The sequence below is a fragment of the Citrobacter sp. Cb080 genome, from assembly GCF_030334745.1.
GTDB lineage: Bacteria > Pseudomonadota > Gammaproteobacteria > Enterobacterales > Enterobacteriaceae > Citrobacter > Citrobacter braakii.
Map to the genome: position 1 here is coordinate 87,722 of NZ_JAOWDG010000078.1, position 115,343 is coordinate 203,064.

Consider the following 115,343-nt stretch of genomic DNA (forward strand, 5'->3'; position numbering starts at 1 on the left):
GTCAGTGGAGGCGCATTATAGGGAGTTATTTCAGGCTGACAAGGGGAAATTTAAAATAACTTTCCGAGTGCGTGTTTTTTCAGCAAAACCACCATTAACATGCCATAAAATAAGCAAATTGCCGTTTTTGCAGCCGCAATAACACTTCCAGGTGGCATACTAATGAATAGGAAATAAAGTAAGGAAAACCATTCATGCCGTTAAATGCCCAACAGCTAGCCGCACAGAAAAACCTGTCCTACGTTCTGGCCGAAAAGCTGGCTCAGCGAATATTAAAAGGTGAATACGCACCGGGCGCTATATTGCCTGGCGAAATAGAGCTGGGCGATCAGTTTGGCGTAAGTCGTACCGCGGTAAGAGAAGCGGTAAAGACGTTAACGGCAAAAGGTATGGTATTACCGCGCCCGCGTATTGGTACACGCGTCATGCCGCAGGCAAACTGGAACTTCCTCGACCAGGAGCTGCTCACCTGGTGGATGACAGAAGATAATTTCTCTCAGGTCATTAAACATTTTCTGGTGATGCGTATCAGCCTGGAGCCTCAGGCGTGTTTACTGGCGGCGACTATAGGTACGGCAGAACAGAAAGCGCATCTCAACACGCTAATGAAAGAAATGGTCGAGCTGAAAAGAAACTTCAGACGCGAGCGTTGGATTGAGGTTGATATCGCCTGGCATGAACACATCTATGAAATGAGTGCGAACCCGTTCCTTATCTCCTTCGCGTCACTCTTCCATTCCGTTTACCAGACCTACTTTACCTCTATTACCTATAACGACGTGGTCAAGCTGGATTTACACCAGGCCATTGTCGACGCAATAGATGAGAGCGATGGCGATCGCGCCTTCGCTGCCTGTCAGGCATTGCTGATAGCACCGAACGTGCTACCGGATAAATAATATGTCAGAAAAGAAATCACGCAGTATGGCCGGGCTACCGTGGATAGCAGCCATGGCCTTTTTTATGCAGGCACTAGACGCCACGATCCTCAATACCGCCTTACCCGCAATAGCACACAGCCTTAACCGCTCTCCGCTCGCCATGCAGTCGGCCATTATCAGCTACACACTGACGGTCGCGATGCTGATCCCGGTGAGTGGATGGCTGGCAGACAGGTTTGGTACCCGGCGCGTCTTTATGATAGCTGTGAGCCTGTTTACGCTGGGTTCGCTGGCCTGTGCGCTGTCCAGCTCCCTAAGCGAACTGGTGATTTTCCGCGTCATTCAGGGCATCGGTGGCGCCATGATGATGCCCGTTGCCCGTCTGGCATTATTACGTACTTACCCCCGCAGCGAACTGCTTCCCGTGCTTAACTTCGTAACCATGCCTGGACTTGTGGGGCCGATTTTAGGTCCAGTATTGGGCGGTGTACTGGTCACGTGGGCCAGTTGGCACTGGATCTTCCTGATTAATATTCCAATTGGGGTTGCCGGTATCTTCTATGCCCGCAAATATATGCCGAACTTCACCACGCCGCGCCGCGGTTTTGATATGACCGGTTTCTTTCTGTTTGGTTTGAGCCTGGTGTTGTTTTCCAGCGGGGTAGAGCTGTTCGGTGAGAAGCTTGTCGAGACCTGGATAGCACTCAGCATTATTCTTGCCAGTATTCTGTTACTGCTCGCCTACATTCGCCACGCGCGTCGTCACCCAACGCCACTAATATCGCTTCCTATATTTAAGACCCGAACTTTTTCCGTCGGGATCGCCGGAAACCTTGCCACTCGTCTGGGTACAGGGTGCGTGCCCTTCTTAATGCCGCTGATGTTGCAGGTAGGCTTTGGATACCCGGCGCTGATAGCCGGTTGCATGATGGCGCCAACGGCGCTGGGATCAATACTGGCGAAATCAATGGTGACGCAGGTGCTGCGCCGGCTCGGCTACAGAACCACACTGGTGGGTGTTACGGTATTTATCGGCCTGATGATTGCGCAGTTCGCATTGCAATCTCCCGCCATGCCGGTCTGGATGTTGATCCTGCCGTTGTTCATTTTGGGTATGGCGATGTCCACCCAGTTTACCTCCATGAATACCATCACTCTGGCGGACCTGACCGATGAAAACGCCAGCAGCGGCAACAGTGTGCTGGCCGTTACTCAGCAGTTATCAATCAGTTTAGGGGTCGCCATCAGCGCTGCCGTTCTGCGTATCTATGAAGGTATGGAAGGAACCAATACGGTCGAGCAGTTCCACTACACCTTTATGACGATGGGCGCTATCACGGTAGTGTCTGCGCTGATGTTCATGCTGCTAAAAGCAAAAGATGGACGTAACCTGATTAAAGAGCGACATAATCCTAAACCGACCCCCGCTCCATCAAAACAGGAGTAAGTTGCAGGCGCTGTTGCTGTAATGCGGGCTGCGCCATCCGGTGGATTAATACATCGATGGCCAGTTCGCCCAGTTCATCTTTTGGTTGATGGATGGTCGTCAGCGGCGGCGTCATATAGCGCGCCAGCTCGATATCATCATAACCCACCACCGCCATATCCTGCGGAATGCGCAATCCCGATTGGTACAGTGCCTGATACGCGCCAACCGCCATGGCATCATTGCCGGTAAAAACGGCCTGCGGTCGCTGTTTATGCGACAGCAACGTTTGCATAGCTTCAAAGCCGCCGCCGAACTCAAAGTCACCGGTAATCTCGTAACCTTCCGGGACCGGCAGCCCCACCCGCTTCATTGCCGCCCGATATCCTTCCAGACGTAAACGCGCCGGGGTTTTATCCAGCGGCCCGGTGATGCAGGCAATGCGCGTAAAACCTTTTTCGATAAGATGTTGAGTGGCCAAATCCCCGCCCAACAGGGAGTTATCCTGGATCAGATCGCTTTCACCATCAAAAGGCGACCAGTCCATCATGACGGTCGGTATAGAAGGATAGCGTTGCATGATCTCCCTGGAAGGTTGATGTGTTTCCGTGCAGAGCAGCAGCAAGCCGTCCACCCGTTTTTGCATTAACGTTTCCAGATTACGGTTCATGCGCTGTTCATCACCTTCAGTGTTGCACAGCACCAGGCTGTAGCCGCGTTCAAAACAACTACGTTCAACGCCGCGCACCAGCTCGGAATAAAAGGGGTTGGTACTGGCAGTGATTAACATGCCAATAGTGTGGGTCTGGTTTAACTTGAGACTACGCGCCAGCGCTGAGGGCGCGTAGTTAAGCTCTTTAATCGCCGCTTCAACTTTGTCAGTGACAGACTCACTGACAAAGCGATCTTTATTAATGACGTGAGAAACCGTCGACGTGGAAACCCCCGCCAGGCGGGCGACGTCCTTCATTGTAGCCAAGCGTTACCTCTGTTGACTTAAAAACGCTTCTATTTCTTCGCGCCATGGAACGGAAGGCTGTGCGCCCTTACGGGTGACCGCAATCGCCGCAGCGGCATGTGCAAATCGGATCGCTTCAGGCAGCGGGGTCTCTTCCAGTAACGCTGTAATTAACGCGCCGTTAAAGGTATCCCCAGCAGCGATGGTATCAACGGCGTCCACTTTAAACCCTGGCACACGCTGACCTTCACCATTTACGCTGGCCCACACCCCGCGACTGCCTAAGGTAATCAGTACAGTATGGATCCCCTTCGCGTGCAATGCCTGCGCAGCTTTGGCCGCGTCTTCATCGTTTTCAACCCGGATCCCCGTGAGCTTTTTAGCCTCGGTTTCATTCGGGGTAATAATATCCACCAGCGCCAGCAGTTCGTCAGAAAGTTCACGTGCCGGGGCCGGGTTAAGGGCTACCGTGGTCTTATTTTGATGTGCAATCTTTGCCGCAGCCAGTACGCTTTCGATCGGCGACTCTAACTGCATCAGTAAGGCAGACGCCTGGGCAATACGCTCATGCTGAGCTTCCACCAGCGCAGGCGAAAGTGCCGCGTTCGCACCAGCATGAATGCCGATGACGTTCTCACCTTCACCATTCACAAAAATCAACGCCACACCGGTCGACTCCCCCGAAATTACGCTAATCGGCCCAATATCGATATTATCTTTAGCTAACTGTTTACGAACACTTTCGCCAATATCATCATCACCCGTACAGGCAATAAATGCGATATTCGCGCCACTACGCCCCGCTGCAACAGCCTGATTCGCGCCTTTACCACCAAATGCGACCTGATAATGGTTACCGGTTACGGTTTCACCAGGTGTCGGGAAAGAGTTAAGGTTGAGGATGTGATCGGCATTGATACTGCCAAGAACAACGAGGTTGCCTGCGGTTTTCATATTTGGTGTTCCAAGTCAAAGTGCGCCACCGGATTAGGGTGGCGCGTGCCCTGCTTTTCTTTTTACGCCTTCATCCCCAAAACCCGATACGGGGATGGCGTCTTTATGTCTCCATCAGGCCGCGAGCGACCTGAATCGGTATTACTGCTTGATGACCAGCTTCAGGTCAACCGGATATTTAGCCTGAACCTTCTCGCCTTTCAGTACTTTATCCGCAGTCTCAACGCCTTTCGCGCCGATCTGATCCGGCAGCTGAGCAATGGTCGCAGCCAGTTTGCCATCATTTACTGCTTTTTCGCCATCTGGAGTACCGTCAAATCCAACCACCATCACATCAGATTTACCCGCAGTTTGCAGTGCGCGCAGCGCACCCAACGCCATTTCATCGTTCTGGGCAAATACGGCCTGCACGTCAGGATGCGCGGTAAGCAGGTTCTGCATGACGTTCAGACCTTTGGTGCGGTCGAAGTCGGCCGGCTGGCTGGCCAGTACGTTAAATTTGTGTGCCGCAACAGCCTGCTGGAAACCTTCGCCACGCTCACGCGCCGCTGAAGTACCGGCAATACCCTGCAGTTCGATAACTTTCGCGCCTTCACCCGCTTTCTTCGCGATGTAATCGCCCGCAATCTTGCCGCCCAGCACGTTATCAGATGCAATATGGCTTACCACTTCGCCTTTGGACGCAACGCGGTCCAGGGTGATAACCGGAATTTTCGCCTGGTTAGCCATCTTCACAGCGTTACCAACAGCATCGGAGTCTGTCGGGTTAATCAGCAGAATTTTAGTTCCACGAACCGTTAAATCCTGAACGTTAGCCAGCTCTTTCGCCGGGTTGTTCTGTGAGTCCAGAATCACCAGGTTGTAGCCCAGCTTATCGGCCTCTTTTTGCGCCCCGTCCTTCAAAGAAACAAAGAACGGATTGTTAAGGGTGGAGACCACCAGCGCAATGGTATCTTTCGCCATCGCATTCGCGCTCACGGTGGCGCTCAGCGCAACAGCAGAAACCAGGGTAGCCAGTTTTTTCATGTTCATATTTAAGATGTCCTGTAATCGTTGTTACTGCTTTTTGTTGTCTACCAGTACCGCCAGCAAAATCACCACCGCTTTGACGATCATCTGGTAATAGGAGGATACACCTAACAAATTCAAACCATTATTGAGGAAACCAAGAATCAATGCGCCGATCAGCGTCCCAACAATACGTCCTTTACCACCCGCCAGGCTGGTACCACCTAACACCACCGCGGCGATAGCATCCAGCTCATAGCCAGTACCTGCCGTCGGTTGCGCCGAGGAGAGGCGCGCTACTTCAATGATGCCCGCCAGCGATGCCAGCAGACCACACAGGGAATAAACGATAATTTTGATTTTACTTACGCTGATACCGGACAGGCGCGTTGCCGCTTCGTTACCGCCCAGCGCATAGATATAACGACCCAGACGAGTGTGGTGCAGCATGTACCACGCCGCGAGGAAGACAATCCCCATAATCCACACAGGCGTAGGGACGCCTAACGGACGACCAATACCAAACCAGCCAAACAGATCGGCATTGTCAGTAAACCCGGTATTAACCGGACTGCCGTTGGTGTATACCATGGTTACACCACGCAGCAGCAGCATCATCACCAGGGTCGCGATAAACGCCTGTACCCGGCCTTTCGCGACAATCACCCCGGTTACCGCGCCAATAGCAGCACCGAGCGCCAGGGCCGCAGCGACAGCCACCAGCGCATTGACTTCAATCCCTACAATGGAAGCCGCAACCGCACCGGTAAGCGCCAGCAAAGAACCGACAGACAGATCGATCCCCGACGTCAGGATAACCAGCGTCATGCCAACGGCCATGATGGCGTTCACCGACGTTTGCTGGAGAATGTTGAACAGGTTATTAACGGTAAAAAAGTTAGGGCTCATGGTGGAAACAATCGCGATCAGCACTAACAGAGCGATGAGCGACTTTTGCTCCAGAAGCCATGCTTTAGTGAAATAACGGCGACCAGAAACAGCCTGGGTAGTCATCTTTTTTACTCCTGATTCACGCGATTAAGCTTGCCCACAGCGGCAGCCATTAATACTTCCTGAGTGGCCTGCTCGCGAGTGAACTCACCGCCGAGATGCCCTTCATGCATAACGATAATTCGATCGCTCATGCCCAATACTTCTGGCATCTCAGAGGAGACCAGAATGATGCTCAGCCCATCGGCCTTAAACTGGTTGATAAGCTGATAGATTTCTTTCTTAGCCCCAACGTCAACGCCGCGCGTTGGTTCATCGAGGATCAGGACTTTTGGTCGGGTCATCAGACCGCGCGCAATCGCCACTTTCTGCTGATTACCGCCAGAAAGCAGGCCGATAGCCTGTTCCATCGATGGCGTTTTAACATTGAACAGACGAATAAAATCACCTACCGCCTGCTGCTCGTCTTTATGTTTAAGGCTTCCACCAGCGCGACTGAAATAACGCAGCGCGGTTAGTGACATGTTCTCTTTCACCGACATGCCCAGCACTAAACCATCGCGTTTACGATCTTCAGAAATATAGACGATGCCGTTAGCCAACCCATCCTGCGGCGAACGGGTGACCACTTCATGGCCATCAAGCGTGACGTAACCGCTGGTGCGCGGCAATGCGCCGTACAACACTTTCATCAGCTCGGTACGTCCGGCACCCATCAGCCCCGATACGCCAAGGATCTCGCCTTTACGTAGCGTGAATGAAACATCGTTTACGCCAGGGCCGCACAGGTTATCGACCTTCAGGCGAATATCACCCGGCGCTTTTTCCAGGCGCGGGTATTGATCTTCCAGCTTACGTCCCACCATCATTTCAATCAGCGAGTCTTCGGTCAGCGAGGCGACTTCACGCTCGGCAATAAACTGCCCGTCGCGAAAAACGGTCACGTCGTCACAAATCTCGAAGATCTCTTTCATGCGGTGAGAAATATAGACAATGCCGCGTCCCTGGGATTTCAGTTCGCGAATGACGCGGAACAGGGATTCGGTTTCGGTATCGGTGAGCGCATCCGTCGGTTCATCCATAATGATGACCTTCGATTCAAAGCTCAGCACTTTGGCAATTTCAACCATCTGCTGATCGCCAATCGACAGTTCACCGACCAGTCTGTCGCTTTTAAAGCGCAGATTCAGTTTGGCAAGCAGCAGATCGGCTTCGGCGTACATCTTCTTCCAGTCAATTTTGCCAAAGCGATTAACGAACTCACGGCCAAGAAAAATGTTCTCGGTGATAGTGAGTTGCGGGATCAAATTCAGCTCCTGGTGGATGATACCGATTCCGGCTTCCTGGGAGGATTTAGGGCCGTTAAAGGTGGTCTCTTTTCCCAACCACAATAAAGAACCGGCATCACGGGTATAGATCCCGGTCAGCACTTTCATCATGGTGGATTTGCCCGCGCCGTTTTCGCCCACCAGCGCCATTACGCGGCCTGGGTAGACATTCAGCGCGGCGCCGGATAGCGCTTTTACGCCCGGGAACGCTTTATCGATCCCTTTGAGTTGCAGTAATGCGTTCATGATGGCCTCAGAACGTGACGCCAGCACAGAGAATGATATTCGCATACGGAGAACACTCTCCGCTGCGAATTACCGCCTGACTGTCTGCGGTTTGTTTTTTGAATTGTTCATGCGTGGTGTAACGAATTTCTATGGTGTTTCCCTGGTGTTGTTGCAGTTGCTCAATGTGGCTGAGCAACGTTTCGTGGAGTTGCGGATTATGTTGTTTAATTTCCGTCGCGAGAATGGCCGCCTCGACCTGCATTTCACGTGTCACCACATCCAGTACCTGCATAAAAGAAGGTACGCCCTGGGTTAATGCCATATCGATACGCGTTGTGCTATTCGGGATGGGTAAACCTGCATCACACACCACCAGCGTATCGGTATGCCCCAGACGGGAGATCACCGATGAAATTTCAGAGTTGAGTACCGTGCCTTTCTTCATTTTCTTTCCCCACTAGCGAAACGTTTCGCTGAAGATAAGTGTAGAGCGAAGAGTGGAGATAAAACCACCGCAAAGTTACGAAAATGTGATCGCCATCGAAACGTTTCGCAAGGATTATCATTCGATGAAATGAAAACTGGGAGGGACAAAACAAAACGCCCCCTTTCGCAATGAAAGAGGGCGTCGATGAGATTAAATCTCGACCTGAGTACCGAGCTCAATAACCCGGTTCGGTGGGATTTCAAACTGGTCCGGGGCGCGCAGCGCATTGCGTTGTAGTAGCAGATACAGCTTGCCGCGCAGACGCAGATACCATGGTCGTTTGCCAACAATCAACGACTCGTGCGACATGAAGAACGAGGTTTCCATCATCCGACAGCTTAAGCCTTCCAGACCGCAGCGATGGAACACTTCTTCAACGTTCGGCGTTTCGCGCCAACCGTAGCTGGCCACCACGCGCCAGAAGGTGGGCGATAACTGCTCAATCTGCACCCTACGCACATTGTGAACATATGGCGCATCTTCCGTGCGCAGCGTCAGCAGAATAACGCGTTCATGCAGGACCTTGTTATGTTTGAGGTTATGCAGTAGCGCAAACGGGATGACGTTCAATGCACGAGACATGTACACCGCCGTTCCCGGCACGCGTACCGGTGGTGATTTCTCCAGAGAGGCAATCATCGCCTCCAGAGAGTTGCCGTGCTCATGCATGCGACGCAGCAGACGGAAACGCTCGCTTTTCCAGGTGGTCATGATGGTGAACATCACCAGACCCAGCGTCAGAGGCAGCCAACCGCCGGAAATCAGTTTATCGAGGTTCGCGGAGAACAGCGGAACATCGACGCACAAGAACGCCACCAGGATCAGGAAGACGAAGTATTTATTCCAGTGCCAGTTTTTGCGCGCCACGGTGGTCGACAGAATTGAGGTCAGCACCATCGTCCCCGTCACCGCAATCCCGTACGCCGCAGCCAGATTGCTGGAGTATTCAAAGCTCACAATCACAATAACCACTGCGAAATAGAGCATCCAGTTAACGAAAGGAATGTAGATCTGGCCCGATTCCATTTCCGAGGTATGGATGATACGCATCGGCGATAAATACCCCAGACGCACGGCCTGACGCGTCAGTGAGAAGACGCCGGAGATAACCGCCTGTGAAGCGATAACCGTTGCCAGCGCGGCGAGGATCAGGAGCGGTATCAACGCCCAGTCCGGCGCCAGCAGGAAGAACGGGTTTTTAATCGCTTCAGGATGCTTTAACAGCAACGCCCCCTGACCAAAATAGTTCAGTACCAGCGAAGGCAATACCACGGAGAACCATGCCAGGCGAATCGGCAACTTACCGAAGTGGCCCATATCCGCATACAGCGCTTCAACACCGGTAATCGACAACACCACCGCACCCAGCGCAATAAAGGACAACGTTTTGAATTCGAGGAAGAAATGCACCGCCCAATACGGATTGAGCGCCTGCAGCACTTCCGGATTGCCAATAATACTGCGCACGCCTAACACCGCCAGCGTCAGGAACCACAACAGCATAATCGGCGCAAACAGCTTACCGACCATGCCGGTACCGTGTTTTTGAATCAAAAACAGCAGGGTCAGTACGATTATCGAGAGCGGAACAATCCAGGTATCCAGTTGCGGGGCAATGATCTCCAGACCTTCAATCGCCGACATCACCGAGATAGCAGGCGTTATCACCACTTCTCCATAGAAGAAGCTGCCGCCAATCAACCCCATAATCACCAGCATGGAGGTTGTTCGTGCTGAAGTATTACGCCCGGCCAATGACATCAGCGTCAGGATCCCGCCTTCTCCGGCGTTATCCGCGCGCATGACAAACGTCAGGTATTTAATGGAGACAACAAAGATCAGCAGCCAGAAAATCAGCGAGAGAAAGCCAAATACGGCATCACGTTCAACGCCAAAACCAAACTGGCCGGACAAACATTCACGAAGCGTATAAAGTGGGCTGGTACCAATATCACCGTAGACAACCCCAATGGCCGCAAGGGTAATCGCAGACAATGATTGTTTATTATCAGTGCTCATAGACTCGTCTTTCGTTTATACACATCATCTTTCAAGCTACCTCCGCGTGAGCTGCATTCGTTATTCCCCCCATCCCAGAAGAAAACTCCATTGCCGCCTTGGTGCAGCTTGATTGATTTGGTGTATATATAAGAAATGTGTGCGTCATCCCTTGGCCCACAAAAAGGCGCACAGTATGCACGATTAATCGCAAAATCGTACCCCTAAATGAGACCAGATTAATCTGGCTCAAAGAAAAATAAGCGCACCTTCAGTCTATTACTGCACTGGTGTGAAGCATCTATACTCGCTGTTTATGCAGTACATTTGGCGAAAGGACGCCACTTCATTATGGCTCACCCACATTTATTAGCGGAAAGAATTTCCCGTCTGAGCAATGCGCTGGAAAAGGGACTTTATGAACGTAGCCACGCCATTCGTCTGTGTCTGCTGGCTGCACTTAGCGGCGAGAGCGTTTTCTTATTAGGTCCTCCCGGGATCGCTAAAAGCTTAATTGCCCGCAGACTGAAATTTGCCTTTCAAAATGCTCGCGCCTTCGAATATCTGATGACGCGCTTCTCTACGCCGGAAGAGGTTTTCGGCCCGCTGTCCATTCAGGCGTTAAAAGACGAAGGTCGCTATGAACGCTTAACGGCAGGCTATCTCCCTGAAGCTGAAATCGTCTTTCTCGATGAAATCTGGAAGGCGGGACCGGCGATTCTTAACACCCTGCTGACCGCCATCAACGAACGCCACTTCCGCAACGGCGCGCATGAAGAGAAAATCCCGATGCGCCTGCTGGTGGCAGCCTCCAACGAACTGCCTGAAGCAGACAGCAGCCTGGAAGCGCTGTATGACCGTATGCTGATTCGTCTTTGGCTGGATAAAGTCCAGGACAAGGCCAACTTCCGCTCGATGCTGTTAAGTCAGCAGGATGAAAGCGACAATCCGGTCCCGGCATCGTTACAGGTAACGGATGAAGAGTATTACCAGTGGCAAAAGGACATTGGCGCCATCACGCTTCCCGATCGCGTGTTTGAGCTTATTTTCATGCTGCGCCAGCAACTGGACACGCTACCGAATGCCCCCTACGTGTCCGATCGTCGCTGGAAAAAAGCCATTCGCTTGCTCCAGGCCAGCGCCTTCTTTAGCGGACGTGATGCGGTAGTTCCCATCGACCTGATCCTGCTGAAAGATTGCCTGTGGTACGACGCACAAAGCCTGAATCTGATGCAGCAGCAGCTGGAAATATTGATGACCGGACACGCATGGCAACAGCAAGCCATGCTGACCCGTCTGGGCAGTATTGTGCAGCGCCGCATTCAGCTCCAGCAGCAGCAAAGCGATAAAACAGCATTCACCGTGATCCGTCAGGGCGGCATGTTCAGCCGTCGTCCTCATTATGATTTACCGCCGGAGGCCACGTCTTCCGTCGTGACATTACTACTGCAAAAACCCTTAAAGCTGCATGATATGGAAGTAATCCATATTGCTTTCGAACGTAGTGCGCTGGAACTGTGGTTAACCAAAGGCGGTGAGATCCGCGGAAAATTAAACGGCATCGGTTTTGCCCAGACGCTGAACATGGAAGTGGATAGCGCGCAGCACCTGGTTGTACGCGACATCAGCTTACAAGGCTCTCGCCTGGCATTGCCCGGTACATCACAAGAGAGTATGCCCGCTGAAATAAAACAGGAGCTTGAAGCGCTCGATAACGAGTGGCATCAGCAGCACAGCGCATTTAGCGAGCAGCAAAAATGTCTGTTTATTCATAGCGACTGGTTAGGCCGCATTGAGGCCAGTCTGCAGGATGTCGGGGCACAAATCCGCCAGGCGCAACAATGCTGACCCTTGATACGCTCAACATCATGCTGGCAGTCAGTGAAGAAGCGATGATCGAAGAGATGATCGTCGCCCTGCTGGCTTCTCCAAAGATGGTGGTATTTTTTAACAAATTCCCTCGCCTTAAAAAAGCGATCACTGACGATATTCCCCGCTGGCGTGAATCTTTGCGTAGCCGCCTCAAAGATACCCATGTACCGCCGGAGTTAGCGGAAGAGGTTATATGCTATCAACAAAGCCAGCTCCTCTCTCATGCGCAGTTTATCGTCCAGCTACCGCAAATATTGTCGCTATTGCACCACCTCCATTCGCCATGGGCCGGACAAGCGCAGCAGTTGGTCAATGACAACAGCGCGTTTACGCCTGCCCTACATACGCTTTTTCTCCAGCGCTGGCGCCTGAGCCTGGTGGTGCAAACCACAACGCTGAATCAGCAACTGCTGGAAGAAGAGCGCGAGCATTTGCTCAGTGAAGTACAGGAACGGATGACCCTTAGCGGGCAACTGGAACCCGTACTGGCAGAAAATGACAACGCCGCAGGCCGGTTGTGGGATATGAGCGCAGGTCAAATCAAGCGCGGTGATTATCAGTTGATGGTGAAATATGGCGAATTCCTGACGCAACAACCTGAACTCCAGCGTCTGGCTGAGCAGTTAGGCCGTTCCAGAGAAGCGAAATCCGTACCGCGTAAAGATGCGCCAATGGAAACCTTCCGCACCCTGGTGCGCGAACCGGCAACCGTCCCGGAGCAAGTAGATGGCATCCAGCAAAGCGACGATATCCTGCGCCTGCTGCCGCCGGAACTGGCCACGCTGGGCATTACCGAACTGGAATACGAGTTCTACCGACGACTGGTGGAAAAGCAGCTGTTGACCTATCGCCTGCACGGCGAAGCATGGCGTGAGAAAGTCACGGAACGCCCCGTGGTGCATCAGGATTTTGACGAGCAACCGCGCGGACCGTTTATCGTCTGCGTTGATACTTCGGGATCGATGGGTGGGTTTAATGAGCAGTGTGCGAAAGCCTTTTGCCTGGCGCTAATGCGCGTCGCCCTTGCCGATAACCGACGTTGTTTCATCATGCTGTTTTCAACAGAAGTAGTGCGCTATGAGCTATCCGGCCCGGAGGGCATCGAACAGGCGATCCGTTTTTTAAGTCAGCGCTTTCGCGGCGGTACCGATATTGCCAGCTGTTTTCGCGCCATTACTGAGCGCATGCAGGGTCGGGAATGGTTTGATGCTGATGCGGTGGTGATCTCAGATTTTATCGCTCAGCGATTGCCCGATGAGGTTGTCAGCAAAGTGGGGGAATTACAGCGGGTGCACCAACACCGTTTTCACGCGGTGGCGATGTCAGCACATGGTAAACCCGGCATCATGCGCATTTTCGATCATATCTGGCGCTTTGATACCGGGATGCGAAGCCGCCTGCTCAGACGCTGGCGGCGTTAATTCTTACAACAGAGAGGCGACGCTTTCACGTACCTGTGCCGGCCATACGCCACACTGAACCTGACCAATGTGTGGTAATTGCAGCAACAGCATGGTCAGACGCGACTACCCAATTCCTCCACCAATCGTCTGTGGCATTTCACCGCGCAGCAGCGCCTGGTGCCATTCCAGACTCAGACGATCTTCATCTCCGGTCAGAGACAGCTGATGTTTCAGAGCGTCAGCATCCACACGGATCCCCATAGAAGACAGCTCAAACGCATCCTCCAGTACCGGGTTCCAGACCAAAATATCACCGTTCAGACCGGCGTGACCCAGCTCGGATGCTGAACTCCAGTCATCATAATCCGGCGCACGTACATCATGGCGGTGACCGTCGCTGAGCTTGCCGCCGATCCCCACCAGGAATACCGCGCCCAGCTCTTTAGCGATCGCACGTTCACGACCTTTTGCGTCAAGACCAGGATAACGAGATAACAGTTCCTGGCTATGAACAAAGTGAATCTGCTCTGGCAGGAACGGTGCCAGACCAAACTCTTTGCTCACCGCAGCTTCGGTAGCCTTAATTCCTGCCCAGATAGCCTCTACCGTGCTTTTCAGAGTGGAGAATTGACGCTCGCCGTCGCCCATCACGCGCTCCCAGTCCCACTGGTCAACATACACTGAGTGCAGCGGGGAAAGGCGATCTTCATCGGGACGCAGGGCCTTCATATGCGTGTACAGCCCTTCGCCTGCGCTAAAGTCGTGTTGTCCTAATGTTTGACGCTTCCACTTCGCCAGTGAATGAACCACTTCGAATTGAGCGTCTGGCAATGCTTTAACCTTCACCTGCACCGCTTTTTCACAGCCCGACAAGTTATCTTGCGTGCCATCTCCTACGCGGCTGAGGATCGGAGCCTGAACTTCGATCAGACCTAAACGCTCTTCCAGCTGACGAGAAAAATGAGATTTTACGAAGCTAATTTGACGTTGTTTGGCAATGTAAGCGGTTTTCATTATGTGTACTCCTGTGTCCTGTTGCCTATGATTAAGCAACAGAATGTAGGTAATATTCAATAATCAACAAACAAAAAGCCGCCTTCGATTTTGATTCGTTAAAATTAACGTCTAAAATAGAGGGAATCATTAATCTACATAAGAAAAACCTATGGAAAATTATCAGATCGACAATCTGGACCGCGGCATTCTTGACGCCCTGATGGAAAATGCCCGAACGGCCTATGCCGAATTAGCCAAACAGTTCGGCGTTAGCCCGGGGACAATTCACGTTCGCGTAGAGAAGATGAAGCAGGCCGGGATTATTACCGGCGCACGGATTGATGTTAGTCCCAAACAGTTGGGCTATGACGTCGGCTGCTTTATCGGCATCATCCTGAAAAGTGCGAAAGACTATCCGTCAGCGTTGGCCAGACTGGAAAGCCTCGATGAGGTGACCGAAGCGTATTACACCACCGGGCACTACAGCATCTTTATAAAGGTGATGTGCAAGTCGATCGACGCGTTACAGCAGGTACTTATCAACAAGATCCAAACAATTGATGAAATTCAGTCCACGGAGACCCTGATCGTCCTGCAAAACCCGATCATGCGTACCATCAAGCCATGATCGCTTTTTTTAATCCCCTATTTTTCCACAGGTAGATCCCAGCTCGCTCACAGCGTACAATACGCCCTCTTTATAAAGGTGGGCGATCATGGCAGAAATCACTCTTATCAGCGGCAGCACGCTTGGCAGTGCGGAATATGTAGCAGAGCATCTGGCTGAAAAACTGGACGACGCGGGTTTTTCCAGCGAAATACTGCATGGGCCAATGCTTGAAGAGGTCCCGACTGATGGGATCTGGCTGATTATTAGCTCCACGCACGGTGCGGGAGACATTCCTGACAACCTGCAGCCTTTATATGATGCCTTATGCGAGCAAAAACCGGACCTTTCACAAGTGCACTTTGGTGCAATCGGGATCGGCAGTCGTGAATATGACACCTTTTGCGGCGCAATCGACAAGCTGGAAGCCGAACTGAAAGCCTGCGGGGCAAAACAGATCGGCGAAACGCTCAGGATCAACGTACTGGAACATGAAATTCCGGAAGATCCGGCTGAAATTTGGCTGGGATCCTGGCATCCATTGCTCAGAGATTTGTAAAGATCGTACTTTTTTATGTGGATAACTCTGGTTAAAAGCTTGGATCAACCGGTAGTTATCCCAAGAACAACCGTTGTTCAGTTTTTGAGTTGTGTATAACCCTTCATTCTGCTCCCAGCTTATACGGGCCAGGATCACCGATCATTCACAGCTAATGATCCTCAACAACCTGTTGATCTTATTCAAAGGATCGCCCTTATCCACAGAAAGTTGCGATCCTAATAAGAGATCACAATAAAACAGATCTCTAAATAAAAAGATCTTCTTTTTAATACCCAGGATCCCAGGACTTTCTCGATCGACTAAAGTTGAGTAGAATCCACGGCCCGGGCTTCAATCCACTTTCACACCGCGTTATGCGAGGCAATTACCATGTTTTATCAGGATCCTTTTGACGTCATCATCATTGGCGGGGGTCATGCAGGCACCGAGGCCGCAATGGCCGCGGCGCGAATGGGTCAACAGACTCTGCTTTTGACACACAATATCGACACTCTGGGACAGATGAGCTGCAACCCGGCGATCGGCGGTATTGGGAAGGGACACCTGGTAAAAGAAGTGGATGCGCTTGGTGGGTTGATGGCAAAAGCGATCGACCATGCAGGTATCCAGTTTAGGATACTAAACGCCAGCAAAGGGCCAGCCGTTCGTGCTACCCGAGCTCAGGCCGACCGTGTGCTCTATCGCCAGGCTGTACGCACCGCACTCGAGAATCAACCCAATCTGATGATCTTCCAACAGGCGGTTGAAGATCTGATTGTTGAAAACGATCGTGTTGTGGGTGCAGTGACCCAAATGGGACTGAAGTTCCGTGCCAAAGCGGTTGTGTTAACCGTAGGGACTTTTCTTGACGGCAAAATTCATATTGGTCTGGACAACTACAGCGGCGGCCGTGCTGGCGATCCGCCGTCTATCCCGCTGTCACGCCGTCTGCGTGAACTGCCGTTACGCGTCAGCCGCCTGAAAACCGGTACGCCGCCACGTATCGATGCACGCACTATTGATTTCAGCGTGCTCGGCCAACAAAACAGCGATAACCCGATGCCGGTCTTCTCATTCCTGGGCGATGCTTCTCAACATCCGCGTCAGATGCCGTGTTACATCACGCATACCAATGAGAGAACCCATGACGTGATCCGCAATAACCTCGATCGTAGCCCGATGTACGCAGGCGTGATCGAAGGTATCGGTCCGCGCTACTGCCCGTCGATCGAAGACAAAGTGATGCGCTTTGCCGATCGTAATCAGCATCAGATCTTCCTCGAGCCGGAAGGACTGACGTCTAACGAAATTTATCCGAATGGTATCTCCACCAGCTTGCCGTTCGATGTGCAGATGCAAATTGTCCGCTCCATGCAGGGTATGGAAAATGCCAGAATCGTCCGTCCTGGCTACGCGATTGAGTATGATTTCTTCGATCCGCGCGACCTGAAACCCACTCTGGAAAGTAAATTCATCCAGGGTCTGTTCTTTGCGGGCCAGATTAACGGTACTACCGGTTACGAAGAAGCTGCCGCGCAAGGGATGTTGGCGGGTCTGAACGCCGCACGCTTGTCTGCTGAGAAAGACGGCTGGGCACCGCGTCGCGATCAGGCTTATCTTGGTGTACTGGTGGACGATCTGTGTACGCTTGGCACCAAAGAACCGTACCGTATGTTCACCTCACGCGCAGAATACCGTTTGATGCTGCGCGAAGATAACGCCGACCTGCGTCTGACCGAAATTGGTCGTGAACTGGGTCTGGTGGACGACGAGCGCTGGGCTCGTTTCAACGAGAAGCTGGAGCGTATCGAACAGGAACGTCAGCGTCTCAAATCAACCTGGGTAAATCCGTTAGCGGAATCTGCAGCAGAAGTGAATGCTCACCTGGCTACGCCTTTGTCACGTGAAGCCAGCGGTGAAGATCTCCTGCGCCGCCCGGATATGACCTATGCTCAGTTGACCTCTTTATCTGCGTTTGCACCAGCGCTCGACGATGCTCAGGCCGCGGAACAGGTTGAGATTCAGGTGAAATACGAAGGGTATATCGCCCGTCAGCAGGAAGAAATCGAAAGACAACAGCGTAATGAGAACACCCTGTTGCCTGCAACGCTGGATTATCGTCAGGTCTCAGGCTTGTCGAATGAAGTTATCGCCAAGCTGAACGATCACAAACCGGTATCAATCGGTCAGGCATCGCGTATTTCTGGCGTTACGCCTGCCGCCATTTCCATTCTGCTGGTATGGCTGAAGAAACAAGGTATGCTGCGCCGCAGCGCTTGATAACACTATTTTGGCGGCGGGCGCTTCGCCTGCCCGCCCTACCAATTTGTAGTCCCGATAAGCTATAGCTCATCGGGAAATTGATTATGAACAGGTAACGACCGTGCTCAACAAACTCTCTCGTCTGCTGGCTGATGCTGGTATTTCTCTTACCGATCACCAGAAAAATCAGCTGATTGCGTATGTCGATATGCTGCACAAATGGAACAAAGCGTACAACTTGACGTCGGTACGGGATCCTAACGAAATGCTGGTGCGCCATATTCTGGACAGTATTGTCGTCGCGCCGTATCTGAAGGGGGAGCGTTTTATCGACGTGGGTACGGGACCGGGCCTGCCGGGTATTCCTCTCTCTATCGTGCGCCCAGAAGCGCATTTCACACTGCTGGATAGTCTGGGAAAACGCGTCCGTTTCTTGCGTCAGGTGCAGCATGAGCTTGCGCTTACTAACATCACGCCTGTGCAAAGTCGCGTTGAAGAATTCCCTTCAGAGCCGCCGTTCGATGGGGTCATTAGCCGTGCGTTCGCGTCACTTACTGATATGGTGAGTTGGTGCCATCATTTGCCTGGCCTGGATGGGCGTTTTTATGCGCTAAAAGGGCAGTTGCCAGAAGACGAAATTGCTTCGTTGCCTGCAGAATTCAGCGTCGAGTCGGTCGAAAAATTACGCGTTCCGCAACTGGATGGTGAACGTCATCTGGTGGTTATTAAGCCAAACAAAATTTAATTTTTATCAAAAAAAATAGAAAAAAAACGGCTATTCAGGTGTTAAAAGTCATAGGGAATAGTGTGGTTAAATGTCGTTACAATTCACTAGCGCCTTACGGTTTTGCATCATAACTATAACGTACCGTTTTTTGTTAAAAGCGAAACAAGTCAGCTGTGAAAATATCAGTCTGCTAAAAATAGAACGTAAGAACCACCCGTTGTGTTAATTTTTTATTATAAATGTCAATGCGTGGTTTTTTTGTTGTTAGCTGTTGTTTTTGAAATAGTGGCTATTTTTACGCTTAAATATCAAAAAGATGAAAAGGCATCATTTGCCACGTAAATAAATTATGCGAAGGTGAATATGTTCAATATGTGATCTGGTGCACGCTTTGCCGCCAGTATTTACGCGGCATTTGCAGTTTTGCATGATCGTTCACAGTTTGCTTAAAAGTGATAAATGTGGGGTAGCGAAAAATATTTAAACATTTATTCACTTTTTAGCTACTTATTGTTTGAAATCACGAAGGCGCACCGTATAATTTGACCGCTTTTTGATGCTTGACTCTAAGCCATAAAGAACGTTTTATACGACACGCGGCATACCTCGAAGGGAGCAGGAGTAAAAACGTGATGTCTATGTCGCTCTTGAGTCGAAACGTTGCTCGTAAGCTTTTGCTCACACAGTTTCTGGCGGTAATAGCAAGTGGATTGCTGTTTAGCCTCAAAGACCCTTTCTGGGGCATCTCCGCATTGTGCGGTGGATTGGCAGTGTTACTGCCTAATGTGTTGTTTATGATATTTGCCTGGCGTCACCAGGCGCATACACCAGCTAAAGGCCGAGTAGCCTGGACGTTCGCCTTCGGCGAAGCCTTCAAGGTGTTAGCTATGCTGGTTTTGCTGGTGGTGGCGTTGGCTGTTTTGAAAGCGGTATTCATGCCGCTGATCGTTACGTGGGTTTTGGTGCTGGTGGTTCAGATACTGGCGCCGGCTGTAATTAACAACAAAGGGTAAAGGCATCATGGCTTCAGAAAATATGACGCCGCAGGATTACATAGGACACCATCTGAATAACCTTCAGTTGGACCTACGTACATTCTCGCTGGTGGATCCGCACAACCCCCCAGCCACCTTCTGGACGCTCAATATTGACTCCATTTTCTTCTCGGTGGTTCTGGGTCTGTTGTTCCTGCTTATGTTCCGTAGCGTAGCTAAAAAGGCGACCAGCGGCGTACCAGGTAAATTTCAGACCGCGATTGAGCTGGTAATCGGCTTTGTGCATGGTAGCGTGAAAGACATGTACCATGGCAAAAGCAAGCTGATTGCTCCGCTGGCCCTGACGATTTTCGTCTGGGTATTCCTGATGAACTTGATGGATTTACTGCCTATCGACCTGCTGCCGTACATCGGTGAGCATATCTTTGGCCTGCCGGCTCTGCGTGTGGTTCCGTCTGCTGACGTAAACATCACCCTGTCGATGGCGCTGGGCGTATTTATCCTCATTCTGTTCTACAGCATCAAAATGAAAGGCATCGGCGGCTTCGCGAAAGAGTTGACGCTGCAGCCGTTCAATCACTGGGCGTTCATCCCTGTCAACTTAATCCTTGAAGGGGTAAGCCTGCTGTCCAAACCAATTTCTCTTGGTCTGCGACTGTTCGGCAACATGTATGCCGGTGAGCTGATTTTCATTCTGATTGCTGGTCTGTTGCCGTGGTGGTCACAGTGGATCCTGAATGTGCCATGGGCCATTTTCCACATACTGATTATCACGCTGCAAGCCTTCATATTTATGGTTCTGACGATTGTCTATCTGTCGATGGCATCTGAAGAGCATTAATTTACCAACACTACTACGTTTTAACTGAAACAAACTGGAGACTGTCATGGAAAACCTGAATATGGATCTGCTGTACATTGCTGCCGCTGTGATGATGGGTCTGGCGGCAATCGGTGCTGCGATCGGTATCGGCATCCTCGGGGGTAAATTCCTGGAAGGCGTAGCGCGTCAACCGGATCTGATTCCTCTGCTGCGTACTCAGTTCTTTATCGTTATGGGTCTGGTGGATGCAATCCCAATGATCGCTGTAGGTCTGGGTCTGTACGTGATGTTTGCTGTCGCGTAGTAAGCGTTGCTTGAATTAAGAGCAATATCAGAACGTTAACTAGATAGAGGCATTGTGCTGTGAATCTTAACGCAACAATCCTCGGCCAGGCCATCGCGTTTGTCCTGTTCGTTCTGTTCTGCATGAAGTACGTATGGTCGCCTTTAATGGCTGCCATCGAAAAACGTCAAAAAGAAATTGCTGACGGCCTTGCTTCTGCAGAACGAGCACATAAGGATCTTGACCTTGCAAAGGCCAGCGCGACCGACCAGCTGAAAAAAGCGAAGGCGGAAGCTCAGGTAATCATTGAGCGGGCGAACAAACGCCGTGCTCAGATCCTGGACGAAGCTAAAACTGAAGCAGAGCAGGAACGTACTAAAATCGTGGCACAGGCGCAGGCGGAAATTGACGCCGAGCGTAAACGTGCTCGCGAAGAGCTGCGTAAGCAAGTTGCTATCCTGGCTGTTGCTGGCGCCGAGAAGATCATCGAACGTTCCGTGGATGAAGCTGCTAATAGCGACATCGTGGACAAACTTGTCGCTGAACTGTAAGGAGGGAGGGGCTGATGTCTGAATTTATTACGGTAGCTCGCCCCTACGCCAAAGCAGCTTTTGACTTTGCCGTTGAGCACCAAAGCGTTGACCGTTGGCAGGATATGCTGACGTTTGCCGCTGAGGTGACGAAAAACGAACAAATGGCAGAGCTTCTCTCTGGCGCGCTGGCGCCGGAAACGCTCGCTGAGTCGTTTATCGCCGTGTGCGGTGAGCAGCTGGACGAAAGCGGCCAAAACCTGATTAGGGTAATGGCTGAAAATAACCGTCTGAATGCGCTCCCGGATGTTCTTGAGCAGTTTATTCATCTGCGTGCAGCCAGTGAGGCTATCTCTGAGGTAGAAGTCACTTCTGCCAATGCACTGAGTGATGAACAGCTTACAAAGATTAGTGCAGCGATGGAAAAACGTCTGTCACGCAAAGTTAAGCTGAATTGCAAAATCGATAAGTCTGTAATGGCAGGCGTAATCATCCGAGCGGGTGATATGGTCATTGATGGCAGCGTACGCGGCCGTCTTGAGCGCCTTGCAGACGTCTTGCAGTCTTAAGGGGACTGGAGCATGCAACTGAATTCCACCGAAATCAGCGAACTGATCAAGCAGCGCATTGCTCAGTTCAATGTTGTGAGCGAAGCTCACAACGAAGGTACTATTGTTTCTGTAAGTGACGGTGTTATCCGCATTCACGGCCTGGCCGATTGTATGCAGGGTGAGATGATTTCCCTGCCGGGTAACCGTTACGCTATCGCACTGAACCTGGAGCGCGACTCCGTAGGTGCCGTTGTGATGGGTCCATACGCTGACCTCGCCGAAGGCATGAAGGTTAAGTGTACGGGTCGTATTCTGGAAGTTCCGGTTGGCCGTGGCCTGCTGGGTCGTGTGGTGAACACTCTGGGTTCCCCAATTGACGGTAAAGGTCCGGTTGATAACGATGGCTTCTCGCCAATCGAAGTTATCGCACCAGGCGTAATCGAACGTCAGTCCGTCGACCAGCCAGTACAGACAGGTTATAAATCTGTTGATGCCATGATCCCAATCGGTCGTGGCCAGCGTGAGCTGATCATCGGTGACCGTCAGACAGGTAAAACCGCGATGGCAATCGATGCCATCATCAACCAGCGTGATTCCGGTATCAAATGTGTGTACGTGGCTATCGGCCAGAAAGCGTCCACCATTTCTAACGTGGTTCGTAAACTGGAAGAACACGGCGCACTGTCCAACACCATCGTTGTTGTGGCGACCGCGTCTGAATCTGCTGCTCTGCAATACCTGGCGCCATATGCCGGTTGCGCAATGGGCGAATACTTCCGTGACCGCGGTGAAGACGCGCTGATCGTTTACGATGACCTGTCTAAACAGGCTGTTGCTTACCGTCAGGTTTCCCTGCTGCTCCGTCGTCCACCAGGACGTGAAGCATTCCCGGGCGACGTATTTTACCTCCACTCCCGTCTGCTGGAGCGCGCATCCCGCGTAAACGCGGAATACGTTGAGAAGTTCACCAATGGTGAAGTTAAAGGTAAAACCGGCTCCCTGACCGCTCTGCCGATTATCGAAACCCAGGCGGGTGACGTTTCTGCGTTCGTTCCGACCAACGTAATTTCCATTACAGATGGTCAGATCTTCCTGGAAACCAACCTGTTCAACTCCGGTATTCGTCCGGCAGTTAACCCGGGTATCTCCGTATCTCGTGTAGGTGGTGCAGCGCAGACCAAGATCATCAAGAAACTGTCCGGTGGTATTCGTACCGCACTGGCGCAGTATCGTGAACTGGCAGCGTTTTCTCAGTTCGCTTCCGACCTGGATGAAGCTACTCGTAAGCAGCTGAGCCACGGTCAGAAAGTAACTGAACTGCTGAAGCAGAAACAGTATGCCCCAATGTCTGTAGCACAGCAGGGTGTGGTGCTGTTTGCGGCTGAACGCGGTTACCTCGAAGATGTGGAACTGGCGAAAATCGGTAGCTTCGAAGCCGCTCTGCTGGCTTACGTTGACCGTGACCACGCTCCGCTGATGCAAGAGATCAACCAGTCCGGTGGCTATAACGATGAAATCGAAGGCAAGCTGAAAGCTATCCTCGATTCCTTCAAGGCAACCCAGTCCTGGTAACGTCTGGCGGTCTGCTTTAGGGCGGACCGCAAGGCATTGAGGAGAAGCTCATGGCCGGCGCAAAAGAGATACGTAGTAAGATCGCAAGCGTCCAGAACACGCAGAAGATCACTAAAGCGATGGAGATGGTCGCCGCTTCCAAAATGCGTAAATCGCAGGATCGCATGGCGGCCAGCCGTCCTTATGCAGAGACCATGCGCAAAGTGATTGGTCACCTTGCGAATGGTAATCTGGAATATAAGCACCCTTACCTGGAAGAACGCGATGTTAAGCGCGTGGGCTACCTGGTGGTGTCGACCGACCGTGGTCTGTGCGGTGGCTTGAACATTAACCTGTTCAAAAAGCTGCTGGCGGATATGAAAGCATGGTCCGATAAAGGCGTTCAGTGCGATATCGCAATGATCGGCTCTAAGGGCGTGTCTTTCTTTAACTCCGTTGGCGGTAATGTGATTGCTCAGGTAACCGGCATGGGGGATAACCCTTCCCTGTCCGAACTGATCGGTCCGGTTAAAGTGATGCTGCAGGCCTACGATGAAGGTCGTCTGGACAGACTGTACGTTGTCAGCAACAAATTTATTAACACCATGTCTCAGACGCCAACCATCACCCAACTGCTGCCTCTGCCGGCATCAGATGATGATGAATTGAAGCGTAAATCCTGGGATTACCTGTATGAGCCAGACCCGAAAGCGCTGCTGGATACCCTGCTGCGTCGTTATGTCGAGTCTCAGGTTTATCAGGGCGTGGTAGAAAACCTGGCCAGCGAGCAGGCCGCACGTATGGTGGCGATGAAAGCCGCGACCGACAATGGCGGCAGCCTGATTAAAGAGCTGCAGTTGGTATACAACAAAGCTCGTCAGGCCAGCATTACTCAGGAACTCACCGAAATCGTCGGTGGTGCATCCGCGGTATAACCAGGTTAATTCGTAGAGGATTCAAGATGGCTACTGGAAAAATTGTCCAGGTAATCGGCGCCGTGGTTGACGTCGAATTCCCTCAGGATGCCGTACCGCGCGTGTACGATGCTCTTGAGGTTATGAATGGTAAAGAGAGCCTGGTGCTGGAAGTTCAGCAGCAGCTCGGCGGCGGTATCGTACGTACCATCGCCATGGGTTCTTCCGACGGTCTGCGTCGTGGTCTGGAAGTCAAAGATCTCGAGCACCCGATCGAAGTCCCGGTAGGTAAAGCAACTCTGGGTCGTATCATGAACGTCCTGGGTCACCCGATCGACATGAAAGGCGATATCGGTGAAGAAGAGCGTTGGGCTATCCACCGCGCGGCACCTTCCTATGAAGAGCTGTCCAGCTCTCAGGAACTGCTGGAAACCGGCATCAAAGTTATCGACCTGATGTGTCCGTTCGCTAAGGGCGGTAAAGTTGGTCTGTTCGGTGGTGCGGGTGTAGGTAAAACCGTAAACATGATGGAGCTGATCCGTAACATCGCGATCGAACACTCCGGTTACTCCGTGTTTGCGGGCGTGGGTGAACGTACTCGTGAGGGTAACGACTTCTACCACGAAATGACCGACTCCAACGTTCTGGACAAAGTATCCTTGGTATATGGCCAGATGAACGAGCCGCCGGGAAACCGTCTGCGCGTTGCTCTGACCGGTCTGACCATGGCAGAGAAGTTCCGTGACGAAGGTCGTGACGTTCTGCTGTTCGTTGATAACATCTATCGTTACACCCTGGCCGGTACAGAAGTATCCGCACTGCTGGGTCGTATGCCATCAGCGGTAGGCTATCAGCCGACTCTGGCGGAAGAGATGGGTGTTCTTCAGGAACGTATCACCTCTACCAAAACCGGTTCTATCACCTCCGTTCAGGCGGTATACGTACCTGCGGATGACTTGACTGACCCATCCCCAGCAACCACCTTTGCTCACTTAGATGCAACCGTGGTACTGAGCCGTCAGATCGCATCTCTGGGTATCTACCCGGCAGTTGACCCGCTGGACTCCACCAGCCGTCAGTTGGATCCGCTGGTTGTTGGTCAGGAACACTACGACACCGCGCGTGGCGTACAGTCTCTGCTGCAGCGTTATCAGGAACTGAAAGACATCATCGCCATCCTGGGTATGGATGAACTGTCTGAAGAAGACAAACTGGTGGTAGCACGCGCACGTAAAATTCAGCGCTTCCTGTCCCAGCCGTTCTTCGTTGCGGAAGTATTCACCGGTTCTCCGGGTAAATACGTATCCCTGAAAGACACCATCCGTGGCTTTAAAGGCATCATGGAAGGCGAATACGACCACCTGCCAGAGCAGGCGTTCTACATGGTTGGTTCTATCGACGAAGCCGTGGAAAAAGCCAAAAAACTTTAACGCCTTAATCGGAGGGTGATATGGCAATGACTTACCACCTGGACGTCGTCAGCGCAGAGCAGCAAATGTTCTCTGGTCTGGTCGAAAAAATCCAGGTAACGGGTAGTGAAGGTGAACTGGGTATTTTCCCGGGTCACGCACCGCTGCTCACCGCCATTAAGCCTGGTATGATCCGCATCGTTAAACAGTTCGGTCATGAAGAGTTTATCTATCTGTCCGGCGGCATTCTCGAAGTGCAGCCTGGCAGCGTGACCGTTCTGGCTGATACCGCGATTCGCGGACAGGATCTCGATGAAGCGAGAGCCCTGGAAGCGAAGCGTAAGGCTGAAGAGCACATTAAGAGCTCTCATGGTGACGTGGATTACGCTCAGGCATCTGCGGAACTGGCCAAAGCGATCGCGAAACTGCGCGTTATCGAGTTGACCAAAAAAGCGATGTAACACCGGCTTGAAAAGCACAAAAGCCAGTCTGGTTGCCAGGCTGGCTTTTTTTATGGTTTTGTTTCAGTGAAAGTGGAACTAAAAAGCTGTTTTATATTTTTGTGATTTGTGTCACAAAAATATTGATCGGTTAAAAAATGAGGCGTAGACTCTTTTTTGTGTGATGTGTGTCACATAATTAACTCAGATAAAAACAGGATACCAACATGAAACTGATTAACAAAATCATCGCCCTTTTCAGCAGTATGGAAGTTTAGTCTTCCCGACCTGCTCTGTGGCGCGATGCTTCATACGGTTATCAGCACGCGCCAGCTGTTATTAAATCCCCCTCCTCCGCTTGATCGTTTGTCCTCTTCCCTTTTAAAACTCTATTTTCCCTGTCTGTTTTTTTTGCTTCTCGCTGAATCACATTAATAAAATTGTATTTTTCTTTTGTAACTCTTTATTCATGCAGTAAAAAAATAGCAAAAACATTAACCTAAGGCTTTAATAAGAGCTGCCTCCTGGTTTTTGGGAGACAAAAGACGCCGAAATAGACGAAAATAGAGTGTTATCAGAGGGGAAATTTCCCCGATTGAACGTTTTATCTTCGGTCCATTTCACGATGAAAAAAATGTAGTATTTTCAATGTGAAACGGTATAAATTCGTTCTCAAATTACAGTCAGGACGTGTATGTTGAATAATGCTATGAGCGTCGTGATCCTTGCCGCAGGCAAAGGCACGCGTATGTATTCCGATCTCCCTAAAGTGCTGCATACCCTCGCAGGAAAGCCGATGGTTCAGCATGTCATTGATGCCGCTAATGAATTAGGTGCCACTCACGTACATCTGGTCTACGGGCACGGTGGTGATTTGCTTAAGCAGACGCTGAAAGATGGCAATCTAAACTGGATTCTGCAGGCAGAGCAGTTGGGGACCGGCCATGCAATGCAGCAGGCAGCGCCATTCTTTGGTGATGACGAAGACATTTTAATGCTCTATGGCGATGTGCCGCTGATCTCTACCGATACCTTACGTAGCCTGCGTGATGCTAAACCGCAGGGCGGCATCGGCCTGTTAACGGTAAAACTGGATGATCCATCCGGCTATGGGCGTATTACGCGTGAGAACGGTAACGTCACCGGTATCGTCGAGCATAAAGATGCAACTGACGAGCAGCGCCAAATCCAGGAAATCAACACTGGTATTCTGATTGCCAATGGCGCTGATATGAAGCGCTGGCTGTCCAAACTCACCAATAACAATGCGCAGGGTGAATACTACATCACCGATATCATTGCGATGGCGTATCAGGAAGGACGCGAAATTGCTGCGGTACATCCGGCACGTATTAGCGAAACGGAAGGGGTGAATAACCGTCTTCAGTTATCCCGTCTGGAGCGTGTTTATCAGTCTGAGCAAGCAGAGAAACTGTTGCTGGCGGGCGTGATGCTGCGCGATCCTGCACGTTTTGATCTTCGCGGTACGCTTATTCACGGGCGCGATGTTGAAATTGATACTAACGTTATCATTGAAGGTAACGTAACCGTTGGGGAGCGCGTCAAGATTGGTGCTGGCTGTATCATCAAAAACAGCGTGATTGGCGAAGGTTGTGAGCTTAGCCCATACAGTGTGGTGGAAGATGCCCATCTGGAAGCCGCTTGCACCATCGGTCCATTCGCGCGTCTGCGCCCGGGTGCTGAGCTGCAGGAAGGCGCGCACGTGGGTAACTTCGTCGAAATGAAAAAAGCGCGTCTGGGTAAAGGTTCTAAAGCCGGTCATCTGACCTATCTGGGCGATGCGGAAATCGGCGATAACGTGAATATCGGCGCGGGTACGATTACCTGCAACTACGATGGTGCCAATAAGTTTAAAACCATTATTGGTGATGATGTGTTTGTGGGTTCTGATACTCAGTTGGTGGCGCCTGTCACCGTGGGTAAAGGTGCCACCATCGCTGCTGGCACTACCGTAACGCGTAATGTCGCCGATAACGAACTGGTATTAAGCCGTGTACCTCAGGTCCATAAACAGGGCTGGCAGCGTCCGGTGAAGAAGAAGTAAGTGATTTTTGCCGGATGGCGGCCTACGTGCGGTGACGTTCTGTAGGCCTGATAAGCGTAAGCGCCATCAGGCAGACAAGAGATGAGGGGATAACATAATCCTCCGCTCAACAAGCAGTACCATAAAAATAACCCCACTCTCTACAAGGCTCGGGGCGCCCGGAAAGGGCAAATACAGGTCAGCGACAACGACAGGCAAATGCCTAAATTCGGAATCAAAAAATATGTGTGGAATTGTTGGCGCTATCGCGCAGCGTGATGTAGCTGAAATCCTTCTCGAAGGTTTACGTCGTCTGGAATATCGTGGTTATGACTCTGCTGGTCTGGCCGTTGTCAATGCTGAAGGCAACATGACCCGTCTGCGTCGTCTGGGTAAAGTGCAGATGCTGACTGCTGCTGCGGAAGAACATCCGCTGCATGGTGGTACAGGTATCGCTCATACCCGTTGGGCGACACACGGTGAACCTTCAGAAGCGAACGCGCATCCCCATGTTTCTGAACACATTGTTGTGGTGCATAACGGCATCATTGAAAACCATGAACCTCTGCGTGAACTACTGAAAACCCGTGGTTACACCTTTGTTTCTGAAACCGACACCGAAGTGATTGCTCACCTGGTGCATTGGGAACTGGAACAGGGTGGTACGCTGCGTGAAGCCGTACTGCGTACTATTCCACAGTTGCGCGGTGCCTATGGCACGGTGATCATGGATACCCGTAACCCGGAAACTCTGCTGGCGGCCCGTTCAGGTAGCCCGCTGGTGATTGGTCTGGGGATGGGGGAAAACTTTATCGCTTCCGATCAGCTGGCGCTGCTGCCGGTAACCCGTCGCTTTATCTTCCTGGAAGAAGGTGACATCGCAGAAGTGACCCGTCGTTCTGTCTCTATTTTTGACAAGTCTGGCGCACAAGTGAAGCGTCAGGATATCGAATCGAATCTGCAGTATGACGCGGGCGAAAAAGGTATTTATCGCCACTACATGCAGAAAGAGATCTACGAACAGCCGAATGCAATTAAAAATACGCTGACCGGTCGCATTAGTCACGGTGAAGTGGATTTAAGCGAGCTGGGTTCACGTGCCAACGAGTTGCTGTCTCAGGTTGAGCATATCCAGATTATCGCCTGCGGTACGTCCTACAACTCCGGTATGGTGTCCCGCTACTGGTTTGAATCGCTGGCTGGTATTCCTTGTGATGTCGAAATCGCTTCCGAGTTCCGCTATCGCAAATCCGCCGTGCGTCGTAACAGCCTGATGATTACCCTTTCCCAGTCCGGTGAAACGGCGGATACCCTGGCGGGTCTGCGCTTATCTAAAGAGCTGGGCTATCTGGGCTCGCTGGCTATTTGTAACGTACCGGGATCTTCTCTGGTGCGCGAATCCGACCTGGCGATGATGACCAATGCCGGTACCGAAATCGGTGTGGCCTCGACGAAAGCATTTACTACCCAACTGACCGTTCTGCTGATGCTGGTGGCGAAACTGTCTCGTCTGAAAGGCCTGGATGCGTCTATTGAGCAGGAGATCGTTCACGGTCTGCAGGCACTGCCGAGCCGTATTGAGCAGATGCTGTCTCAGGACAAACGCATTGCCGCTCTGGCGGAAGGTTTCTCAGACAAACACCATGCGCTGTTCCTGGGGCGTGGCGATCAGTACCCGATTGCGCTGGAAGGCGCGCTGAAGCTGAAAGAGATCTCTTATATTCACGCTGAAGCATATGCTGCAGGTGAACTGAAACACGGTCCGCTGGCGCTGATTGATGCCGATATGCCGGTTATCGTAGTTGCACCGAACAACGAACTGTTGGAAAAACTGAAATCCAACATTGAAGAAGTTCGCGCTCGTGGCGGTCAGTTGTACGTCTTTGCGGACCAGGATGCTGGCTTTACCAGCAGCGAAAACATGCACATCATTGAGATGCCGCATGTGGAAGAGGTGATTGCACCGATCTTCTACACCGTTCCGCTGCAGTTGCTGGCGTATCACGTGGCGCTGATTAAAGGCACCGACGTGGACCAGCCGCGTAACCTGGCAAAGTCGGTTACCGTAGAGTAATCCGCACTTAACTGAACTGAAAATGCCCTGCTGCAAGCGGGGCATTTTTTTAGCTTGTTCTGTTTTTAATCAATTATCCCGCCTGTTTTATGTGACAAACCGTCATCTTCAACTACTGTTTTCAGTGTCATAAAAAGAAAATTTCAGCGAAATGTTATTGTCATGATGGTAATTAACATCCTGTTTTAAATGTATTTTTAGATAAAAAACTTCCCGAGCTTTTCATTGTCATAAAACTGTCATATTTCGTACATTTAACTGTCACCTGTTTGTCCTATTTTGCTCACAGTAGCAACTCAAACAACGATTTACGAAAACCGTGCAGGAGACATTATGAAAGTTATGCGTACCACTGTCGCAACTGTTGTCGCCGCGACCTTATCCATGAGCGCGTTTTCTGCGTTTGCAGCAGCGAGCCTGACAGGTGCAGGTGCAACCTTCCCTGCGCCAGTGTATGCCAAATGGGCAGATACCTATCAGAAAGAGACCGGTAGCAAAGTAAACTACCAGGGTATCGGCTCCTCCGGTGGTGTAAAACAAATTACGGCCAATACCATTGATTTCGGCGCCTCTGACGCACCGTTGTCTGACGAGAAACTGGCGCAAGAAGGCCTGTTCCAGTTCCCGACTGTTATCGGTGGTGTGGTGCTGGCGGTGAACATCCCTGGCCTGAAATCCGGCGAACTGGTGCTGGACGGTAAAACGCTGGGCGACATCTACCTCGGTAAAATTAAGAAGTGGGATGATGAAGCCATCACCAAACTGAACCCGGGTCTGAAGCTGCCTTCTCAGAATATCGCCGTTGTGCGTCGTGCTGACGGTTCCGGTACTTCATTCGTTTTCACCAGCTACCTGGCGAAAGTGAACGAAGAGTGGAAATCTAAAATTGGTTCCGGCTCTACCGTTAACTGGCCGACCGGTCTGGGTGGTAAAGGTAACGACGGTATCGCTGCGTTCGTACAGCGTCTGCCGGGTTCTATCGGCTACGTTGAGTACGCTTACGCTAAGCAGAACAACCTGGCGTACACCAAGCTGGTCTCTGCTGATGGCAAACCGGTAAGTCCGACCGAAGAAAACTTTGCCAACGCTGCAAAAGGCGCTGACTGGAGCAAAACCTTCGCTCAGGATCTGACTAACCAGAAAGGTGACGATGCGTGGCCGATCACTTCCACCACCTTCATCCTGGTGCATAAAGAGCAGAAGAAACCTGAGCAGGGCGCTGAAGTGCTGAAGTTCTTCGATTGGGCGTACAAAAATGGCGGCAAACAGGCTAATGACCTGGATTACGCCAGCCTGCCGGACAGCGTGGTTGAGCAGATTCGTGCTGCATGGAAGACCAACGTGAAGGACAGCAACGGTAAAGCGCTGTACTAAATACCCGTCATACTTCGAGCCGCAGTTGTGTTGGCTGTGCTTGTTCACCCCAGTCACATAGTGAATCTATGTGACTGGGTATTCACAAGCTTGCCGCCTTGCTGCAACTCGAATTATTTAGGGTATGGCATTACGTTAGCCGGGAAGCACGATAAAATGCGTGCTTCCTGGCCCAAACTTAAAGAGTGATTTATGGCTGCAACCAAGCCTGCTTTGAACCCACCGGGTAAAAAAGGTGACATGATATTCAGCGCGCTGGTAAAACTGGCTGCGCTGATTGTGCTATTGATGTTGGGTGGCATTATTGTCTCTCTGGTTATCTCCTCCTGGCCAAGCATTCAGAAATTTGGCTTCTCCTTTCTGTGGACTAAAGAATGGGATGCGCCAAACGATATCTACGGTGCATTAGTACCGATTTACGGTACGCTGGTCACCTCGCTTATCGCACTGCTGATCGCCGTTCCGGTGAGTTTTGGCATAGCCTTATTCCTGACTGAACTTGCTCCTGGCTGGCTGCGTCGCCCGCTGGGTATCGCTATTGAATTGCTGGCGGCAATTCCGAGTATCGTGTACGGCATGTGGGGCCTGTTTATCTTTGCCCCGCTGTTTGCGACTTACTTCCAGGAGCCGGTCGGGAACATCCTTTCCAACATTCCGTTTGTTGGCGCGCTGTTTGCGGGTCCGGCATTTGGTATCGGTATTCTGGCCGCTGGCGTGATCCTCGCCATCATGATCATCCCGTACATTGCGGCGGTTATGCGCGATGTGTTCGAACAAACGCCGGTGCTGATGAAAGAGTCAGCCTACGGCATCGGTTGTACTACCTGGGAAGTTATCTGGCGCATCGTCCTGCCGTTCACCAAAAACGGTGTGATCGGCGGCGTGATGCTCGGTCTGGGCCGCGCGCTGGGTGAAACCATGGCGGTGACGTTCATCATCGGTAACACTTACCAGCTCGATAGTGCCTCGCTGTACATGCCGGGCAACAGTATTACTTCTGCGCTGGCGAATGAATTTGCCGAAGCGGAATCAGGACTGCACGTTGCCGCGTTGATGGAACTGGGCCTGATTCTGTTTGTGATTACCTTCATCGTGCTGGCGGCGTCTAAGTTCATGATCATGCGCCTTGCGAAGAACGAGGGGGCACGCTAATGGCTACGCTTGAAATGCAAAACACCGCTGCGCTTGCGGAATCCCGCCGTAAAATGCAGGCGCGTCGTCGTCTGAAGAACCGCATCGCGCTGACGCTCTCTATGGCGACCATGGCATTCGGTCTGTTCTGGCTTATCTGGATCCTGATGTCCACGATCACCCGCGGTATTGACGGTATGTCACTGGCGCTGTTCACCGAAATGACACCTCCGCCGAATACGGCTGGTGGTGGTCTGGCGAATGCCCTGGCCGGTAGCGGACTGTTAATTCTGTGGGCGACCGTGTTTGGTACACCGCTTGGTATTATGGCGGGCATCTACCTGGCAGAGTACGGACGTAAGTCCTGGCTGGCTGAGGTGATCCGCTTTATCAACGACATCCTGCTTTCTGCGCCATCAATCGTGGTCGGTCTGTTCGTTTACACCATCGTGGTAGCAAAAATGGAGCACTTCTCCGGCTGGGCGGGCGTTATCGCGCTGGCGCTGCTGCAGGTGCCCATTGTTATTCGTACCACGGAGAACATGCTCAAGCTGGTACCGGATAGCCTGCGTGAAGCCGCCTATGCGCTGGGTACGCCGAAATGGAAGATGATTTCTGCGATCACCCTGAAGGCCTCTGTCTCAGGCATCATTACAGGCGTTTTACTGGCTATTGCACGTATCGCAGGTGAAACGGCTCCGCTGCTGTTTACGTCGCTCTCCAATCAGTTCTGGAGCACCGACATGATGCAGCCTATCGCCAACCTGCCGGTCACTATCTTTAAGTTTGCGATGAGCCCGTTTGCTGAGTGGCAGCAACTGGCCTGGGCCGGGGTACTGATTATTACCCTGTGCGTACTGCTGCTGAACATTCTGGCGCGCGTCATTTTCGCGAAGAAGAAACACGGTTAAGACGAAGTGCCGGATGGCGGCGTAAACGCCTTATCCGGCCTACGATTGAAGACATTTGTAGGCCTGAAAGCTGCGCGCCATCAGGCATGATGAGGAAAAGATAGAAATGAGTATGGTTGATACTGCCCCGGGTAAGATTCAGGTTCGTGATTTGAACTTCTACTATGGCAAGTTCCATGCCCTGAAGAACATCAACCTGGATATTGCCAAAAACCAGGTAACGGCGTTTATCGGGCCTTCAGGCTGTGGTAAATCGACGTTGCTGCGTACGTTCAATAAAATGTTTGAACTGTACCCGGAACAGCGTGCGGAAGGCGAAATCCTGCTGGATGGCGACAATATTCTCACCAACACTCAGGATATCGCTCTGCTGCGTGCCAAAGTGGGCATGGTATTCCAGAAGCCGACGCCGTTCCCGATGTCCACCTACGACAACATCGCTTTTGGCGTGCGTCTGTTTGAGAAACTCTCTCGTGCGGATATGGACGAGCGTGTGCAGTGGGCATTGACCAAGGCCGCGCTGTGGAACGAAACCAAAGATAAATTACACCAGAGCGGGTACTCTCTCTCCGGTGGTCAGCAGCAGCGTCTGTGTATTGCGCGTGGGATCGCCATTCGCCCGGAAGTGCTTCTGCTTGATGAGCCGTGTTCAGCGCTCGACCCTATTTCTACCGGGCGTATCGAAGAGCTGATCACTGAGCTGAAAGAGGATTACACCGTCGTTATCGTTACCCACAACATGCAGCAGGCTGCGCGTTGTTCCGATCACACGGCATTTATGTACCTGGGCGAGTTGATTGAGTTCAGTAACACGGACGATCTGTTCACCAAGCCCGCGAAGAAACAAACTGAAGACTACATCACCGGTCGTTACGGCTGATTCAGGAGCTTGTTGTGGATAATCTTAACCTTAATAAACATATTTCCGGCCAGTTCAATGCAGAGCTGGAAAGCATCCGTACCCAGGTGATGACCATGGGCGGCATGGTCGAGCAGCAGCTTTCTGATGCGATTACCGCCATGCACAATCAGGACAGTGAGCTGGCGAAGCGCGTCATTGAGGGCGATAAGAACGTCAATATGATGGAAGTGGCGATCGACGAGGCCTGCGTGCGTATCATTGCCAAGCGTCAGCCGACCGCCAGTGACTTGCGTCTGGTGATGGCGATTATCAAAACGATCGCTGAGCTGGAACGTATTGGCGACGTTGCGGATAAAATTTGCCGCACCGCGCTGGAGAAATTTTCTCAACAGCATCAGCCGCTGCTGGTAAGCCTGGAATCACTGGGTCGCCACACCGTACAAATGCTGCATGACGTGCTGGATGCGTTTGCGCGTATGGATCTTGACGAAGCGGTACGTATTTATCGCGAAGATAAGAAAGTCGACCAGGAGTATGAAGGTATCGTGCGTCAGCTGATGACCTACATGATGGAAGATCCGCGTACCATTCCAAGCGTGCTGACCGCGCTGTTCTGCGCGCGCTCCATCGAGCGTATCGGTGACCGTTGCCAGAATATCTGCGAATACATCTTCTACTTCGTGAAGGGACAAGACTTCCGTCACGTGGGCGGTGATGAGCTGGATAAGCTGCTGGCGGGCAAAGATCCGAAAGAGTGATGTTTGTGGCGGGTGGCGCTAACGCTTACCCGCTCTACGAGACATGCAGGCCGGATCAGCGTTAGCGCCATCCGGCCTTTCAGTTATCGCGTAATATTCCAACCCCGCGCCTTCCATAACGCTGGCAACTGCGCCAGATCGGTAAACGTCGTCACTTTTGGATGATCGATTGGTTTGTTATGCGGATCGGCGCAGAAGTAAAACACTTCCATCCCTGCAGCAATCCCCGCCTGGGCACCTGCGCTGGAGTCATCAACCAGAATGCAGTTCTCAACGTTAACATCCATCGCTTTCGCCGCATGGAACATCAGGGCCGGATCGGGTTTCCAGCGTTGAATATCGTAGCCGCTGAACAGCAAATCAGGGAAATGGTGCAACATACCCAGCTTACCCAGCGAGTGCTGCATTTTGCTGACCGGACCGTTAGATACCACGCTCATAGGGACGGTCATGCTGTCCAGCAGCGCATTGGCTCCGGCAATCACCTCCAGTTCCGTATCGAACAGACGTGCGACCTCTGCCCGGTAAACCGGTTCTAATTCGGCTTTTGCCAGTTCGACACCGTGCTCTTCGTTGATAATGTCGATGATCTCGTACAGCTTTACCCCCTTGAAGCGTTTAAAAGTTTCTTCAAGATCGAGCGTAATGCCGAACGCCTGGAACATGCTGACATACGCGCGAGAACAAATCACTTCACTGTCGACAAGGGTACCGTCACAGTCAAAAAATACGGCTTCTATCTGGGACATGTCATTTCCGTTTTAACAAGTTTAACGTTTTCGTAATGCATTATTGGGCGACGCAATCGTTGCCGTATAAGCAAAATCAATGAAAAAAGTTGCTCATAACCCAACCCTATTGTCGCATTTTGGTATAGGATAGCGACGAATTTTCCCTCCTTGTTCGGAAATTGATAATGAGTCAACAACACACAACCCAGGCTTCTGGCCAGGGGATGCTGGAACGCGTGTTCAAACTGCGCGAACATGGCACGACGGCACGGACCGAAGTGATCGCCGGTTTAACCACCTTCCTGACGATGGTGTATATCGTTTTTGTTAACCCGCAAATTCTTGGCGTGGCTGGCATGGATACCAGCGCCGTCTTTGTGACCACCTGCCTGATTGCTGCATTTGGTAGCATCCTGATGGGCCTGTTTGCCAACCTGCCGGTCGCACTTGCGCCTGCTATGGGTCTGAATGCGTTCTTCGCCTTCGTGGTCGTTGGCGCGATGGGCCTGTCATGGCAGATCGGTATGGGCGCAATCTTCTGGGGCGCGGTAGGTCTGCTGCTACTGACGATTTTCCGCGTACGTTACTGGATGATTGCCAACATCCCGGTTAGTTTGCGCGTGGGGATCACCAGCGGTATTGGTCTGTTCATCGGCATGATGGGGCTGAAAAACGCTGGTGTTATCGTCGCCAACCAAGACACCCTGGTGTCTATTGGCAACCTGACGTCCCACAGCGTACTGCTCGGTATTCTGGGCTTCTTTATCATCGCGATTCTGGCTTCACGTAACATCCATGCGGCGGTACTGATCTCTATCATTGTGACCACGCTGCTGGGTTGGATGCTGGGCGATGTCCATTACAACGGGATCGTCTCCGCGCCGCCGAGCGTAATGTCCGTTATCGGGCATGTTGATCTGGCTGGTTCGTTTAACATTGGTCTTGCGGGCGTAATTTTCTCGTTCATGCTGGTCAACCTGTTCGACTCCTCCGGTACGCTAATTGGCGTCACGGATAAAGCCGGTCTGGCGGATGCGAAGGGTAAGTTTCCGCGTATGAAGCAGGCGCTGTATGTGGATAGCGTGTCATCGGTTGCTGGTGCGTTTATCGGTACTTCTTCCGTTACCGCGTATATCGAGTCTTCTTCCGGGGTTTCTGTCGGTGGACGTACTGGCCTGACCGCGGTAGTTGTCGGCCTGCTGTTCCTGCTGGTTATCTTCCTGTCGCCGCTGGCGGGAATGGTACCGGGATATGCGGCCGCTGGTGCGCTGATTTACGTTGGCGTCCTGATGACATCAAGCCTGTCGCGCGTGAAGTGGGATGACCTAACTGAAGCCGTTCCGGCGTTTATTACCGCCGTGATGATGCCGTTTAGTTTCTCGATTACCGAAGGTATCGCGCTGGGCTTTATTTCCTACTGTGTGATGAAAATCGGTACCGGACGTTTCCGCGATCTCAGCCCATGCGTCATCGTTGTCGCACTGCTGTTTGTGTTGAAGATTGTGTTTATCGACGCGCATTAATTGCCGCTGAGACGGTGCTGCGCGAGGCGTGTAGACCTGATAAGCGCAGCGCCATCAGGTAAATTTGATAACCGGATACGGCCCGCCAGGCATTGCAGCCAGCGGGCTTTTTCTTTTAGGCTTTCACACGCTGGATGTAGTCGCCAAATGCGGTCAGCTGGCCGGTTAGATGGTCCAGCGTACTTTGGTCGATCACTTCACCTGTCTGCGGGTCCACTTTGTTCTGAATCACGCCGCCCATAAATTCCGGCTTGTTCATTACCATGGCGTCGAGGAACACCAGGATCTGACGTAGATGATACTGGCAGCGCGCGCCGCCAATGGCGCCCATGGAGCTGGTCTGGATCAGCACCGGCTTACCCGATAATGGCTGATCCGGCAGGCGGGACAGCCAGTCGATGGCGTTCTTCAGTCCGCCAGGCACGGAATAGTTATATTCCGGTGTCACGATGACGACACCGTCAGCCTTCCTGATTTGCTCTGCCAGCGCTTCTACGCTTGCCGGAAAACCTTCTTCCTGCTGGAGGTCGGCATCGTACAGTGGGATATCACCAATTGATGGCAACGCGTTGACTTCCATTCCTGCTGGAGCAATCTTGGGCAGCGTACGGGCAACCATTCCATTAAACGAACCTTTGCGTAGACTTCCCAGTAACGTAACAACATTCAATGTTTCTGACATGGTGACTCCTGTTTCATCATAAAGGTTAAATCAAAGCGTATGGCTCTTCGCTGCGCATAATTGAGAGAACCGGATCAGACGACCCGTAGGCTCATTGGCGCGGGTCTGGATATCAGGCAAACTTTTCCATTCCTGTTTACCATCAAACTCCCAAACCTTGAGTTTTTCAATGGTTGGCGTAACCGCAACCGACCACACCAGAACATCTTCCGCATCGCAAATGGCTTCAACCTGCGCAACATGGGCACATTTCAGACGTCCTGCGCCGGGTAAAAGCTGGAGTTCGTGCGGATCATCATTGCTTACATCGCCGGTGAGTTTGAGTACGCTCTGGCGCAACGTAATGAGCTGCGCGCGTGCTTCGTTGGGGTCGTTTTGGTTATTGATCCACAGATTTTCGTTGCTGGAGAAGCGCCATGTTTCCGTTGAATGCGGATGGTGAAAGCTGCGGGTAGCTCGCTGCAGTTCCATATCCAGCCCGCACGTTCCTTCAGTTGTTAGCGCAACGCCAACGATATTCCCGGCATAAGAAATCGAAAATCCCGGCAGGTTCTTATCGCGAAAAATGGGCTTACCTTTGGCCTGAGTAACAATCTCGGGCAGCGTACTGGTGCCGTAAAGCATAAACATCAGTTCAGCGAGTAAACTTCGGGAAGCCAGGAAACGTGTTCGGCGATGAGCGGGGAGATCTCTTGCTTCGATATGACATGGAGAAGGGAGGCGAGCTGAAACCAGGTGTCCCTCCGTAAGAATCCCTCTGGCAAAATGTGTCGCCATTTTTCGCTCCGTGATTAATGGTCCGTGATAATTACCAGAGTAACATTTACGCGGCATCCAGGCAGGCTTTGCTGCCCAAAAAGTAAGCTGAAATAGAATACATTACGCGATATTTACATTTCTGTTGCCAGAATAGTCGATTTAGCAACAAAGTGGCGGTGCAACGTCAGGACATATCGCGATAAAGCGCCTTGATGGTGTCTTTCAACCAGACGATCTTAGGATTATGACTGTTACGTTTGTGCCAAAGAAGGGTGAACGGTACGCGCATTTTTTCCAGCTGCGCGGCATCAAAAGGCATAGGACGCGCCACGAGCGGAAGCTGGTGGAGTTGGTTATAACGCTGGCAATAAACCGGAGCTGTGGCTATTAGCGCGTGATCCGGCTGGGCGGCCAAAAACAGCGACTGCTCAAAACCGGGCAGACATAACGCAATATTGCGCGCGCGCCCCATCTCTTGCAGGACTTCATCCAGCGCCCAGGTATCGCTTTGCTCCCAGCTAATGCTGATGTGCGGATAGCGCAGAAATGTGTCCAGATTCCACTCTTCCTGCAATGCCGGATGATCTTCACGTAGCCAGACACAGGGGAGATCGGAAAACAGCACTTCATGGTCGATCGACAACGGCAGCAAACTCAACAGTTCACGCGAACGCGGATGGCTTTCCCGGCCAGTAAAGCCGATATCCACTTCGCCGCGAATAATTGCATCCAGCGAATCATAGTCCCAGTTGCGTATTTTGATCGTCGCCTGGGGATAACGCTGATAGATCTGTCGGGAGAGCGCGTTAAACATGATCATCACCAGCGGCGTTTCGGCCACCAGATCAAACTTCAGCCCGCGCGGCGCTTCATGGTGTGGCTTATCCAGCAACTGGTTGCTCATCTGCATCCACTCTGCCAGATTCTGTTCCATGCTGACCATCAGCGGTGTTGGCGTTAGCCCCAGCGGGGTGTTTACAAACAGTGGATCGTCAAACCAGGCCCGCAGTTTCGACAGCGACTTGCTGACCGCCGACGGCGTGACGTTCATCCGTTTGGCAGTTTTGGTAACACTGCGTTCCTGCATCAACAGCTGCAGACAGAGCAATAAATTAAGATCGAGACTGCTGAGGGATTTCTTCATGAGTTGGCGTGGACCGGTTAGGGGCAACAGTGATAATCAGCATGATACTCACTATGCTACAGCCAATCAGAATCCCGATCAGCATATTCAGCGCATCAAGACCGAGCACCGCCGCCAGCCATATCCACAGCGAGGAACCGCAAACCTGCGCAATACCTAACGCCGAGCTGGCAACGCCCGCACGCAGCGAGAAAGGTCCCAGCGCCTGGCTCATCGCGACACCGAAGCCGACCGAGAACCCGGCACAGATTAAGGTCAGCCCAAACAGCGTCACCATGTGCGTACTGGCAAGGGTTAACACCACACCAGCAGACAGAAACAGCACTTGTGAGGTCAGCATCAGAACACGAGGTTTAAACACGCTCAGGGCGAATGGCGTAGAGAACGAGACCGCCATACTGATGCCTGCGGTCATGGCCATCGTGGTGGCGTACTCTCCACGGTCAAAGCCCATCACTTCCATCAACAGCACCGGCGAAGTATTCACGAAGGTCAGGATCACCGACACGCTGAGAGTGGTGATGGCCAGACGGCTTAAGAAAAAACGGTTCACCAGGGATTCAGATAGGTGGTTCTTCTCTGCAGATGCCGGGAGCGTCGCTGGGCGCGATTCTCGCAGGATAAACACTGACAGCAGGCAAACGGCCACCCCCATACCGATCATCGTGTAGAACAGGCTCTGCCACGGATATTTGAGCATAATCAGATGCCCCATCACCGGCGCCAGTACCGGCACGATACAGGTGATACCGTTCAACAGCGACAGTACCTTCGCCCGGCGGCGATCGTCGAGCGTATCGCGCAGGATGGCGAAAGCCACCACATAGCAGCAGCCTGCGCCGACGCCCTGAATAAAGCGGCCTGTGAGAAACGGCGTACCGCTTTCGGCGAATGAACACAGCGCAGAGGCGAAAATAAAGATGAGGGCGCCGACAATAGCGACGGGTTTGCGTCCTGACTGGTCGGCAATTTTCCCGGCAAACAGCATCGCCGTCGCCATTCCCGCCAGATAAACCGAAAACGCGATATGCAGTTGCGCCTCGCTGGCCTGTAAATCGGCAGCAATACGGGGCAGCCCCACCAGATACATATCAATACCCGCGGGATAGAGTAACACCAGGGCGAAACTGCAGATTAGAAAGCGTGTCATAGCGACCTCATGAGGAATGTGGCGCTAAGCATACGGGCAGAGAGTCAACTGCACGAGTTGCCATTTGGACAACAGTGATTTCCATATGGGAAATTACTTGTAGCCGGATAGCCGCTTTGCTTTATCCGACTTACGGGTACTGTAGGCCCGGTAGGCATCGCACCACCGGGCAACAGAACGTTATTTGCCAATACAGAAGCTGGAGAAAATCCTTCCCAGCAGATCGTCGGAGGTAAATTCCCCGGTGATCTCACTGAGGTTCTGCTGCGCCAGACGTAGTTCCTCTGCCAGCAATTCTCCGGCCCATGCTCCGAGCAGTTGGGCTTTACCCTGCTCGAGATGCTCCGCCGCTTCTGCCAGCGCCTGCAGGTGACGACGGCGCGCCAGGAAGCCGCCTTCCATATTGGTTTCAAAGCCCATGCTCTGTTTGAGATGGTTACGCAGCACGTCAACGCCTTCACCGGTACGCGCGGATAGGCGAACCAGTGAGTGGCCATTTACTTCGCTAAGGCCCAGCGTCTCACCGGTAATATCCGCTTTGTTACGCACCACGGTAATCGGCAGTTTGGCTGGCAGGCGGGCAATAAAGTCTGGCCAGATGTCAGCCGGGTCCACGGCGTCGGTGGTGGTGCCATCAACCATAAACAGAACGCGGTCGGCCTGTTCAATTTCCTGCCACGCGCGTTCGATACCAATGCGTTCAACTTCATCGCTGGCATCGCGCAGACCGGCAGTGTCGATGATGTGCAGCGGCATACCGTCGATATGAATATGCTCACGCAGTACGTCGCGAGTCGTACCCGCAATGTCGGTCACAATGGCCGCCTCACGACCTGCCAGCGCGTTCAGTAGGCTTGATTTCCCGGCATTTGGGCGACCGGCAATGACCACCTTCATCCCTTCGCGCAGCAGGCTGCCCTGACGCGCTTCGGCACGAACAGCATCGAGATCGCTGATAACGTTGTTGAGCTGCGCTTCAATCTTGCCATCAGACAGGAAGTCGATTTCTTCATTCGGAAAGTCGATCGCCGCTTCCACGTAGATGCGCAGGTGAGTGAGCGCTTCCACAAGATGATTTACCCGTGCAGAAAATGCGCCCTGCAACGAGTTCAGCGCCGAGCGAGCGGCTTGCTCTGAGCTGGCATCGATCAGGTCGGCAATTGCCTCTGCCTGGGCCAGATCAAGCTTATCATTGAGAAACGCACGCTCGGAGAATTCACCCGGTCTGGCAATGCGCAGCCCGGGAATGGTCAGAATACGTTTGAGCAGCAGATCGAGAATCACCGGACCGCCGTGGCCCTGAAGCTCTAAAACATCTTCACCGGTAAAGGAGTTCGGACCGGGGAACCACAGGGCAATTCCTTGATCCAGCGTGCTGCCATCCGCGTCTTTAAACGGCAGATAGTCGGCATAGCGCGGTTTTGGTAGTTTCCCCAGTACGGTTTCTGCAACCTCGCGCGCCTTCAGGCCGGAGATGCGCAGGATACCCACGCCACCACGTCCCGGTGGGGTGGCCTGAGCGACGATGGTGTCGTTATGGTTCATGATAGCTCTCTTGTAAATGTAAAAAAGGCGGTCTAATGACCGCCTTCTCTGGCATTAACTTTACCGTGAATACTCGAAATAATTCAAGTTGCAGGAAGGCGGCAAGCAAATGCAGCCAACGCACCTGCGACTAATATCAGGAGTTTTTCTTCTCGCGGCTATGCAGGCCACGTTTCTCCAGACCACGGTAAATCAGCTGCTGCTGAATAATGGTTACCAGGTTGCTGACGATATAGTACAGCACCAGACCTGACGGGAACCACAGGAAGAACACGGTGAAGATGACCGGCATAAAGGTCACGATCTTCTGCTGCATCGGGTCGGTCACGGTGGTCGGAGACATCTTCTGAATGAAGAACATCGTCACGCCCATCAGGATCGGCAGGATGTAGTACGGGTCCTGTGCAGACAGGTCATGGATCCACAGAGCGAACGGCGCATGACGCAGTTCAATGGAGCCCATCAGCATGTAGTACAACGCCAGGAAGATTGGCATCTGGATGATCAGCGGGAAGCAGCCGCCCAGCGGGTTAACCTTCTCAGCTTTGTACAGGGCCATCATTTCCTGGCTCTGACGCTGTTTGTCATCGCCCAGACGCTCACGCATAGCCTGAATCTTCGGCTGCAGCATACGCATCTTCGCCATGGAGGTGTACTGCGCTTTGGTCAGCGGGTACATGATGCCACGAACGATAAAGGTGATAACGATGATGGAGAAGCCCCAGTTACCCAGGAAGCTATGGATCCACTTCAGCAGTTTGAACAGCGGCTGAGAGATGAACCACAACCAGCCGTAATCCACGGTCAGATCCAGGTGCGGTGCAACTGCCGCCATTTTATCCTGAATTTCCGGGCCGACCCACAGGGTGCTGGTCATCGCGCCAGTCTGGCCAGGCTGAACCAGTACCGGCTGTGATTTATAGCCGATAGCGGCAATGCCGTTACCCAGGTTAGCGGTATAGAAGTTGTTGGTGCCGTCGTTACGCGGAACCCATGCCGTTGCGAAATACTGTTGCAGCATTGCGACCCAGCCGTCTTTAGCATTGACGTTCAGGTTTTCGTTTTCAGCAATGGTGTCGAATTTGTATTTCTCATACTTCTCATCCGGCGTGGAGTACGCCGCGCCACGGAAGGTGTGCAGCGCAAAGTTGCTGCTACCGGTGTCGCGATGAGATGGCAGATTGATGGATTGCTTCAGCTGACCAAAGGTGGAGACTTCCAGCGGTTTTTCGCCGGCGTTCTGCACGCTGTAGTTAACGTTGACAGCATATTCACCGCGCTTGAGTACAAACGTTTTAGTGAATGTGTTACCCGCTGCGTCAGTATAGGTCATCGGGATCTGCAGTTCGTTCTGACCGTCAGCCAGTACAAACGCGTCTTTTTCGACGTTGTACAGCGGACGCGGGCCGTTAGCCGGGTTATCCGGGCCGTCACGACCTGTCAGGCCACTCTGTGCCTGGTAGATGAACTGTGGCGTGGTTTCCAGTAACTGGAACGGTTCGGTAGAACCGAGTTCTTTCGGGTAAGCTGGCAGTGAAGCCTGTTCCACATCACCACCACGGGTGTTGATGGTCAGATTAAGCACGTCAGTTTTAACCGTAATCAGTTTCCCCTGGCCACTGGCCGGTACGCCCTGGTCTGCGGCGCTACCCGCTGCGGTGGTCGTTGTCTGCGTGGTCTGTTGGGCCTGAGGTTGCGGGTTTTTATCCTGCTCCCAGGCTTGCCAGATCATGAAAGACACGAACAGCAAAGCGATGACTAAAAGATTGCGTTGCGAATCCATCGTTAGTGTTCTCTGGTATCAAATGGTCCGGGCGGGACGGGATCGTCACCACCAGGGTGTAAAGGGTGGCATTTTAATACGCGTTTCACCGTCAACCAACTGCCTTTTATCACTCCAAACCTGCGCAATGCCTCAATTCCGTAGCTCGAGCAGGTTGGAGTGAAACGGCAATGCGGCCCAAGCAGCGGACTGATCAGGCGTTGATAGACCCGAATAAGGGCTATCAGGACCCGCGAGCCAGGCGACAATGGCGACGCCATAATTTTTCCAACGCTTCCGAGAGAGCACGGTTATCGAGGTCAGCAACCCCTTTTTTCGCCACCACCACGAAATCCATTGCAGGAAGTTCGTGCTGACGTAAACGAAAGCTTTCACGTGTCAGACGTTTAATCCGATTGCGTTCATGCGCGCGTTTAACGTTTTTCTTGGCGACGGTAAGACCGATACGGGGATGCCCCAGCGAATTCAGGCGGCCGAGGATGGTGATTTGCGGCGTGCCAGCCCGTTGTGGCTGCTGGAAGACGAATGTGAAATGAGTGGGAGTTAACAAACGTAACTCCCTGGGAAATGCGAGCTTAACCACTCAGGGGCTAGCTTTTATTACTTAGAAACGGTCAGACGAGAACGGCCTTTAGCACGACGACGTGCCAGAACCTGACGACCATTTTTATTAGCCATACGAGCACGGAAGCCGTGAGAACGGTTGCGCTTCAGTACAGACGGTTGAAAAGTGCGTTTCATGGCGACTTCTACCTAAACTTGAATAAATTCACTGACTTTTGCGTATACCCGAACGAATTTCGAACGACTTACGCCACAGTGTGGGTGATTAAAGAGGCCGGATTGTAATAATTGTACACTCCGGAGTCAATTCTCTTTCCTTATTTCCCGCTTTTTTCCGCATGGTTTCGCGTATAAAACAGGCAGCGTTGACGCCGTAAGGCGACCGTTACTCGCTGGGGGTAAGAATTATACGGGCTGGCGGATAAAGCGCAAGGATCGCTCGGGATCTTTATTAGATCGTTTAAGCAGTAAAGCATCTTTACTCATTAATTTTTTCAATATGCGCGCTAAAACCTGCAGCACTTCTCCAGGATCGTTTACACTTAGCCGATTCTGGATCATCCTGTGGATAAATCGGGAAGAATCTGTGAGAAACAGAAGATCTCTTTCTCAGTTTACGCTATGATCCGCGGTCCTGATCGTTTCAATGGATCCTGATCGGGTAAAAATTGCAGATAGCAATTCGCACGTCACCCTTTGCATAGGGTCTTGTCGATGTGCGTCAACAATCATGAATGTTTCAGCCTTTGTCATTTATCGACTTTTGTTCGAGTGGAGTCCGCCGTGTCACTTTCGCTTTGGCAGCAGTGTCTTGCCCGATTGCAGGATGAGTTACCAGCCACAGAGTTCAGTATGTGGATACGCCCGTTGCAGGCGGAACTGAGCGATAACACGCTGGCTTTGTATGCGCCAAACCGTTTCGTGCTTGATTGGGTAAGGGATAAATACCTTAATAATATTAATGGATTACTCAATAACTTCTGTGGAGCGGATGCCCCGCAGCTGCGCTTTGAAGTCGGTACTAAACCCGTCACGCAAACGCTGAAAACGCCGGTGAACAACGTTGTTGCGCCCGCTTACGTGGCTCAGCAAGTGCAACCGCAACGTGCCGCTCCGGCGGCGCGCTCAGGCTGGGATAACGTCCCGGCACCGGCAGAACCTACCTATCGTTCTAACGTCAACGTCAAACACACGTTTGATAACTTCGTTGAAGGTAAATCTAACCAACTGGCGCGCGCGGCGGCACGTCAGGTGGCGGACAATCCTGGCGGCGCCTACAATCCGTTATTCCTTTATGGCGGTACGGGTCTGGGTAAAACCCACCTGTTGCACGCTGTCGGTAACGGTATTATGGCGCGTAAGCCAAACGCGAAAGTGGTGTATATGCACTCCGAACGTTTTGTGCAGGACATGGTTAAGGCCCTGCAAAACAACGCGATCGAAGAGTTTAAACGCTACTACCGTTCCGTGGATGCGCTGCTGATTGACGATATCCAATTCTTCGCGAATAAAGAACGATCGCAGGAAGAGTTTTTCCACACCTTTAACGCCCTGCTGGAAGGCAATCAGCAGATCATCCTGACTTCGGATCGCTATCCGAAAGAGATCAACGGCGTTGAAGATCGTCTGAAATCCCGCTTCGGCTGGGGACTGACTGTTGCGATCGAGCCGCCTGAGCTGGAAACGCGCGTCGCGATCCTGATGAAAAAAGCCGACGAAAACGACATTCGTCTGCCGGGTGAAGTGGCGTTCTTTATTGCCAAGCGTCTACGCTCTAACGTACGTGAGTTGGAAGGCGCGCTGAACCGTGTGATCGCCAACGCTAATTTTACCGGCCGGGCGATTACCATCGATTTCGTGCGCGAAGCGTTGCGCGATCTGCTGGCTTTGCAGGAAAAGCTGGTCACCATCGACAATATTCAGAAGACGGTGGCGGAGTATTACAAAATCAAAATTGCGGATCTGCTTTCTAAGCGTCGATCTCGCTCGGTAGCTCGTCCGCGCCAGATGGCGATGGCGCTGGCAAAAGAGCTCACTAACCACAGTCTGCCGGAAATTGGCGACGCGTTTGGTGGGCGTGACCATACTACCGTGCTTCATGCCTGTCGCAAGATTGAGCAGTTGCGTGAAGAAAGCCATGATATTAAAGAAGATTTCTCCAATTTAATCAGAACATTATCTTCGTGACGCTATGAAATTTACCGTTGAACGTGAACATTTATTAAAACCGCTTCAGCAGGTCAGCGGCCCGCTGGGTGGACGTCCTACACTGCCTATTCTCGGAAATCTGCTGCTGCAGGTTGCTGACGGTGCGCTTTCTCTGACCGGTACCGATCTCGAAATGGAGATGGTGGCGCGCGTGGCGCTGATCCAGCCTCATGAACCTGGTGCGACCACCGTTCCGGCGCGTAAATTCTTCGATATTTGCCGTGGGTTGCCGGAAGGCGCGGAAATTGCCGTTCAACTGGAAGGCGATCGCATGCTGGTGCGGTCTGGCCGCAGCCGTTTCTCGCTGTCTACGCTGCCTGCCGCCGACTTCCCGAATCTGGACGACTGGCAGAGCGAAGTCGAATTCACTCTGCCGCAGGCCACGATGAAGCGCCTGATTGAAGCCACGCAGTTTTCGATGGCGCATCAGGACGTGCGTTACTACTTAAACGGCATGCTGTTTGAAACCGAAGGGGAAGAGCTGCGTACTGTGGCGACCGACGGTCACCGCCTGGCGGTCTGTTCAATGCCAGTCGGTCAGCAGTTACCCAGCCATTCGGTGATCGTTCCGCGTAAAGGCGTGATTGAACTGATGCGTATGCTCGACGGCGGCGACAACCCGCTGCGCGTGCAGATTGGCAGCAACAACATTCGTGCGCACGTGGGTGACTTCATCTTTACCTCCAAGCTGGTTGATGGCCGTTTCCCGGATTATCGCCGCGTATTGCCGAAGAATCCGGACAAACACCTGGAAGCCGGTTGCGATATCCTCAAACAGGCATTTGCCCGTGCGGCGATCCTCTCTAACGAGAAATTCCGCGGCGTGCGTCTGTATGTCAGTGAAAACCAGCTGAAAATTACCGCCAACAACCCGGAGCAGGAAGAAGCGGAAGAAATTCTGGATGTCTCCTATCCTGGCACTGAACTGGAAATCGGTTTTAACGTTAGCTACGTACTGGACGTACTGAACGCGCTGAAGTGCGAGAACGTTCGTATTCTGCTGACCGATTCCGTATCGAGCGTACAGATTGAAGATGCTGCCAGCCAGAGCGCGGCTTATGTTGTTATGCCTATGAGACTGTAATGTCGCTCACCCGTCTGTTGATCCGCGACTTTCGCAATATCGAAAGCGCGGATCTCGCTTTATCCCCTGGCTTTAACTTCCTGGTTGGCGCGAACGGCAGCGGCAAAACCAGCGTGCTGGAAGCCATCTATACGCTCGGCCACGGCCGGGCGTTTCGCAGTTTGCAGATTGGCCGCGTAATTCGCCACGAGCAGGAGTCGTTTGTTTTACACGGGCGTTTGCAGGGGGAAGAGCGTGAGACATCGATTGGCCTGACGAAAGACAAACTGGGCGACAGCAAAGTGCGCATTGACGGCACTGACGGGCACAAGGTCGCGGAACTGGCGCACCTGATGCCGATGCAGCTGATCACGCCAGAGGGGTTTACTTTACTCAATGGCGGCCCCAAATACAGAAGAGCATTCCTTGACTGGGGATGCTTTCACAATGAAGCCGGATTTTTCACCGCCTGGAGCAATCTGAAGCGACTGCTCAAGCAGCGCAACGCAGCCCTGCGCCAGGTGAGTCGTTATGAGCAACTGCGTCCGTGGGATAAAGAACTGATCCCGCTGGCGGAACAAATCAGCACCTGGCGCGCGGAGTACAGCGCCGGTATCGCGCAGGATATGGCGGATACCTGTCAGCAGTTTCTACCCGAGTTTTCTCTCTCCTTCTCATTCCAGCGCGGCTGGGAGAAAGAGACCGATTATGCCGAAGTGCTGGAACGCAGTTTTGAACGCGATCGCATGTTGACCTACACCGCGCACGGTCCGCACAAAGCGGATTTTCGCATTCGCGCTGACGGTGCGCCGGTGGAAGACACGTTGTCGCGTGGGCAGCTAAAGCTGCTGATGTGCGCCTTACGTCTGGCGCAAGGGGAGTTCCTCACCCGCGAAAGTGGGCGGCGGTGTCTCTACCTGATAGATGATTTTGCCTCTGAACTTGATGATGCCCGTCGTGGGCTGTTAGCCAGCCGCTTAAAAGCGACGCAATCTCAGGTCTTTGTCAGCGCAATCAGCGCTGAACACGTTCTGGACATGTCGGACAAAAATTCGAAGATGTTCACCGTGGAAAAGGGTAAAATAACGGATTAACCCAAGTTTAAATGAGCGAGAAACGTTGATGTCGAATTCTTATGACTCCTCCAGTATCAAAGTCCTGAAAGGACTGGATGCGGTGCGTAAGCGCCCGGGTATGTATATCGGCGACACGGATGACGGCACCGGTCTGCACCACATGGTATTCGAGGTGGTAGATAACGCTATCGACGAAGCGCTCGCGGGTCACTGTAAAGATATCGTTGTAACGATTCACGCTGACAACTCCGTGTCCGTTACCGATGATGGCCGTGGTATCCCAACCGGTATTCACCCGGAAGAGGGCGTTTCGGCGGTGGAAGTTATCATGACCGTTCTGCACGCAGGCGGTAAATTCGATGATAACTCCTATAAAGTTTCCGGTGGTCTGCACGGCGTAGGTGTTTCCGTAGTAAACGCCCTGTCACAGAAACTGGAGCTGGTGATTCGCCGCGAAGGTAAAGTGCATCAGCAAACTTACGTGCACGGTGTGCCGCAGGCGCCGCTGGCGGTAACCGGCGAAACAGAAGCGACGGGTACTCAGGTACGTTTCTGGCCAAGCCACGAAACCTTTACCAACGTCGTTGAGTTTGAATACGAGATTCTGGCTAAGCGTCTGCGCGAGCTGTCGTTCCTGAACTCCGGCGTCTCTATTCGTCTGCGCGACAAGCGCGATGGTAAAGAAGACCATTTCCACTACGAAGGCGGCATCAAGGCGTTTGTTGAATACCTCAACAAAAACAAAACGCCGATCCACCCGAATATCTTTTACTTCTCCACCGAAAAAGACGGTATCGGCGTTGAAGTTGCGCTGCAGTGGAACGATGGTTTCCAGGAAAACATCTACTGCTTCACCAACAACATTCCGCAGCGTGACGGCGGTACTCACCTTGCAGGCTTCCGTGCGGCGATGACCCGTACCCTGAACGCCTACATGGACAAAGAAGGCTACAGCAAAAAAGCCAAAGTCAGCGCCACCGGTGACGATGCCCGTGAAGGCTTGATTGCCGTTGTTTCCGTGAAAGTACCGGATCCGAAGTTCTCCTCACAGACCAAAGACAAGCTGGTCTCCTCTGAGGTGAAATCGGCGGTAGAACAGCAGATGAACGAACTGCTGAGCGAATACCTGCTGGAAAACCCGTCTGACGCGAAAATCGTCGTTGGCAAAATTATTGATGCTGCACGTGCCCGTGAAGCGGCACGTCGCGCGCGTGAAATGACCCGTCGTAAAGGCGCGCTGGACTTAGCGGGCCTGCCGGGCAAGCTGGCGGACTGTCAGGAACGCGACCCGGCGCTGTCCGAACTGTACCTTGTGGAAGGGGACTCCGCGGGCGGTTCTGCGAAGCAGGGCCGTAACCGTAAAAACCAGGCGATTCTGCCGCTGAAGGGTAAAATCCTCAACGTCGAGAAAGCGCGCTTTGATAAAATGCTCTCTTCTCAGGAAGTGGCGACGCTGATCACCGCGCTCGGCTGTGGCATCGGTCGTGACGAGTACAACCCGGACAAACTGCGTTATCACAGCATCATCATCATGACCGATGCGGACGTCGACGGCTCGCATATTCGTACGCTGCTGTTGACCTTCTTCTATCGTCAGATGCCGGAAATTGTGGAACGCGGCCACGTTTACATTGCACAGCCACCGCTGTACAAAGTGAAAAAAGGCAAGCAGGAACAGTATATTAAAGATGACGAAGCGATGGATCAGTACCAAATTTCTATCGCTCTGGATGGCGCAACGCTACACACTAATGCCAGCGCACCTGCTCTTTCAGGTGAGTCGTTAGAAAAACTGGTTTCTGAATACAACGCGACGCAGAAAATGATTGGCCGTATGGAACGTCGTTTCCCGAAAGCGCTGCTGAAAGAACTGGTTTATCAACCGACGCTGCCGGAAGCTGATTTGGCGAACGAGCAGACCGTTACCCGCTGGGTTAATTCGTTGATTACCGAGCTGAACGAAAAAGAACAGCACGGCAGCCTGTGGAAGTTTGATATCCACCACAACGCAGAGCAGAACCTGTTTGAGCCGATTGTGCGCGTCCGTACTCACGGTGTGGATACCGACTATATTCTGGACCACGAGTTTGTTACCGGTGGCGAATACCGTCGTATTTGTACGCTCGGTGAGAAGCTGCGCGGGCTGATCGAAGACGATGCGTTTATCGAACGTGGCGAGCGCCGCCAGCCGGTTGCCAGCTTTGAGCAGGCGCTGGAATGGCTGCAGAAAGAGTCACGTCGCGGCCTCGCTATCCAGCGTTATAAAGGTCTGGGCGAGATGAACCCGGATCAGCTGTGGGAAACCACTATGGATCCGGAAAGCCGTCGTATGCTGCGCGTTACCGTGAAGGATGCGATTGCCGCCGACCAGCTCTTCACTACGCTGATGGGCGATGCCGTTGAACCGCGTCGCGCGTTTATCGAAGAAAACGCCCTGAAAGCGGCGAACATCGATATCTAACTTGCACCCAGCTCTACAACCGTCCTGCAAAAGGGGAATCTCGATTCCCCTTTCTATCCCCCTTTTCGTAGCTGTTTTTTGAGCGGAATCGCGTTAGCATGAGGACGGACTCATTTAATCCGGGGAACTCATGGCTATCAAACTTATTGCTATCGACATGGATGGCACACTTCTGCTGCCCGATCACACCATTTCACCCGCGGTCAAAACGGCGATTGCCGCAGCGCGCGCGTGGCGTAAATGTGGTGCTGACCACGGGGCGCCCGTATGCCGGCGTCCACAGCTATCTGAAAGAATTGCATATGGAAGAACCCGGTGACTACTGCATTACCTACAATGGCGCGCTAGTGCAGAAAGCAGGGGATGGCAGTACTGTCGCGCAAACCGCGTTGAGCTATGATGATTATCGTTATCTGGAGCAGCTCTCCCGGGACGTTGGCTCGCATTTCCACGCACTCGATCGCAACACCCTGTATACCGCGAACCGTGATATCAGCTACTACACGGTGCATGAATCGTTTGTTGCGACGATTCCGCTGGTGTTCTGTGAAGCCGAGAAAATGGATCCCGCAACCCAGTTCCTGAAAGTGATGATGATTGACGAGCCGGAGATCCTCGATAAAGCTATCTCGCGCATACCTGCGGAAGTAAAAGAGAAGTACACCGTGCTGAAAAGTGCACCGTATTTCCTCGAAATCCTCGATAAACGCGTCAATAAAGGGACTGGCGTGAAATCGCTGGCCGATGCGTTGGGTATAAAAGCCGAAGAGGTGATGGCGATTGGCGATCAGGAAAACGACATCGCGATGATTGAATACGCAGGCGTGGGCGTTGCCATGGACAACGCTATTGGATCAGTCAAAGAAATCGCCAACTTTGTGACGAAATCTAACCTTGAAGATGGCGTCGCGTATGCCATTGAGAAGTTTGCGCTGAAATAAGATGTTATGGGCAAATGCCTTGGCGCGTTTGCCCTGTTTCAGCAATTAGTTGTGATACTGAGTGGTCACCTTGAGGAATATGCGCCACGCCGCTGCGCATTATCCATTTACGGGAAAACGCCGACGTCAGGGCCCGACTTTTCAGAATCTTGCCAAACAGTTTGAGACGTAACTTGCGGGTGGCTTTGCGGTAAGCGTGATTCATATCTGGTGCATCCCGCAATAATACAGATTTGAGCGCCTCCGCGCTGTCCAGCGCATAGCTAATCCCCTCCAGTGAGCTGGCGCTGATAAAACCGGCCGCTTCGCCAATCAAAAATGCGTTGTCCTTGCCACAGACGAAGTCTTTCCAGCGTGAAGGAAACAGCACCGTACATTTTTCACTTTTCACCGGTTTGCCGAACTGAAATTGGAACGCTTCCATCTTCGCTTTCAGCGCGTCAAAGCGCGCCTGACCGTCCTTCATCGGGTAGGCACCGCCAAAGATAAAATAGCCATCTTTGCTGATACTCCAGGAATAACAGTCGGTTGCGTCGTTATCAAAAATGCAGGAATAGAACGGGACGGGATGCTTTTCCGCAAACCATTGTTGAATCGCAACATATTTACGGATCTGGTGCCGGGGATAGAGATGACGGCGTACCAGTGAGTTCGCGCCGTCGGCTCCCACCAGATAACGCGCGGTGATCTGCTGCTCCCAACCGTCGGCGCGGAAGATAACATGCCATTTATCGCCCTCGCGCCAGATTTTCCGACACAGGCTGTCGTGGTACACCTGTACATCATCAGGAATGAGAGATTTAAGCCATAAATCAAAAGCATGGCGGTTGATATTAATGTAGCTACGCTGGTAGTTACGCGTCAAAGAGGCTGCAACATCAACCGTTTTAACGCTAAATATTTGTGGGTTAGCGATGACATCAACGGGTAAGGTTATCCCGTCGCGGATAAACGAACGCTGGGCATCCGGGGCTAACAGACCGCCGCAGGGTTTGGTGAAACCTTCGTTGCCACACTGGTGTTTTTTATCCAACGCGATCACGCGCATTTTTCCACTCAACTGCCGCGCCAGCGCTGCGCCTGCCGGGCCTAACCCGATAATGGCTACGTCAAAATGTTCCATCTTTCTGTCCGCAAAAATGAAGATGGCGATACGCTAAAGCCTGAAAGTGAAGTGCTTGTGAAGTATGATTGCTGAAATCGTCTTGTATTAGGGCATTCCATGAAGCAAATCACCTTTACGCCGCGTAATCATCAGCTTACCAATATCAATACCTGGACACCGGACAGCCAGTGGCTGGTCTTTGATGTGCGCCCTTCCGGTGCCTCTTTTACCGGCGACACAATTGAGCGCGTCAATATTCATACTGGCGAGCTGGAGGTGATTTATCGGGCCATGCAGGGATCGCACGTTGGCGTGGTGACCGTTCATCCAAAGTTGGAAAAATATGTGTTTATTCATGGGCCTGAAAATCCTGATGAAACATGGCATTACGACTTCCATCATCGGTGTGGGGTGATAGCTACGCAGGCAAAAGTGGAGAATCTGGATGCAATGGATATTACCGCCCCATATACGCCGGGCGCGCTGCGCGGCGGGAGTCATGTGCATGTATTTAGCCCGAGCGGCGAGTTTGTCAGTTTCACCTATAACGACCATGTGCTGCATGAGCGCTCACCGGAGCTGGATCTACGCAATGTCGGTGTGGCTGCGCCCTATGGTCCGGTGACGGTCTCCGCGCAGCATCCCCGTGAGTACAGCGGGAGCCATTGGTGCGTGCTGGTAACCCAGACGACACCCACGCCTAAACCGGGTAGCGATGAGATTAACCGCGCCTATGAAGAGGGCTGGGTAGGGGAAAACAGACTGGCGTTTATCGGTGATACGTTATCAGTCACGGGCGAGAAAGTGCCGGAGTTATTTATTGTTGATTTACCTCAGGATGAAAGCGGCTGGAAACAGCCGGGCGACGCTCCGCTGGAGGGCACTGAGGCGACAATGCCTGCGCCGCCATTCGGTATTAATCAACGCCGCCTGACGTTTACTCATGCGCGCGCCTTTCCCGGTCTGGTAAATCAGCCGCGCCATTGGGTGCGCAGTAATCCAAAGGCATCTGAGATTGCATTTTTAATGCGTGATGACGTCGGCATTGTGCAACTGTGGCTGATTTCCCCACAAGGAGGAGAACCGCGTCAGCTTACCCGCTGCGCCACGGATATTCAGTCAGCATTCAACTGGCATCCGTCAGGGAAATGGCTGGGGTTTGTACTGGATAACAAAATTGCTTGTTGTGATGCTCAGACGGGAGAGGTTGATTTTCTAACGGACCGTCACGGCAACCCACCATCGGGCGATGCGATCATCTTCTCTCCTGATGGTCGACAGGTTGCGTGGATGGAAGACGTCGAGGGTTTCCGCCAGTTGTGGGTAACAGAGACTGGGCGTTAACTTAAGGAGCAGGCATTTCAGCCGGAGGGATAACGGCGTTCGTGGCCTGCGTTCTCTCCTCGCTTTTTTCTACACGGGATCTCACCGAGTTATCTTTGCGAAAGAGATCCCACGGAAGTAATACTGTATCCAGTACTGCGGTAAACGGCATATCCAGAATCGCCAGTGACTTGGTTCCCCAGTTTGTATCACTTTCGCTAATCATTGTGGCGCTGGCGCGCGTGCCAGGATACGTCCCTTCTTTGCCTCCGGTATGCGACATAATGCTGGAACAGCCGCTCACAAACGCCATCCCGCTGCACATTGTCAGTGTTACCAACATTTTTTTTATCATCATTTTTTTCATCTGTATTTATTGTGTTTGCATGGTGAGTTAAAGCGATCCGTTGCGAAAATAACATCACCATTTCGTCACACTGTGGCGGCTATCGCGATTTAACGATAACAACTGCTCACACCAGTGTATGCAATAGACAACAAACTGCAAAAAAAGTCAGATGAATACGCTTGAAAAGTTTGTATTAAGACCCATTTTTAGAGTGTAGACAAATGAAGGGCATGCCTGATGGGTGTCCTGGCTACCTGACCTGTCCATGATGGAAGGTCTATTATTCTCGCTGATTTCAGGAGCTATTGATTATGCGTAACTTTGATTTATCCCCGCTGTACCGTTCTGCTATTGGTTTTGATCGCCTGTTTAACCTGCTGGAAAACAATCAGGGCCAGAGCAATGGCGGCTACCCTCCGTATAACGTTGAGCTGGTAGACGAAAACCATTACCGAATTGCGATTGCCGTTGCTGGTTTTGCTGAAAGCGAACTGGAAATTACTGCCCAGGACAATCTGCTGGTGGTGAAAGGCGCCCATGCGGACGATCAAAAAGAACATACTTACCTGTATCAGGGGATTGCCGAGCGCAACTTCGAACGTAAGTTCCAGTTAGCGGAGAACATTCATGTTCGCGGCGCGAACCTGGTGAATGGTCTGCTGTATATCGATCTCGAACGCGTGATTCCCGAGGCGAATAAGCCGCGCCGCATCGAAATCAACTAATTCTGTGGGCCGCTTCAGGCGGCCCTGCTAAGCAATCGGCTTGCCGTCAGGGAGCCAAAAGGTACTTACTCGCTTCTTAGAAGGAGATTATTATGCGTAACTACGATTTATCCCCACTGCTGCGTCAATGGATCGGTTTTGACAAACTGGCCAATGCCTTGCAAAACACGGGCGAAAGCCAGAGCTTCCCGCCTTATAACATCGAAAAGAGCGATGATAACCACTACCGCATTACCCTTGCGTTAGCCGGTTTCCGCCAGGAAGATCTGGATATTCAACTGGAAGGCACACGCCTGACCGTGAAAGGTACGCCGCAGCAGCCGGAAAAAGAGACCAAATGGTTGCATCAGGGGCTGGTCACTCAGCCGTTCAGCCTGAGCTTTACGCTGGCTGAAAATATGGAAGTCTCCGGCGCAAGCTTCACTAACGGCTTGCTGCATATCGATTTGACCCGGAATGAACCTGAAACCATCGCTCCACAACGTATCGCCATCAGCGAACGTCCCGCATTAGACAGTTAAATAGCTCCATGCCTTTGCCCCGCCAGAAATGACGGGGCTTTTTTGTGCATCAGCCCACATGAAACTATTATCTGGGAGGGCAGGATGCCGGAAGCGCTGCCATTGCCAGAAAAAAGCATTCAGCAATTTCAAATCGACGTGAAGAAAAACAGTAAAGAACGTCCTTCTTAAGCGCTCCTGGGCGCTCTGTAGCATGATAATGTGCGCCACTCTGCATTCATGCCTGAACGGTTCAGTCATAATCTTCGTTAAATAAAATGTTATTCACAGGGAACAGGAAAATGAGTGATATAGCATTGACGGTCAGCGTTCTGGCAATGGTGGCAGTTGTCGGATTATGGATCGGCAACATAAAAATACGTGGTGTTGGTTTTGGCATCGGAGGCGTGCTGTTCGGCGGTATTATTGTCGGGCATTTTGTCGATCAGGCAGGGATGACCCTGAGCGGCGACATGCTGCATTTTATTCAGGAATTTGGCCTGATTCTTTTCGTCTACACCATCGGTATTCAGGTGGGGCCGGGCTTTTTTGCGTCACTGCGCGTTTCGGGCCTACGGCTGAATCTGTTTGCCGTGCTGATTGTTATCATGGGTGGCCTGGTCACCGCGATCCTGCATAAGATTTTTGCCATTCCCCTTCCCGTGGTGCTGGGCATTTTTTCCGGTGCGGTCACCAATACTCCGGCGTTAGGCGCGGGGCAGCAGATTCTGCGCGATCTGGGTACTCCTGTTGATGTGGTGGATCAGATGGGGATGAGCTATGCCATGGCTTATCCTTTTGGTATCTGCGGTATTTTGCTCACTATGTGGCTGATGCGCCTTATTTTTCGCGTTAACGTCGATGCCGAAGCCCATCAGCATGAATCCACGCTGACCAACGGACACGCGCTGATTCAGACGATGAATATCCGTGTGGAAAACCCGAACCTCAACAATATGGCTATTCAGGATGTCCCAATCCTGAACAGCGACAAAATCATCTGCTCACGTTTGAAACGTGAAGAAACATTGATGGTGCCGTCGCCGGGAACGATTATCCAGATGGGCGACCTGCTACACCTGGTTGGTCAGCCTGCTGATCTGCACAACGCGCAGGTGGTGATTGGGCAGGAGGTGGACACATCGCTGTCGACGCGAGGCACCGATTTACGCGTTGAGCGCGTGGTGGTGACCAACGAACAGGTGCTGGGGAAACGAATCCGCGACCTGCATTTCAAAGAACGTTACGACGTGGTTATCTCCCGTCTGAACCGTGCGGGGGTTGAGCTGGTAGCCAGCAGCGACGCCAGTCTGCAGTTTGGCGACATCCTCAATCTGGTCGGTCGACCTTCCTCGATTGATGCTGTTGCCAATGTGGTGGGTAACGCCCAGCAAAAACTGCAGCAGGTGCAGATGCTGCCGGTATTTATCGGGATCGGGCTGGGTGTTCTGCTGGGTTCAATCCCGCTTTTCATTCCGGGGTTCCCGGTGGCGCTAAAACTGGGGCTGGCCGGTGGGCCGCTGATTATGGCCTTGATCCTGGGGCGTATTGGCAGCATTGGTAAGCTGTATTGGTTTATGCCCCCCAGCGCTAACCTGGCGCTGCGAGAGTTGGGTATTGTGCTGTTTCTCGCAGTGGTTGGCCTGAAGTCAGGCGGTGATTTTGTTCATACCCTGACGCAGGGGGATGGCCTGAGCTGGGTGGGCTACGGTATTTTCATCACCGCGATTCCGCTGATTACCGTGGGGCTGCTGGCGAGGATTTTCGTCAAAATGAACTACCTCACGCTGTGCGGAATGCTGGCTGGCTCAATGACCGATCCGCCTGCACTGGCATTTGCTAACAACCTGCATGCCACCAGCGGGGCAGCGGCGCTGTCGTATGCGACCGTTTATCCGCTGGTGATGTTCCTGCGAATTATCACGCCGCAACTGCTGGCGGTGATTTTTTGGGGGATGGGTTAGTCAGGCTGAGTCTGGGTGGACGCGCCGTAAGTGGTAGTCCACCTGGTACTCGCTGGCGTTTCTGAACATCACCGAATAATTCAAAAACTCCCCGCTATCGCTGTAGGACAGTGAGGTAATCCGCAGCAATGGCGTCTGTTCAGGTACGTTCATCTGCGCGGAAAGCTGCTTATCGGCAAGAACGGGAGTCAGACTTTCATAGTTGCCGCTGATAGTTATTCCGCACTCTTTCTCGATGTAATCGAATTTTGACCCTTCCAGATGCGCCAGCGATAAATTACGGAATAATTTTACCGGCATGTAGCTGTCTTCAAGCATCAGCGGCTTGCCGTCCACATAGCGAACGCGACGTGAGAAGTAGATGCGTTCATTAATCTGGATACGCAGTTGGCTGGCAATTGCTGGTGGTGCGGGCATCACTTCAAATACCAGTACTTCACTGGTGACCTCTTTCCCTTGTCGCTTCAGTACTTCCGCCAGTCCGGTAAGGTTTGTGGTTTCATGATGGACATCTTTGCGCGCCACATAAGTTCCACTCCCATGACGGCGTACGACCAATCCCCAGCCAATCAACATATCAATTGCTTTACGGATCGTCATTCGTGAAACCGCGAACTCTTGGGCAAGCTTTTTTTCACCAGGCAACGGGCTACCGATGTTGTAATCAGAAGAATTCAGGCGAATTCGTAGTCGTTCCGCAATTGATTTGTAGATCACTACCAGACCTCTTTTTTCTTTTAATTACTGCACCATAAACCTTTTGATGTCTAACTTTTACGTAAAAAGTAGACCTCATTGCCGAAATTAAAACCATGAAAGCGATCACGAATCGCAGCGGCATGCCATGTCTGAAGGATCGCAACTTTCTATTCTCGTATCAGGCCAGCAATCACTACAAAAAAGGCCTCTCCCCTACTGGTTGTTATATGAGGATGTGAAAATGCTCAGTCAAATACAACGCTTTGGCGGCGCGATGTTCACCCCGGTGCTGCTGTTTCCCTTTGCCGGTATCGTCGTCGGTATCGCTATTATGCTGCGCAACCCGCTGTTTGTGGGTGAAGCGCTTACCGATCCCAACAGTTTGTTCGCACAAATCGTTCATATCATCGAAGAAGGTGGCTGGACGGTATTTCGCAATATGCCGCTGATTTTCGCCGTTGGTCTGCCGATCGGTCTGGCGAAACAGGCTCAGGGGCGCGCTTGTCTGGCGGTACTGGTCAGCTTTCTTACGTGGAATGACTTCATCAATGCCATGGGCATGACCTGGGGAGATTTCTTCGGCGTGGATTTTAGCGCAGACCCGACGGCAGGTAGCGGCTTAACGATGATGGCCGGGATTAAAACACTAGATACCAGCATCATCGGCGCCATTGTCATTTCCGGTATTGTTACTGCCTTGCATAACCGTTATTTCGACAAACCCTTGCCAGTATTTCTCGGTATTTTTCAGGGAACATCGTTTGTGGTGATCATTGCCTTCCTGGTGATGATTCCCTGTGCCTGGCTGACGCTGCTGGGTTGGCCAAAGGTGCAGATGGGGATTGAATCTCTGCAAGCTTTTCTGCGTTCTGCGGGTGCGCTGGGGGTATGGGTTTATACCTTCCTTGAGCGTATTTTGATTCCGACCGGGCTGCATCACTTCGTCTATGGTCCATTTATCTTCGGCCCTGCGGCGGTGGAAGGCGGCATCCAGGTCTACTGGGCGCAGCACTTGCAGGAATTCAGCCAAAGCACAGAGTCGCTGAAAACGCTGTTCCCGGAAGGGGGTTTTGCTCTGCACGGCAATTCGAAAATCTTTGGTTCATTAGGTATTGCTCTGGCGCTTTACTTCACTGCCTCTCCGGAAAACCGGGTGAAGGTGGCGGGATTATTGATCCCCGCTACGCTAACGGCTGTGTTGGTTGGGATTACCGAACCGCTGGAGTTCACCTTCCTGTTTATCTCACCCTTGCTGTTTGCGGTACACGCCGTGCTGGCGGCCTCCATGGCGACGGTAATGTATCTCTGCGGCGTGGTAGGCAATATGGGTGGCGGCCTGCTTGACCAGTTCTTACCGCAAAACTGGATCCCAATGTTCCACAACCATGCCGGAATGATGTTCACCCAGATAGCGATTGGCCTGGCCTTTACCGCGATCTATTTCACCATCTTCCGCGCGCTGATCCTGCGCTTCAACCTGAAAACGCCGGGCCGGGAAGATAGCGAAATCAAACTCTACACCAAAGCTGACTATAAAGCCGCGCGTGGGCAAACCACCGCTGCTGCGCCAGACACCAAACTGGGGCAGGCGGCCGGTTTTCTGCAAGCGTTAGGCGGCGCAGGCAATATCGAAAGTATTAATAACTGCGCCACTCGCCTGCGGATTGCGCTTCACGACATGGCGAAAACGCAAAGCGATGACGTCTTCAAAGCGCTGGGTGCACACGGTGTTGTGCGTCGCGGCAATGGTATTCAGGTCATTGTTGGTTTACACGTCCCTCAGGTACGCGACCAGCTCGAAACGCTAATGAAATCTACTTTATCAAACGAACACATCCCCATGACGGAGGCAGTATCATGAAAAAATTCTCAGTGGTTATCGCAGGTGGCGGTAGTACCTTCACTCCAGGCATCGTGCTGATGTTGCTGGCAAACCAGGACCGTTTCCCGCTTCGTGCGCTGAAATTTTATGACAACGATGGCGCGCGTCAGGAGGTGATTGCCGAGGCGTGTAAAATCATCCTCAAAGAGCAGGCGCCGGAGATAGAGTTTAGTTACACCACCGATCCCAAAACTGCGTTTACCGATGTTGATTTTGTGATGGCACATATCCGCGTGGGTAAATACCCAATGCGTGAACAAGACGAGAAAATCCCATTACGTCACGGGGTGTTAGGCCAGGAAACCTGTGGGCCGGGCGGGATTGCCTACGGCATGCGATCTATTGGCGGTGTGCTGGAACTGGTGGATTATATGGAAAAATATTCACCAAACGCCTGGATGCTTAACTACTCTAACCCGGCGGCAATTGTGGCTGAAGCCACGCGTAGACTGCGTCCAAATGCGAAAATCCTCAATATTTGCGATATGCCCATCGGTATTGAAGGACGGATGGCGCAGATCGTCGGCCTTAAAGATCGTAAACAGATGCGCGTGCGCTACTACGGGCTGAACCACTTTGGCTGGTGGACATCAATTGAAGATCTCCAGGGTAACGATTTGATGCCGAAGCTGCGTGAATACGTGGCGAAGCATGGTTATGTGCCGCCATCGAACGACCCGCATACGGAGGCGAGCTGGAACGATACCTTCGCTAAGGCGAAGGATGTGCAGGCGCTGGATCCGGACACCATGCCAAATACCTACCTGAAATACTATCTGTTTCCGGATTACGTGGTCCAGCACTCCAATCCGCAGCGTACCCGTGCCAACGAGGTTATGGATCACCGCGAAAAACAGGTGTTCGGTTCCTGCCGGGCCATTATTGAGGCGGGCCATTCTGCGGCCGGTGAACTGGAGATTGACGAACATGCTTCCTACATTGTCGATCTGGCGGCGGCCATCGCCTTTAACACTCAGGAGCGGATGCTGCTGATTGTGCCAAATAATGGTGCGATTCATAACTTTGATGATGAAGCGATGGTCGAGATCCCATGCCTGGTGGGGCATAACGGCCCGGAACCGCTGACGGTGGGGGATATCCCGCAGTTCCAGAAAGGGTTGATGAGCCAGCAGGTGGCGGTTGAGAAGCTGGTGGTCGATGCCTGGGAGCACCGCTCTTACCAGCGTTTGTGGCAGGCTATCACCCTGTCGAAAACCGTGCCGAGTGCGTCTGTAGCTAAAGCGATTCTGGATGATTTGATCGACGCTAACAAAGAGTACTGGCCGGAACTGCGCTAACCCAGTTGACCGGCATCCTCTGGGTGCCGGTCCGCATGTTTCAATACCGCCGACGGCGCATAGCCAAATTTATGCTTAAACGCTTTGCTGAAATGAAACGAGTCAAAGAAGTTAAGTATATCAGCGACCTGCCCGACCGTATTTCCCTCCTGCTTTAGCAGCGACAGCGCCAGTTCCAGCCGCGCATCCAGATAGTATTCTTTCGGTGTTTTTCCGGTATAGCGTAAAAAAAGACGACGTAGCCAGGCTTCGCTACAGGGGATAGTGGCTGCCATATCCGCCACGCTCCACCGTTTTTGTAGACTGGTATGTAGAGTGGCAATCAGTTTTTCAATCTGTATGCGCTGTGGGTCTTTTTTACCTTCGGCGTAAATAAGACAAATCCATTGATAAATTATTTTTGTGAGAAAGGCGACTGCCAGATTATTTTTTATTGAGTCTGGGGATGTAATTAATCGCGAAACTTCGGTCAGCTCCTGATTATAAATATCACCATTATAAATAATGCTTTGTTGTCGTAGAGGAATATCCATTACGCTGGTTGGTGTGAATTCCATCCAGTATTGTTCCCATACCAATCCTTCACAGTGATAAGACTGTATATCGGTTGGTTTTAAAAAGATTATACAGTTTCCGGTAAGCGTTATTTGTTCACCGCCTTTAAGAAGGATTTTTCCACAGCCCTGGACGGTGTAGACTGCAACCCATGAATTAGCAATCAGCGGTTTTTTCTTATCACGTGGCCAAATAACCCGATAATGTTCGTCGGCATAGGTGTGCCACAGCGAGATCAATGAAATCCCGCTGGAGATCACACTTTCATGAATCAACAGGGGAATATTGTACGTAGTTTCGTTTTTTACATGCGAAATTTGCATCTTTCCATTCATTTTAATTTCCCACCGGAGAATTATGCCCACAACCTGAACTTAACAGAAAAAATCTGTTCAGGGATATGACGTTTTTATTTTAAGAAATCTGACTGCCTGACCCGGCGCACATTACCTTGCATTCCCCCTACAGCTGCCGGGACATAATGAAAAATAAGGGCTATGAGATGAATACGCTACAAATTATGAGCTTTGTGGGCTTTACGCTGCTGGTGGCGCTAATCACCTGGTGGAAGGTCCGTAAAACGGATACCGGATCGCAACAAGGGTATTTTCTTGCCGGGCGTTCATTGAAAGCGCCGGTGATTGCCGCGTCATTGATGTTAACTAACCTTTCAACCGAACAGTTGGTTGGTCTGTCTGGTCAGGCTTACAAAAGCGGAATGTCGGTTATGGGTTGGGAAGTCACCTCTGCGGTGACGCTTATCTTTCTGGCGCTGATTTTTCTACCTCGCTATCTGCAACGTGGTATCGCTACGATCCCAGATTTTCTGGAAGAGCGTTACGATAAAACCACGCGAATCATTATCGACTTTTGCTTTCTTATTGCCACTGGCGTCTGCTTCCTGCCGATTGTGCTTTATTCAGGGGCGCTGGCGCTGAATAGCCTTTTTCACATCGGTGAATCGCTGAATATTTCTCAGGGCGCAGCAATCTGGTTACTGGTTATTTTGCTGGGCCTTGCCGGGATTATTTATGCGGTGATCGGCGGTTTACGTGCGATGGCGGTGGCCGATTCTATCAATGGTATAGGGCTGGTGATTGGTGGATTGATGGTCCCCGTGTTCGGCCTGATTGCGATGGGAAAAGGCAGTTTTTTACAAGGTGTTGAGCAACTGACCACCGTACATGCGGAGAAATTAAACTCAATTGGTGGAGCGAACGATCCGCTGCCGATAGGTGCAGCCTTTACCGGTTTGATTCTGGTGAATACCTTCTACTGGTGTACTAATCAGGGCATCGTACAACGTACGCTGGCTTCCAAAAGCCTCGCCGAAGGGCAGAAAGGAGCATTGCTCACAGCGGTATTGAAAATGCTCGATCCACTGGTACTGGTATTACCAGGTTTAATTGCTTTTCATCTATACCAGGATCTGCCAAAGGCGGATATGGCATATCCGACACTGGTAAATAACGTGCTTCCTGTCCCTTTGGTGGGGTTTTTCGGTGCCGTTTTATTCGGCGCGGTAATCAGTACATTCAATGGATTTTTAAACAGCGCCAGTACCTTATTTAGCATGGGAATATATCGGCGGATTATTAATCAACACGCCCAACCGGAACAGCTGGTTCGGGTTGGGCGTAAGTTCGGATTCTTTATCGCGGTAATTTCCGTGCTGGTAGCACCGTGGATCGCTAATGCACCGGAAGGACTCTACAGCTGGATGAAACAGCTCAACGGTATTTATAACGTGCCGTTGGTGACCATCATCATCATGGGATTCTTTTTCCCGCGCATCCCTGCGCTGGCAGCGAAAGTCGCTATGGGACTCGGTATCGTCAGCTACATCACCATTAATTATCTGGTGAAGTTCGACTTTCACTTCCTTTACGTACTGGCCTGTACCTTCTGCATCAACGTGGTGGTGATGCTGGTTATCGGCATTATCAAGCCGCGTGCGACGCCGTTTAAATTCCATGATGCTTTTGCGGTAGACATGAAGCCGTGGAAAAACGCCAAACTTGCCTCTGTCGGTATCCTGACCGCGATGCTCGGCGTCTATGCTGGACTGGCGCAGTTTGGAGGGTACAACACCCAATGGCTGACGATTCTCTGCTACTCAATTACGGCGGCAGTGATGATGTATTTAATTTACAGCATCTGGCAGACACGTCGTTTGGCCACTGCACTTCCTGTCTCTGACGCTAAGGATAAAGCATGACCCGCCCTAATTTCCTGTTCATTATGACTGATACTCAGGCGACCAATATGGTCGGCTGTTATAGTGGTAAGTCGGTGAATACCAATAACATTGATAGCCTGGCGGCGGAAGGTATTCGCTTCAATTCTGCTTATACCTGCTCACCGGTGTGCACTCCGGCCCGCGCTGGGCTGTTTACCGGGATTTATGCCAACCAGTCCGGCCCGTGGACCAATAACGTCGCGCCGGGGAAAAATATCTCCACCATGGGACGCTATTTTAAGGATGCGGGCTATCACACCTGCTACATCGGCAAGTGGCATCTCGACGGGCACGATTACTTTGGTACCGGCGAGTGCCCGCCCGAATGGGATGCTGACTACTGGTATGACGGGGCAAATTACCTCGCGGAACTGACGGACAAAGAGATCGGTTTGTGGCGTAACGGTCTGAACAGCGTGGAGGATTTGCTGGCTAACAATATCAATGAAACCTTTACCTGGGCGCACCGCATCAGTAACCGGGCGATTGATTTCCTCCGCCACCCTGCACGTGATGAAGAACCCTTCCTGATGGTAGTTTCCTACGACGAGCCGCATCACCCGTTTACCTGTCCCGTGGAGTATCTGCAGAAATATCAGGATTTTTATTATGACCTGGGGATGAAGGCGCACGACTCTTTGAGTAACAAACCTGAACATCATCGTCTTTGGTCTGAAGCGATGCCTTCGCCGGTAGGTGATGATGGGCGCTATCACCATCCGCTCTATTTTGCCTGCAACGACTTTGTCGATGACCAGATTGGCCGGGTTATTAATACCTTAACGCCCGTGCAGCGGGACAACACCTGGGTCATTTACACCTCCGATCATGGCGAGATGATGGGGGCGCATAAGCTCATCAGTAAGGGGGCAGCGATGTATGACGACATCACGCGAATTCCGCTGATTATGCGCTCGCCTCAGGGAGAATCAATGCAGGTAGACACGCCGGTCAGCCATATCGATCTGCTGCCGACGATGATGGCGCTGGCGGGTATTGAGAAGCCACAAATCCTGCCGGGTGAAAACATCCTTACCGTTGAAAAGCCACGCGGTGTGATGGTGGAGTTCAATCGTTATGAGATTGAACATGACAGTTTTGGCGGATTTATACCGGTACGTTGCTGGGTGACGGATGACTGGAAGCTGGTGCTGAACCTGTTTACCAGTGATGAGTTTTACGACAGACGAAACGATCCCGATGAGCTACACAACCAGATAGATTCTCCGCAATTAGCCGATGTTCGCTGCCAGATGCACGATGCGCTGCTGGACTATATGGATAAAATCCGCGATCCATTCCGCACCTATCAGTGGAGTTTACGTCCCTGGCGTCCTGACGCCGTACCGCGCTGGATGGGCGCTTTTCGCCCGCGCCCGCAAGACGGCTATTCTCCGGTGGTACGCGATTACGACACCGGTTTACCAACCCAGGGCGTAAAAGTGGAGGAGAAAAAGCAGAAGTTCTGACTACAATGCCAATTGGCGCAGATACTCATATTTGCACTTACCTGTTGGCCGGATAAGGCATTAGCCGCCATCCGGCAATGACAGCCAGAGGAGTTTGAATGAAAATTTCCCGCCTTGGAGAAGCCCCGGATTACCGCTTCTCACTGGCAAATGAGCGTACCTTTCTGGCGTGGATCCGTACCGCGCTGGGATTTCTGGCGGCGGGCGTTGGTCTCGACCAACTGGCTCCGGATTTTGCCACGCCGGTAATTCGTGAGCTTTTGGCGCTGTTGCTGTGCCTGTTTGCCGGTGGTCTGGCGATTTATGGCTACCTGCGCTGGCTGCGTAATGAGAGGGCGATGCGCCTGAAAGAGGATTTGCCCTATACCCATAGCCTGTTAATCATCAGTCTGATTTTGTTTATTGTCGCGGTGATTGTCATGGGACTGGTACTGTATGCCGGATAGCCGTAAGTCGCGACGTATCGCCGATCCGGGGTTACAACCGGAGCGAACATCGCTGGCCTGGTTTCGTACGCTTCTGGGTTATGGCGCGCTAATGGCATTGGCGCTGAAGCACAACTGGCATCAGGCGGGCTTCCTGTTTTGGGTTTCAATTGTGGTGCTGGCGATGGTGGCGATCGTTCTGTGGCGCTATACCCGCAGCCGTAATCTGATGGATGTTACGCATAGCGATTTTTCTGAATCTCGCGCGGTGCGTGACAAATTTATGATCTCCCTCGCGGTGTTATCCCTCGCAATACTGTTTGCTGTAACGCATGTCCGCCAACTTATTGCGTTTATCGGGAATTTAGCATGACAGGATGTCAGGTCATGGCCAAACCAGCCAGCTCTCGTTGTAACCTGGATTGTCGTTACTGTTTTTACATCGATAAACCCACTCAACCCGAAATGGATGACGCCACCTTAGAGACGTTTATTCGTCAGCATATCACCGCACAGCCGGGGGCTGACGTGATGTTCGCTTGGCAGGGCGGAGAGCCAACCCTCTGTGGCATCGACTTTTTTCGCCGCGTAGTGACGTTGCAAAAACAGTACGGGGAAGGGAAGAAAATCCATAACGCGTTCCAGACCAACGGGATTTTGCTCAACGACGAATGGTGTCAGTTTTTGCACGATAACGGCTGGCTGGTGGGGATTTCGTTGGATGGCCCCGCCGAGTTGCACGATGCTTATCGTGTTAACCGCAGCGGAAAACCGACTCACCATAAGGTGGTGGACGCCATTGCCAGGCTCCGTAAGCATCAGGTGGAGTTCAATCTGCTGGTAGTGGTTAATTCTCTGAACAGCCAGCGACCAGGACAGATGTATCGCTACCTACGCCAGCTTGGCACGCCTTTTTTGCAGTTCATTCCGCTGGTTGAATATGATGAAGACGGCGAGCTTACCGCCGAATCCGTCACGCCTCAGGCGTGGGGAACCTTCCTGAATTCCGTCTTTGATATCTGGGTCAGAGAAGGTATTGGCCGCGTATTCGTCCAGTTATTTGATTCAACTCTGGGCGTATGGTGCGGACACCCGGCGCAGATGTGTTCACTAAGCTCCACCTGCGGACATGCTTTTGCTCTGGAAGCGAATGGCGATTTGTATCAGTGCGATCACTATGTTCACCCTGATTTTCGCCTGGGTAATATTCATCGCACGTCGTTGAGTGAGCTCAACGCCAGCCCGTGGGCAGCGGCGTTTGGTCAGTCCAAGAGAACCACGCTGAGCGCGGAATGCCAGGCGTGTTCGCTATTACGCTTTTGCCATGGCGATTGTCCAAAGCATCGCGACAGCAGTGGAAAGAGTGCGATTTGCGGCGGATACAGCGCTTTCTTCAATCATACCGCGCCGCATATGCGCGTGATGCGTGACCTTCTGAAGCAACATCGCTCACCGATGGAACTGATGGCGATGCTGCGTTAATTTCAGCGGCGTTTAACGTCCTTTGGCCAGATACTGCGCCATTTCGGCTTCCGGCACCATGCCGCCGCCGGTCGCCCACACCAGGTGGGTGGCGTTATTGAGCTGCTCCGCGCTGAAGCCATGCATTTGCTGATAGTCAGCAGAAGCGCAAACGTGCTGCGGACCGGCCATCCCGGCCAGCGCCGATGGCTCAAGGCGAATGCTTTCTTCCTGCGCCAGCCAGCCCAGCATGTCGTACATAGTCTGATCGTCCAGGGTGTACAGACCGTCGAGCAGACGTTCCATTGCCCGGCCAACAAAGCCGGACGCGCGGCCCACCGCCAGCCCATCTGCCGCTGTCAGGTTATCGATGCCAATGTCCTGCACAGAAATCCTATCGTGCAGCCCGGTATAAATCCCCAGCAGCATGCACGGTGAATGGGTCGGTTCTGCGAAGAAGCAGTGCACGTTATCGCCGAATGCCAGCTTCAGGCCAAACGCCACCCCGCCAGGCCCACCGCCGACGCCGCACGGCAGGTAAACAAACAGCGGATGGTCGGCATCCACCACGCGCCCCTGCTGCGCGAACTGCGCCTTCAGACGCTGGCCGGCGACCGCATAACCTAAAAACAACGTGCGGGAATTTTCATCATCGATAAAGAAACAGTTCGGATCGGATTGTGCCGCCTTACGGCCCTGCTCAACCGCCACGCCATAATCTTCTTCATACTCCACGACCGTCACGCCGTGGCTGCGCAGTTTGGCTTTTTTCCATGCGCGAGCGTCGGCAGACATATGAACCGTCACCTTAAAGCCGATACGGGCGCTCATAATGCCGATCGACATCCCAAGGTTGCCAGTGGAGCCTACGGCGATGCTGTACTGACTGAAGAACTGTTTAAACTCAGGCGAAAGCAGAATGCTGTAATCGTCTTGTGTGGTCAGCAGACCGGCTTCCAGCGCCAGTTTTTCCGCGTGGGTTAGCACTTCATAAATACCGCCACGCGCTTTAATTGAGCCGGAAATCGGTAGATGGCTGTCTTTCTTCAGCAGAATTTCGCCGTTGATGCGCTGCCCATACTCTTTTTCCAGCCGCTTTTGCATCGTTGGGATCGCGGCCAGTTCAGATTCGATAATGCCGCCGGTGGCTGCGGTTTCCGGGAATGCCTGCGCCAGATACGGCGCGAAGCGCGTCAGACGAGCGTGGGCATCCTGAACATCGTGCTCTGTCAGGCCAACATACGGTAAACCTTCCGCAAGAGAGGTAGTGCCAGGGTTAAACCAGGTCGTCTCCTTGAGAGCGACCAGATCTTCCACTAAAGGATGCTGGGCGATAAGTGTTTGAATGTTTTCCATAGTCAGTCTCTTTGCGCTTAGATAATAAAGGAAAGCAGGAATGTGCAAACCAGTGCAATAACGGACGCGATAAATGTCGCGGTCGTATAATATTTGAACGTCTCATTTAGGGTGGCGCCGCAGTACTGTTTCACCAGCCAGAAGAGGGAATCGGTGACGATCGTGCAGCCAATCGCGCCGGAACCGATGGCAATGGCGATGATCTCCGGGCTAACGTTGGGGTAGAGCGGCAGCATCGGGGCCACGATTGCCGTCGCACCCATCATCGCCACTGTGGCAGAGCCCACCGCAGCATGCAGGATTAACGCCACCAGCCAAGCCAGCAGAATCGGGTGCATATGCATGTTCGAGAGGATCAGCGCGAGAGTATCCGCCAGTCCGCTGCTCTTGAGGATAGCGTTGAATGCGCCGCCTGCGCCGATAATCAGCAAAATGTTAGCAATGGAGCCAAAACCGTTTTCGGTGTGGGTCAGCAGCGCACCCATGCCAATGTGCTGACGCAGGCCGAGAATGTAATAGGCCACGAAAACGGCAATAAACATCGCGGTGATCGGGTTACCAATAAACTCCAACAGCGTATAAACCGTGCTGCCTTTCGCCATGTTCAGCTCAGCGACGGTTTTTACCAGCATCAGGCCAATCGGCAGCAGTACGGTAAACAGCGTAGCGCCCAGCGATGGCAGCGTACTTTCGTCGCGCACCTTGGGGTCGGAAAACTCAGCCGGAACCGGTTTAAACGGCAGACGGTTACCGAGGAATTTCAGATACAGCGGACCGCCGATCAGCGAGGCCATTAAGCCCACCAGTAAGCCGTAGACAATCACGGTGCCAATGTCCGCGCCCAGCTTGTTCGCCACGAACAGGGCGGCTGGATGCGGCGGCACGACGCAGTGTACTGCCATCAGCGCTGTACATAACGGAATCGCCAGCTTCAGTAGCGAGGTATTGGTTTTTTTGGCAATTGAAAAGGCCAGAGGAATCAACAGCACTACGCCGACTTCAACAAACAGCGTGATCCCGCAAATCAGCCCGACCAGTACCATAATGACGTCAGCGGAAAGCCAGCGACAGCGCTGTAGCGTCAGGCCGATACGTTCGGCCGCGCCGGATACTTCCATCATTTTGCCAAGAATGGTCCCAAGGCCGATAACCGCGGCGAGGAAGCCCAGCGTACCGCCGATGCCACTCTCAATGGCATTGACCATATCCAGCGGCCCCATACCCATCATCGTACCCACGAAGAAGCTGGCTAACAGCAGCGCCAGAAACGGGTGGAATTTGAACTTCACGATGGTCAAAACGATTAACACGATGCTTATCAGCAGCGTGCTCACAACCCAGATTTGAGAGTGCATAACTCACCTTGCCCTGTGATTAATATAGGGTTATTGGACAAAAATAAGGCATGGTCTGACAAACGATATAAATCCCCTTTCACATGAGCCAGATTGCATCAAGTAGGTGATTTACGTCTAATTACGCTTTGTTTATGCGATATGGTTCACCTTGATTCATCTTTGTGCTGATTTTTGCAGCGAACTTTTTTACACTCCGGCGAATGAATCAGGAGGACAGGAGGTGAACATGGATCCCTTACGCGAGGTCAGAAATCGGCTGCTCAACGGCTGGCAGTTGTCAAAGCTGTATACCTTTGAAGTGGCGGCCCGACATCAGTCGTTTGCGCTGGCGGCAGATGAGCTGTCATTAAGCCCCAGCGCTGTCAGCCATCGTATTAATCAGCTGGAAGATGAGCTGGGTATTCAGCTGTTTGTTCGTTCGCATCGTAAAGTGGAACTCACCCACGAGGGCAAGCGGGTGTTCTGGGCGCTGAAATCATCGCTGGATACGCTGAATCAGGAAATCCTTGATATTAAAAATCAGGAGTTGTCCGGGACCCTCACCGTCTACTCACGGCCTTCTATCGCTCAGTGCTGGCTGGTTCCGGCGCTCGGCGACTTTACCCGTCGCTATCCGTCGATTTCGCTGACCATGCTGACCGGGAACGACAACGTCAATCTGCAGCGTGCCGGGGTCGATCTGGCCATCTATTTTGACGACGCGCCCTCCGCGCAGCTCACGCACCACTTCCTGATGGATGAAGAGATCCTGCCGGTATGCAGCCCGGACTACGCTCGCCGCCATGACCTTACCGGTTCGCTGGTGAATTTACCGCACTGTACGTTGCTGCATGACAGACAGGCGTGGAGTAACGACTCCGGGACCGATGAATGGCACAGTTGGGCGCAGCATTTTTCGGTGAATCTGCCGACATCGTCGGGAATTGGTTTCGATCGTTCTGATTTGGCGGTGATTGCGGCGATGAATCATATCGGCGTGGCGATGGGCCGAAAGCGGCTGGTGCAAAAACGCCTCGACAGCGGAGAGCTGGTTGCGCCTTTTGGCGATATGGCGCTGAAATGCCATCAGCACTACTACATTACCACCCTGCCTGGCAGACAGTGGCCGAAAATCGAGGCGTTTATTCGCTGGCTTCAGGAACAGGTTAAATAAGCGGGTCGCGAATATTTTTTACGCTTTCTCGCTACACGCAAAGTGAAAAAGCATGCTAAATACGTGATATCACTCCTGATGATTTGCGTAAGGACGACCGTGTTAAAGCCGATTGTTTCCCTTTTACTGTTAGCCAGCGCCACCGTGTGTGCCGCGCAACCTGTGCTGACCGCGGCGCAGTATGCGCAGCAGCTTGGCGTTGGGATGGACGTAGACTGGGCGCGCACCGATCGGGGTATCCGTGAATTCGATCCGCTGGTGGTGCGGGATTACAGGGCTAAAGGGTTAACCCACGTGCGTATTCGCGTGGCGGGAGAGCCCACGGAGGCGCGGCTTATACATCTGCGCAAGCTGGTGGAAGCCTGCGAGCAGTATGGCGTGATCCCGATAATTGCCTATCAGGCTGACGAATATAAAAAAGATCCCAGTACCGGTAACGAAAAAGAGGTGGTTAACTGGTGGGTGGCGGTGGCGCATTACTTTGGTCAAAGCTCGCCGTTGCTGGGTTTCGACCTGATATACGAACCCTCTGATAAGCTCAACCATAATCAGGTGTCGCTCAATCGGGTGTATGACAAAACCATTCGTACTGTCCATGCCATCGACCCGCAGCGGATGATTTTTATCGCGCCGCGACTACGCGCCGCGCCGGAAGATTTGCCTGACCTGAAACTGCCGCCGCAAAGTCAGAATACCGTGCTGGCTCAATGGCATATTTTTCCGTGGGGGCCGCTGAAAAATAACGGTAAATATCCGTGGACCTCAGGCACAGCGGCAGAAAAGGCCGCTATTCGCGCCCGTATCAATACCGCCATTCACTGGCAGCAGAAAACGGGTCATGTCAGTTGGGTGGGAGGCTGGTCGCCAGGAGAAACCATCAGGAACGCGCCTTCTGCCTCGCAAATGGCGTTTGCCCGCTTTATGGCGTGCGAACTGAAAAAAGCGAAAATTCCCTATGCTATCAATGCGGATACGCAGTTTTATGATGGCGAGGAAGGCGCCTGGCGTCCGGCGCTGGAGCCGTTACTGACGACGATGATCGCGCCTGAATGCGAAAAGCCCGGCGATAAGCCGGGCCATCATACGCTTAAACCGCCTGCCCCTGATGCGACACGCGTGACGCCAGCGGAAGCCAGCAAACAAAAATCAACAGTCCCATAAGGGTCATCAGCAGGCCCAAACTGGCTTGCCCGGTCTGCGGCAGCATTGCAGAGAACCACGCCAGCACGCCGGAACCAATATTCTGTAATCCCCCAACCAGCGCACCGGCAGTGCCTGCCAGGAATGGGAAAGGCTCCATTGCGCCACTGGTTGCCAGCGGAAACAGCATCCCGGCACCGAAGAAAAACAGTGCGGCGGGAACCAGCAGCGTCCAGACGTTCATCACGTCAAACAGGCCCGGGATCCACATCATTAAACCGGCTACCAGACAGCAGATAACCGACTGCCACATCAGCGTCGAGAAACGCTTATTCGGGCGACCGGCGAACCAGGCGCCGAAAAATGCCGCCGGGATGGGCAGAATAAACAGGATACTGACCACCATGCTGCTTAAACCGAGCCTTGCGCCCAACAATACCCCGGAGCAGGCCTCGAAGACCGCAACGCCCGCCAGGCCGCCGATCAGCATCAGCACGTAACAGGTGAAAGAACTGTTACCAAACAGCGTTTTATAGCTGGCGATAAGGCGTGGACGCGGTGCGCCCGCAGGACGCGTTTCCGGCATCCAGCGCGCCATGCTAAACGTGACGCCCGCGCACAGAACCAGCAGGAAGATGTAACAGGCGCGCCAGTTCCACAAGGTATCCAGCATGCCGCCAATCAGCGGGGCCAGCAGCGGACTCACCAGAATCCCCATGTTTAACAAACTATTCGCGTGGCGCAGCTGCGTGCCTTCGTACAGATCGCGCGGTAAGGTTCGCGCCATTACACCGCCGACGCCTGTTCCCATGCCCTGGATTGCACTGGCGATAATCAGTACCGTCAGGCTGTGGGTGGTAATCGCGACCAACGTGGCCAGCATGAAAATAGACATTCCGGTAAGGATCACCGGACGGCGGCCAACGCGATCGGAAAGTGGGCCGTAAAACAGTTGTGACAGGCCGTAGGTCAGCAGGTAGGCGGCCATTACGCTTTGCACCGCTCCTTCGCGAACGTTCAGTTCACGCGCCATATCAGCAATCGCGGGGATATAAATGGTTTGCGCCATCTGACCTACCGCCACCAGTAATACCAACATCAACAACAAATTGACGCTTCTATGCCTTTTCATTTCGCTGATTACTTTTAAAAAAGAGAAAAAAGAAGAATAAGGTGCTGTACTTTCCCGTAAATGCGCGTGGAATCTACCACAACAGAAAAAGAAGGCCAGATAGTGGGCTGGAATGTTTACGCGATGAACGGCAGGAAATGTAAACAAAAAGCGGCAACAAATGTTGCCGGATTGCATCGGCTTTACGGCGCGATTATGACAAGCGAAGTAAGACAGCGCCTACGGCAATACCGGCGGCCGCGACAAGGCGTATTCCGGCAACCTTTTCTTTCAGCAGCAGCCAGGCGAGCAGAGCGCCAAACAGAATGGAGGTTTCACGTAGCGCTGCGACCACCGCCAACGGAGCCTGGGTCATGGCCCACAGCGCCAGACCGTAAGAACCCATCGTACCAATCCCGCCCAGAATACCTTTCTTCCACTGCTGTACCAGATAGCGTGACGCTTCCCGGCGCCGGGCGATCATCGCCCAGCCCAGCAGACAGGAACCGTTCAGAAAGAAGGTCCACAGCGTATAACCGAGCGCGGTTTCTGATAAGCGTACGCCGGTGCCATCAACCAGCGTGTAACCGGCGATAAAGCAGGCGTTAATGAGCGCCAGTACGATCCCGCGTTGTGAGCTGCTGCGTCCGTTAAATGCCATGCCGAGAATGGCCAGACAGATCGTAGCAATCCCCACCCAGGCAAACACAGACAGGCTATCGCCAAGGAACAAGACGCTGATAATCGCAACCAGCAGCGGTGCTGTCCCACGCATCAGAGGATAGGTCTGACTCATATCCGAAACCTGATAGGTTTTGGCGACCAGGACCGTATACACCACTTGCAACGCGGTTGAGACGGCCAAAAACGGCAGGCTGGCGGCGGAAGGCTGAGGCGCGAAGGGTAAGCAGATCAATGCCATAATCGCCGCGGAGCCGCTGACGCCAATCGCCGAGTACAGTTTATCGTTTCCAGCTTTAACAATGGCATTCCAACTGGCATGCAGCAGCGCGGCAAACAGCAAAATGCAGAAAACAGAAAGCGTCATGGTGGCGTTCTTCCCTGAGAATGTCATAAAAACGTAACATATTGGCGCGGGACAAGCACCAGGGAGAAGGTGAAAGGGGAGCGGAGTGTTACCCGCTCCCCTTAGGTGCGACTTGAATCCGAATTACTTAACGTATTTCAGAACGGCATCAAGTAGTTGCAGTGCTGCAACAATGAGTTTGAGGATAAGAATAGCGATATCCACGAGGCTCATACGCTCTCCTTTTGGTACAAGGAGCACGGTGCTGACGTACCTCGCCGCTGCCTGTTGCCAGCACCTTTGTTGACATAACACAGTGTGCTCACACGGGGGTTAAGGCGCTGACGGCACCACCCGTTTCAGCCAGGACTTTGATGCGCCGGTTTACGATGCGGCCCCCGCATAACACATTGCGTACCGAGACATTATAGATAAGCACTGTATAAATTAACAGTATTTTGTGGACATTGTGCCATTCATGTTCCATACTCAAAACCATCAAAATTCGTGCCGAAATTGCGTGTTCTTCGCAGAACGCGTATACTTTTTCCGTTGACATAACACAGTGTGTTCGGCGGCTACCAACCGCACAGCGCTGAAAAAAACCTCGCTCCGGCGGGGTTTTTTGTTTTCCGACTCTGCACAGCGAAATGTGATCGTTGACGCATTTTTATGCAGATGAAAATTTTTCCATTGTCACGCTGAAAAACCTGTGTTTGTATAAATCCAGTTAATCAACAAACAGACAGGTCCCTAATGAACCCTTCCATGCTGACTGCGACCCTACTAAAAACTGCGCCATCTCGCGCAGCGGTCGTCGTGCGTGTGGTGGTGGTCGTCGGCAATGCGCCGTAGGGTCCGGATCAACACACGATTCCAAAACCCCGCCGGCGCAAACCGGGCGGGGTTTTTCGTTTAAGAGACCTGCCCGAAGCAAAGGCCCAGAATAAAAGGACTGGAGCATGGCAAGTTCGGGCATAACATCCAAGCGTACGCGTTTTACGGGCGCAGAATTCATCGTTCATTTCATGGAACGCCAGGGGATTCAGGTGGTCACCGGTATTCCTGGCGGATCGATTCTTCCCGTCTATGACGCCTTGAGCCAAAGCACGCAAATCCGTCATATCCTGGCGCGCCACGAGCAGGGCGCGGGGTTTATCGCGCAGGGGATGGCGAGAACCGATGGTAAACCCGCCGTCTGTATGGCCTGTAGCGGACCGGGCGCGACCAACCTGGTGACCGCCATTGCCGACGCGCGGCTGGATTCCATCCCGCTGGTGTGTATCACCGGGCAGGTTCCGGCCTCAATGATCGGGACCGACGCCTTCCAGGAAGTCGACACCTACGGCATCTCTATCCCCATCACCAAGCACAACTATCTGGTCCGCCATATCAGTGAATTACCGCAGGTCATGAGCGATGCGTTCCGCATTGCGCAGTCCGGCCGTCCGGGCCCGGTGTGGATAGACATTCCTAAGGATATTCAAACCGCCGTTTTTGAGATTGAAGAGATGCCGGAGCCCGCGCAGAAAATGGCGGCACCGGCGTTCAGCCAGGACAGCATTCGCGATGCCGCAGCTATGATTAACGCCGCACAGCGTCCGGTGCTGTATCTCGGCGGCGGCGTGATTAACGCGCCTGAGCGGGTTCGTGAACTGGCAGAAAAAGCCATGCTGCCCACCACCATGACCTTAATGGCGCTCGGTATGCTGCCGAAAGCGCATCCGCTGTCGTTAGGCATGCTGGGTATGCATGGCGCACGCAGCACTAACTTTATTCTGCAAGAAGCGGACTTATTGATTGTTCTGGGCGCACGTTTTGATGACCGGGCGATTGGTAAAACCGAGCAGTTCTGTCCGAACGCCAAAATCATCCACGTGGACATCGACCGCGCGGAGCTGGGTAAAATCAAACAACCACACGTGGCGATTCAGGCGGATGTCGATGAGGTTCTGGCACAACTGATCCCATTAATTGACGCGCAGCCGCGAGAGTCGTGGCATCAAATGGTGGCCGATTTACAACGCGAATTCCCCTGCAGCATTCCGCAGGAAAGCGACCCGCTCAGCCACTATGGGCTGATCAACGCCGTAGCGGCCTGCGTGGATGACAATGCCATTATCACCACCGACGTAGGCCAGCATCAGATGTGGGCCGCACAGGCTTACCCGCTGAACCGTCCGCGTCAGTGGCTGACCTCCGGCGGTCTGGGAACCATGGGCTTTGGCCTGCCGGCGGCAATTGGCGCAGCGCTGGTCAACCCGGACAAAAAGGTGCTGTGCTTCTCCGGCGACGGTAGCCTGATGATGAATATTCAGGAAATGGCGACGGCCAGCGAAAATCAGCTGGATATTAAAATCATCCTGATGAATAACGAAGCGTTGGGTCTGGTGTATCAGCAGCAGAGTTTGTTCTATAAGCAGGGCGTTTTTGCGGCGACATATCCGGGGATGATTAACTTTATGCAGATAGCCGCCGGGTTTGGCCTCGAAACCTGCGATTTGAATAACGAAGCGGATCCACAGGCAGCGTTGCAGGAGATTATTAATCGCCCTGGACCTGCGCTGATCCACGTGCGCATCGATGCCGAAGAAAAAGTGTACCCGATGGTGCCGCCGGGTGCGGCAAACACAGAAATGGTGGGGGAATAAGCCATGCAACAGCAGACTCATGACAACGTAATCCTGGAACTCACCGTACGCAACCATCCGGGCGTAATGACCCACGTCTGCGGGCTGTTTGCCCGCCGCGCGTTCAACGTGGAAGGCATTCTCTGTCTACCGATTCAGGACAGCGACAAGAGCCGCATCTGGCTACTGGTCAACGACGATCAGCGTCTTGAGCAGATGATAAGCCAGATCGACAAGCTGGAAGATGTGGTGAAAGTGGCCCGCAACCAGTCCGACCCGTCGATGTTTAACAAAATCACGGTTTTCTTTGAGTGAGTTAGTCGCCGTCTGAATCCGGGGTGATGACTTTGACAGAGCCGTTCCGGCAGTGGGTTGCGTAATCTGCCGGCAACGGGCGATCGCTTATCAGTACGTCAAAAGTGGAGAGCGGACCAATGCTGGCGGGGGCAACCTCATCAAACAGGGCGTGGCGCGTCAGCAGAATTTTGCGCAATCCGCGTTCCATCGCTTTGCGTTTGGTGGCCAGATCGTCCGGATTGAACCAGCTAACGCCGAAATGCTCATGGACTCCGCTGGCAGAGATAAACACTTTTCGTGGGTTGAGCGCATCCAGCGGAGAGGGATTGTTGGTGTCGTAAAAGGCATCACTTTTCGCCCGATAGGTGCCCCCGCAAAGAATCACCGTGGCGTTGGGTTTTTCATTTAGCGCCACGAATACCCGGTGTGAGTAGCAAATTCCGGTAAAGGTAATATCGTCCGGGATCATGCTGACGACTAATGGCATTTCGGCACCATTATCAAAAAAGACCAGATCGTTTTCACTGACCAGTCCCGCGGCCAGAATGGCAACCGGTAAATCGTCGCGATGATACTGCTTTTGCACGGGGAGCGGAGCGTTAACGAGGGTGGCGGGCTTGTTCACCATCACGATGTAACCACCGAGTAGCGTAAGCGGCAATGGTTCGTCATCCTGGCTGAGATCCCGACGGATGGTCATCACGGAAACCTCCAGCATGCGCGCCGCCTCTTTCAGATGGATTCTGTCGGTCTTCTTCAACAATTCCATCAGACGTCGAATACGTTCTTTTTGCTTGGTTTCCATGCACACTCTCCACGAATCATGTTTTCATGTTCCTTCAGTAACATTTATGTGTTTCTGGGAACATGACATTGCTGCATTACTATACGTCTGACCATTGGGAAATAAAAGCGTGTTTTTACACGTTTTATTGATTATAAGCAGCGAGTTTTCAGTCAATTGTAAGCAAGTTAATCATTTTGAGTGTGATAGAGACGCAACATTTAGCATAATAAATAAACAATAAAATGATCCTCCAATCGCGATCCTAGTCACAAATGATACGGAAGTAACATGATAATGTTATTTTAATATCATTGTTGTGTGATTGTTTCTGAGAGGTAGTAAAATGGATATCGCGGTTATTGGCTCCAACATGGTGGATCTCATCACCTACATCAACCAGATGCCCAAAGAAGGGGAAACGCTGGAAGCACCCGCCTTTAAAATTGGTTGTGGCGGTAAAGGGGCAAATCAGGCCGTTGCGGCTGCTAAGCTCAATTCCAAAGTGCTGATGCTGACGAAAGTCGGTGATGATATTTTTGCGGATAACACCATTCGTAATCTCGAATCCTGGGGGATTAATACGACCTATGTCGAAAAGGTACCCTGCACCAGCAGCGGCGTTGCACCGATCTTTGTTAATGCAAACTCCAGCAACAGCATTCTGATTATTAAAGGCGCCAACAAGTTTCTCTCCCCAGAAGATATCGATCGCGCAGCGGAAGATCTGAAAAAGTGTCAACTTATTGTCCTGCAGCTGGAAGTACAGTTGGAAACGGTTTATCACGCGATTGAATTCGGTAAAAAAAACGGTATTGAAGTGTTATTAAATCCCGCCCCTGCATTACGGGAATTAGATATGTCTTATGCCTGTAAATGCGATTTCTTCGTGCCAAATGAAACCGAGCTCGAAATATTAACCGGTATGCCGGTGGATACCTATGACCATATTCGCGCCGCGGCACGTTCTTTGGTCGATAAAAGTCTGAACAATATTATCGTCACCATGGGGGAGAAAGGTGCCCTGTGGATGACGCGTGACCAGGAAGTCCATGTCCCGGCGTTTAAAGTGAACGCTGTCGATACCAGTGGCGCAGGTGACGCTTTCATCGGTTGTTTTGCCCACTATTACGTTCAAAGCGGTGATGTCGAAGCCGCCATGAAAAAAGCCGCTCTCTTCGCTGCATTCAGCGTTACCGGGAAAGGTACTCAATCATCTTATCCAAGTATCGAACAATTTAATGAGTTTCTTACCTTAAACGAATAATACTCCTGCATTGTAAAAGGTAGCACTATGAACGATAAAAACATCATTCAGATGCCCGACGGCTATCTGAATAAGACGCCTCTGTTCCAGTTTATTTTGTTATCCTGTTTATTCCCTTTATGGGGATGCGCAGCCGCATTAAATGATATTCTGATTACGCAATTCAAAAGCGTATTTTCACTCAGCAACTTTGCTTCGGCATTAGTTCAGAGTGCCTTTTATGGCGGTTATTTTTTAATTGCGATTCCGGCATCTTTGGTGATTAAAAAGACCAGTTATAAAATCGCCATCTTAATGGGACTGACCCTTTATATTGTTGGCTGTACGCTCTTTTTCCCGGCATCGCACATGGCCACCTACACCATGTTCCTCGCGGCAATTTTTGCGATTGCGATTGGCCTGAGCTTCCTGGAAACTGCAGCCAACACCTACAGCTCCATGATTGGCCCAAAAGCGTATGCCACCCTGCGGCTGAACATCAGCCAGACCTTTTACCCCATTGGCGCAGCCGCCGGTATTCTGCTGGGTAAATATCTGGTCTTCTCTGAAGGCGAGAGTCTGGAAAAACAGATGGCTGGGATGAACGCGGAGCAGATCCACAACTTTAAAGTGTTGATGCTGGAAAATACCCTTGAGCCTTACAAGTACATGATTATGGTGCTGGTTGTGGTGATGGTGTTGTTCCTGCTGACCCGCTTCCCGACCTGTAAAGTCGCGCAAACGGCGAGTCATAAACGTCCGTCAGCGATGGATACGCTGCGTTATCTGGCCAGCAATGCCCGTTTCCGCCGTGGGATTGTGGCGCAGTTCCTGTACGTGGGGATGCAGGTCGCGGTGTGGTCATTTACCATCCGTCTGGCGCTGGAATTGGGTGATATCAACGAGCGCGACGCCTCAACCTTCATGGTCTATAGCTTTGCCTGCTTCTTTATCGGCAAGTTTATCGCCAACATCTTGATGACACGCTTCAATCCGGAAAAAGTGCTGATCCTCTACTCCATCATTGGCGCACTGTTTCTGGTCTATGTTGCGCTGGCGCCAAGCTTTAGCGCCGTGTACGTTGCCGTACTGGTGAGCGTCCTGTTTGGACCCTGCTGGGCGACAATCTATGCCGGTACGCTGGATACCGTGGATAACGAACATACTGAAATGGCGGGAGCAGTCATTGTCATGGCCATTGTTGGTGCAGCGGTGGTTCCGGCAATTCAGGGCTATGTGGCCGATATGTTCCACTCGCTACAACTCTCGTTCCTGGTCTCCATGTTGTGCTTCGTGTACGTCGGTATCTACTTCTGGCGTGAAAGCAAAGTGCGCAATAACCTGGCTGAAGCGACTGTTTCCTGAGGAGAGCGATCATGACAACACGTATCACGCTGTGGCGGGAACTCTTTGCAGAGCATCCGCGAATCTTACTGAAGAATAGCGACTTCACGGTTACCGCATTTCGTTACGCCAGCGGTGTGGAAGGGCTGAAGGTAGAAAACAGTCATGGACATCTGGTTATTCTGCCCTGGATGGGGCAGATGATCTGGGATGCTCAGTTTGACGGGCATGAACTGACCATGCGCAACATGTTCAGTCAGCCGAAACCGGCTGCGGAAGTGGTAGCGACATACGGCTGCTTTGCTTTCCACTCGGGTATATTGGCTAATGGCTGCCCTTCGCCGGAAGATTCTCACCCGTTGCATGGCGAAATGGCCTGTGCCGCGATGGATGAGGCCTGGCTGGAGCTGGAGGGAGAGAATTTGCGCGTGAGTGGACGCTACGAGTATGTGATGGGGTTCGGTCATCATTATCAGGCGCATCCTGCGGTGATTATGCGTAAAGCGAGTGCGCTGTTTGATATCCAGATGGCGGTCACCAACCTCGCCTCAGTGGCAATGCCTTTACAGTATATGTGCCATATGAACTATGCCTACGTACCGGAAGCGACCTTCAGCCAGAATATCCCGGATGAAGCCATGAAGCTGCGTGAGTCGGTACCCGCGCATGTTAAGCCTACCGAGCAGTGGCTGACGTTTAATCAGCGGATCATTCAGGGCGAGACCTCGCTGGGGCGCCTCAACGAGCCCGATTTTTACGATCCGGAAATCGTTTTCTTCGCTGACCAACTGGACCGATACACGGATAAGCCTGAATTTCGCATGATCGCACCTGATGGCACCACGTTCGTGACACGTTTCTCCAGCGCGGAGCTGAATTATGTCACCCGTTGGATCCTCTATAACGGCGATCAGCAGGTGGCAGCCTTCGCCCTACCTGCGACCTGTCGCCCAGAAGGCTTCCTGGCGGCACAGCGAAAAGGCACGTTGATTCAGCTAGAACCGCAGCACACCCGCACATTTACCGTCACAACTGGCATCGCCTGATCGCTCAAGGCTTAAACAGCAGCGCGTCGGAACACAAAATCCTTCAAGCTGCATAAGGCGGCAAGTCTGCTCACCTCAGAAGCTTACTCAAGTCAGTGACTGGGGTGAGCAGACCAAGCCAACGCAGAGGCTGCTTGAAGGATAAAGTGTATATCGTTAAGGTAAGCACGTTTTTTATCCCCCAGGACAGAACCCATGATCACCGTTGCCCTTATCGACGACCACACTATCGTCCGCTCCGGCTTTGCCCAGTTGCTGGGGCTGGAACCTGATTTGCAGGTTGTGGCTGAGTTCGGCTCAGGCAGTGAGGCGCTGGCGGGATTACCGGGACGTGGCGTGCAGGTATGTATCTGTGATATCTCGATGCCTGATATCTCCGGTCTTGAACTGTTAAGCCAGTTGCCAAAAGGGATGGCGATTATCATGCTCTCCGTCCACGACAGCCCCGCGCTGGTGGAGCAGGCGCTCAACGCGGGCGCGCGTGGTTTCCTTTCTAAACGCTGTAGTCCTGATGAGCTGATCGCGGCGGTGCATACCGTGGCGACCGGCGGCTGCTATTTGACGCCGGATATCGCCGTCAAACTGGCGGCTGGTCGTCAGGATCCGCTGACCAAACGCGAACGTCAGGTGGCGGAGAAACTGGCGCAAGGCATGGCGGTAAAAGAGATTGCCGCCGAACTGGGCCTGTCGCCGAAAACGGTGCACGTGCATCGCGCTAACCTGATGGAAAAACTGGGCGTTAGCAACGATGTCGAACTGGCCCGCCGGATGTTTGACGGCTGGCAATGAACACGCTCTGTTCCCGGTTAATCACCGTTGTTGCCTGCTTCTTTATCTTCTCTGCCGCGTGGTTCTGCTTGTGGAGTATCAGCCTGCACCTGGTTGAGCGCCCGGAGCTGGCGGTACTGCTGTTTCCGTTTGGCCTGCGTCTGGGGCTGATGCTGCAATGTCCACGCGGCTACTGGCCGGTGCTGCTGGGTGCGGAATGGCTGCTTCTTTTCTGGCTGGCGCAGGAAGTGGCGCTGGCTCACTTGCTACTTTTGATGATCGGGAGCTTCCTCACGTTACTCCCGGTGATGCTGATTTCGCGCTACCGCCATCAGCGCGACTGGCGCACGCTGCTGTTGCAGGGCGCGGCGCTGACGGCGGCGGCGTTGCTGCAATCGCTGCCCTGGCTTGGGCAAGGCGAAGAGGCGTGGAATGCCCTACTGCTGACGCTCACTGGTGGATTAACGCTGGCTCCGATCTGTCTGGTTTTCTGGCACTATCTTACCAGCACCACCTGGTTGCCGCTGGGCCCGGCGGTGGTGTCTCAGCCGGTGAACTGGCGCGGGCGGCATCTGGTCTGGTATCTGCTGCTGTTTAGCGTCAGCCTGTGGTTGCAGCTTGGCCTGCCCGATGAACTGTCACGCTTCACGCCGTTTTGCCTCGCACTGCCGATCATTGCGCTCGCCTGGCACTACGGCTGGCAGGGGGCACTGATTGCCACGTTAATGAACGCCATTGCGCTGATTGCCAGCCAAACCTGGCACGATCATCCCGTCGACCTGTTGCTCTCCCTGCTGGTGCAAAGCCTGACCGGGCTGCTGCTCGGCGCGGGGATCCAGCGTCTGCGCGAGCTTAACCAGTCGCTGCAAAACGAATTAGCGCGCAACCACCGTCTGGCTGAACGCCTGCTGGAGACCGAAGAGAGCGTGCGCCGGGATGTGGCGCGCGAACTGCACGATGATATCGGTCAGACCATCACCGCCATTCGCACCCAGGCGGGCATTGTCCAGCGGCTGGCGCCGGAAAACGCAGGGGTGAAGCGCAGCGGGGCGCATATCGAACAACTTTCTCTTGGCGTATACGATTCTGTGCGTCGTCTGTTGGGTCGTCTGCGTCCGCGCCAGTTGGATGATCTCACGCTGGAACAAGCGATCCGCTCATTGATGCGTGAAATGGAGCTGGAAAGCCGCGGCATCGTCAGCCACCTTGACTGGCGAATTGACGAATCTGTACTCAGCGAAAGTCAGCGGGTGACGCTGTTTCGCGTCTGTCAGGAAGGGCTGAACAACATCGTTAAGCACGCCAACGCCAGCGCGGTGACGCTTCAGGGCTGGCAGCAGGATGAACGGCTGATGCTGGTGATTGAGGACGACGGCAGCGGCCTGCCGCCGGGGTCGAATCAGCAGGGATTTGGCCTCACCGGGATGCGTGAACGTATTACCGCCCTCGGGGGATCGCTCTCGATTTCCTGTACGCATGGCACGCGGGTCAGCGTGTCGTTACCCCTGCGTTATGTGTAAGGAGCGGTCATGTTTTCGTTTTTAAAAGCCCCAGTCAGCGCGCCGCTCATCACCGATAAGCGTGAAGTGGATGCCCTCTACCGCTACTGGCGGCGGCATATTCTGACCACTATCTGGCTCGGCTACGCGCTGTTCTATTTCACACGCAAGAGCTTCAACGCCGCCGTACCGGATATCCTCACCAGCGGCGTGCTGACCCGCAGCGACATTGGTCTGTTGGCGACGCTGTTTTACATCACCTACGGCCTGTCGAAGTTTGTTTCCGGTATCGTCAGTGACCGTTCCAACGCCCGTTATTTTATGGGGTTTGGGCTTATCGCCACCGGCGTGGTGAACATTCTGTTTGGCTTCTCCACCTCGCTCTGGGCTTTTGTGGTGCTCTGGGCGCTGAACGCCTTTTTCCAGGGCTGGGGGTCGCCGGTCTGCGCGCGTTTATTGACTGTGTGGTATTCGCGTACCGAACGCGGCGGCTGGTGGGCGCTGTGGAATACTGCGCACAATGTTGGCGGGGCGCTGATCCCGATCGTGATGGCGGCGACGGCGCTGCATTACGGCTGGCGTGCCGGGATGATGATCGCCGGGCTGCTGGCGATTGTAGTGGGGATTTTTCTCTGCTGGCGGCTGCGCGACAGGCCGCAGGCGATTGGTCTGCCGCCGATTGGCGACTGGCGCCATGATGAGCTGGAAATCGCCCAGCAGCAGGAAGGCGCAGGGCTGAGCCGTAAAGAGATCCTCACCCGCTATGTATTGCTGAATCCCTATATCTGGCTGCTGTCGCTGTGTTACGTGCTGGTGTACGTCGTCCGCGCCGCCATCAACGACTGGGGCAATCTGTATATGTCGGAGACGCTCGGCGTGGATCTGGTGACCGCCAATACCGCCGTGACCATGTTCGAATTGGGCGGATTTATCGGCGCGCTGGTCGCAGGCTGGGGCTCGGACAAACTGTTTAACGGCAACCGCGGTCCAATGAACCTGATTTTCGCTGCCGGAATTTTGCTCTCCGTGGGCTCGTTGTGGCTGATGCCGTTCGCCAGTTACGTGATGCAGGCGGCGTGCTTCTTCACCACCGGATTCTTCGTCTTCGGCCCGCAAATGCTGATCGGCATGGCGGCGGCGGAGTGCTCGCACAAAGAGGCAGCGGGCGCGGCAACCGGATTTGTCGGGCTGTTTGCCTATCTGGGGGCATCGCTTTCCGGCTGGCCGCTGGCGAAGGTGATGGAGGTCTGGCACTGGACCGGATTCTTTGTGGTGATCGCCATTGCGGCGGGGATTTCCGCGCTGCTGCTGCTACCGTTTTTGAACGCCCAGGCTCCACGCGAACTCAACGAAGCGTGATGCACCTCACCTTTTTGCCCCGAGTAGGGTAAAACTAAGAAATTTTCCCGGTTTCACCTGGACGCTGTCTCAGGCGCGTCTCCCGGCTGATTTTTACAATGCCTGCCATTCGCAGGTATAAAAATTAGCTCGGGAGTGTCAAATGCTGGCCTTTCTAAACCAGGTACGCAAGCCGACCCTGGATCTGCCGCTTGATGTGCGGCGCAAAATGTGGTTCAAACCGTTCATGCAGTCCTATCTGGTAGTCTTTATTGGCTACCTGACCATGTATCTGATCCGCAAAAACTTCAACATCGCGCAGAACGACATGATCTCCACCTACGGGCTGAGCATGACGCAGCTGGGGATGATTGGCCTGGGCTTCTCCATCACCTACGGCGTGGGTAAAACGCTGGTTTCCTACTACGCCGACGGCAAAAATACCAAGCAGTTCCTGCCGTTTATGCTGATCCTCTCCGCCATCTGTATGCTCGGCTTCAGCGCCAGCATGGGGGCGGGTTCAACCAGCCTGTTCCTGATGATCGCCTTCTACGCGCTGAGCGGTTTTTTCCAGAGTACTGGCGGCTCGTGTAGCTATTCCACCATCACCAAATGGACGCCGCGTCGCAAGCGGGGTTCTTACCTCGGCATGTGGAATATCTCCCATAACCTCGGTGGTGCGGGTGCGGCTGGCGTGGCGCTGTTTGGCGCCAACTATCTGTTCGACGGTCACGTCATTGGTATGTTTATCTTCCCGTCAATTATCGCCCTGATTGTCGGCTTTATCGGCCTGCGCTACGGCAGCGACTCCCCGGAGTCTTATGGCCTCGGTAAAGCTGAAGAGCTGTTCGGCGAGGAGATAAGCGAAGAGGACAAAGAGACTGAAGAAAATGAGATGACCAAATGGCAGATCTTTGTTGAGTACGTGCTGAAAAACAAAGTGATCTGGCTGCTGTGCTTCTCCAACATTTTCCTGTACGTGGTGCGCATCGGTATCGACCAGTGGTCCACTGTCTACGCTTTCCAGGAGCTGAAGCTCTCCAAAGAGGTGGCGATTCAGGGCTTTACCCTGTTTGAAGTGGGCGCGTTGGTCGGCACGTTACTGTGGGGTTGGCTCTCTGACCTGGCTAACGGTCGTCGTGCGCTGGTAGCCTGCGTGGCGCTGGCGTTGATTATCGCGACCTTGGGCGTTTATCAGCACGCCAGCAACCAGTATGTCTATCTGGCTTCGCTGTTTGCGCTGGGCTTCCTGGTGTTTGGTCCTCAGCTGTTAATCGGTGTTGCAGCCGTCGGATTCGTACCGAAAAAAGCAATCGGCGCAGCCGACGGGATTAAAGGCTCCTTCGCATATCTGATTGGTGACAGCTTCGCCAAGCTGGGTCTGGGGATGATTGCTGACGGCACGCCGATTTTTGGTCTGACCGGCTGGGCGGGCACGTTCGCCGCGCTGGATACCGCCGCCATCGGTTGTATCTGCCTGATGGCCATCGTGGCCGTGTTTGAAGAACGTAAAATTCGCCGCGAGAAAAAAATTCAACAATTGAAAGTCGCTTAAGTTAAGTGTGCATTGGTAACTTTTGCCCGCCTGGATGGCGGGCTTTTTTATGTCGCGGATCCATCCTGAATCGTGTTGATACGTTCAGTCGTCGACAGAGAGGAATTTGCCGTTATGATGGGCATCCTGTCTGGTAATGGATGTGCGCATGATTTGGATAATGCTGGCCACATTGGTCGTTGTTTTTGTAGTGGGTTTTCGGGTGTTGACGTCCGGATCTCGACGGGCAATTCGCCGTCTGAGCGAGCGACTGAATATTGATGTTGTGCCGGTAGAGTCGATGATCGATCAGATGGGAAAAGTACAGGGTGAGGCTTTTTTACAGTACCTCCACCGCCCAGATGAATCGCATCTGCAAAATGCTGCCCAGGTGTTGTTGATCTGGCAAATCGTTATTGTCGACGGCAGTGAGTCGAATCTGCTGCAATGGCACCGTTGGCTGCAAAAAGCCCGATTGGCCACGCCGATTACTGACGCACAGGTGCGTCTGGCGCTTGGTTTTCTGCGCGAGATAGAGCCGGATATGCAGGAGTTTAATGCGTTTCAGATGCGCTATAACGCCTTTTTCCAGCCCGAAGATGGCGTGCACTGGCTACACTGACAGTCATGCCTGTTGGCGTTACGTGACTCAGGCCGACAAAGGGACCCTGCCGCTGGTCGAATAAGACACGTCGACATTCAGCGGTAAAGTTGCTAAAACGTTAAATGCGTCACAAATTTAATGTTACACTGCGTAACTTTTCTGCAATAACCCCACGCAGGTAACAAAATGAGTGAAGCTGTTGAACAAAAATCCCGCGCTGAGGCAAATGCCCGACCGAACTGGTCGGCGGTATTCGCCGTGGCGTTCTGCGTTGCCTGCCTGATAACCGTTGAGTTTCTGCCCGTTAGCCTGTTAACGCCGATGGCGCAGGATCTGGGGATTTCTGAAGGTGTTGCCGGACAATCGGTGACTGTGACGGCATTTGTTGCCATGTTCGCCAGCCTGTTTGTGACGCAAATTATCCAGGCGACCGATCGTCGCTACGTGGTGATCGTGTTTTCGGTGCTGCTGACGCTCTCCTGCCTGTTGGTTTCCTTTGCCAACTCTTTTTCACTGCTGCTCATTGGCCGCGCCTGCCTCGGTCTGGCGCTTGGCGGATTCTGGGCGATGTCGGCGTCGCTGACCATGCGTCTGGTTCCCGCCCGTACGGTACCGAAAGCGCTGTCGGTGATTTTTGGCGCGGTCTCTGTCGCGCTGGTGATTGCTGCGCCGCTGGGGAGTTTTTTGGGCGGTATTATCGGCTGGCGCAACGTGTTTAATGCGGCGGCGGTAATGGGCGTGCTGTGCACGATTTGGGTGGTGAGAGCGCTGCCGTCGTTGCCAGGTGAACCTTCGCATCAGAAACAAAATATGTTCAGCCTGCTGCAGCGCCCGGGGGTGATGGCCGGGATGATTGCCATCTTTATGTCCTTTGCCGGACAGTTCGCCTTCTTTACCTATATTCGCCCGATCTATATGAATCTGGCAGGCTTTGAAGTTGATGGCCTGACGTTGGTGCTGCTGAGTTTTGGTATCGCCAGCTTTGTCGGGACATCGCTCTCCTCGGTGGTTCTGAAGCGCTCGGTCAAACTGGCCTTAGCCGGTGCGCCGCTGGTGCTGGCGCTTAGCGCGCTGGTCCTGATCCTGTGGGGTAGCGACAAAGTTGTGGCGGCAGGTATTGCGATTATCTGGGGCCTGGCGTTTGCGTTGGTTCCGGTCGGCTGGTCGACGTGGATCAGCCGATCGCTTGCCGATCAGGCAGAAAAAGCCGGATCCGTCCAGGTCGCCGTGATCCAGCTTGCCAATACCTGCGGGGCAGCGGTGGGAGGCTATGCGCTCGATAACCTCGGACTGCTTTCGCCCCTGATGCTTTCCGGCAGCCTGATGCTGCTGACGGCGCTTCTGGTCACGATGAAGGTCAGAATACAGTGAGATTGTTGCCTGATGGCGCGCAGCTTTCAGGCAACATCGTTATCTGACGACTGAATCAATCAAAACCATTGTTTTCGGCGGTATGGGCAAACCATTCGCCGCTTTTCTTCACCGTACGTTTTTGCGTATCTAAATCTAACTGGACAAAACCGTAGCGGTTTTTATATCCATTGAGCCAGGACCAGTTATCAATAAAGGTCCACATATGGTAGCCAAGACAATTACACCCTTCGCTAATGCCTTTATGTAACCATTTAAGATGCGCGGAAACAAATTCAATACGGTAGCTGTCGTTGATTTGGTCCTGCTGAATAAAACGTTGCTCATTTTCGACTCCCATGCCGTTTTCAGAAATAAAACAGCGCGGGTTGCCGTAGTTATCACGCAGATTAGTAATAATATCGTATATACCTGGCTCGTAAATTTCCCAGCCACGGTAAGGGTTCATTTTACGCCCCGGCATTTCGTAATAATCAAACAGCCACTCCGGCATAAACGGCGCGTCAGGATTGACGGCAGTATCACGACATTTCACGCGGCGCGGCTGATAATAATTAATACCGAGCAGGTCGATTTTGCCATCGGCGATGAGCTGACTGTCGCCTGGCTGACATGCTGGGAGTTGATCGTACTCTTTTAGCAGCTCTATCAGATCCGCCGGATATTCACCTTTTAGCACCGGGTCAAGGAAGCTGCGGTTAAACAGCAGATCCGCATGGTGCGCAGCTTTTACATCCGCCGGGTGTTGTGAGCGCGGATAAGAGGGCGTTAAATTCAGGATCACACCGATTTCACCGTCATAACTTCCGGCGTGGTACGCGCGTACCGCCGTGGAATGCGCCAGTACGGTGTGATACGCCACGGTGGCCGCGCGTTTGAAATCCACCACATTAGGGTAATGGAAGTCATACAGATAGCCGCCTTCTACCGGGACAATCGGTTCGTTAAAGGTGAACCAGTGCTTCACCCGATTGCCGAACAAGGTAAAACAGGTTTGTGCGTAGCGACCAAACGCCTCAACCACATCACGGTTTTCCCAGCCACCTTTCTCCTGCATCACCATCGGCATATCGAAGTGGAACAGGGTGATAAATGGCGTAATGCCTTGCGCCAGCAGCTCATCGATGACGTTGTTATAGAAATCAACTGCCTGCGGGTTGACGTCGCCAGTACCGTCCGGGATCAGTCGTGACCAACTGATTGAAGTGCGGAAGCTGTTGTGCTTCAGCTGTTTGAGCAGTGCGATGTCCTGTTTCCAGTGCTGATAAAAGGTCGAGGTGTTCGCCGGGCCAACCCCCTGATGGAAACGCCCAGGCTGGCGGTCGAACCACACGTCCCATGTCGTCTGGCTTTTGCCGCCGTTCAGACTATCCCCTTCGGTTTGCAGCGCCGAGCAGGCACTGCCCCACCAAAAGTTTTCGGGAAAACGGTATCGCATTATCTTGCTCCTTGATGTGTTTCATTTCCCTACACAATAGGCGATTTTTCAAAACAGAAACCGGTTACAGCACTCGTTTTTCAATGCGATAGTTACAAATCCGGGCATTCAACTTTGCCCAGCGCTTCCCAGTAGTTGTTCTGATTGTTTCTTTGTATGGCCAGAATGGCTTCGCGTATGTGTTGCTGATTACGGGTATCAGCCATAATCGTTTTTTCCCACACCTCATCCGATGGCGACCCCTGCGGGGTACAAATCTTGCGTAAATCCTTCAATACGGTGTTTTTTCCATGAACGGACTGTAGAGAGCCATAAGCCGAATCGGCCTGCGCCAAACCCGGCAGCATGAAAAGAATGGCAATAAGCGGTAAAACGGCTTGTTTCATGATAATAATCCTTGTTGTCGATGCGCATCATCTCAAGAGTAAGTGTAGACGGCATGCGCCTCACTCATCAGCCTGTGTTAATTTCTAAAAAGAAAATCAGCCAGAAGTTTTAGTTTTTCAGGAGGATAGGATGCAAATACAGATTACAGATACCATTACTGAAGACGATCAAAATGCTCTGCTTGTTGGACTGCGCGCCTACAATCGCCAGTTCCTGAGGACCACCAATTTTGGCGACCTGGCGGTGTACTGGCGCGATGAGCACAATGAAATACTGGGCGGGCTGATCGGTAAAATCAAAGGCGAATGGCTGTGTATTGATTTCCTGTGGATGCATGACTCGCTGCGTAAAGGCGGTTACGGCACAAAGTTGATGCAGGCCGCTGAACAGACGGCGCGTGAGAGAGGATGCCTGCATGCGCTGGTGGACACGATGAGTTTCCAGGCGCTGCCGTTTTATCAGAAAAACGGCTATCAGTTGCAAATGACCCTCGATAACTTTCCAGAAACCGGTTCCGCGCGCCATTATTTGTCGAAAACGTTTTGATGACCGGAAGGACTGCAAAAGGGATGACCTAACGGCACATTCCGACTCATTTTCCTTTTCGCATTATGCTTTTTTCTTCTTGCTGATGCTTTTTCGTTTTTTAAACCGCAGCGGCCTTCCCGCTATAGTCATTTCATTACTCATCAAGCGGTTATTGCAAAAGGATAAAACGTGAAACTGAAAATACCTTATTTCGGGGCTGGGGCGGCGTTATTACTGGCGGGATTATTGCTGGCAGGATGCGATCAGCAGAACAATGATGCAAAGCATATTAAAGTGGGCGTGATTAACGGTGCAGAGCAGGATGTGGCGGAAGTCGCGAAGAAAGTCGCTAAAGAAAAATATGGCCTGGAGGTGGAATTGGTGGGGTTTAGCGGTTCTCTGCTGCCCAACGATGCCACTAATCATGGTGAGCTGGATGCCAACGTCTTCCAGCATCGTCCGTTCCTTGAACAAGATAATAAAGCGCACGGCTATAAGCTGGTAGCGGTGGGCAATACCTTTGTGTTCCCGATGGCGGGTTATTCGAAGAAAATCAAAACTGTTGCTGAACTAAAAGACGGTGCGACGATTGCGATACCTAACGATCCGACCAACCTTGGGCGGGCGCTGTTGCTGCTACAAAAAGAGAAGTTAATCACTCTGAAAGCGGATACCGGCCTGCTGCCAACGGCGCTGGATATTACGGATAATCCGCGACATCTGAAAATTATGGAACTGGAAGGGGCGCAGCTACCGCGCGTGCTGGACGATCAAAAAGTGGATGTGGCGATTATCAGTACCACCCACATCCAGCAAACCGGGCTTTCTCCGGTACATGACAGCGTATTTATCGAAGACAAAAATTCACCGTACGTGAACATTCTGGTGGCGCGAGAAGACAATAAAGATGCCGAGAATGTGAAAGAATTCCTGCAATCTTATCAGTCACCGGAAGTGGCGAAGGCGGCAGAAACTATCTTTAACGGCGGCGCAGTTCCGGGCTGGTAATCATCACCCGTTGCCGCGCCGGTTGGGGTTAAACCGCTCTGGCGCGGCGACGTGAGTCCATTGAGATAAGCACGACCGATGAGAGGATCAAAAGCGTACCCAGCCAGTCTGGCAGGGTAAAGGTGATGCCTAACAGCAGCAGGGACAGCAACGCACTGCTCAACGGTTCCGCGCAGCTTAAAATGCTCGCTTTCGGTCCGCCAATCATCTGCGCGCCTTTCAGGTACAGGCTAAACGTGAGTGACGTGCCGATGACCACCAGATAGAAAAACGCCAGAATTAAACTGCCATTCACCACGAAATGAGTTCCCTGCCCGGCATAGAACGGCAGTAGGATCATTCCACCGATTAACATACTCCAGCCGACGACTGGCAACGTGCCGTAGCGCGCGATGAGCGTTGAGGGGTAGGTGGTATAGAACGCGGCGGCAAACGCTGAGGCTATTCCCCAAAACAGCGCGGCAGCTGAGATAGATAACGACGTCGGATTACCGTGGGTGACCAGTAAGAAGGTACCGATGAGTGAGGTGAAGATCGCCGTCAGCACTAAAATCCCCGGCCGCGCTTTGCGCACCACGGAGAACCACGCCACGATAATGGTCGGTGACAAAAATTGCAGCACCGTCGCGGTGGCGGCGTTGGATTTTTCGATGGTCAGCAGGAAGGTTAGCTGTACGGTGAGTGCCCCGACCACGGAAAAAATCAGCAGGCTGATGGCGTCCTTGCGGTTTTTGATAATGGAGAACACGTTGTCGCCGTGAACGAAAGAGAGCATCAGTAGAATGAGCCCCGCGAAAATCAGGCGCGTCATGGTCAGAAACTGCGACGACATCTGGCTTTGTTCCATGATGTACTGCGCGCAAACGCCTGAACTTCCCCATAATACGGCGGCAATCAGGACGTTCATCATCCCTCTTCTGGTGGAACTCATCTTTCCCTCTGCATGCTGTTTTGTTTTATTTGTGTGCAGGCATCATAGCAGAGATAGCGAAGCGAGTGAGACATGACGGGCACAGCCCCCCACACCGCAGGGGGCTTCGGCAGTCATCTTACGGCGCAATCGGCGTCAGATAATCCAGTCGTAGCGGTTCGGCCAGCAGCTCGTTCATTTGCAGAATAAACGTCTGGAAATGGGGCAGGGCGATATGCTCGTCCAGACCGGCCTGACCGCGCCAGGATTCACGAACGTAGAAGACATCCGGTGTGTCGCGCAACTGGAACAGGGCATACTCAATATTGCCCGGCTCCTGGCGCGTGGGCAGCAGCAGAGCCTGCAGCGCCTGTTTCAGTGCGTCGATTTTCCCCGGTCTGGCTTTCAGTACCGCAATAATTGAAATCACCTCTGAATCAGACATGTTAAAACCCCTCCAGCACAATCTTGCCGACTGAACGACCGGTTTCAATTTGCGCGTGCGCTTTTTGCAGATTCGCCGCGTTGATTGCGCCAAAATGCTCGCCCAGCGTGGTGCGAATGGTGTTGTCATCGATCAACTGTGCCACGCGGGTTAATAGCTGATGCTGCGCAATGATGTCGTGGGTGGTAAACATCGAACGGGTAAACATAAATTCCCAGTGCAGCGAAATGCTTTTGGCCTTCAGTGGACGTGCATCGAGGGTTTGCGGATCGTCAATCAGCGCCAGTTTGCCCTGCGGCGCCAGGGCGGCAATAATTTGCGGGTAGTGCTGCTCGGTATTGTTCAGGCTGGCAACGTGCGTCACCTCTTTAATGCCTATCCGAGCCAGCTCTTCCATCAGTGGCTTGCTGTGGTCAATCACATGATGAGCGCCTGCTTCACGTACCCATTTCTGGCTCTGTGGACGTGAAGCGGTACCGATGACTGTCATTTTGGTCAGCTTACTGGCCAGTTGTGTCAGGATAGAACCGACGCCGCCAGCAGCGCCAACAATCAATAACACATCATTTTCATTGCCATTTTCCTCAACGCCCAGACGGTCGAACAGCATTTCCCAGGCGGTGATGGCGGTCAGCGGCAGTGCCGCAGCAGAAGCGTTGTCCAGCGATTGCGGCTTCAGCGTGGTAATACGTTCATCAACCAGCTGAAATTCACTGTTACTGCCAGCACGACCCAGCGCACCGGCATACCAGACTTCATCGCCAGGAGCGAACAGGGTGACTGCTTCACCCACGGACTTCACTACGCCAACGGCGTCCCAACCCAGCACGCGGGGCACATCAGCGTTAAAACCTTCGCGGACCTTGGTATCAACGGGATTGACGGAAATGGCCTTCACTTCAACCAGCAGATCGTGCCCGGAGGCGACGGGCATGGGCAGGTCAATCTCTTGTAAAAATTCAATGTTACTGCCGTCGGTTGCGGCGCGGGTAATAGCGATGGCTTTCATAATCTCTCCGGTTAATAAACCTTCTATCTGTTGAATAATTCGATGGTAAACCGGTAGCAGAACGGGAAAAATAGCCATTCGGCGACAGGACTTATACTCGGGGAGTGAAAATGTTCCGGCTTGAAGATCTCACGTTGTTTGTCCGCGCCGCGGCGCTAAATAGTTTTAGCGATGCCGCACGCGAAGTCGGCGTTCAGCCTGCTCAGGTCAGTTCTGCTATTAAGCGCCTGGAGTCTACGCTGGCTATCCGCTTGTTCGCCCGCTCCACGCGCAGTCTGCGCCTGACGCCGGAAGGTGAGGTCTGGCTACCCTATGCCCGCCAGATGCTGGACGTGATGCATGCCGGACTGCAAAAAATTCAGACCCCGGAAGATGAAGTTTCAGGCACGCTGCAAATCGCTGTACCTTCCGATCTCGGTCGGAACCTACTGCTGCCGGTCTTTCAGTCGTTTCGACGCCGCTATCCCGCGCTGCGCCTGCGGATTTTTTTCTCCGACCAGGTGACGGATGTCTTTAAAGACCCCGTCGATGTTGCGTTTCGCTATGGCAACACCGAAGACGCATCTTACATTGCGCTGCCTGTCGCTCCGGGTAACCGACGCGTGCTGGTGGCATCACTGGAATGGGTTGTGCAAAACGGCGCGCCGCAAACTCCGGATGATTTAACACAGCTCAACGCCATGACCTTCGTCTTACGCGGACGCCTGCACGATCGCTGGACGTTTACGCATAACGGCGAGGTTAGCAGTGTGCAGGTTAACGGCACCATTATGAGCGATGATGCTGAAGTAATCCGACGGCTGGCGATTGCCGGAGAAGGCATCGCGTACAAGTCGTGGCTGGATGTCAGCGAGGATGTGCGTGATGGACGATTGCAGCTACTGATGCCTGATTACCTGGGCGAAAAAGCCCCGCTAAATATGATTTGCCCACATCGTAAGCAGCTTTCAACGGCTGTCCGTCTGCTGCATGACGCCGTGAAGGCGCGGTGTGACACGTTGGGCGTTTCCCCGTGAGGTGTTCAATCGCAGGAATATTATTCGATAGCCATACGCATAAATAATAGCTAATCTCTGTTGCTGGCATTAATCTGATCGGAACGCCGATCAGTTAGTGATAATTGTTTCATTGAGTATAGTTTCTTCGATAAATATTATTTCTTAAATTAATGCAGTGTTTATAATATTTATTTTAAGAATTTTTTGGTCGATGATTTAATGACTTGTATATTTATTAAAAGGTATTTGACGAGATACCTTCCGCTACGATATAAAAAATAATAGCCCCGATACATACCTATTTCTTTGCCTGATTGTTAAACGCATTGATGCTTTTTGTTATTACGTTATTTATTGGGGTAGGAGAGGGCCATTGAAGTCAAAGACTATAAATGATGTATTGTATTATATAGAAGATAATTTTGTTTCAGGCATTGGTATTGATGACATTTCACAGTTTTCCGGATACAGTCGCAGACATATACAGAATATTTTAAAGCAGCGAATAAATATGCCTGTGGGGCTTTATATTCGTAGGCGACGGATAACCAAAGCAGCAAGCTTGTTACGCCTTACTCATATGGATATTATCGATATTTCAGTGCGGGTAGGATTCGATTCTCAGCAATCTTTCTGCCGTGAATTTAAAAAACTAACCGGTTATACCCCCACAGAATACCGTAAAAATCCCAGTTGGGATCTTTCGCCGTTAATGTCGTTTGTACTGCGCAGTGATATTGTTGTCGGCGAATTGCAACTACGTACCTTACCTGCTGATATCGTGCATGGATTTCAGTACAACTATGACACACCAATCCCGCCTGCCAGTGACTCGCATCTGCATCGATTAAATCTAATATTTGAGCAACTTACCAGTTCAAAACAAAATGTGTGGGCATTAACCGATTTCTCGTCTAATCCAAACTCAATGATGCGGTTGAAAGTTAAAAGCATCATTGGTAACAAAAGTCATCATTCGCCCAATGCCTATAATCGTTATGAGTGTCCTTCGGGAACGTATGCCTGTTTTTCATTCAGATTCAAGAAAGTGATCTTGACCCTCCATCTCCGAACAGCTTTTGTATCTTAAGTTAACGATGTCCGCTGCCGCCGGTATTCCCTCGGGGAGTGATATCCCAGCGCGCTGTGCGGGTGGTTTTCATTGTAATGCGTGAACGCTACTGCAAGGTTTCGCAGTGCTGTTCTCACATCCGGTTTTGGCATGAACGCGATATAGTCTTCTTTCATCGTTTTCACGAACCGTTCGGCCATGCCATTACTCTGCGGGCTGCTCACCGCTGTTGTGCAGGGCTCCAGATTCAGCTCTCTCGCGAACCTCCGCGTTTCATACGCGGTATACGCTGAACCGTTATCCGTCAGCCACTGCACCGCTGTGTCGGGCAACCTGTCGCCGAAGCGCTTTTCCACCGACCTCAGCATCACATCCTGCACGGTCGAACTGTCATAGCCTCCCGTGCTTGCTGCCCAGTCTATGGCCTCACGGTCGCAGCAGTCCAGCGCGAACGTTACCCGCAGTTTTTCGCCGTTGTCGCAGCCGAACTCGAAGCCATCTGAACACCAGCGCATATCGCTTTCTGCCACCGCTATCTTGCCCTTATGTTCACGCTTCGGTCGCTCTGGTTTGTGATGCAACAACAACAGGTTATGCTCACGCATTATCCTGTAAAGCCGTTTGGCATTCACAGGTAGCTGTCCCTCTGTGCGACGTTGCTTGCGCAGGATGCCCCACACGCGTCGATAACCATAACTCGGCATATCGCTGATAATGTTGAGGATAGCCGACAGTATTTCTGCGTCTGCTTCTTCATTACGCCGGTTACAGCGCCTGTCCTGCCAGTCGGCAGAACGGTTAATCCGCAGTGACAGTTGCGCACGCGACACGCCCATGGTCCGGCAGACCATGGCTATTCCCCGTCCTTTGGCAACAAGGGCGCGTGCGCTATCCATTTTCGCGACTGACCGTACTCCACGGCTTCTTTCAGGATCTCAACTTCCATCGTCTTCTTGCCCAGAAGGCGCTGAAGCTCCCGGACCTGCTTCAGAGCAGCAGTAAGCTCAGAAGCAGGAACGACTTCCTCTCCAGCCGCAACGGCGGTGAGGCTGCCTTCCTGATATTGCTTCTTCCACTTAAACAGCAGGCTGGGCTGGATACCATGCAGGCGGGCGACATGGGAGACATTCATACCCGGCTCCATCGTCTGCTGGATAATGGCGATCTTCTCCTGAGGAGTTTTACGTTTACGGACTTCTTGCCCTAACAGGATCCCGGTCATCTCAAAATTGGCGTTAGTGTTAGACATATATTCAAGCCTATCTCTTATCTGGAGATACAGCTACTGTCCGGTGTTTCAGGGGGCTACATCACAGGCCACAGTACGCGGCGTAAACGAAGAAAATCCCTAAAGAAGCCAGCCAGACGTTAGGGCAGGACAACACATGTTTGATACCCTTTAAGACTTCCATGTTGGCACTGGTTTTCTCGCCGCCTTTCACTTTGTCATCATCGACAATAAAGTAAGTGAGAACGCCCGCAGCCAGCGTAATTAGCGTATAAAACAGCAGTCCAGCCTGCATCCCCGCTTTACCTTCACCAAACTGGACGAAAACAAACAGAGCGCCAGAAGCGACGATAACATCCACCACGCCGCGTCCGGCTTCTAAAAAGCCAAACATGCGCCCTTGTTCTTCTTGCGTACCTAGCAGACGCACAGCTTTCAGTAACACCGGCCAATAAACCACATCGGCAAAGAACGCCATTGCGGCAAAGCAAATAAGATAACCGGTAAATGACGGTAGCGTCGCCAAATATAAACCGCATAGCCCAACGCCGATCAGACCAAATGGTAATAATATTTTCTTGGAATAACGGTCTGCGATATAGAGCGACAGAAAAAGCCCGGTTGTCTGAACAATCGTATAAACAGTAAAACTTAAACCAATTTGCGTATTGGTTAAACCCCAGTCACTTTGCATTGGCACATAGAAAACGTCTTTCATACTTGAAAGTTTGAATATTGTGCCGCCGCCTAAAATTAAAAAACAGAGCCTTGCCCATTTGTTCATGAACATAATTAAACCCTCATTGCTTGTTGAGAGAAATATTTAAATTAAATCATGCAGTTAATAAATTAAGAGAGTTATTTTCATAACCCTTTTCGCATTTAATAATATTTAAAGAAGTTTATTTATTACTTGTAAACTTGTCGCATAAATCACGGATATACTTTATTTGAGCAAGAGCATGTTCTTTTTCCTGCGCCAGTCGCGCATCAATCATGTTACTGTCGGGCAGCGGCGTATAGCTTGCATCGCGCCATGGGATCCAGGGATTATCACCTTCATCATCAAAACGAAATGCCGGAGCATAATATTCAACTTCCTCTTCCAGACCAAAAGCATTTACTTGCGGTTTATCCTCACCTAAAAGTAATAATGCCTTAAGCATCTCTTCCATTGGTAAGTCACCGTATCCTGAACGACAAGCCTCATGCCCCCAGCCTTTACCTTCTTTAATAATTTTTGCGTCTTTGATATGCACCTGAGTGATTAGAGGGGACATGACCTCTAACGCAGAAAGCGGCTGCTCATTGGCGTTAATCATGTTGCCAAAATCAAACAGAATAGAGAGATTCTTCATTCCACTATTATTAACCAGCGTCACCAGTTCATGGCCTTGCAGATCTTCATGCTGTTCGATAGTAAAGCTTAGTCCGCAATCGTCATACTGAGACAACCACGCAATATCATTGGCAATCTTTGCCATGACATCGTTGAGATGTCCTTCATAGCGGGGGTAGAAACGTACTGAAGTTGCGCCAGTTGCCACAGCAATACGGATCGCATCCGTCAATGTCACCTTGTCCGATGCGCTCGTTTCAATATGTACATCGAGGTTATATTTTTTGGCCTTTTCTTTAAAATCGTGCAACTGCCGATCGTTTAGTTTCTGCAGCGATTGGGACTCACCATCCTCAACATGTATTTTCACTCCCTTTAATTGTTGCTGATGCGCAATATCCAGAAGATCGCCCGGAAGGACTCTCTCATAGCGCATATTCAGATGAAAGGCATAAGCATGTAGGTACAGTGGTATATTTCTCGCACGTTCAGCGAGAAGTTCTTGGTTGCATTTTCCCATTATTTTTCTCATTCATCACGAATAACAAGTTCCACAGATTCAAGTCGCCAGTATTCAAAATCAACCTGAACCACTTTTTTATCTCGGGTAGCCCGATGTTTTTCTACTAAAATTCCATAAGTATTAGGCGCAACGCCCAACTCTTTGCAGGCCACTTCTGGCATATTGACCGGTTTAAAAATCATTTCTTTGATATTTAAAGCATGACCAAACGCATCTTCCCAGACGCTGGCAAAAGACTGATTGCCCAATTTGTTAATGAATCCTGGCGCAACATCAGCATCAATATAGGACTCATGGTAAAACACTTTATGCGAATCAAGACCACACCAACCGGTAACTAAATAGCGATCACCGGAGGAGAGAAAAACATCATCAACATGGTGCGGAACCGTCGCAATCGTTTCTTTGGTTAAATAACCCCAAAAAGGCTTGCGCCCCTGAGCACAGGCTTCAGCATTAAAGCTGGAAAGTGATTTGGGATTATAAATAAATCGCTTCGATGAAATAAACCAACCACTGCGGTTCTTTCGGAAGATACGCGCATCGATCTCAAGCTCAATCAGAACCTGACGTAAGGTCATGCGCTTCGCATCCAGCAACTCACATAACTCTCTCTCCGAAGGCAATTTAGAGCCCGCTGGCAAATTATTCTCGTTTAACCAGCTTTCAAAGCGCTCTCTAAGCACATCAACATTGTTTTTCTTTTTCATCTTGCTCATCTGGTTTAAACCAATTTAAAGCTAAGATATTTGAGTGCAGGAAATACTCAAGTTTTTTTTCAACGCAGAGTTTCTTTTTGTGGGCCAGGTATCAAGAATGGACTGAAAACATGGCGTGACAAGCAGGTTTTTTAACCCGCCTTAGTATGCAGAGATAAGAACCACGAGAAAGGCAAATCAGGTGTTACCACCTGATTTAATTGCATGGCCAGAATGGCTTTATTTTCCCCACAAACGGCGGGAATTGTCTTCGATCTTGCCGCTTAAACGACGCTTTTGCATCGTTCTGGTCCAGCTTTTCGATAACCCGGCAGCCGAGAGTAAACGGTGATATTGTGAGTCATCAAACGGCATATGCCAGGCAATGGCAATCGCCTCCCGCACGCTGACGTCGCTGACGCGTGAAGCCAGGATCAACGGCGCGTCCGCCGACACCTGGCCTGGAGCGATGACGCTGCACAACCAGCCCGTCTTGCCTGCATCCTGCATCTGGCTAGCCATATCGCTGATGCCAAAATGGAAATTCAGCTTAAAGCACGGTGAGCGCGGCTGCGTGACCTGAATCAGCGCATCTCCCCACTGGAAAATGTCGCCAATAAATACATTCTCTTCCGTTAGCCCCTGAGTAGAGAGATTCTCGCCAAACGCGGGCGCGACAAAGCGCTCTGCCTGCTCCGGAAACTCTTGTCTCCAGTGCTGATAGTGTTCACGCGGATAGTGGCACAGCGCGCGATCCGGCCCACCGTGAATTTTCGTTTCCGCCTGTTCATCACCCGTCAGCCCCAGTTCGGTCAGCATCAGCTCGCCGTCAACCTGGACCTTAGCAATCGCGCTGGGACGGCTTCCCGTGTAGTCCCGAACCTTGCCTGTAAAAACATCGACCGGATATCGCATCTGTTCCCTCTCCCGATAAATTTCCCCCATTACACCACATTTATTTTACCCCAGTCGCTCAAAATGAGAGCACGGTTCACATGAAACTTAGGGACACATGCTATCAATGTAATCTGGTTTTGAAACATCATTTCAAATAAGGAGTCAACAACGTGACTGGTCAATCGCAATTTGCTGGCGTCTGGTGTCCTTCCATTACGCCAATGGATAATGACGGCAAGATCGATCTTAACGGTCTGAGCCAGCATCTCAAACGCCTTACCGAGGCCAAAATCGACGTGATTTTGCTGATGGGTAGCATCGGGGAATTTGCCTCCTTTACGCTCGAAGAAAAGCTGTTACTGATCCGCGAGGCCCGCGCTATGAGCTCGCTGAAGATGGTCGCCAACGTCTCATCCACCTGCCAGAATGATGTGCTGTTGATGGCGCAGGAAGCGTATCGCGCCGATTACGATGCCGTGATGATCCTGCCGCCTTACTACTACGGGCAAACGGCAAAACAGCTGCTGAGCTACTTCCGTCAGTTGGGGCAGAAGCTCAGCGGTAAATGGTTTGCCTATAACTTTCCGGCGCGCACTGGCTGCGATTTAACACCTGAACTGGTTGCCACCCTCGCCGCCGAGTTCCCCAACTTCGCAGGCATTAAAGATACCGTCGACTGCCAGTCCCATACTCGCAGTATGATCCAGACCACCCGCGCCGTACGGGAGGATTTTGCCGTGTTGTCCGGCTATGACGAATACTACATTCCTAACCTGCTGGCAGGCGGCGCGGGGGTGATTTCAGGATTAAACAACGTCATGCCTGAACTGTTTGTCAGCGCACGGGAAGCATTTAAACAGGGCGACCTGACAGCACTTCGCGACATTCAGGACCAGATTGGCACCTACATGTCCATCTACGCCATCGGCGAAGATTTCGTCACCACCATCAAAACCGTGGTATCGCGTAAGTTTGGCTATTGCACCGGCGTGTCACGAAATGCCGGCGGAGAGTTGAACGAGGGTGAGTGTCGGACCATCGATGAGGTATTTGTCGTCAAAGCGTAAATCGTTAAGCCGGATGGAACAGACCATCCGGCAAAAGAGGCTTACTTCACGGCGCTACGAATATCAATTTCCGCCGCCCTGGCTTTAACTCTTTTCGACCAGATGGAAGTGATAATCGGCACCAGAATGGAGGTCACAATCACCGACGTGGCGACAAGGGAAGTTGCTGCCGGCGCCATCGGTTTAAATGCCGGAACCATTTCAGCAATCAGCACTGGCGTAGCGACCGCCGCACCAGCTGAGCTGGAGGCCGCAATCCCCGCTGTGCCATCGCCGCCTCCAATCAGTTTATCGGCGATAATCAATGGAATACCGGTAATAATAATTACCGCCACGCCCAGCAAAATACCCAGTACACCGGTCTGCGCAATCACGCTCAAATCAATGGTGTTACCAAGCGCGAAGGCAAAGAAAGGAATCAACGTCTGCACCGCTTTGCTGAAGAATTCCCGCAGCTCAGGGTCCAGATTCCCCAGCGCAAAGCCAATCAGGAACGGTAATACGGCCCCGACAAACACGTGCGGTTCAAACGAAGCGATCCCGGCGGTTCCCAGAATCACCATAGTCATCAGCGGGCCAGACTCCAGCGACATCAGGACAAACGCCCCGGCCTCTTCTTTGGTGCCGTACTGCTGCATAATCGAGGCATACAGCCCGCCGTTGGTCATATCCATGGCGGCCACCAGCGCCAGCGTAGACAACCCGGCGAAGAAACCAACTTCTACACCATGTTCCGGCAGAATACGTGAAGCAATCGCCGCGACCACCCACGCTACCAGAATCTTGGTTATGACCAGCGTGCCTGATTTACGCAGCACGGTACCGGTGGCGCTTAGCTTGATCGACGCCCCCATACAAAAGAACCAGACCGCCAGAATAGGCACCGTACCGGTGATCATACCGTTGGTAAAGGAGCCGAAGTATTTCCCGGCGCCGGGGGAAAAGGTGTGACACAACGCGCCCAAAAAAAGCGGCACCAGCATCATGCCGCCTGGGATTTTCTCTATCGTTCGTTTGATCTGCATTTCCATCACCTGTAGACATAAAAATGGGGCAATTTTTATGGGCGATTGCATCTTGCTTATGAGATGCGCCCGTCTTGATGAAACGAAGATAGACATTCATAGAGACTATAAAAGTGATCCCACTCGCATAATAAAACCTTGTTTCAATTTAAGTGGATCATTGTTTTTATATTGATTTTGATCACAAAAAAACCCCCACAAGCATCGCTTGCAGGGGCTTACTAAAGCGTAGAACTTATTTTTTCGCTGCGAAACGCGCGGCAGCTTCGTCCCAGTTCACCACGTTCCAGAACTCTTTGATGTAGTCCGGGCGACGGTTCTGGAATTTCAGGTAGTAAGCGTGTTCCCAAACGTCCAGGCCCACGATCGGGAAGCCGGAAGCGCCAGAGATAGCTTCACCCATCAGCGGGGAATCCTGGTTAGCAGTGGAAACAACAGCCAGTTTGTCACCTTTCAGAACCAGCCACGCCCAGCCGGAACCAAAACGGGTTGCCGCAGCTTTTTCAAATTCAGCTTTGAAGTTGTCCACGGAGCCGAAGTCACGTTCGATAGCCGCTTTCAGGTCGCCCTGCAGCGTAGTACCGGTTTTCAGACCTTTCCAGAACAGGCTGTGGTTAGCGTGGCCGCCCGCGTTGTTACGCAGTACGGTTTTCTTGTCTGCTGGCAGTTGATCCAGTTTGGTGATCAGCTCTTCAACAGGCAGGCTCGCGAATTCAGGTAAGCTTTCCAGCGCAGCGTTAGCGTTGTTTACGTAAGCCTGGTGGTGTTTGGTATGGTGGATTTCCATCGTCTGCTTATCAAAGTGCGGTTCAAGGGCATCATAAGCGTACGGCAGGGATGGCAGTGTATAACTCATAATCATCTCCAGTATTGTCGGGCGGCCAGTGTTAACGCCGCGTAAGCAGTTGGGTCATTATAGTTAATTAAATGATATTGAAAATGATTATCAATGCCGTACTTTTTACATGGCTATTATGAGGTAAAAGTGTGAGCATCACTGGGAAAATCAGGCTGATTTTGCCAATCTGAGTAGAAAATAGGCAGCGACATGAAGGACATGGGAGATAAAGCACGACATAGTCTGAAGATTATCTCACAAGGAAATATTGCTATGTCTGTCAACATTGCCCTTTTTGGTATCGGCCTCGACACATACTGGCCCCAGTTTACAGGCCTGGAGTCACATCTTCAGGGCTATCTGCAATCAATTGATGAGCGCCTGACGGCGCAACAAGCCAGCGTGATTAATGGCGGCCTGATTGATAACGTCGATAAAGCCGATGCCCTTATCAGACGGTTGCAGCAACAGCCGGTCGATGCTGTCTGTCTTTACATCAGCACCTACGCGCTCAGCTCAACGGTGCTACCGCTTGTGCAGAGTATCAATAAACCGGTCATTATTCTGGCCCTACAGCCAGAGCCAGGGCTGCCTTATTCAACAATCCGTCAAATACCCGATCGTGGAGGTCGTACTGGAGAGTGGCTGGCGCACTGTCAGGCCTGCAGCGCACCCGAACTGGCAAACGTGTTTAACCGTGCAAATATCCGCTTTCAGTTGATTGTTGGCGCATTACAGGGCGATGAGTATGTCTGGCAACAAACGGCGCAGTGGCTACAGGCACTTAACGCTCGTCAAATGCTGGCAAATTGTCAGGTCGGCGTCCTCGGGCACTATTATGACGGCATGGTAGACGTTTACAGCAATATGACGAACTTGTCCGCCAAAATGGGCGTACGCTTTAAGCCATTGGAAATGTGTGAGTTGGCGGAATATCGCGAGCAGGTCAGCGAGGCAGACCTCAATGCCAAACGACAGGAAATGCACCGTGTACTTCAGTTGGATGCGGCATGCGAACCTGCAGAGCTCAACCGCGCACTCACCACTGCCTGCGCCATGGATAAACTGATTGCCCAGAATAAACTCGGTGCACTAGCCTATTATTATGAAGGCCGTAACGGCAACGCTTACGAGAACATCATCACCTCAATCATTCTCGGCAACACGCTGCTTACCCACCGTGGTATTCCCGTAGCGGGAGAATATGAAATCAAAAATGTGCTGGCGATGAAAATTCAGCAACTTCTGGGGGCTGGCGGTTCATTCTCAGAACCATATGGCATTGAATTTAATGATGATGCTGTTTTGTGGGGACATGACGGTCCGGCACACCCACTGATGGCGGATGGTCCGGTGAGTCTGGTGCCGCTGCCGGTTTATCATGGTAAACCCGGTAAAGGTGTCTCTATCCAGATGACCGTAAAATCAGGTCCGGTGACCTTTCTTTCGGTAATTGAAGATGCCGAAAACGGGGTGCGTTTACAGTATGCCGAGGGTGAAGCTGTACCAGGTGAAGTCCTGGATATTGGCAACACCAATAGCCGCTATCGCTTCCCGTTATCAGCTCGCGAGTTCACCACGCAATGGTGCATGGGCGGCCCAGCTCATCATTGCAGCATTGGCCTGGGACACCATGGCGAGGCACTGGAAAAACTCGCCTGGCTACTGGGTATTCAGGCAGTAAGAATTTGCTAATCCTCTATATTTCCGCCCTTCTCAAAAAAGAGGGGCGGGGCCGCATTTGTGATCAATATCCCTTTCATCCCCTGAATTTTGCCAGCATTACTGATCACACGGCAGCATGCTGAAGGTTAATCTATTGCTCACTCTTTAGACTTTTGAACATCAAAACGGGTGTTTTCATCCTGCCAAATCGATAATTCAAAAGGAAACAGAATGGGTAACGCAATTACGATGGGGATAATATGGCATCTAATCGGTGCCGCTAGTGCCGCTTGTTTCTATGCCCCTTTTAAAAAGGTACAACACTGGTCCTGGGAAACCATGTGGTCTATAGGTGGTTTTGTTTCATGGCTGATCCTTCCCTGGCTCGTCAGCGCGATCCTTCTGCCGGACTTCTGGGCCTATTACAGTTCATTCAGTGCGTCCACCCTGCTGCCGGTATTTTTATTCGGTGCCATGTGGGGGATTGGTAATATCAACTATGGCCTGACTATGCGCTATCTCGGTATGTCGATGGGGATCGGGATCGCTATCGGCATTACGCTAATTGTTGGTACCTTAATGACGCCAATCATTGCCGGTAAATTTGACGTGCTCATTGGCACACCAGGCGGACGTATGACCCTGCTCGGCGTGCTGGTCGCCCTGATCGGAGTGGCGATTGTCACCCGCGCCGGACAGTTAAAAGAGCGCAAGATGGGCATCAAAGCCGAAGAGTTCAATCTGAAAAAAGGTCTGATACTGGCGGTGATGTGCGGCTTTTTCTCCGCGGGGATGTCCTTTGCCATGGATGCGGCTAAACCAATGCACGAAGCCGCTGCAACACTCGGTATCGATCCGCTGTATGTCGCCCTGCCAAGCTACGTAGTCATCATGGGCGGTGGTGCGGTGATCAATCTGGGATACTGCTTCATTCGTCTGGCAAAAATGAAAAACCTGTCAGTAAAGGCCGACTTCTCTTTAGCAAAACCGCTGATTATCAGCAATATCCTGTTTTCTGCGCTTGCTGGCCTGATGTGGTATCTCCAGTTCTTCTTTTACGCCTGGGGCCATGCCAAAATTCCAGCACAGTATGACTACATGAGCTGGATGCTGCACATGAGCTTCTACGTCCTGTGCGGTGGTATCGTGGGCCTGATCATGAAAGAGTGGAGCAATGCAGGGAGACGTCCGGTCAGCGTGCTAAGTCTTGGCTGCGTAGTGATCATTGTCGCAGCAAACATTGTTGGTCTGGGAATGGCCAGCTAATCATGTTGGGTACTGAGATGACGCCACTGCGCTGGCGTCATCCCAACTTTACGGTTAAATACCACCGAAAATCAGTTTCCGTTGTACTACCTTAAATTAACCAAATAATGATGGCGTTACTCACAAAATACCTCCGTTCGAGCGTATAGCTTAAATCCGTTCAGCAATAAAAACAGATACCCGATAACCGGCACCCAAAAGCTCAAACGCAGGCCAATAGCATCAATAACCATCCCCTGGATAAAGGGCAGCACCCCGCCGCCAATGCCCGCCATAATCAAGCAAGCAGAAATAGATGCCGCATAGCGATCAAGTCCGGAGAGCGTGCGAGAGAAAATAATGGGATACATTACTGAGTTCATGAGCCCCGTCGCCAGCAGGCAATAGCCGCCAAAACGGTTAGCGAAAACTATCGCGGCAACGGTTAGTAGTACCGCTCCCGAAGAACACAGGCAAAACAACAACTGAGGTCGGCAACAGTGAGCCAGCAAGCCATACAAAAACCGACCCGCCAATGCACCGCCCCAGTACAACGCGATAAAGGAGGTCGCTTGTGCAAGCGAAAACCCGCCCAAAGACGGGTCGTGAAGATAGCTGAGAGCCGTAGTACCCATGCTGACTTCCACGCCAACGTAAACAAGAATGCCACTCACCCCAGTACGAAACTGCGCATAGCGCCTGAGCGCACGAATCGCAGAAAAAATATTCTCGTGCGCGTCACGAAAATCAGCAATTGAAAAACGGTATAACGCAACCAGCAGTATGCCTCCCACCAGCATCAAACCGAGATACATCCCTGGAACTGAAATGACAGAGCCAGCCAGAACAACCGCCAGGACGACAGGCGCCAGCGCCGCCCCGAGGGAGTTGATGGACGACGCCAGACTGAGGCGTCCAGCCGCACTTTGCGCCTCGCCAAGCCGATTAACATAAGGGTTTGCGACCACCTGCATCGCCGCAACCCCCATCGCCACAATGAAAATCCCCACCAGGCAACCGGCAAATGACGCCAGCCAGAGCGATACGGCAATCACCACCGAACCACTTGCGGCAAGTATCAACGCCAGTAAGAGTGCGCTGCGATACCCTAAACGCGCCATCCAGCCTGAACACGGTAAACAAATCACAAACGGTGCGAGATAAAACGCCACATTTACCAACATCGAGTCTCGCCATGAAAGCGAAAAAACTTGCCGGAAAAAGGGAATCGTGGCGCTATTAATTGCCGTCAGGACGCCCCAGTAAAAAAAGACAGCCGACAGCATAATGAACGCCCGGCGAGGATTCTGTACCATGATTTATCCCGCCATTTCCTGTGCCAGATGCACGGCGACATCCTGCGGCGACATGCTGCCAAGCAACTGCTCACGGAACTCCACATGCATCAACTTACGCGCCAGACGGGAGAAGATTTTCATATGATCGCCCTTCTCCTGCTCGCTCACCGTCAGCATGATAACCAGCGAGACATCCACCTCGTCGCTCCACGCCAGCGGCTCACTCAAACGCATCACCGACACGCTACTGTGCGCGACCGCCGCCGATTTGCAGTGAGGAAGCGCAATTGCAAATCCTAATGCGGTAGAGAAAATCGCCTCACGCTGCCAAATAGCCTCTTCAACGGCTGAGCCGGAAAAGACCCGCTGTTCGACCTCAAGATTATCGGTGAGGACCTTAATCGCCTCCGCTTTACGGGTAATCGCCCGATCGAGCAGGATCAGGGCGGGATCAAACACGGGTTTTGCTTGCGCCGCCACCTCTTGCGAAAGTAGTACCGCCACGTCCTGACCACTTTCACAGGCTAATGCCCGTTCCAGCGTCTGCTCGCTGTGCGCGAGGGTTAAGGTCATTAAGCGCGCCTTTGCTGGCGCAATACGGCTTGAGGACATGCTGATCTGTCGTAAACCAACGCCCAACAGTAGCGCCAGCGCCGACGGGTCGCCGCCCATCTCGCCGCACAGGCTGATCTCAATACCGGCCCGCTGCGCGCGCGCCGTCATCTCCTTCAGTAACTGTAAAAACGCGGGGTCAAAATAATTGTAGAGATGTCGAACCTGCGCGTTGCCCCGGTCGCAGGCCAGGAAGTATTGCGTCAGGTCGTTGCTGCCAATCGAAACAAAGTCGATATACGCAGCGGCTTTCTCCAGCAGATAAAGCACTGATGGCACTTCCGCCATAATACCCAGCGACCACTGCCCAACCGCCGCCCCCTCGGCCAGCAGTTGCGCCGCTGTTTGCTGGAACTGTTCACGCAGCCACTTCACCTCAGCAAGCGTAGTCACCATCGGCGCCATAATGTGCAACGGTCCGACGGCGCTGGCACGCAGTAGCGCACGTATCTGAGGACGGAAAATCGACATAAATTCGGGATACAGGCGGATGCCGCGCCAGCCAAGAAACGGGTTTTCCTCCGGCGGCATCGCCAGATAGTCACAGGGTTTATCACCACCAATATCCAGCGTACGGATCACCACTTTACGCCCCCGCGCCTGTTCCAGCACGTGACGATAGGCCTGGTACTGCTCCTCCTCGTCAGGCGGCGCGGCTCGTTCGCAGAACAGCATTTCAGTGCGGAACAGACCAATCCCCTCCGCCCCGGCGGCAAATGCCGCTTCCACTTCCGCAGCCAGCGCGATATTCGCCAGCACCGTCACCCGTTCGCCCTCCTGCGTCGCCCCAGGGCGTTGAATAAGCGGCTGTAAACGCGCTTCAAGGCGCTGACGTTTGTCCTCTTCCAGTTGATACCACCGCAGAGCCTGCTCATCCGGCGACACCACCACCACCCCGTGGCGAGTGTCGAGCAGCAGCGCTTCACCACCGCGAATATGCCCCGCTTCCGCCGCCTCTACGCTCAGCAGCGGAACCCCAAACGATCGCGCCAGAATGACGGTATGTGATGTTTCCCCGCCCGCGCCCATCACCACACCTTTCAGATGCGGACCGCGCAGCGCCAGAAACTGGCCTGGCGTTATGGGAACCGGACTGATAACGATGGTGTCTTGCGACAATGCCGTTTGCGGCATCAGCGGCTGCGCGGTGAGATGCGCCGCCAGACGCAGGCCCAAATCCTGTACATCCAGCACCCGCTGTTGTAGGTAGACGCTGCGACTTTCGCGCAGCGGCGCGCTCAGTTCATCCAGCGCCAGCGCCAGTGCTGCCAGCGCATTGCGCGCTGTACGGTCGGTAAGTAGCGAGGTTTCGAAGAGCGCATCGTCCAGCAGTTTGACATGAGCCTGTAGCACCGACGCGGCTTCTCCCTGCGTATGCGGTAATGCGTCGTGCAGCTCGCGGCGTACTTGCTCAAGTGCCGCCGTCAGCGCGGCTCGCTGTACAGCCGGCGCCGCCACCGCCTCTTGTTCTGCCAATTGATACAGATCCGGCACGCCCAGATGCATTGCCACCCCTTGCGCCAGCCCAGCGCTCACGCCGTTACCGCGCACCCACTCCGCACGGGTCTGCGCCAGAAAAACCGGCAGAGGTTGCTCCACCCGTTCCGGCGTCCGGGCAACGGGTTCATCACACGCGGCAAACTCTTGCCTCACAAACTGAGTCAGCGCCTGATGCGCGGCAGATTCATCCTCGCCCTCAATCACCAGTTCACACGGGTCCTGATACAAAATATCGGTCCCAATCATCGCCAACACGCTACGGGCATCGGCCTGACGCTGGTTACGCAGATTGCCTATTTGAACGCGAGCCTGAAATGCGCTGACGCGCTGCTCTAACGCACTGGCGGGGCGGGCATGTAGGCCATTTGGCAACGGGCAGGTAAAACGAATGTTTAACACAATATTATCCTCTGGCTGCAGGCGTAATACGCCATGAGATCGGCGTGCAGGCCGGTATCGTTTCATGCGATGAGTTCAGCGATTTTTCCGCCAGCGTAACTTCGCACACTGTCGCATCAGCGACCGGCGTTGAGCTGATCTGCGGCTGCGAGCCGGGGTTCCAGCCGCGTAAAATCAGCGCATCTTCACGTTGCGCTTTTTTCAAGGTGCTGAAATGGAGTGGTGTCTCCCAGTGCAGCAGGCTGTAGGCTGTCGGGAATGTCAGCGCGTGTGGATTAGTTTTAAAACGCGCCCAGCCGGAATCCAGCCAGCCAACTGGCGGTGTGCGCCAGGCTTCGACTTCACGCCAGAAGTTCGGGCTTTCACCATCGCACAACGGGATGAGCGCGAAGCGGGCGCTAAATTCGCCTGGGATCTGTGAGTCTGGGGAAGGCAACGCCATACCGGATGCGCGTCCCGGACGCCACGGCATACCGGCACGTCCCAGCCAACCCACGCTACGTAGTAGCGTAATGGCGATAACCGATGGGCGTTCTGCGGGAATTTCATATTCTCGCAGCCCATCCGTCACCACACTGATGCCCTGCTTGCCATCATGCATCATTACCAGACTTTGCATTGGCCACAGCGATGCCGGGGCTTCACCCCAATTTTCCTGCTGCCAGACATCCAGCGTGGCCGGTCGGTTGGCGCGACGAATCAGACCAAACGGTTGATCGGCAAAATGGACATCGGTAAAGACATCAGCAGGAATTTCCACCTGTAAACGATGATCGTACAAGGTGTTGTTGACGCTAACCTGGAGGTCCAGCGTCGGGCGCTGGTGATCCAGCATGACCACCATGCTGACATCCAGTCGTGCATTACAACGGTGCTCCTGCCTGTCGGCCAGCGTGTGCGGTGCTGCGATAGACCAGCTTAGCGACAACGTGTCCACCAGCGGGCCGCGCTGCCAGTCGGCGTGAAGCAGCGCCCCTGCGCCGGTAACGCGCCAGTCATCCTCTGGTGGAGAATAGTTATAGGTGTCACCGGCATCGCCGCCGTCCACCAGTTGAATAAGGTTCTCCCAGCGCTTACCGCTGCGCTTATCGACCAGAACAACCTGTTCGCCTTCCAGCGTCAGGCGTAACCACGAGTTCTCCAGCGCCTCTTCTGTCGAGGACGGCACAGCAAATCCGGGGGCGCACTCATCTTGCAGATACAGGGTGGTATAGCCGCAGGCGGGGAGCGATGCGACCTCCAGTAAAATATCGCACCGCCGATAGAAGACGGGATCGGGGCTATTGGACAGTTCCTGAACAATGACGGACATATCTTGCGATGTCTCACGCATAATCTGCCAGCGACAGGGTTGTCCCTGCTCGTCAACAATGCGGAACGCCTCACCGGGTAGGTAGAGCGTCAGCGCCACCAGGCCATCGCGCACCGACGGCAGCGCGTTAAAGACGATGATTTTTTTACCCTGTTGCTGCGCCGTAATGCCGTTTGCCAACATCTGCATATTCAGCTCGTACAGGCGCTCGGCTTTTTCCTGACCCGAGAGCAAACGCGCCTTAACCATTGCATTCACGCGATCGGCGTTACACCCACCGATACTATCGTGAGCGTGGGATTTCATCGCCTCGCGCCATATTGTCTCAATGGCACGCTGCGGATAGGGCAACCCCAGCGTCCAGGCCATACTCAGCAACGGTTCTAGCTGACGGCTGACGAAGTTCTCCAGCCGGACGTTGGCCTGTTTAATATCCATGCGGGTAGAAAAAATACCGCGATGGATACGCATATATTTCGGGCTTAGCAGTTCGCCCTCAAAGATCGCCAGCGGCGTATCCGCCAGCGCGGCAAAGTAACGGCTAAAGTCGCTGCGAATAAAGCGGTACGCCGTTTGTTCCTGGTTCAGCGTGTCGAGCATTGCCGGAACGCCGTACTCAAACGGTGACTGATCGTTACCGTTCGGCAGTAGTAGCTGCGTACTGCGGCTAAATGCCGCCTGCTTTTCCATAACCGCAGAGAGGCGCGGCCAGGCCTGGTTGGCATCCGTCGGCAACCACTTAGCACACCCATAACCCTGCGGTAATACTGCCGTCGTCACAACGCTGCCCCCCTGGCTTCGCCAGCGGAACTCGGTAAACGGCGTGTCGTACTCGCTCCAGCCGCGCCAGATAATCGCGTGGTCGATGGCAAACTGATTAAGGAACATGGGCAACTGTGCGCTCTGGCCAAACGAGTCCGGCACATAACCGACCGCCATTCTCGGCCCCATCTCGTCACAGTCAGCCTGCCCCAGCAGCAGATTGCGGGTGATGGACTCAGCGCCAACCACCAAAAAATCGGTCTGTGTATACCAGGGACCGATTAACAAACGTCCGGCTTTCACCAGCGCCTGCACGCGTTCGCGGTTTTCTGGTGCCAGTTGGAAATAATCCTCCAGCACCACCGTTTGGCCATCAAGCATAAATGGACCTAATGATTCATCCGCTTCAAGATGTTGGATAAGATCTGCCATAAAATAATAAAGCAGAGCCTGGCAATCATTCTCCGTAAAATACCATTCACGATCCCAGTGCGTATGCTGAATTAAATGAACCGTTTTCATTTCGTTTATTCCTGTTTTAAGGCGTAGGTAACCCGCACGGATATTTACCCGCGCTAAACATAGGGAAATATTAATTCAGTAGTACGTCTAACGGCTGGCTTTAAATTTCGG

Annotated in this window: 105 protein-coding genes, 3 pseudogenes and 1 other annotated feature (1 of these 109 cut by a window edge); of the genes and pseudogenes, 62 read left to right on the top strand and 46 right to left on the bottom strand. The window is 52.5% G+C overall.

Translation table 11 applies throughout. The features are described from left to right. Positions 1-194 precede the first annotated feature (194 nt). Complete coding sequence (locus OGV38_RS17610) at positions 195-899, top strand: FadR/GntR family transcriptional regulator (RefSeq protein WP_286474218.1); 705 nt, start codon at positions 195-197, stop codon at positions 897-899. 1 nt (position 900) lies between these two features. Beyond that, positions 901-2,328, top strand: coding sequence for a multidrug transporter subunit MdtD (mdtD, locus tag OGV38_RS17615; RefSeq protein ID WP_286474221.1), 1,428 nt, complete (start codon positions 901-903; stop codon positions 2,326-2,328). Here mdtD and rbsR read toward each other — a convergent pair. The 7 genes from rbsR to kup all read right to left on the bottom strand — a co-directional run bounded on the left by rbsR (position 2,294) and on the right by kup (position 10,240). After that, a complete protein-coding gene (rbsR, locus tag OGV38_RS17620) occupies positions 2,294-3,286 on the bottom strand; it encodes a ribose operon transcriptional repressor RbsR (protein WP_286474224.1) in 993 nt (330 codons plus the stop codon). The two genes, mdtD and rbsR, sit on opposite strands and share 35 nt — an antisense overlap. A 3-nt stretch (positions 3,287-3,289) precedes the next feature. After that, on the bottom strand, positions 3,290-4,219 hold the full coding sequence (rbsK, locus tag OGV38_RS17625; protein WP_286474227.1) for a ribokinase: 930 nt from the start codon (positions 4,217-4,219) through the stop codon (positions 3,290-3,292). Positions 4,220-4,360: 141 nt separating this feature from the next. Further along, positions 4,361-5,251 (bottom strand): ribose ABC transporter substrate-binding protein RbsB, encoded by an 891-nt coding sequence (gene rbsB, locus OGV38_RS17630; RefSeq protein ID WP_003023760.1) that lies wholly within the window; start codon positions 5,249-5,251, stop codon positions 4,361-4,363. A 24-nt stretch (positions 5,252-5,275) separates the two neighbouring features. Beyond that, positions 5,276-6,241: a ribose ABC transporter permease gene (gene rbsC / locus OGV38_RS17635; RefSeq protein WP_003023762.1), complete on the bottom strand. Its 966-nt coding sequence runs from the start codon at positions 6,239-6,241 to the stop codon at positions 5,276-5,278. A gap of 5 nt (positions 6,242-6,246) precedes the next feature. Then, a complete protein-coding gene (gene rbsA, locus OGV38_RS17640) occupies positions 6,247-7,752 on the bottom strand; it encodes a ribose ABC transporter ATP-binding protein RbsA (protein ID WP_286474230.1) in 1,506 nt (501 codons plus the stop codon). A gap of 7 nt (positions 7,753-7,759) precedes the next feature. Continuing rightward, complete coding sequence (gene rbsD, locus OGV38_RS17645) at positions 7,760-8,179, bottom strand: D-ribose pyranase (RefSeq protein WP_016155090.1); 420 nt, start codon at positions 8,177-8,179, stop codon at positions 7,760-7,762. 192 nt (positions 8,180-8,371) lie between these two features. After that, a complete protein-coding gene (kup, locus tag OGV38_RS17650; protein ID WP_286474233.1) occupies positions 8,372-10,240 on the bottom strand; it encodes a low affinity potassium transporter Kup in 1,869 nt (622 codons plus the stop codon). 330 nt (positions 10,241-10,570) lie between these two features. On the opposite strand from kup, the gene ravA reads away from it, so the two are divergent. Both ravA and viaA read left to right on the top strand, forming a co-directional pair. Further along, positions 10,571-12,067 (top strand): ATPase RavA, encoded by a 1,497-nt coding sequence (gene ravA, locus OGV38_RS17655; RefSeq protein ID WP_016157823.1) that lies wholly within the window; start codon positions 10,571-10,573, stop codon positions 12,065-12,067. After that, positions 12,061-13,512 (top strand): ATPase RavA stimulator ViaA, encoded by a 1,452-nt coding sequence (viaA, locus tag OGV38_RS17660; RefSeq protein WP_016155088.1) that lies wholly within the window; start codon positions 12,061-12,063, stop codon positions 13,510-13,512. The genes ravA and viaA overlap by 7 nt, the downstream gene beginning before the upstream one ends. Before the next feature lie 3 nt (positions 13,513-13,515). Here the strand turns inward: viaA and asnA are convergent. Then, positions 13,516-14,508 (bottom strand): annotated as a pseudogene (gene asnA, locus OGV38_RS17665) (aspartate--ammonia ligase). Between the two features lie 151 nt (positions 14,509-14,659). Between asnA and asnC the strand changes: the two are divergent. The 20 genes from asnC to phoU all read left to right on the top strand — a co-directional run bounded on the left by asnC (position 14,660) and on the right by phoU (position 35,277). Beyond that, entirely contained in the window at positions 14,660-15,118 is a 459-nt protein-coding gene (gene asnC / locus OGV38_RS17670; RefSeq protein WP_003023780.1) for a transcriptional regulator AsnC, read from the top strand. Between the two features lie 88 nt (positions 15,119-15,206). Continuing rightward, on the top strand, positions 15,207-15,656 hold the full coding sequence (gene mioC / locus OGV38_RS17675; RefSeq protein WP_016155086.1) for an FMN-binding protein MioC: 450 nt from the start codon (positions 15,207-15,209) through the stop codon (positions 15,654-15,656). Between the two features lie 372 nt (positions 15,657-16,028). Further along, complete coding sequence (gene mnmG, locus OGV38_RS17680; protein ID WP_016155085.1) at positions 16,029-17,918, top strand: tRNA uridine-5-carboxymethylaminomethyl(34) synthesis enzyme MnmG; 1,890 nt, start codon at positions 16,029-16,031, stop codon at positions 17,916-17,918. A 103-nt stretch (positions 17,919-18,021) separates the two neighbouring features. Next, positions 18,022-18,645, top strand: coding sequence for a 16S rRNA (guanine(527)-N(7))-methyltransferase RsmG (rsmG, locus tag OGV38_RS17685; RefSeq protein WP_016155084.1), 624 nt, complete (start codon positions 18,022-18,024; stop codon positions 18,643-18,645). A 614-nt stretch (positions 18,646-19,259) separates the two neighbouring features. Further along, on the top strand, positions 19,260-19,640 hold the full coding sequence (gene atpI / locus OGV38_RS17690; protein WP_003023790.1) for a F0F1 ATP synthase subunit I: 381 nt from the start codon (positions 19,260-19,262) through the stop codon (positions 19,638-19,640). A gap of 7 nt (positions 19,641-19,647) precedes the next feature. Then, positions 19,648-20,463, top strand: a complete 816-nt coding sequence (atpB, locus tag OGV38_RS17695) for a F0F1 ATP synthase subunit A (protein WP_003023792.1) — start codon at positions 19,648-19,650, stop codon at positions 20,461-20,463. Between the two features lie 46 nt (positions 20,464-20,509). After that, positions 20,510-20,749 (top strand): F0F1 ATP synthase subunit C, encoded by a 240-nt coding sequence (gene atpE / locus OGV38_RS17700; protein ID WP_286474236.1) that lies wholly within the window; start codon positions 20,510-20,512, stop codon positions 20,747-20,749. A 59-nt stretch (positions 20,750-20,808) separates the two neighbouring features. Further along, positions 20,809-21,279, top strand: coding sequence for a F0F1 ATP synthase subunit B (gene atpF / locus OGV38_RS17705; RefSeq protein WP_286474239.1), 471 nt, complete (start codon positions 20,809-20,811; stop codon positions 21,277-21,279). Positions 21,280-21,293: 14 nt separating this feature from the next. Continuing rightward, the gene (atpH, locus tag OGV38_RS17710) at positions 21,294-21,827 is read left to right on the top strand and encodes a F0F1 ATP synthase subunit delta (protein ID WP_006687767.1); all 534 of its coding nucleotides are present in this window, start codon (positions 21,294-21,296) and stop codon (positions 21,825-21,827) included. A gap of 12 nt (positions 21,828-21,839) precedes the next feature. Then, positions 21,840-23,381, top strand: a complete 1,542-nt coding sequence (atpA, locus tag OGV38_RS17715) for a F0F1 ATP synthase subunit alpha (RefSeq protein WP_003023802.1) — start codon at positions 21,840-21,842, stop codon at positions 23,379-23,381. Between the two features lie 50 nt (positions 23,382-23,431). Beyond that, complete coding sequence (gene atpG / locus OGV38_RS17720; RefSeq protein WP_016155083.1) at positions 23,432-24,295, top strand: F0F1 ATP synthase subunit gamma; 864 nt, start codon at positions 23,432-23,434, stop codon at positions 24,293-24,295. A gap of 26 nt (positions 24,296-24,321) precedes the next feature. Then, entirely contained in the window at positions 24,322-25,704 is a 1,383-nt protein-coding gene (atpD, locus tag OGV38_RS17725) for a F0F1 ATP synthase subunit beta (RefSeq protein WP_003023806.1), read from the top strand. 20 nt (positions 25,705-25,724) lie between these two features. After that, entirely contained in the window at positions 25,725-26,144 is a 420-nt protein-coding gene (locus OGV38_RS17730; RefSeq protein WP_003023809.1) for a F0F1 ATP synthase subunit epsilon, read from the top strand. 673 nt (positions 26,145-26,817) lie between these two features. Then, positions 26,818-28,188 carry a bifunctional UDP-N-acetylglucosamine diphosphorylase/glucosamine-1-phosphate N-acetyltransferase GlmU gene (gene glmU, locus OGV38_RS17735; protein WP_286474242.1) on the top strand — a complete coding sequence of 457 codons (1,371 nt, stop codon included), beginning with the start codon at positions 26,818-26,820 and terminating at the stop codon, positions 28,186-28,188. Positions 28,189-28,411: 223 nt separating this feature from the next. Then, a complete protein-coding gene (gene glmS, locus OGV38_RS17740) occupies positions 28,412-30,241 on the top strand; it encodes a glutamine--fructose-6-phosphate transaminase (isomerizing) (RefSeq protein WP_269519276.1) in 1,830 nt (609 codons plus the stop codon). Positions 30,242-30,574: 333 nt separating this feature from the next. Continuing rightward, positions 30,575-31,615 (top strand): phosphate ABC transporter substrate-binding protein PstS, encoded by a 1,041-nt coding sequence (gene pstS / locus OGV38_RS17745; RefSeq protein WP_286474247.1) that lies wholly within the window; start codon positions 30,575-30,577, stop codon positions 31,613-31,615. A 192-nt stretch (positions 31,616-31,807) separates the two neighbouring features. Then, complete coding sequence (gene pstC / locus OGV38_RS17750) at positions 31,808-32,767, top strand: phosphate ABC transporter permease PstC (RefSeq protein ID WP_016155078.1); 960 nt, start codon at positions 31,808-31,810, stop codon at positions 32,765-32,767. Then, complete coding sequence (gene pstA, locus OGV38_RS17755; protein WP_016155077.1) at positions 32,767-33,657, top strand: phosphate ABC transporter permease PstA; 891 nt, start codon at positions 32,767-32,769, stop codon at positions 33,655-33,657. Before pstC ends, pstA begins: the two co-directional genes overlap by 1 nt. 106 nt (positions 33,658-33,763) lie before the next feature. Beyond that, positions 33,764-34,537, top strand: coding sequence for a phosphate ABC transporter ATP-binding protein PstB (gene pstB, locus OGV38_RS17760; RefSeq protein WP_286474250.1), 774 nt, complete (start codon positions 33,764-33,766; stop codon positions 34,535-34,537). A gap of 14 nt (positions 34,538-34,551) precedes the next feature. Then, entirely contained in the window at positions 34,552-35,277 is a 726-nt protein-coding gene (gene phoU / locus OGV38_RS17765; RefSeq protein WP_003023824.1) for a phosphate signaling complex protein PhoU, read from the top strand. A gap of 83 nt (positions 35,278-35,360) precedes the next feature. On the opposite strand, the gene yieH is transcribed toward phoU, so the two are convergent. Next, the gene (gene yieH / locus OGV38_RS17770) at positions 35,361-36,026 is read right to left on the bottom strand and encodes a 6-phosphogluconate phosphatase (RefSeq protein ID WP_016155076.1); all 666 of its coding nucleotides are present in this window, start codon (positions 36,024-36,026) and stop codon (positions 35,361-35,363) included. Between the two features lie 167 nt (positions 36,027-36,193). Here yieH and adeP point away from each other — a divergent pair, with 167 nt between their 5' ends. Beyond that, positions 36,194-37,531: an adenine permease AdeP gene (gene adeP, locus OGV38_RS17775; protein ID WP_016155075.1), complete on the top strand. Its 1,338-nt coding sequence runs from the start codon at positions 36,194-36,196 to the stop codon at positions 37,529-37,531. A 115-nt stretch (positions 37,532-37,646) separates the two neighbouring features. On the opposite strand, the gene OGV38_RS17780 is transcribed toward adeP, so the two are convergent. The 10 genes from OGV38_RS17780 to OGV38_RS25145 form a co-directional block, all read right to left on the bottom strand. Beyond that, a complete protein-coding gene (locus tag OGV38_RS17780) occupies positions 37,647-38,213 on the bottom strand; it encodes an NADPH-dependent FMN reductase (protein WP_003827046.1) in 567 nt (188 codons plus the stop codon). A 30-nt stretch (positions 38,214-38,243) separates the two neighbouring features. Beyond that, the gene (locus OGV38_RS17785; RefSeq protein WP_103928776.1) at positions 38,244-38,990 is read right to left on the bottom strand and encodes a 4'-phosphopantetheinyl transferase family protein; all 747 of its coding nucleotides are present in this window, start codon (positions 38,988-38,990) and stop codon (positions 38,244-38,246) included. A gap of 166 nt (positions 38,991-39,156) precedes the next feature. Then, positions 39,157-40,116, bottom strand: a complete 960-nt coding sequence (gene yidZ / locus OGV38_RS17790) for an HTH-type transcriptional regulator YidZ (protein WP_269519270.1) — start codon at positions 40,114-40,116, stop codon at positions 39,157-39,159. Beyond that, a complete protein-coding gene (locus OGV38_RS17795; protein ID WP_019078000.1) occupies positions 40,085-41,266 on the bottom strand; it encodes an MFS transporter in 1,182 nt (393 codons plus the stop codon). The genes yidZ and OGV38_RS17795 overlap by 32 nt, the downstream gene beginning before the upstream one ends. A 180-nt stretch (positions 41,267-41,446) precedes the next feature. Then, positions 41,447-42,811 (bottom strand): tRNA uridine-5-carboxymethylaminomethyl(34) synthesis GTPase MnmE, encoded by a 1,365-nt coding sequence (gene mnmE / locus OGV38_RS17800; protein ID WP_286474254.1) that lies wholly within the window; start codon positions 42,809-42,811, stop codon positions 41,447-41,449. Between the two features lie 136 nt (positions 42,812-42,947). After that, positions 42,948-44,594 carry a membrane protein insertase YidC gene (gene yidC / locus OGV38_RS17805; RefSeq protein ID WP_286474257.1) on the bottom strand — a complete coding sequence of 549 codons (1,647 nt, stop codon included), beginning with the start codon at positions 44,592-44,594 and terminating at the stop codon, positions 42,948-42,950. 2 nt (positions 44,595-44,596) lie between these two features. After that, the gene (gene yidD, locus OGV38_RS17810; RefSeq protein ID WP_003023846.1) at positions 44,597-44,854 is read right to left on the bottom strand and encodes a membrane protein insertion efficiency factor YidD; all 258 of its coding nucleotides are present in this window, start codon (positions 44,852-44,854) and stop codon (positions 44,597-44,599) included. Next, entirely contained in the window at positions 44,818-45,177 is a 360-nt protein-coding gene (gene rnpA, locus OGV38_RS17815) for a ribonuclease P protein component (protein WP_003844432.1), read from the bottom strand. The genes yidD and rnpA overlap by 37 nt, the downstream gene beginning before the upstream one ends. 17 nt (positions 45,178-45,194) lie before the next feature. Further along, complete coding sequence (gene rpmH, locus OGV38_RS17820; RefSeq protein WP_003023858.1) at positions 45,195-45,335, bottom strand: 50S ribosomal protein L34; 141 nt, start codon at positions 45,333-45,335, stop codon at positions 45,195-45,197. Between the two features lie 228 nt (positions 45,336-45,563). Next, on the bottom strand, positions 45,564-45,719 hold the full coding sequence (locus tag OGV38_RS25145) for a hypothetical protein (protein WP_418135004.1): 156 nt from the start codon (positions 45,717-45,719) through the stop codon (positions 45,564-45,566). Between the two features lie 222 nt (positions 45,720-45,941). On the opposite strand from OGV38_RS25145, the gene dnaA reads away from it, so the two are divergent. The 5 genes and pseudogenes from dnaA to yidA all read left to right on the top strand — a co-directional run bounded on the left by dnaA (position 45,942) and on the right by yidA (position 52,907). Further along, a complete protein-coding gene (gene dnaA, locus OGV38_RS17825; RefSeq protein ID WP_016155069.1) occupies positions 45,942-47,345 on the top strand; it encodes a chromosomal replication initiator protein DnaA in 1,404 nt (467 codons plus the stop codon). Positions 47,346-47,349: 4 nt separating this feature from the next. After that, complete coding sequence (gene dnaN, locus OGV38_RS17830) at positions 47,350-48,450, top strand: DNA polymerase III subunit beta (RefSeq protein ID WP_016155068.1); 1,101 nt, start codon at positions 47,350-47,352, stop codon at positions 48,448-48,450. Continuing rightward, entirely contained in the window at positions 48,450-49,523 is a 1,074-nt protein-coding gene (gene recF, locus OGV38_RS17835; protein WP_016155067.1) for a DNA replication/repair protein RecF, read from the top strand. The genes dnaN and recF overlap by 1 nt, the downstream gene beginning before the upstream one ends. A gap of 28 nt (positions 49,524-49,551) precedes the next feature. After that, the gene (gyrB, locus tag OGV38_RS17840; protein WP_286474260.1) at positions 49,552-51,966 is read left to right on the top strand and encodes a DNA topoisomerase (ATP-hydrolyzing) subunit B; all 2,415 of its coding nucleotides are present in this window, start codon (positions 49,552-49,554) and stop codon (positions 51,964-51,966) included. Positions 51,967-52,096: 130 nt separating this feature from the next. After that, a pseudogene (gene yidA, locus OGV38_RS17845) lies at positions 52,097-52,907 on the top strand (sugar-phosphatase). 4 nt (positions 52,908-52,911) lie between these two features. On the opposite strand, the gene cbrA reads toward yidA, so the two are convergent. After that, positions 52,912-54,030: a colicin M resistance lipid reductase CbrA gene (cbrA, locus tag OGV38_RS17850; protein ID WP_047415670.1), complete on the bottom strand. Its 1,119-nt coding sequence runs from the start codon at positions 54,028-54,030 to the stop codon at positions 52,912-52,914. A 99-nt stretch (positions 54,031-54,129) separates the two neighbouring features. Between cbrA and OGV38_RS17855 the strand changes: the two genes are divergently transcribed. Then, positions 54,130-55,356 carry a YidR family protein gene (locus OGV38_RS17855; RefSeq protein WP_286474264.1) on the top strand — a complete coding sequence of 409 codons (1,227 nt, stop codon included), beginning with the start codon at positions 54,130-54,132 and terminating at the stop codon, positions 55,354-55,356. A gap of 1 nt (position 55,357) precedes the next feature. Here OGV38_RS17855 and OGV38_RS17860 read toward each other — a convergent pair whose 3' ends face one another. Continuing rightward, a complete protein-coding gene (locus OGV38_RS17860) occupies positions 55,358-55,690 on the bottom strand; it encodes a YceK/YidQ family lipoprotein (RefSeq protein ID WP_165500175.1) in 333 nt (110 codons plus the stop codon). Between the two features lie 239 nt (positions 55,691-55,929). Then, positions 55,930-56,002: a sequence feature (ROSE (Repression Of Heat Shock gene Expression) occurs in the 5'-region of heat shock genes and acts as an RNA thermometer to modulate expression.), on the top strand. Here OGV38_RS17860 and ibpA point away from each other — a divergent pair. Beyond that, positions 55,996-56,409, top strand: coding sequence for a small heat shock chaperone IbpA (gene ibpA / locus OGV38_RS17865; protein ID WP_286474267.1), 414 nt, complete (start codon positions 55,996-55,998; stop codon positions 56,407-56,409). (Overlaps the previous feature by 7 nt.) A gap of 92 nt (positions 56,410-56,501) precedes the next feature. Beyond that, complete coding sequence (gene ibpB / locus OGV38_RS17870; protein WP_003827096.1) at positions 56,502-56,930, top strand: small heat shock chaperone IbpB; 429 nt, start codon at positions 56,502-56,504, stop codon at positions 56,928-56,930. On the opposite strand, the gene OGV38_RS17875 is transcribed toward ibpB, so the two are convergent. Then, positions 56,919-57,140, bottom strand: coding sequence for a hypothetical protein (locus OGV38_RS17875; protein ID WP_137380264.1), 222 nt, complete (start codon positions 57,138-57,140; stop codon positions 56,919-56,921). The genes ibpB and OGV38_RS17875 overlap by 12 nt on opposite strands. Positions 57,141-57,211: 71 nt before the next feature. On the opposite strand from OGV38_RS17875, the gene OGV38_RS17880 reads away from it, so the two are divergent. After that, on the top strand, positions 57,212-58,873 hold the full coding sequence (locus tag OGV38_RS17880; RefSeq protein WP_016155061.1) for a putative transporter: 1,662 nt from the start codon (positions 57,212-57,214) through the stop codon (positions 58,871-58,873). Here OGV38_RS17880 and OGV38_RS17885 read toward each other — a convergent pair whose 3' ends face one another. Next, positions 58,874-59,590, bottom strand: a complete 717-nt coding sequence (locus tag OGV38_RS17885) for a GntR family transcriptional regulator (protein ID WP_046276201.1) — start codon at positions 59,588-59,590, stop codon at positions 58,874-58,876. Positions 59,591-59,813: 223 nt separating this feature from the next. Here OGV38_RS17885 and OGV38_RS17890 point away from each other — a divergent pair, with 223 nt between their 5' ends. Together OGV38_RS17890 and OGV38_RS17895 are read left to right on the top strand one after the other, a co-directional pair. Continuing rightward, complete coding sequence (locus OGV38_RS17890) at positions 59,814-61,433, top strand: alpha-glucoside-specific PTS transporter subunit IIBC (protein WP_286474271.1); 1,620 nt, start codon at positions 59,814-59,816, stop codon at positions 61,431-61,433. Next, entirely contained in the window at positions 61,430-62,752 is a 1,323-nt protein-coding gene (locus tag OGV38_RS17895) for a 6-phospho-alpha-glucosidase (protein WP_019078008.1), read from the top strand. Before OGV38_RS17890 ends, OGV38_RS17895 begins: the two co-directional genes overlap by 4 nt. Here OGV38_RS17895 and OGV38_RS17900 read toward each other — a convergent pair. Next, a complete protein-coding gene (locus tag OGV38_RS17900; RefSeq protein ID WP_286474275.1) occupies positions 62,749-63,642 on the bottom strand; it encodes an AraC family transcriptional regulator in 894 nt (297 codons plus the stop codon). The genes OGV38_RS17895 and OGV38_RS17900 overlap by 4 nt on opposite strands. A gap of 167 nt (positions 63,643-63,809) precedes the next feature. Between OGV38_RS17900 and OGV38_RS17905 the strand changes: the two genes are divergently transcribed. The 5 genes from OGV38_RS17905 (at position 63,810) to OGV38_RS17925 (ending at position 68,922) form a co-directional block, all read left to right on the top strand. Continuing rightward, positions 63,810-65,525: a solute:sodium symporter family transporter gene (locus OGV38_RS17905; RefSeq protein WP_286474277.1), complete on the top strand. Its 1,716-nt coding sequence runs from the start codon at positions 63,810-63,812 to the stop codon at positions 65,523-65,525. Further along, entirely contained in the window at positions 65,522-67,015 is a 1,494-nt protein-coding gene (locus OGV38_RS17910; RefSeq protein WP_269519254.1) for a sulfatase-like hydrolase/transferase, read from the top strand. The genes OGV38_RS17905 and OGV38_RS17910 overlap by 4 nt, the downstream gene beginning before the upstream one ends. 98 nt (positions 67,016-67,113) lie before the next feature. Next, the gene (locus tag OGV38_RS17915) at positions 67,114-67,461 is read left to right on the top strand and encodes a YidH family protein (protein ID WP_016157812.1); all 348 of its coding nucleotides are present in this window, start codon (positions 67,114-67,116) and stop codon (positions 67,459-67,461) included. After that, on the top strand, positions 67,451-67,813 hold the full coding sequence (locus OGV38_RS17920; RefSeq protein ID WP_019078012.1) for a DUF202 domain-containing protein: 363 nt from the start codon (positions 67,451-67,453) through the stop codon (positions 67,811-67,813). Before OGV38_RS17915 ends, OGV38_RS17920 begins: the two co-directional genes overlap by 11 nt. Further along, entirely contained in the window at positions 67,810-68,922 is a 1,113-nt protein-coding gene (locus tag OGV38_RS17925) for an anaerobic sulfatase maturase (RefSeq protein ID WP_286474285.1), read from the top strand. Before OGV38_RS17920 ends, OGV38_RS17925 begins: the two co-directional genes overlap by 4 nt. A gap of 12 nt (positions 68,923-68,934) precedes the next feature. Here the strand turns inward: OGV38_RS17925 and dsdA are convergent, their stop codons facing one another. Together dsdA and dsdX are read right to left on the bottom strand one after the other, a co-directional pair. Further along, complete coding sequence (gene dsdA / locus OGV38_RS17930; RefSeq protein WP_269519248.1) at positions 68,935-70,257, bottom strand: D-serine ammonia-lyase; 1,323 nt, start codon at positions 70,255-70,257, stop codon at positions 68,935-68,937. Between the two features lie 17 nt (positions 70,258-70,274). Further along, on the bottom strand, positions 70,275-71,612 hold the full coding sequence (dsdX, locus tag OGV38_RS17935; RefSeq protein WP_286474289.1) for a D-serine transporter DsdX: 1,338 nt from the start codon (positions 71,610-71,612) through the stop codon (positions 70,275-70,277). Positions 71,613-71,841: 229 nt separating this feature from the next. Between dsdX and dsdC the strand changes: the two genes are divergently transcribed. Next, positions 71,842-72,768, top strand: a complete 927-nt coding sequence (gene dsdC, locus OGV38_RS17940) for a DNA-binding transcriptional regulator DsdC (protein WP_016155054.1) — start codon at positions 71,842-71,844, stop codon at positions 72,766-72,768. A 78-nt stretch (positions 72,769-72,846) separates the two neighbouring features. Then, positions 72,847-73,929 (top strand): cellulase family glycosylhydrolase, encoded by a 1,083-nt coding sequence (locus OGV38_RS17945; RefSeq protein ID WP_047358470.1) that lies wholly within the window; start codon positions 72,847-72,849, stop codon positions 73,927-73,929. Here the strand turns inward: OGV38_RS17945 and emrD are convergent. The 3 genes from emrD to tisB all read right to left on the bottom strand — a co-directional run bounded on the left by emrD (position 73,856) and on the right by tisB (position 76,280). After that, positions 73,856-75,040 (bottom strand): multidrug efflux MFS transporter EmrD, encoded by a 1,185-nt coding sequence (emrD, locus tag OGV38_RS17950; RefSeq protein ID WP_047498775.1) that lies wholly within the window; start codon positions 75,038-75,040, stop codon positions 73,856-73,858. The genes OGV38_RS17945 and emrD overlap by 74 nt on opposite strands. Positions 75,041-75,233: 193 nt before the next feature. After that, positions 75,234-76,067, bottom strand: a complete 834-nt coding sequence (locus tag OGV38_RS17955; RefSeq protein ID WP_016157806.1) for an EamA family transporter — start codon at positions 76,065-76,067, stop codon at positions 75,234-75,236. 123 nt (positions 76,068-76,190) lie between these two features. Next, a complete protein-coding gene (gene tisB, locus OGV38_RS17960) occupies positions 76,191-76,280 on the bottom strand; it encodes a type I toxin-antitoxin system toxin TisB (protein ID WP_003023909.1) in 90 nt (29 codons plus the stop codon). 522 nt (positions 76,281-76,802) lie between these two features. On the opposite strand from tisB, the gene ivbL reads away from it, so the two are divergent. The 3 genes from ivbL (at position 76,803) to ilvN (ending at position 78,991) form a co-directional block, all read left to right on the top strand. Beyond that, on the top strand, positions 76,803-76,901 hold the full coding sequence (gene ivbL, locus OGV38_RS17965) for an ilvB operon leader peptide IvbL (protein ID WP_003827118.1): 99 nt from the start codon (positions 76,803-76,805) through the stop codon (positions 76,899-76,901). 107 nt (positions 76,902-77,008) lie between these two features. Further along, positions 77,009-78,697, top strand: coding sequence for an acetolactate synthase large subunit (ilvB, locus tag OGV38_RS17970; protein WP_016155049.1), 1,689 nt, complete (start codon positions 77,009-77,011; stop codon positions 78,695-78,697). Between the two features lie 3 nt (positions 78,698-78,700). Beyond that, positions 78,701-78,991: an acetolactate synthase small subunit gene (gene ilvN, locus OGV38_RS17975; protein WP_003023914.1), complete on the top strand. Its 291-nt coding sequence runs from the start codon at positions 78,701-78,703 to the stop codon at positions 78,989-78,991. 1 nt (position 78,992) lies between these two features. Here ilvN and OGV38_RS17980 read toward each other — a convergent pair whose 3' ends face one another. Further along, positions 78,993-79,778, bottom strand: coding sequence for a DeoR family transcriptional regulator (locus OGV38_RS17980; protein WP_019078017.1), 786 nt, complete (start codon positions 79,776-79,778; stop codon positions 78,993-78,995). 325 nt (positions 79,779-80,103) lie between these two features. Here OGV38_RS17980 and rbsK (OGV38_RS17985) point away from each other — a divergent pair, with 325 nt between their 5' ends. The 9 genes from rbsK (OGV38_RS17985) (at position 80,104) to nepI (ending at position 90,507) form a co-directional block, all read left to right on the top strand. Further along, entirely contained in the window at positions 80,104-81,024 is a 921-nt protein-coding gene (gene rbsK, locus OGV38_RS17985; protein ID WP_269519240.1) for a ribokinase, read from the top strand. A gap of 27 nt (positions 81,025-81,051) precedes the next feature. Further along, positions 81,052-82,368, top strand: a complete 1,317-nt coding sequence (gene fucP, locus OGV38_RS17990) for an L-fucose:H+ symporter permease (RefSeq protein WP_003023919.1) — start codon at positions 81,052-81,054, stop codon at positions 82,366-82,368. Positions 82,369-82,379: 11 nt separating this feature from the next. Beyond that, on the top strand, positions 82,380-83,393 hold the full coding sequence (locus OGV38_RS17995) for an aldose 1-epimerase family protein (protein ID WP_269519238.1): 1,014 nt from the start codon (positions 82,380-82,382) through the stop codon (positions 83,391-83,393). Positions 83,394-83,588: 195 nt separating this feature from the next. Next, positions 83,589-84,182: a response regulator transcription factor UhpA gene (gene uhpA / locus OGV38_RS18000; RefSeq protein WP_016155044.1), complete on the top strand. Its 594-nt coding sequence runs from the start codon at positions 83,589-83,591 to the stop codon at positions 84,180-84,182. Then, complete coding sequence (uhpB, locus tag OGV38_RS18005; RefSeq protein WP_269519235.1) at positions 84,179-85,681, top strand: signal transduction histidine-protein kinase/phosphatase UhpB; 1,503 nt, start codon at positions 84,179-84,181, stop codon at positions 85,679-85,681. Before uhpA ends, uhpB begins: the two co-directional genes overlap by 4 nt. A 9-nt stretch (positions 85,682-85,690) precedes the next feature. Then, entirely contained in the window at positions 85,691-87,019 is a 1,329-nt protein-coding gene (locus tag OGV38_RS18010) for an MFS transporter (RefSeq protein WP_286474300.1), read from the top strand. 142 nt (positions 87,020-87,161) lie between these two features. Beyond that, entirely contained in the window at positions 87,162-88,553 is a 1,392-nt protein-coding gene (gene uhpT / locus OGV38_RS18015) for a hexose-6-phosphate:phosphate antiporter UhpT (protein WP_286474303.1), read from the top strand. 148 nt (positions 88,554-88,701) lie between these two features. Continuing rightward, positions 88,702-89,154, top strand: coding sequence for a DUF1198 family protein (locus OGV38_RS18020; protein ID WP_016157801.1), 453 nt, complete (start codon positions 88,702-88,704; stop codon positions 89,152-89,154). A gap of 168 nt (positions 89,155-89,322) precedes the next feature. Next, entirely contained in the window at positions 89,323-90,507 is a 1,185-nt protein-coding gene (gene nepI / locus OGV38_RS18025; RefSeq protein ID WP_286474308.1) for a purine ribonucleoside efflux pump NepI, read from the top strand. A gap of 55 nt (positions 90,508-90,562) precedes the next feature. Here the strand turns inward: nepI and gmuD are convergent, their stop codons facing one another. Both gmuD and OGV38_RS18035 read right to left on the bottom strand, forming a co-directional pair. Then, complete coding sequence (gmuD, locus tag OGV38_RS18030) at positions 90,563-91,945, bottom strand: 6-phospho-beta-glucosidase GmuD (protein WP_016157797.1); 1,383 nt, start codon at positions 91,943-91,945, stop codon at positions 90,563-90,565. 92 nt (positions 91,946-92,037) lie between these two features. After that, entirely contained in the window at positions 92,038-92,331 is a 294-nt protein-coding gene (locus OGV38_RS18035) for a YicS family protein (RefSeq protein ID WP_286474311.1), read from the bottom strand. A 130-nt stretch (positions 92,332-92,461) separates the two neighbouring features. On the opposite strand from OGV38_RS18035, the gene OGV38_RS18040 reads away from it, so the two are divergent. Both OGV38_RS18040 and nlpA read left to right on the top strand, forming a co-directional pair. After that, the gene (locus OGV38_RS18040) at positions 92,462-92,878 is read left to right on the top strand and encodes a GNAT family N-acetyltransferase (protein ID WP_016155037.1); all 417 of its coding nucleotides are present in this window, start codon (positions 92,462-92,464) and stop codon (positions 92,876-92,878) included. 171 nt (positions 92,879-93,049) lie between these two features. Next, the gene (gene nlpA / locus OGV38_RS18045) at positions 93,050-93,868 is read left to right on the top strand and encodes a lipoprotein NlpA (RefSeq protein ID WP_286474314.1); all 819 of its coding nucleotides are present in this window, start codon (positions 93,050-93,052) and stop codon (positions 93,866-93,868) included. Between the two features lie 28 nt (positions 93,869-93,896). Here the strand turns inward: nlpA and OGV38_RS18050 are convergent, their stop codons facing one another. The 3 genes from OGV38_RS18050 to OGV38_RS18060 all read right to left on the bottom strand — a co-directional run bounded on the left by OGV38_RS18050 (position 93,897) and on the right by OGV38_RS18060 (position 96,232). Then, complete coding sequence (locus tag OGV38_RS18050) at positions 93,897-94,799, bottom strand: carboxylate/amino acid/amine transporter (protein WP_016157794.1); 903 nt, start codon at positions 94,797-94,799, stop codon at positions 93,897-93,899. A 118-nt stretch (positions 94,800-94,917) separates the two neighbouring features. Then, complete coding sequence (locus OGV38_RS18055; RefSeq protein WP_047415729.1) at positions 94,918-95,223, bottom strand: putative quinol monooxygenase; 306 nt, start codon at positions 95,221-95,223, stop codon at positions 94,918-94,920. Position 95,224: 1 nt separating this feature from the next. After that, a complete protein-coding gene (locus OGV38_RS18060; RefSeq protein ID WP_269519232.1) occupies positions 95,225-96,232 on the bottom strand; it encodes a zinc-binding alcohol dehydrogenase family protein in 1,008 nt (335 codons plus the stop codon). A gap of 110 nt (positions 96,233-96,342) precedes the next feature. Here OGV38_RS18060 and OGV38_RS18065 point away from each other — a divergent pair, with 110 nt between their 5' ends. Together OGV38_RS18065 and OGV38_RS18070 are read left to right on the top strand one after the other, a co-directional pair. Next, a complete protein-coding gene (locus OGV38_RS18065) occupies positions 96,343-97,248 on the top strand; it encodes a LysR family transcriptional regulator (protein ID WP_286474317.1) in 906 nt (301 codons plus the stop codon). A 355-nt stretch (positions 97,249-97,603) separates the two neighbouring features. Continuing rightward, the gene (locus OGV38_RS18070) at positions 97,604-98,320 is read left to right on the top strand and encodes a helix-turn-helix transcriptional regulator (RefSeq protein ID WP_286474320.1); all 717 of its coding nucleotides are present in this window, start codon (positions 97,604-97,606) and stop codon (positions 98,318-98,320) included. Here the strand turns inward: OGV38_RS18070 and OGV38_RS18075 are convergent. From OGV38_RS18075 to yiiM, 5 genes and pseudogenes are all read right to left on the bottom strand, one after another. Further along, positions 98,317-99,524, bottom strand: a protein-coding gene (locus OGV38_RS18075; protein WP_117086587.1) for an IS3 family transposase whose coding sequence is annotated in 2 segments (ribosomal slippage) — positions 98,317-99,203 and positions 99,203-99,524 — 1,209 coding nt in all. Because the reading frame shifts where the segments join, the coding sequence is not laid out codon by codon here. The two genes, OGV38_RS18070 and OGV38_RS18075, sit on opposite strands and share 4 nt — an antisense overlap. 91 nt (positions 99,525-99,615) lie before the next feature. Next, positions 99,616-100,314: pseudogene (locus OGV38_RS18080) on the bottom strand (MFS transporter); the annotation flags it as partial. Positions 100,315-100,432: 118 nt separating this feature from the next. Then, positions 100,433-101,389 (bottom strand): sugar phosphate isomerase/epimerase family protein, encoded by a 957-nt coding sequence (locus tag OGV38_RS18085; protein WP_049040558.1) that lies wholly within the window; start codon positions 101,387-101,389, stop codon positions 100,433-100,435. A gap of 8 nt (positions 101,390-101,397) precedes the next feature. Then, positions 101,398-102,102, bottom strand: a complete 705-nt coding sequence (locus tag OGV38_RS18090; RefSeq protein ID WP_019077919.1) for a GntR family transcriptional regulator — start codon at positions 102,100-102,102, stop codon at positions 101,398-101,400. A gap of 228 nt (positions 102,103-102,330) precedes the next feature. Continuing rightward, on the bottom strand, positions 102,331-103,005 hold the full coding sequence (gene yiiM, locus OGV38_RS18095; RefSeq protein WP_075848782.1) for a 6-hydroxyaminopurine reductase: 675 nt from the start codon (positions 103,003-103,005) through the stop codon (positions 102,331-102,333). Positions 103,006-103,157: 152 nt separating this feature from the next. Here yiiM and OGV38_RS18100 point away from each other — a divergent pair, with 152 nt between their 5' ends. Beyond that, complete coding sequence (locus OGV38_RS18100) at positions 103,158-104,054, top strand: dihydrodipicolinate synthase family protein (RefSeq protein WP_016155205.1); 897 nt, start codon at positions 103,158-103,160, stop codon at positions 104,052-104,054. 41 nt (positions 104,055-104,095) lie between these two features. Here OGV38_RS18100 and kdgT read toward each other — a convergent pair whose 3' ends face one another. Together kdgT and sodA are read right to left on the bottom strand one after the other, a co-directional pair. Further along, positions 104,096-105,079, bottom strand: a complete 984-nt coding sequence (gene kdgT, locus OGV38_RS18105; RefSeq protein ID WP_016155204.1) for a 2-keto-3-deoxygluconate transporter — start codon at positions 105,077-105,079, stop codon at positions 104,096-104,098. 235 nt (positions 105,080-105,314) lie between these two features. Continuing rightward, on the bottom strand, positions 105,315-105,935 hold the full coding sequence (gene sodA, locus OGV38_RS18110) for a superoxide dismutase [Mn] (protein WP_016155203.1): 621 nt from the start codon (positions 105,933-105,935) through the stop codon (positions 105,315-105,317). A gap of 255 nt (positions 105,936-106,190) precedes the next feature. Here sodA and OGV38_RS18115 point away from each other — a divergent pair, with 255 nt between their 5' ends. Next, on the top strand, positions 106,191-107,612 hold the full coding sequence (locus tag OGV38_RS18115) for an L-fucose/L-arabinose isomerase family protein (protein ID WP_286474325.1): 1,422 nt from the start codon (positions 106,191-106,193) through the stop codon (positions 107,610-107,612). Positions 107,613-107,813: 201 nt separating this feature from the next. Beyond that, the gene (rhaT, locus tag OGV38_RS18120) at positions 107,814-108,848 is read left to right on the top strand and encodes an L-rhamnose/proton symporter RhaT (RefSeq protein ID WP_016157897.1); all 1,035 of its coding nucleotides are present in this window, start codon (positions 107,814-107,816) and stop codon (positions 108,846-108,848) included. Between the two features lie 116 nt (positions 108,849-108,964). Here rhaT and OGV38_RS18125 read toward each other — a convergent pair whose 3' ends face one another. The 4 genes from OGV38_RS18125 to OGV38_RS18140 all read right to left on the bottom strand — a co-directional run. Next, a complete protein-coding gene (locus tag OGV38_RS18125; protein ID WP_115191157.1) occupies positions 108,965-110,143 on the bottom strand; it encodes an MFS transporter in 1,179 nt (392 codons plus the stop codon). A 3-nt stretch (positions 110,144-110,146) separates the two neighbouring features. Beyond that, positions 110,147-112,636, bottom strand: a complete 2,490-nt coding sequence (gene ptsP, locus OGV38_RS18130) for a phosphoenolpyruvate--protein phosphotransferase (protein ID WP_269519790.1) — start codon at positions 112,634-112,636, stop codon at positions 110,147-110,149. Positions 112,637-112,640: 4 nt separating this feature from the next. After that, a complete protein-coding gene (locus OGV38_RS18135; RefSeq protein WP_286474331.1) occupies positions 112,641-115,232 on the bottom strand; it encodes a glycoside hydrolase family 38 N-terminal domain-containing protein in 2,592 nt (863 codons plus the stop codon). Positions 115,233-115,319: 87 nt separating this feature from the next. Beyond that, positions 115,320-115,343, bottom strand: the 3' portion of a protein-coding gene (locus OGV38_RS18140) for a PTS fructose transporter subunit IIC (RefSeq protein WP_047415600.1). 1,092 nt of this gene lie beyond the right edge of the window; 24 of the gene's 1,116 nt are visible here — the last part of the coding sequence; its start codon lies beyond the right edge, outside the window; its stop codon occupies positions 115,320-115,322.

Bases quoted from the DNA above. Each gene is read 5' to 3' on its own strand.
- OGV38_RS17610 (WP_286474218.1), top strand. From the start codon at position 195: ATGCCGTTAAATGCCCAACAGCTAGCCGCACAGAAAAACCTGTCCTAC.
- mdtD (WP_286474221.1), top strand. From the start codon at position 901: ATGTCAGAAAAGAAATCACGCAGTATGGCCGGGCTACCGTGGATAGCA.
- rbsK (WP_286474227.1), bottom strand. From the start codon at position 4,219: ATGAAAACCGCAGGCAACCTCGTTGTTCTTGGCAGTATCAATGCCGAT.
- rbsB (WP_003023760.1), bottom strand. From the start codon at position 5,251: ATGAACATGAAAAAACTGGCTACCCTGGTTTCTGCTGTTGCGCTGAGC.
- rbsC (WP_003023762.1), bottom strand. From the start codon at position 6,241: ATGACTACCCAGGCTGTTTCTGGTCGCCGTTATTTCACTAAAGCATGG.
- rbsA (WP_286474230.1), bottom strand. From the start codon at position 7,752: ATGAACGCATTACTGCAACTCAAAGGGATCGATAAAGCGTTCCCGGGC.
- rbsD (WP_016155090.1), bottom strand. From the start codon at position 8,179: ATGAAGAAAGGCACGGTACTCAACTCTGAAATTTCATCGGTGATCTCC.
- kup (WP_286474233.1), bottom strand. From the start codon at position 10,240: ATGAGCACTGATAATAAACAATCATTGTCTGCGATTACCCTTGCGGCC.
- ravA (WP_016157823.1), top strand. From the start codon at position 10,571: ATGGCTCACCCACATTTATTAGCGGAAAGAATTTCCCGTCTGAGCAAT.
- viaA (WP_016155088.1), top strand. From the start codon at position 12,061: ATGCTGACCCTTGATACGCTCAACATCATGCTGGCAGTCAGTGAAGAA.
- asnC (WP_003023780.1), top strand. From the start codon at position 14,660: ATGGAAAATTATCAGATCGACAATCTGGACCGCGGCATTCTTGACGCC.
- mioC (WP_016155086.1), top strand. From the start codon at position 15,207: ATGGCAGAAATCACTCTTATCAGCGGCAGCACGCTTGGCAGTGCGGAA.
- mnmG (WP_016155085.1), top strand. From the start codon at position 16,029: ATGTTTTATCAGGATCCTTTTGACGTCATCATCATTGGCGGGGGTCAT.
- atpI (WP_003023790.1), top strand. From the start codon at position 19,260: ATGTCTATGTCGCTCTTGAGTCGAAACGTTGCTCGTAAGCTTTTGCTC.
- atpB (WP_003023792.1), top strand. From the start codon at position 19,648: ATGGCTTCAGAAAATATGACGCCGCAGGATTACATAGGACACCATCTG.
- atpE (WP_286474236.1), top strand. From the start codon at position 20,510: ATGGAAAACCTGAATATGGATCTGCTGTACATTGCTGCCGCTGTGATG.
- atpH (WP_006687767.1), top strand. From the start codon at position 21,294: ATGTCTGAATTTATTACGGTAGCTCGCCCCTACGCCAAAGCAGCTTTT.
- atpA (WP_003023802.1), top strand. From the start codon at position 21,840: ATGCAACTGAATTCCACCGAAATCAGCGAACTGATCAAGCAGCGCATT.
- atpG (WP_016155083.1), top strand. From the start codon at position 23,432: ATGGCCGGCGCAAAAGAGATACGTAGTAAGATCGCAAGCGTCCAGAAC.
- atpD (WP_003023806.1), top strand. From the start codon at position 24,322: ATGGCTACTGGAAAAATTGTCCAGGTAATCGGCGCCGTGGTTGACGTC.
- OGV38_RS17730 (WP_003023809.1), top strand. From the start codon at position 25,725: ATGGCAATGACTTACCACCTGGACGTCGTCAGCGCAGAGCAGCAAATG.
- glmU (WP_286474242.1), top strand. From the start codon at position 26,818: ATGTTGAATAATGCTATGAGCGTCGTGATCCTTGCCGCAGGCAAAGGC.
- glmS (WP_269519276.1), top strand. From the start codon at position 28,412: ATGTGTGGAATTGTTGGCGCTATCGCGCAGCGTGATGTAGCTGAAATC.
- pstS (WP_286474247.1), top strand. From the start codon at position 30,575: ATGAAAGTTATGCGTACCACTGTCGCAACTGTTGTCGCCGCGACCTTA.
- pstC (WP_016155078.1), top strand. From the start codon at position 31,808: ATGGCTGCAACCAAGCCTGCTTTGAACCCACCGGGTAAAAAAGGTGAC.
- pstA (WP_016155077.1), top strand. From the start codon at position 32,767: ATGGCTACGCTTGAAATGCAAAACACCGCTGCGCTTGCGGAATCCCGC.
- pstB (WP_286474250.1), top strand. From the start codon at position 33,764: ATGAGTATGGTTGATACTGCCCCGGGTAAGATTCAGGTTCGTGATTTG.
- yieH (WP_016155076.1), bottom strand. From the start codon at position 36,026: ATGTCCCAGATAGAAGCCGTATTTTTTGACTGTGACGGTACCCTTGTC.
- adeP (WP_016155075.1), top strand. From the start codon at position 36,194: ATGAGTCAACAACACACAACCCAGGCTTCTGGCCAGGGGATGCTGGAA.
- OGV38_RS17780 (WP_003827046.1), bottom strand. From the start codon at position 38,213: ATGTCAGAAACATTGAATGTTGTTACGTTACTGGGAAGTCTACGCAAA.
- OGV38_RS17785 (WP_103928776.1), bottom strand. From the start codon at position 38,990: ATGGCGACACATTTTGCCAGAGGGATTCTTACGGAGGGACACCTGGTT.
- yidZ (WP_269519270.1), bottom strand. From the start codon at position 40,116: ATGAAGAAATCCCTCAGCAGTCTCGATCTTAATTTATTGCTCTGTCTG.
- OGV38_RS17795 (WP_019078000.1), bottom strand. From the start codon at position 41,266: ATGACACGCTTTCTAATCTGCAGTTTCGCCCTGGTGTTACTCTATCCC.
- mnmE (WP_286474254.1), bottom strand. From the start codon at position 42,811: ATGAACCATAACGACACCATCGTCGCTCAGGCCACCCCACCGGGACGT.
- yidC (WP_286474257.1), bottom strand. From the start codon at position 44,594: ATGGATTCGCAACGCAATCTTTTAGTCATCGCTTTGCTGTTCGTGTCT.
- yidD (WP_003023846.1), bottom strand. From the start codon at position 44,854: ATGGCGTCGCCATTGTCGCCTGGCTCGCGGGTCCTGATAGCCCTTATT.
- rpmH (WP_003023858.1), bottom strand. From the start codon at position 45,335: ATGAAACGCACTTTTCAACCGTCTGTACTGAAGCGCAACCGTTCTCAC.
- OGV38_RS25145 (WP_418135004.1), bottom strand. From the start codon at position 45,719: ATGATCCAGAATCGGCTAAGTGTAAACGATCCTGGAGAAGTGCTGCAG.
- dnaN (WP_016155068.1), top strand. From the start codon at position 47,350: ATGAAATTTACCGTTGAACGTGAACATTTATTAAAACCGCTTCAGCAG.
- recF (WP_016155067.1), top strand. From the start codon at position 48,450: ATGTCGCTCACCCGTCTGTTGATCCGCGACTTTCGCAATATCGAAAGC.
- gyrB (WP_286474260.1), top strand. From the start codon at position 49,552: ATGTCGAATTCTTATGACTCCTCCAGTATCAAAGTCCTGAAAGGACTG.
- cbrA (WP_047415670.1), bottom strand. From the start codon at position 54,030: ATGGAACATTTTGACGTAGCCATTATCGGGTTAGGCCCGGCAGGCGCA.
- OGV38_RS17855 (WP_286474264.1), top strand. From the start codon at position 54,130: ATGAAGCAAATCACCTTTACGCCGCGTAATCATCAGCTTACCAATATC.
- OGV38_RS17860 (WP_165500175.1), bottom strand. From the start codon at position 55,690: ATGATAAAAAAAATGTTGGTAACACTGACAATGTGCAGCGGGATGGCG.
- ibpA (WP_286474267.1), top strand. From the start codon at position 55,996: ATGCGTAACTTTGATTTATCCCCGCTGTACCGTTCTGCTATTGGTTTT.
- ibpB (WP_003827096.1), top strand. From the start codon at position 56,502: ATGCGTAACTACGATTTATCCCCACTGCTGCGTCAATGGATCGGTTTT.
- OGV38_RS17880 (WP_016155061.1), top strand. From the start codon at position 57,212: ATGAGTGATATAGCATTGACGGTCAGCGTTCTGGCAATGGTGGCAGTT.
- OGV38_RS17890 (WP_286474271.1), top strand. From the start codon at position 59,814: ATGCTCAGTCAAATACAACGCTTTGGCGGCGCGATGTTCACCCCGGTG.
- OGV38_RS17895 (WP_019078008.1), top strand. From the start codon at position 61,430: ATGAAAAAATTCTCAGTGGTTATCGCAGGTGGCGGTAGTACCTTCACT.
- OGV38_RS17900 (WP_286474275.1), bottom strand. From the start codon at position 63,642: ATGAATGGAAAGATGCAAATTTCGCATGTAAAAAACGAAACTACGTAC.
- OGV38_RS17905 (WP_286474277.1), top strand. From the start codon at position 63,810: ATGAATACGCTACAAATTATGAGCTTTGTGGGCTTTACGCTGCTGGTG.
- OGV38_RS17910 (WP_269519254.1), top strand. From the start codon at position 65,522: ATGACCCGCCCTAATTTCCTGTTCATTATGACTGATACTCAGGCGACC.
- OGV38_RS17915 (WP_016157812.1), top strand. From the start codon at position 67,114: ATGAAAATTTCCCGCCTTGGAGAAGCCCCGGATTACCGCTTCTCACTG.
- OGV38_RS17920 (WP_019078012.1), top strand. From the start codon at position 67,451: ATGCCGGATAGCCGTAAGTCGCGACGTATCGCCGATCCGGGGTTACAA.
- OGV38_RS17925 (WP_286474285.1), top strand. From the start codon at position 67,810: ATGACAGGATGTCAGGTCATGGCCAAACCAGCCAGCTCTCGTTGTAAC.
- dsdA (WP_269519248.1), bottom strand. From the start codon at position 70,257: ATGGAAAACATTCAAACACTTATCGCCCAGCATCCTTTAGTGGAAGAT.
- dsdX (WP_286474289.1), bottom strand. From the start codon at position 71,612: ATGCACTCTCAAATCTGGGTTGTGAGCACGCTGCTGATAAGCATCGTG.
- dsdC (WP_016155054.1), top strand. From the start codon at position 71,842: ATGGATCCCTTACGCGAGGTCAGAAATCGGCTGCTCAACGGCTGGCAG.
- OGV38_RS17945 (WP_047358470.1), top strand. From the start codon at position 72,847: ATGATTTGCGTAAGGACGACCGTGTTAAAGCCGATTGTTTCCCTTTTA.
- emrD (WP_047498775.1), bottom strand. From the start codon at position 75,040: ATGAAAAGGCATAGAAGCGTCAATTTGTTGTTGATGTTGGTATTACTG.
- OGV38_RS17955 (WP_016157806.1), bottom strand. From the start codon at position 76,067: ATGACGCTTTCTGTTTTCTGCATTTTGCTGTTTGCCGCGCTGCTGCAT.
- tisB (WP_003023909.1), bottom strand. From the start codon at position 76,280: ATGAGCCTCGTGGATATCGCTATTCTTATCCTCAAACTCATTGTTGCA.
- ivbL (WP_003827118.1), top strand. From the start codon at position 76,803: ATGAACCCTTCCATGCTGACTGCGACCCTACTAAAAACTGCGCCATCT.
- ilvB (WP_016155049.1), top strand. From the start codon at position 77,009: ATGGCAAGTTCGGGCATAACATCCAAGCGTACGCGTTTTACGGGCGCA.
- ilvN (WP_003023914.1), top strand. From the start codon at position 78,701: ATGCAACAGCAGACTCATGACAACGTAATCCTGGAACTCACCGTACGC.
- OGV38_RS17980 (WP_019078017.1), bottom strand. From the start codon at position 79,778: ATGGAAACCAAGCAAAAAGAACGTATTCGACGTCTGATGGAATTGTTG.
- rbsK (WP_269519240.1), top strand. From the start codon at position 80,104: ATGGATATCGCGGTTATTGGCTCCAACATGGTGGATCTCATCACCTAC.
- fucP (WP_003023919.1), top strand. From the start codon at position 81,052: ATGAACGATAAAAACATCATTCAGATGCCCGACGGCTATCTGAATAAG.
- OGV38_RS17995 (WP_269519238.1), top strand. From the start codon at position 82,380: ATGACAACACGTATCACGCTGTGGCGGGAACTCTTTGCAGAGCATCCG.
- uhpA (WP_016155044.1), top strand. From the start codon at position 83,589: ATGATCACCGTTGCCCTTATCGACGACCACACTATCGTCCGCTCCGGC.
- uhpB (WP_269519235.1), top strand. From the start codon at position 84,179: ATGAACACGCTCTGTTCCCGGTTAATCACCGTTGTTGCCTGCTTCTTT.
- OGV38_RS18010 (WP_286474300.1), top strand. From the start codon at position 85,691: ATGTTTTCGTTTTTAAAAGCCCCAGTCAGCGCGCCGCTCATCACCGAT.
- uhpT (WP_286474303.1), top strand. From the start codon at position 87,162: ATGCTGGCCTTTCTAAACCAGGTACGCAAGCCGACCCTGGATCTGCCG.
- OGV38_RS18020 (WP_016157801.1), top strand. From the start codon at position 88,702: ATGATTTGGATAATGCTGGCCACATTGGTCGTTGTTTTTGTAGTGGGT.
- nepI (WP_286474308.1), top strand. From the start codon at position 89,323: ATGAGTGAAGCTGTTGAACAAAAATCCCGCGCTGAGGCAAATGCCCGA.
- gmuD (WP_016157797.1), bottom strand. From the start codon at position 91,945: ATGCGATACCGTTTTCCCGAAAACTTTTGGTGGGGCAGTGCCTGCTCG.
- OGV38_RS18035 (WP_286474311.1), bottom strand. From the start codon at position 92,331: ATGAAACAAGCCGTTTTACCGCTTATTGCCATTCTTTTCATGCTGCCG.
- OGV38_RS18040 (WP_016155037.1), top strand. From the start codon at position 92,462: ATGCAAATACAGATTACAGATACCATTACTGAAGACGATCAAAATGCT.
- OGV38_RS18050 (WP_016157794.1), bottom strand. From the start codon at position 94,799: ATGAGTTCCACCAGAAGAGGGATGATGAACGTCCTGATTGCCGCCGTA.
- OGV38_RS18055 (WP_047415729.1), bottom strand. From the start codon at position 95,223: ATGTCTGATTCAGAGGTGATTTCAATTATTGCGGTACTGAAAGCCAGA.
- OGV38_RS18060 (WP_269519232.1), bottom strand. From the start codon at position 96,232: ATGAAAGCCATCGCTATTACCCGCGCCGCAACCGACGGCAGTAACATT.
- OGV38_RS18065 (WP_286474317.1), top strand. From the start codon at position 96,343: ATGTTCCGGCTTGAAGATCTCACGTTGTTTGTCCGCGCCGCGGCGCTA.
- OGV38_RS18085 (WP_049040558.1), bottom strand. From the start codon at position 101,389: ATGGGAAAATGCAACCAAGAACTTCTCGCTGAACGTGCGAGAAATATA.
- OGV38_RS18090 (WP_019077919.1), bottom strand. From the start codon at position 102,102: ATGAAAAAGAAAAACAATGTTGATGTGCTTAGAGAGCGCTTTGAAAGC.
- yiiM (WP_075848782.1), bottom strand. From the start codon at position 103,005: ATGCGATATCCGGTCGATGTTTTTACAGGCAAGGTTCGGGACTACACG.
- kdgT (WP_016155204.1), bottom strand. From the start codon at position 105,079: ATGCAGATCAAACGAACGATAGAGAAAATCCCAGGCGGCATGATGCTG.
- sodA (WP_016155203.1), bottom strand. From the start codon at position 105,935: ATGAGTTATACACTGCCATCCCTGCCGTACGCTTATGATGCCCTTGAA.
- OGV38_RS18115 (WP_286474325.1), top strand. From the start codon at position 106,191: ATGTCTGTCAACATTGCCCTTTTTGGTATCGGCCTCGACACATACTGG.
- rhaT (WP_016157897.1), top strand. From the start codon at position 107,814: ATGGGTAACGCAATTACGATGGGGATAATATGGCATCTAATCGGTGCC.
- OGV38_RS18125 (WP_115191157.1), bottom strand. From the start codon at position 110,143: ATGGTACAGAATCCTCGCCGGGCGTTCATTATGCTGTCGGCTGTCTTT.
- OGV38_RS18135 (WP_286474331.1), bottom strand. From the start codon at position 115,232: ATGAAAACGGTTCATTTAATTCAGCATACGCACTGGGATCGTGAATGG.